At 73.3% G+C, this 110,338-nt stretch carries 103 protein-coding genes and 2 pseudogenes (1 of these 105 running past the window's edge); 60 read left to right on the top strand and 45 right to left on the bottom strand.

The genetic code is table 11. The features are described 5' to 3' along the window. Together ACLJPY_RS26730 and ACLJPY_RS26725 are read left to right on the top strand one after the other, a co-directional pair. Positions 1 to 353 (top strand): annotated as a pseudogene (locus ACLJPY_RS26730) (Crp/Fnr family transcriptional regulator); the annotation flags it as partial. A gap of 70 nt (positions 354 to 423) precedes the next feature. Then, entirely contained in the window at positions 424 to 777 is a 354-nt protein-coding gene (locus ACLJPY_RS26725) for a VOC family protein (protein WP_410592464.1), read from the top strand. Here ACLJPY_RS26725 and ACLJPY_RS26720 read toward each other — a convergent pair. The 6 genes from ACLJPY_RS26720 to ACLJPY_RS26695 are packed head-to-tail and all read right to left on the bottom strand — an operon-like array spanning position 774 to position 6,054. Beyond that, on the bottom strand, positions 774 to 1,775 hold the full coding sequence (locus ACLJPY_RS26720) for a proline racemase family protein (RefSeq protein WP_410592462.1): 1,002 nt from the start codon (positions 1,773 to 1,775) through the stop codon (positions 774 to 776). The genes ACLJPY_RS26725 and ACLJPY_RS26720 overlap by 4 nt on opposite strands. Continuing rightward, on the bottom strand, positions 1,776 to 2,687 hold the full coding sequence (locus tag ACLJPY_RS26715; protein ID WP_410592460.1) for a dihydrodipicolinate synthase family protein: 912 nt from the start codon (positions 2,685 to 2,687) through the stop codon (positions 1,776 to 1,778). After that, positions 2,684 to 3,967: an NAD(P)/FAD-dependent oxidoreductase gene (locus tag ACLJPY_RS26710; RefSeq protein ID WP_410592459.1), complete on the bottom strand. Its 1,284-nt coding sequence runs from the start codon at positions 3,965 to 3,967 to the stop codon at positions 2,684 to 2,686. Before ACLJPY_RS26710 ends, ACLJPY_RS26715 begins: the two co-directional genes overlap by 4 nt. Continuing rightward, positions 3,964 to 4,230 (bottom strand): (2Fe-2S)-binding protein, encoded by a 267-nt coding sequence (locus ACLJPY_RS26705; RefSeq protein WP_410592457.1) that lies wholly within the window; start codon positions 4,228 to 4,230, stop codon positions 3,964 to 3,966. The genes ACLJPY_RS26710 and ACLJPY_RS26705 overlap by 4 nt, the downstream gene beginning before the upstream one ends. Further along, positions 4,227 to 5,393, bottom strand: a complete 1,167-nt coding sequence (locus tag ACLJPY_RS26700) for an NAD(P)/FAD-dependent oxidoreductase (protein WP_410592456.1) — start codon at positions 5,391 to 5,393, stop codon at positions 4,227 to 4,229. The genes ACLJPY_RS26705 and ACLJPY_RS26700 overlap by 4 nt, the downstream gene beginning before the upstream one ends. A gap of 52 nt (positions 5,394 to 5,445) precedes the next feature. Then, on the bottom strand, positions 5,446 to 6,054 hold the full coding sequence (locus ACLJPY_RS26695) for a helix-turn-helix domain-containing protein (protein WP_410592454.1): 609 nt from the start codon (positions 6,052 to 6,054) through the stop codon (positions 5,446 to 5,448). Between the two features lie 66 nt (positions 6,055 to 6,120). Between ACLJPY_RS26695 and ACLJPY_RS26690 the strand changes: the two genes are divergently transcribed. Then, positions 6,121 to 7,095 (top strand): methyltransferase, encoded by a 975-nt coding sequence (locus ACLJPY_RS26690; protein WP_410592489.1) that lies wholly within the window; start codon positions 6,121 to 6,123, stop codon positions 7,093 to 7,095. A gap of 644 nt (positions 7,096 to 7,739) precedes the next feature. On the opposite strand, the gene ACLJPY_RS26685 is transcribed toward ACLJPY_RS26690, so the two are convergent. Both ACLJPY_RS26685 and ACLJPY_RS26680 read right to left on the bottom strand, forming a co-directional pair. Next, entirely contained in the window at positions 7,740 to 8,036 is a 297-nt protein-coding gene (locus ACLJPY_RS26685; RefSeq protein WP_410592452.1) for a DUF1540 domain-containing protein, read from the bottom strand. 115 nt (positions 8,037 to 8,151) lie between these two features. After that, positions 8,152 to 10,170 (bottom strand): phosphocholine-specific phospholipase C, encoded by a 2,019-nt coding sequence (locus tag ACLJPY_RS26680; protein ID WP_410592451.1) that lies wholly within the window; start codon positions 10,168 to 10,170, stop codon positions 8,152 to 8,154. A 165-nt stretch (positions 10,171 to 10,335) separates the two neighbouring features. Between ACLJPY_RS26680 and ACLJPY_RS26675 the strand changes: the two genes are divergently transcribed. The 4 genes from ACLJPY_RS26675 (at position 10,336) to ACLJPY_RS26660 (ending at position 12,010) form a co-directional block, all read left to right on the top strand. Beyond that, positions 10,336 to 10,872 carry a MarR family winged helix-turn-helix transcriptional regulator gene (locus ACLJPY_RS26675; protein WP_410592449.1) on the top strand — a complete coding sequence of 179 codons (537 nt, stop codon included), beginning with the start codon at positions 10,336 to 10,338 and terminating at the stop codon, positions 10,870 to 10,872. Then, on the top strand, positions 10,869 to 11,237 hold the full coding sequence (locus tag ACLJPY_RS26670) for a hypothetical protein (protein WP_410592448.1): 369 nt from the start codon (positions 10,869 to 10,871) through the stop codon (positions 11,235 to 11,237). The genes ACLJPY_RS26675 and ACLJPY_RS26670 overlap by 4 nt, the downstream gene beginning before the upstream one ends. A gap of 129 nt (positions 11,238 to 11,366) precedes the next feature. Further along, positions 11,367 to 11,693: a lycopene cyclase domain-containing protein gene (locus tag ACLJPY_RS26665; RefSeq protein WP_410592488.1), complete on the top strand. Its 327-nt coding sequence runs from the start codon at positions 11,367 to 11,369 to the stop codon at positions 11,691 to 11,693. Then, positions 11,693 to 12,010: a lycopene cyclase domain-containing protein gene (locus ACLJPY_RS26660; protein ID WP_410592447.1), complete on the top strand. Its 318-nt coding sequence runs from the start codon at positions 11,693 to 11,695 to the stop codon at positions 12,008 to 12,010. Before ACLJPY_RS26665 ends, ACLJPY_RS26660 begins: the two co-directional genes overlap by 1 nt. Before the next feature lie 226 nt (positions 12,011 to 12,236). On the opposite strand, the gene ACLJPY_RS26655 is transcribed toward ACLJPY_RS26660, so the two are convergent. After that, positions 12,237 to 13,433, bottom strand: a complete 1,197-nt coding sequence (locus tag ACLJPY_RS26655) for an MFS transporter (protein ID WP_410592445.1) — start codon at positions 13,431 to 13,433, stop codon at positions 12,237 to 12,239. Positions 13,434 to 13,531: 98 nt separating this feature from the next. On the opposite strand from ACLJPY_RS26655, the gene ACLJPY_RS26650 reads away from it, so the two are divergent. Beyond that, complete coding sequence (locus ACLJPY_RS26650; protein ID WP_410592443.1) at positions 13,532 to 14,260, top strand: ArsR/SmtB family transcription factor; 729 nt, start codon at positions 13,532 to 13,534, stop codon at positions 14,258 to 14,260. Positions 14,261 to 14,353: 93 nt separating this feature from the next. On the opposite strand, the gene ACLJPY_RS26645 is transcribed toward ACLJPY_RS26650, so the two are convergent. The 4 genes from ACLJPY_RS26645 to ACLJPY_RS26630 are packed head-to-tail and all read right to left on the bottom strand — an operon-like array spanning position 14,354 to position 18,099. Then, the gene (locus ACLJPY_RS26645) at positions 14,354 to 14,695 is read right to left on the bottom strand and encodes a hypothetical protein (protein ID WP_410592442.1); all 342 of its coding nucleotides are present in this window, start codon (positions 14,693 to 14,695) and stop codon (positions 14,354 to 14,356) included. A gap of 32 nt (positions 14,696 to 14,727) precedes the next feature. Then, positions 14,728 to 15,474: a succinate dehydrogenase/fumarate reductase iron-sulfur subunit gene (locus ACLJPY_RS26640; protein WP_410592440.1), complete on the bottom strand. Its 747-nt coding sequence runs from the start codon at positions 15,472 to 15,474 to the stop codon at positions 14,728 to 14,730. Beyond that, a complete protein-coding gene (locus ACLJPY_RS26635; protein ID WP_410592438.1) occupies positions 15,471 to 17,393 on the bottom strand; it encodes a fumarate reductase/succinate dehydrogenase flavoprotein subunit in 1,923 nt (640 codons plus the stop codon). Before ACLJPY_RS26635 ends, ACLJPY_RS26640 begins: the two co-directional genes overlap by 4 nt. Position 17,394: 1 nt before the next feature. Next, positions 17,395 to 18,099 carry a succinate dehydrogenase cytochrome b subunit gene (locus tag ACLJPY_RS26630; protein WP_410592437.1) on the bottom strand — a complete coding sequence of 235 codons (705 nt, stop codon included), beginning with the start codon at positions 18,097 to 18,099 and terminating at the stop codon, positions 17,395 to 17,397. 71 nt (positions 18,100 to 18,170) lie between these two features. Here ACLJPY_RS26630 and ACLJPY_RS26625 point away from each other — a divergent pair, with 71 nt between their 5' ends. Beyond that, the gene (locus tag ACLJPY_RS26625) at positions 18,171 to 19,094 is read left to right on the top strand and encodes a LysR family transcriptional regulator (RefSeq protein WP_410592436.1); all 924 of its coding nucleotides are present in this window, start codon (positions 18,171 to 18,173) and stop codon (positions 19,092 to 19,094) included. On the opposite strand, the gene ACLJPY_RS26620 is transcribed toward ACLJPY_RS26625, so the two are convergent. Then, complete coding sequence (locus tag ACLJPY_RS26620) at positions 19,087 to 19,941, bottom strand: TIGR03619 family F420-dependent LLM class oxidoreductase (RefSeq protein ID WP_410592434.1); 855 nt, start codon at positions 19,939 to 19,941, stop codon at positions 19,087 to 19,089. The genes ACLJPY_RS26625 and ACLJPY_RS26620 overlap by 8 nt on opposite strands. A gap of 122 nt (positions 19,942 to 20,063) precedes the next feature. On the opposite strand from ACLJPY_RS26620, the gene ACLJPY_RS26615 reads away from it, so the two are divergent. The 3 genes from ACLJPY_RS26615 to ACLJPY_RS26605 all read left to right on the top strand — a co-directional run bounded on the left by ACLJPY_RS26615 (position 20,064) and on the right by ACLJPY_RS26605 (position 25,617). Beyond that, positions 20,064 to 21,368 (top strand): hypothetical protein, encoded by a 1,305-nt coding sequence (locus tag ACLJPY_RS26615; protein WP_410592433.1) that lies wholly within the window; start codon positions 20,064 to 20,066, stop codon positions 21,366 to 21,368. Positions 21,369 to 21,646: 278 nt separating this feature from the next. After that, the gene (locus ACLJPY_RS26610) at positions 21,647 to 24,259 is read left to right on the top strand and encodes a cation-translocating P-type ATPase (protein ID WP_410592486.1); all 2,613 of its coding nucleotides are present in this window, start codon (positions 21,647 to 21,649) and stop codon (positions 24,257 to 24,259) included. 257 nt (positions 24,260 to 24,516) lie between these two features. Then, positions 24,517 to 25,617 carry a serine hydrolase domain-containing protein gene (locus tag ACLJPY_RS26605; protein ID WP_410592432.1) on the top strand — a complete coding sequence of 367 codons (1,101 nt, stop codon included), beginning with the start codon at positions 24,517 to 24,519 and terminating at the stop codon, positions 25,615 to 25,617. Positions 25,618 to 25,810: 193 nt separating this feature from the next. Here ACLJPY_RS26605 and ACLJPY_RS26600 read toward each other — a convergent pair whose 3' ends face one another. Next, the gene (locus ACLJPY_RS26600) at positions 25,811 to 26,395 is read right to left on the bottom strand and encodes a helix-turn-helix domain-containing protein (protein ID WP_410592431.1); all 585 of its coding nucleotides are present in this window, start codon (positions 26,393 to 26,395) and stop codon (positions 25,811 to 25,813) included. 159 nt (positions 26,396 to 26,554) lie between these two features. On the opposite strand from ACLJPY_RS26600, the gene ACLJPY_RS26595 reads away from it, so the two are divergent. From ACLJPY_RS26595 to ACLJPY_RS26580, 4 genes are all read left to right on the top strand, one after another. Next, positions 26,555 to 27,037, top strand: coding sequence for a DinB family protein (locus ACLJPY_RS26595; RefSeq protein WP_410592429.1), 483 nt, complete (start codon positions 26,555 to 26,557; stop codon positions 27,035 to 27,037). 170 nt (positions 27,038 to 27,207) lie between these two features. Further along, the gene (locus ACLJPY_RS26590; protein ID WP_410592427.1) at positions 27,208 to 27,702 is read left to right on the top strand and encodes a hypothetical protein; all 495 of its coding nucleotides are present in this window, start codon (positions 27,208 to 27,210) and stop codon (positions 27,700 to 27,702) included. 454 nt (positions 27,703 to 28,156) lie between these two features. Next, positions 28,157 to 28,888 carry a choice-of-anchor P family protein gene (locus ACLJPY_RS26585; RefSeq protein ID WP_410592426.1) on the top strand — a complete coding sequence of 244 codons (732 nt, stop codon included), beginning with the start codon at positions 28,157 to 28,159 and terminating at the stop codon, positions 28,886 to 28,888. After that, on the top strand, positions 28,885 to 29,463 hold the full coding sequence (locus tag ACLJPY_RS26580; protein ID WP_410592485.1) for a class F sortase: 579 nt from the start codon (positions 28,885 to 28,887) through the stop codon (positions 29,461 to 29,463). Before ACLJPY_RS26585 ends, ACLJPY_RS26580 begins: the two co-directional genes overlap by 4 nt. A gap of 19 nt (positions 29,464 to 29,482) precedes the next feature. On the opposite strand, the gene ACLJPY_RS26575 is transcribed toward ACLJPY_RS26580, so the two are convergent. Further along, positions 29,483 to 29,896, bottom strand: a complete 414-nt coding sequence (locus ACLJPY_RS26575) for an STAS domain-containing protein (RefSeq protein ID WP_410592424.1) — start codon at positions 29,894 to 29,896, stop codon at positions 29,483 to 29,485. A 193-nt stretch (positions 29,897 to 30,089) separates the two neighbouring features. On the opposite strand from ACLJPY_RS26575, the gene ACLJPY_RS26570 reads away from it, so the two are divergent. The 5 genes from ACLJPY_RS26570 to nrfD all read left to right on the top strand — a co-directional run bounded on the left by ACLJPY_RS26570 (position 30,090) and on the right by nrfD (position 37,454). Next, positions 30,090 to 31,598: an MFS transporter gene (locus ACLJPY_RS26570; RefSeq protein ID WP_410592422.1), complete on the top strand. Its 1,509-nt coding sequence runs from the start codon at positions 30,090 to 30,092 to the stop codon at positions 31,596 to 31,598. A gap of 105 nt (positions 31,599 to 31,703) precedes the next feature. Further along, a complete protein-coding gene (locus ACLJPY_RS26565) occupies positions 31,704 to 31,994 on the top strand; it encodes a hypothetical protein (protein WP_410592420.1) in 291 nt (96 codons plus the stop codon). Positions 31,995 to 32,075: 81 nt separating this feature from the next. Continuing rightward, positions 32,076 to 35,357: a formate dehydrogenase gene (fdh, locus tag ACLJPY_RS26560; RefSeq protein ID WP_410592418.1), complete on the top strand. Its 3,282-nt coding sequence runs from the start codon at positions 32,076 to 32,078 to the stop codon at positions 35,355 to 35,357. Continuing rightward, positions 35,354 to 36,385, top strand: a complete 1,032-nt coding sequence (locus ACLJPY_RS26555; RefSeq protein WP_410592417.1) for a 4Fe-4S dicluster domain-containing protein — start codon at positions 35,354 to 35,356, stop codon at positions 36,383 to 36,385. Before fdh ends, ACLJPY_RS26555 begins: the two co-directional genes overlap by 4 nt. Positions 36,386 to 36,416: 31 nt before the next feature. Then, positions 36,417 to 37,454 (top strand): NrfD/PsrC family molybdoenzyme membrane anchor subunit, encoded by a 1,038-nt coding sequence (gene nrfD, locus ACLJPY_RS26550; RefSeq protein ID WP_410592415.1) that lies wholly within the window; start codon positions 36,417 to 36,419, stop codon positions 37,452 to 37,454. 102 nt (positions 37,455 to 37,556) lie between these two features. Here nrfD and ACLJPY_RS26545 read toward each other — a convergent pair whose 3' ends face one another. Next, a complete protein-coding gene (locus ACLJPY_RS26545) occupies positions 37,557 to 37,976 on the bottom strand; it encodes an STAS domain-containing protein (RefSeq protein ID WP_410592414.1) in 420 nt (139 codons plus the stop codon). A gap of 259 nt (positions 37,977 to 38,235) precedes the next feature. On the opposite strand from ACLJPY_RS26545, the gene ACLJPY_RS26540 reads away from it, so the two are divergent. From ACLJPY_RS26540 to ACLJPY_RS26530, 3 genes are all read left to right on the top strand, one after another. After that, positions 38,236 to 39,615, top strand: coding sequence for a protein kinase domain-containing protein (locus ACLJPY_RS26540; RefSeq protein WP_410592413.1), 1,380 nt, complete (start codon positions 38,236 to 38,238; stop codon positions 39,613 to 39,615). Between the two features lie 196 nt (positions 39,616 to 39,811). After that, positions 39,812 to 41,146 carry a serine/threonine-protein kinase gene (locus tag ACLJPY_RS26535; RefSeq protein WP_410592411.1) on the top strand — a complete coding sequence of 445 codons (1,335 nt, stop codon included), beginning with the start codon at positions 39,812 to 39,814 and terminating at the stop codon, positions 41,144 to 41,146. 127 nt (positions 41,147 to 41,273) lie between these two features. Next, the gene (locus ACLJPY_RS26530; protein ID WP_410592409.1) at positions 41,274 to 42,368 is read left to right on the top strand and encodes a LacI family DNA-binding transcriptional regulator; all 1,095 of its coding nucleotides are present in this window, start codon (positions 41,274 to 41,276) and stop codon (positions 42,366 to 42,368) included. A 104-nt stretch (positions 42,369 to 42,472) separates the two neighbouring features. Here the strand turns inward: ACLJPY_RS26530 and ACLJPY_RS26525 are convergent, their stop codons facing one another. Further along, positions 42,473 to 43,579, bottom strand: a complete 1,107-nt coding sequence (locus ACLJPY_RS26525) for a substrate-binding domain-containing protein (RefSeq protein ID WP_410592408.1) — start codon at positions 43,577 to 43,579, stop codon at positions 42,473 to 42,475. Continuing rightward, positions 43,579 to 45,402 (bottom strand): heparinase, encoded by a 1,824-nt coding sequence (locus ACLJPY_RS26520; protein WP_410592406.1) that lies wholly within the window; start codon positions 45,400 to 45,402, stop codon positions 43,579 to 43,581. The genes ACLJPY_RS26525 and ACLJPY_RS26520 overlap by 1 nt, the downstream gene beginning before the upstream one ends. A 106-nt stretch (positions 45,403 to 45,508) precedes the next feature. Between ACLJPY_RS26520 and ACLJPY_RS26515 the strand changes: the two genes are divergently transcribed. The 5 genes from ACLJPY_RS26515 to ACLJPY_RS26495 all read left to right on the top strand — a co-directional run bounded on the left by ACLJPY_RS26515 (position 45,509) and on the right by ACLJPY_RS26495 (position 51,644). Continuing rightward, positions 45,509 to 46,822 (top strand): ABC transporter substrate-binding protein, encoded by a 1,314-nt coding sequence (locus tag ACLJPY_RS26515; RefSeq protein ID WP_410592404.1) that lies wholly within the window; start codon positions 45,509 to 45,511, stop codon positions 46,820 to 46,822. Next, positions 46,822 to 47,754, top strand: coding sequence for a carbohydrate ABC transporter permease (locus ACLJPY_RS26510; RefSeq protein WP_410592402.1), 933 nt, complete (start codon positions 46,822 to 46,824; stop codon positions 47,752 to 47,754). The genes ACLJPY_RS26515 and ACLJPY_RS26510 overlap by 1 nt, the downstream gene beginning before the upstream one ends. Positions 47,755 to 47,795: 41 nt before the next feature. Further along, the gene (locus ACLJPY_RS26505; protein ID WP_410592483.1) at positions 47,796 to 48,605 is read left to right on the top strand and encodes a carbohydrate ABC transporter permease; all 810 of its coding nucleotides are present in this window, start codon (positions 47,796 to 47,798) and stop codon (positions 48,603 to 48,605) included. Beyond that, positions 48,602 to 49,615 carry a hydroxyacid dehydrogenase gene (locus ACLJPY_RS26500; protein WP_410592401.1) on the top strand — a complete coding sequence of 338 codons (1,014 nt, stop codon included), beginning with the start codon at positions 48,602 to 48,604 and terminating at the stop codon, positions 49,613 to 49,615. The genes ACLJPY_RS26505 and ACLJPY_RS26500 overlap by 4 nt, the downstream gene beginning before the upstream one ends. Before the next feature lie 91 nt (positions 49,616 to 49,706). Beyond that, positions 49,707 to 51,644, top strand: coding sequence for a DUF2264 domain-containing protein (locus ACLJPY_RS26495; RefSeq protein WP_410592400.1), 1,938 nt, complete (start codon positions 49,707 to 49,709; stop codon positions 51,642 to 51,644). A 163-nt stretch (positions 51,645 to 51,807) separates the two neighbouring features. On the opposite strand, the gene ACLJPY_RS26490 is transcribed toward ACLJPY_RS26495, so the two are convergent. After that, on the bottom strand, positions 51,808 to 52,980 hold the full coding sequence (locus ACLJPY_RS26490; protein ID WP_410592399.1) for an NAD(P)/FAD-dependent oxidoreductase: 1,173 nt from the start codon (positions 52,978 to 52,980) through the stop codon (positions 51,808 to 51,810). An 84-nt stretch (positions 52,981 to 53,064) separates the two neighbouring features. After that, complete coding sequence (locus ACLJPY_RS26485) at positions 53,065 to 54,009, bottom strand: RNA polymerase sigma-70 factor (RefSeq protein ID WP_410592398.1); 945 nt, start codon at positions 54,007 to 54,009, stop codon at positions 53,065 to 53,067. A 38-nt stretch (positions 54,010 to 54,047) separates the two neighbouring features. Between ACLJPY_RS26485 and ACLJPY_RS26480 the strand changes: the two genes are divergently transcribed. After that, positions 54,048 to 55,703 (top strand): glycoside hydrolase family 13 protein, encoded by a 1,656-nt coding sequence (locus ACLJPY_RS26480; RefSeq protein ID WP_410592396.1) that lies wholly within the window; start codon positions 54,048 to 54,050, stop codon positions 55,701 to 55,703. A gap of 40 nt (positions 55,704 to 55,743) precedes the next feature. On the opposite strand, the gene ACLJPY_RS26475 is transcribed toward ACLJPY_RS26480, so the two are convergent. Continuing rightward, positions 55,744 to 56,034 carry a helix-turn-helix transcriptional regulator gene (locus tag ACLJPY_RS26475; protein WP_410592394.1) on the bottom strand — a complete coding sequence of 97 codons (291 nt, stop codon included), beginning with the start codon at positions 56,032 to 56,034 and terminating at the stop codon, positions 55,744 to 55,746. Between the two features lie 184 nt (positions 56,035 to 56,218). Between ACLJPY_RS26475 and ACLJPY_RS26470 the strand changes: the two genes are divergently transcribed. Next, complete coding sequence (locus ACLJPY_RS26470) at positions 56,219 to 57,142, top strand: TerC family protein (protein ID WP_410592392.1); 924 nt, start codon at positions 56,219 to 56,221, stop codon at positions 57,140 to 57,142. Between the two features lie 267 nt (positions 57,143 to 57,409). On the opposite strand, the gene ACLJPY_RS26465 is transcribed toward ACLJPY_RS26470, so the two are convergent. From ACLJPY_RS26465 to ACLJPY_RS26450, 4 genes are read right to left on the bottom strand one after another with little or no spacing between them, the layout of a single operon-like run. Beyond that, positions 57,410 to 58,390, bottom strand: coding sequence for an RNA polymerase subunit sigma-70 (locus ACLJPY_RS26465; protein WP_410592390.1), 981 nt, complete (start codon positions 58,388 to 58,390; stop codon positions 57,410 to 57,412). Continuing rightward, positions 58,387 to 58,959, bottom strand: a complete 573-nt coding sequence (locus ACLJPY_RS26460; RefSeq protein ID WP_410592389.1) for a maleylpyruvate isomerase N-terminal domain-containing protein — start codon at positions 58,957 to 58,959, stop codon at positions 58,387 to 58,389. The genes ACLJPY_RS26465 and ACLJPY_RS26460 overlap by 4 nt, the downstream gene beginning before the upstream one ends. Continuing rightward, entirely contained in the window at positions 58,937 to 59,716 is a 780-nt protein-coding gene (locus ACLJPY_RS26455) for an isocitrate lyase/phosphoenolpyruvate mutase family protein (RefSeq protein ID WP_410592388.1), read from the bottom strand. The genes ACLJPY_RS26460 and ACLJPY_RS26455 overlap by 23 nt, the downstream gene beginning before the upstream one ends. 4 nt (positions 59,717 to 59,720) lie before the next feature. Beyond that, positions 59,721 to 61,130, bottom strand: coding sequence for a DHA2 family efflux MFS transporter permease subunit (locus ACLJPY_RS26450; RefSeq protein ID WP_410592387.1), 1,410 nt, complete (start codon positions 61,128 to 61,130; stop codon positions 59,721 to 59,723). A 181-nt stretch (positions 61,131 to 61,311) separates the two neighbouring features. On the opposite strand from ACLJPY_RS26450, the gene ACLJPY_RS26445 reads away from it, so the two are divergent. After that, positions 61,312 to 61,530: a hypothetical protein gene (locus ACLJPY_RS26445; protein ID WP_410592386.1), complete on the top strand. Its 219-nt coding sequence runs from the start codon at positions 61,312 to 61,314 to the stop codon at positions 61,528 to 61,530. Positions 61,531 to 61,566: 36 nt separating this feature from the next. Here the strand turns inward: ACLJPY_RS26445 and ACLJPY_RS26440 are convergent, their stop codons facing one another. Next, the gene (locus tag ACLJPY_RS26440) at positions 61,567 to 62,406 is read right to left on the bottom strand and encodes an LLM class F420-dependent oxidoreductase (protein ID WP_410592384.1); all 840 of its coding nucleotides are present in this window, start codon (positions 62,404 to 62,406) and stop codon (positions 61,567 to 61,569) included. Between the two features lie 91 nt (positions 62,407 to 62,497). Here ACLJPY_RS26440 and ligA point away from each other — a divergent pair, with 91 nt between their 5' ends. The 13 genes from ligA (at position 62,498) to ACLJPY_RS26375 (ending at position 77,968) form a co-directional block, all read left to right on the top strand. Next, entirely contained in the window at positions 62,498 to 64,489 is a 1,992-nt protein-coding gene (gene ligA, locus ACLJPY_RS26435; protein WP_410592382.1) for an NAD-dependent DNA ligase LigA, read from the top strand. A 102-nt stretch (positions 64,490 to 64,591) separates the two neighbouring features. Continuing rightward, entirely contained in the window at positions 64,592 to 65,029 is a 438-nt protein-coding gene (locus ACLJPY_RS26430) for a hypothetical protein (RefSeq protein WP_410592380.1), read from the top strand. Between the two features lie 728 nt (positions 65,030 to 65,757). Further along, entirely contained in the window at positions 65,758 to 66,303 is a 546-nt protein-coding gene (locus tag ACLJPY_RS26425; protein ID WP_410592379.1) for a Chromate resistance protein ChrB, read from the top strand. Beyond that, complete coding sequence (locus ACLJPY_RS26420; protein ID WP_410592482.1) at positions 66,303 to 66,710, top strand: YkvA family protein; 408 nt, start codon at positions 66,303 to 66,305, stop codon at positions 66,708 to 66,710. The genes ACLJPY_RS26425 and ACLJPY_RS26420 overlap by 1 nt, the downstream gene beginning before the upstream one ends. A 102-nt stretch (positions 66,711 to 66,812) precedes the next feature. Further along, entirely contained in the window at positions 66,813 to 67,946 is a 1,134-nt protein-coding gene (locus ACLJPY_RS26415; protein ID WP_410592377.1) for a polysaccharide deacetylase, read from the top strand. Positions 67,947 to 68,154: 208 nt separating this feature from the next. Then, the gene (gene fabG / locus ACLJPY_RS26410) at positions 68,155 to 68,916 is read left to right on the top strand and encodes a 3-oxoacyl-ACP reductase FabG (protein WP_410592376.1); all 762 of its coding nucleotides are present in this window, start codon (positions 68,155 to 68,157) and stop codon (positions 68,914 to 68,916) included. A gap of 5 nt (positions 68,917 to 68,921) precedes the next feature. Further along, positions 68,922 to 69,374 (top strand): MaoC family dehydratase, encoded by a 453-nt coding sequence (locus ACLJPY_RS26405; RefSeq protein WP_410592374.1) that lies wholly within the window; start codon positions 68,922 to 68,924, stop codon positions 69,372 to 69,374. Between the two features lie 99 nt (positions 69,375 to 69,473). After that, a complete protein-coding gene (locus tag ACLJPY_RS26400; RefSeq protein ID WP_410592372.1) occupies positions 69,474 to 70,490 on the top strand; it encodes a phosphotransferase family protein in 1,017 nt (338 codons plus the stop codon). Next, positions 70,491 to 71,714 carry an acyl-CoA dehydrogenase family protein gene (locus ACLJPY_RS26395; RefSeq protein WP_410592371.1) on the top strand — a complete coding sequence of 408 codons (1,224 nt, stop codon included), beginning with the start codon at positions 70,491 to 70,493 and terminating at the stop codon, positions 71,712 to 71,714. After that, positions 71,711 to 72,895, top strand: a complete 1,185-nt coding sequence (locus tag ACLJPY_RS26390; RefSeq protein WP_410592369.1) for an acyl-CoA dehydrogenase family protein — start codon at positions 71,711 to 71,713, stop codon at positions 72,893 to 72,895. Before ACLJPY_RS26395 ends, ACLJPY_RS26390 begins: the two co-directional genes overlap by 4 nt. Continuing rightward, the gene (locus ACLJPY_RS26385) at positions 72,892 to 73,983 is read left to right on the top strand and encodes an acyl-CoA dehydrogenase family protein (RefSeq protein WP_410592367.1); all 1,092 of its coding nucleotides are present in this window, start codon (positions 72,892 to 72,894) and stop codon (positions 73,981 to 73,983) included. Before ACLJPY_RS26390 ends, ACLJPY_RS26385 begins: the two co-directional genes overlap by 4 nt. Positions 73,984 to 74,153: 170 nt before the next feature. Further along, positions 74,154 to 76,910, top strand: a complete 2,757-nt coding sequence (locus tag ACLJPY_RS26380; protein WP_410592365.1) for a hypothetical protein — start codon at positions 74,154 to 74,156, stop codon at positions 76,908 to 76,910. A gap of 185 nt (positions 76,911 to 77,095) precedes the next feature. Continuing rightward, positions 77,096 to 77,968 carry an alpha/beta fold hydrolase gene (locus ACLJPY_RS26375; protein ID WP_410592363.1) on the top strand — a complete coding sequence of 291 codons (873 nt, stop codon included), beginning with the start codon at positions 77,096 to 77,098 and terminating at the stop codon, positions 77,966 to 77,968. Here ACLJPY_RS26375 and ACLJPY_RS26370 read toward each other — a convergent pair. From ACLJPY_RS26370 to ACLJPY_RS26355, 4 genes are read right to left on the bottom strand one after another with little or no spacing between them, the layout of a single operon-like run. Beyond that, positions 77,965 to 79,854 carry a hypothetical protein gene (locus ACLJPY_RS26370; protein WP_410592362.1) on the bottom strand — a complete coding sequence of 630 codons (1,890 nt, stop codon included), beginning with the start codon at positions 79,852 to 79,854 and terminating at the stop codon, positions 77,965 to 77,967. The two genes, ACLJPY_RS26375 and ACLJPY_RS26370, sit on opposite strands and share 4 nt — an antisense overlap. Then, positions 79,851 to 80,474, bottom strand: coding sequence for a TetR/AcrR family transcriptional regulator (locus tag ACLJPY_RS26365; RefSeq protein WP_410592361.1), 624 nt, complete (start codon positions 80,472 to 80,474; stop codon positions 79,851 to 79,853). Before ACLJPY_RS26365 ends, ACLJPY_RS26370 begins: the two co-directional genes overlap by 4 nt. Positions 80,475 to 80,488: 14 nt before the next feature. Beyond that, entirely contained in the window at positions 80,489 to 81,469 is a 981-nt protein-coding gene (locus tag ACLJPY_RS26360; RefSeq protein WP_410592359.1) for a phosphotriesterase, read from the bottom strand. Beyond that, the gene (locus ACLJPY_RS26355) at positions 81,469 to 83,121 is read right to left on the bottom strand and encodes an AMP-binding protein (RefSeq protein ID WP_410592357.1); all 1,653 of its coding nucleotides are present in this window, start codon (positions 83,119 to 83,121) and stop codon (positions 81,469 to 81,471) included. Before ACLJPY_RS26355 ends, ACLJPY_RS26360 begins: the two co-directional genes overlap by 1 nt. A gap of 356 nt (positions 83,122 to 83,477) precedes the next feature. Here ACLJPY_RS26355 and ACLJPY_RS26350 point away from each other — a divergent pair. Further along, a pseudogene (locus ACLJPY_RS26350) lies at positions 83,478 to 84,296 on the top strand (hypothetical protein); the annotation flags it as partial. 49 nt (positions 84,297 to 84,345) lie between these two features. Here ACLJPY_RS26350 and ACLJPY_RS26345 read toward each other — a convergent pair. Beyond that, positions 84,346 to 87,417 carry a glycoside hydrolase family 2 TIM barrel-domain containing protein gene (locus ACLJPY_RS26345; RefSeq protein ID WP_410592356.1) on the bottom strand — a complete coding sequence of 1,024 codons (3,072 nt, stop codon included), beginning with the start codon at positions 87,415 to 87,417 and terminating at the stop codon, positions 84,346 to 84,348. Between the two features lie 164 nt (positions 87,418 to 87,581). On the opposite strand from ACLJPY_RS26345, the gene ACLJPY_RS26340 reads away from it, so the two are divergent. From ACLJPY_RS26340 to ACLJPY_RS26330, 3 genes are all read left to right on the top strand, one after another. Further along, positions 87,582 to 88,370 (top strand): enoyl-CoA hydratase-related protein, encoded by a 789-nt coding sequence (locus ACLJPY_RS26340; protein WP_410592355.1) that lies wholly within the window; start codon positions 87,582 to 87,584, stop codon positions 88,368 to 88,370. Between the two features lie 55 nt (positions 88,371 to 88,425). Next, positions 88,426 to 88,932 carry a dihydrofolate reductase family protein gene (locus tag ACLJPY_RS26335; RefSeq protein WP_410592353.1) on the top strand — a complete coding sequence of 169 codons (507 nt, stop codon included), beginning with the start codon at positions 88,426 to 88,428 and terminating at the stop codon, positions 88,930 to 88,932. Positions 88,933 to 89,042: 110 nt separating this feature from the next. Next, a complete protein-coding gene (locus ACLJPY_RS26330) occupies positions 89,043 to 90,272 on the top strand; it encodes a DUF222 domain-containing protein (RefSeq protein WP_410592352.1) in 1,230 nt (409 codons plus the stop codon). A 159-nt stretch (positions 90,273 to 90,431) separates the two neighbouring features. On the opposite strand, the gene ACLJPY_RS26325 is transcribed toward ACLJPY_RS26330, so the two are convergent. The 4 genes from ACLJPY_RS26325 to ACLJPY_RS26310 all read right to left on the bottom strand — a co-directional run bounded on the left by ACLJPY_RS26325 (position 90,432) and on the right by ACLJPY_RS26310 (position 93,913). Then, the gene (locus tag ACLJPY_RS26325) at positions 90,432 to 91,202 is read right to left on the bottom strand and encodes an SDR family oxidoreductase (protein ID WP_410592350.1); all 771 of its coding nucleotides are present in this window, start codon (positions 91,200 to 91,202) and stop codon (positions 90,432 to 90,434) included. Then, entirely contained in the window at positions 91,199 to 91,951 is a 753-nt protein-coding gene (locus ACLJPY_RS26320) for an SDR family oxidoreductase (protein ID WP_410592348.1), read from the bottom strand. Before ACLJPY_RS26320 ends, ACLJPY_RS26325 begins: the two co-directional genes overlap by 4 nt. A 114-nt stretch (positions 91,952 to 92,065) precedes the next feature. Next, entirely contained in the window at positions 92,066 to 93,028 is a 963-nt protein-coding gene (locus tag ACLJPY_RS26315) for a quinone oxidoreductase family protein (RefSeq protein WP_410592346.1), read from the bottom strand. 69 nt (positions 93,029 to 93,097) lie between these two features. Next, on the bottom strand, positions 93,098 to 93,913 hold the full coding sequence (locus ACLJPY_RS26310) for an alpha/beta hydrolase (protein WP_410592344.1): 816 nt from the start codon (positions 93,911 to 93,913) through the stop codon (positions 93,098 to 93,100). A gap of 55 nt (positions 93,914 to 93,968) precedes the next feature. On the opposite strand from ACLJPY_RS26310, the gene ACLJPY_RS26305 reads away from it, so the two are divergent. Further along, entirely contained in the window at positions 93,969 to 94,577 is a 609-nt protein-coding gene (locus ACLJPY_RS26305; RefSeq protein WP_410592343.1) for an SGNH/GDSL hydrolase family protein, read from the top strand. Positions 94,578 to 94,594: 17 nt separating this feature from the next. On the opposite strand, the gene ACLJPY_RS26300 is transcribed toward ACLJPY_RS26305, so the two are convergent. From ACLJPY_RS26300 to ACLJPY_RS26290, 3 genes are read right to left on the bottom strand one after another with little or no spacing between them, the layout of a single operon-like run. Beyond that, positions 94,595 to 95,326, bottom strand: coding sequence for a metallophosphoesterase family protein (locus ACLJPY_RS26300; RefSeq protein ID WP_410592341.1), 732 nt, complete (start codon positions 95,324 to 95,326; stop codon positions 94,595 to 94,597). Next, complete coding sequence (locus tag ACLJPY_RS26295) at positions 95,323 to 96,132, bottom strand: nucleotidyltransferase family protein (protein WP_410592339.1); 810 nt, start codon at positions 96,130 to 96,132, stop codon at positions 95,323 to 95,325. Before ACLJPY_RS26295 ends, ACLJPY_RS26300 begins: the two co-directional genes overlap by 4 nt. Before the next feature lie 30 nt (positions 96,133 to 96,162). Beyond that, positions 96,163 to 96,555 carry an STAS domain-containing protein gene (locus tag ACLJPY_RS26290; RefSeq protein ID WP_410592337.1) on the bottom strand — a complete coding sequence of 131 codons (393 nt, stop codon included), beginning with the start codon at positions 96,553 to 96,555 and terminating at the stop codon, positions 96,163 to 96,165. A 110-nt stretch (positions 96,556 to 96,665) separates the two neighbouring features. Here ACLJPY_RS26290 and ACLJPY_RS26285 point away from each other — a divergent pair, with 110 nt between their 5' ends. From ACLJPY_RS26285 to ACLJPY_RS26260, 6 genes are all read left to right on the top strand, one after another. Then, positions 96,666 to 97,130 (top strand): SRPBCC family protein, encoded by a 465-nt coding sequence (locus ACLJPY_RS26285; RefSeq protein WP_191316918.1) that lies wholly within the window; start codon positions 96,666 to 96,668, stop codon positions 97,128 to 97,130. Positions 97,131 to 97,138: 8 nt separating this feature from the next. Next, entirely contained in the window at positions 97,139 to 97,960 is an 822-nt protein-coding gene (locus tag ACLJPY_RS26280; RefSeq protein ID WP_410592335.1) for a MerR family transcriptional regulator, read from the top strand. A 77-nt stretch (positions 97,961 to 98,037) separates the two neighbouring features. Then, positions 98,038 to 98,895 carry a hypothetical protein gene (locus ACLJPY_RS26275; RefSeq protein ID WP_410592334.1) on the top strand — a complete coding sequence of 286 codons (858 nt, stop codon included), beginning with the start codon at positions 98,038 to 98,040 and terminating at the stop codon, positions 98,893 to 98,895. Beyond that, positions 98,895 to 99,323, top strand: a complete 429-nt coding sequence (locus ACLJPY_RS26270; protein WP_410592333.1) for a phage holin family protein — start codon at positions 98,895 to 98,897, stop codon at positions 99,321 to 99,323. Before ACLJPY_RS26275 ends, ACLJPY_RS26270 begins: the two co-directional genes overlap by 1 nt. After that, complete coding sequence (locus ACLJPY_RS26265) at positions 99,320 to 99,964, top strand: DUF3618 domain-containing protein (RefSeq protein WP_410592331.1); 645 nt, start codon at positions 99,320 to 99,322, stop codon at positions 99,962 to 99,964. The genes ACLJPY_RS26270 and ACLJPY_RS26265 overlap by 4 nt, the downstream gene beginning before the upstream one ends. Positions 99,965 to 100,084: 120 nt before the next feature. Next, positions 100,085 to 100,855, top strand: coding sequence for an MBL fold metallo-hydrolase (locus tag ACLJPY_RS26260; protein ID WP_410592480.1), 771 nt, complete (start codon positions 100,085 to 100,087; stop codon positions 100,853 to 100,855). A 233-nt stretch (positions 100,856 to 101,088) separates the two neighbouring features. Here ACLJPY_RS26260 and ACLJPY_RS26255 read toward each other — a convergent pair whose 3' ends face one another. Next, complete coding sequence (locus ACLJPY_RS26255) at positions 101,089 to 101,388, bottom strand: hypothetical protein (RefSeq protein ID WP_410592330.1); 300 nt, start codon at positions 101,386 to 101,388, stop codon at positions 101,089 to 101,091. 387 nt (positions 101,389 to 101,775) lie between these two features. Between ACLJPY_RS26255 and ACLJPY_RS26250 the strand changes: the two genes are divergently transcribed. Both ACLJPY_RS26250 and ACLJPY_RS26245 read left to right on the top strand, forming a co-directional pair. After that, positions 101,776 to 102,447, top strand: a complete 672-nt coding sequence (locus ACLJPY_RS26250) for a lytic polysaccharide monooxygenase (RefSeq protein ID WP_410592329.1) — start codon at positions 101,776 to 101,778, stop codon at positions 102,445 to 102,447. A 57-nt stretch (positions 102,448 to 102,504) separates the two neighbouring features. Further along, positions 102,505 to 103,107, top strand: coding sequence for an HD domain-containing protein (locus tag ACLJPY_RS26245; protein WP_410592327.1), 603 nt, complete (start codon positions 102,505 to 102,507; stop codon positions 103,105 to 103,107). Here the strand turns inward: ACLJPY_RS26245 and ACLJPY_RS26240 are convergent. The 3 genes from ACLJPY_RS26240 to ACLJPY_RS26230 all read right to left on the bottom strand — a co-directional run bounded on the left by ACLJPY_RS26240 (position 103,097) and on the right by ACLJPY_RS26230 (position 105,521). Further along, on the bottom strand, positions 103,097 to 103,855 hold the full coding sequence (locus ACLJPY_RS26240; protein ID WP_410592326.1) for a sugar phosphate isomerase/epimerase family protein: 759 nt from the start codon (positions 103,853 to 103,855) through the stop codon (positions 103,097 to 103,099). The genes ACLJPY_RS26245 and ACLJPY_RS26240 overlap by 11 nt on opposite strands. Before the next feature lie 210 nt (positions 103,856 to 104,065). Beyond that, positions 104,066 to 104,917 carry a hypothetical protein gene (locus ACLJPY_RS26235; protein ID WP_410592325.1) on the bottom strand — a complete coding sequence of 284 codons (852 nt, stop codon included), beginning with the start codon at positions 104,915 to 104,917 and terminating at the stop codon, positions 104,066 to 104,068. A gap of 43 nt (positions 104,918 to 104,960) precedes the next feature. Beyond that, complete coding sequence (locus tag ACLJPY_RS26230) at positions 104,961 to 105,521, bottom strand: CGNR zinc finger domain-containing protein (protein ID WP_410592324.1); 561 nt, start codon at positions 105,519 to 105,521, stop codon at positions 104,961 to 104,963. 73 nt (positions 105,522 to 105,594) lie between these two features. Between ACLJPY_RS26230 and ACLJPY_RS26225 the strand changes: the two genes are divergently transcribed. Beyond that, complete coding sequence (locus ACLJPY_RS26225; RefSeq protein ID WP_410592322.1) at positions 105,595 to 106,752, top strand: MFS transporter; 1,158 nt, start codon at positions 105,595 to 105,597, stop codon at positions 106,750 to 106,752. Positions 106,753 to 106,930: 178 nt separating this feature from the next. After that, positions 106,931 to 108,295: a hypothetical protein gene (locus ACLJPY_RS26220; RefSeq protein ID WP_410592320.1), complete on the top strand. Its 1,365-nt coding sequence runs from the start codon at positions 106,931 to 106,933 to the stop codon at positions 108,293 to 108,295. 4 nt (positions 108,296 to 108,299) lie between these two features. Here ACLJPY_RS26220 and ACLJPY_RS26215 read toward each other — a convergent pair whose 3' ends face one another. Further along, positions 108,300 to 109,505, bottom strand: coding sequence for a cytochrome P450 (locus ACLJPY_RS26215; RefSeq protein ID WP_410592318.1), 1,206 nt, complete (start codon positions 109,503 to 109,505; stop codon positions 108,300 to 108,302). Further along, positions 109,502 to 110,338 carry the 3' portion of an MFS transporter gene (locus tag ACLJPY_RS26210; protein WP_410592317.1) on the bottom strand. It continues 459 nt past the right edge of the window, so only the last 837 of its 1,296 coding nucleotides appear in the window; its start codon lies off the right edge, out of view — the gene reads right to left on this strand; its stop codon occupies positions 109,502 to 109,504. Before ACLJPY_RS26210 ends, ACLJPY_RS26215 begins: the two co-directional genes overlap by 4 nt.

Here is a 110,338-nt window from a genome sequence, read left to right as displayed (position 1 = left end):
CCGCCTTCCGCCGCGAATGCACCACCCAACGCATCTACCCCGACACCACCGTCCTCGACGGCAAACCCCTCACCGCCTGGCGCGGCGTCCCCATCCTCCCCAGCGACAAAATCCCCATCAGCACCACTGGAACCACCTCCATCCTCGCCCTGCGCACCGGCGAAGACGACGGCGGCGTCATCGGCCTCCGCCCCAAAACCCTCCCCGACGAACACCAACCCGGACTCAACGTCCGGTTCATGGGCACCAACGACCAAGCCATCACCACCTACCTCGTCTCCGCCTACCACTCCGCCGCCGTCCTCGTCCCCGACGCCCTCGGCATCCTCGACGACGTCCAAATCGGCCAGTGATCCGCCGCGGGCGCCGGGTCCACCCGCGTGTCCCGGCCCAACCGGGCGCGCGGGCTGGCAGGATCGCCGCATGGAACGCGTGCTCGGAATCGGCGGGTACTTCATCCGCGCGGCGGACCCCGCGGCCCTCGCCGCCTGGTACCGGGACTGCCTCGGCCTCGACACCGACGAGAACGGCGTCTGGCAGCAGGAACCGGGCCCGACGGTCTTCGCGCCGTTCGAGGCCGGCACCGACTACTTCGGCTCGCGAACGCAGCAGACGATGCTCAACTTCCGCGTCCGCGACCTCGACGCCATGCTGACCCAGCTCCGCGACCGCGGCGCGGACGTCGCCGACGACGTCCAGGACATGCCCGGCGTCGGACGGTTCGGCTGGGTCACCGACCCCGAAGGCCACCGCATCGAACTCTGGCAGCCCGCCTAGAGCACGAACCCCGCCGGGAACGGATCGGACGGGTCGAGCAGGTAGGTCGCCGTGCCGGTGATCCAGGCCCGGCCGGAGAACTCCGGGACCACCGCCGGTACTCCGCCCACCGTCGTCTCCGCCGCCAGTGACCCGGTGAACGTCGTGCCGATGAACGACGAGTTCTCGAACGGCGTGTGCAGCGGCAGCTCGCCGCGGGCGTGCAGCTGCGCCATGCGGGCGGATGTCCCCGTGCCGCAGGGTGAGCGGTCGAACCAGCCCGGGTGGATCGCCATCGCGTTCTGCGACGCCCGCGCGTTCGAGCCCGGGGCCAGGAACTGCACGTGCTTGCACCCGCCGATCAGCGGGTCCTCCGGGTGCTTCGGCGGCCGCTGCTCGTTGATCGCGCCCATGATCGCCAGGCCGGCGGCCAGGATCCGGTCCTTCTCCGCGCGGTCGAACGGGATGTCCAGTTGCGACAGTTCCAGGATGGCGTAGAAGTTGCCGCCGTAGGCGAGGTCGTAGCGGACCGGGCCCAGGCCGGGTACCGGCACCACGGCGTCGCGCTCGGCGAGGAACGACGGGACGTTGCGCAGCTTCACCCGCTCGGCGCGCCCGTCGCGGACCGAAACCTCCGCGTGCACCAGCCCGGCCGGGGTGTCCAGGCGCACCACCGTCGTCGGCTCGGTCACCTCGACCATGCCCGTCTCCACCAGGACCGTCGCCACGCCGATCGTGCCGTGGCCGCACATCGGCAGGCAGCCCGACACCTCGATGTACACCACGCCCCAGTCGGCGTCCTCGCGGCACGGCGGCTGCAGGATGGCGCCGCTCATCGCGGAATGACCGCGCGGTTCGTTCATCAGGAACTGCCGGAGGTGGTCCAGGTTCGCCATGAAGTAGCGGCGCCGCTCGGCCATCGTGGCGCCCGGGATCGGGGCGACACCACCGGTCACCACCCGGGTCGGCATGCCCTCGGTGTGCGAGTCGACCGCCGTGATCGCGCGCGAAGACCGCATCTACGCCACCCCCAGCGCCGCGAGCGCGCGGCCCAGGTCGGCCCGGACCTGCTCGCGGTGGACGTCCGACAGCGGGCCCCGCGGCGGACGGCACGGCCCGCCGCGGCGGCCCACCACGTCCATGCCGAGCTTGATGGCCTGGACGAACTCGGTGCGCGAGTCCCAGCGGAACGCCGCCACCAGGGGTTCGTAGAGCGCCTTGGCCTCCTCGAACTTGCCCGTCGTGGCCAGTTCGTACAGCCGCGCCGACTCGGCCGGGAAGACGTTGGGGAACCCGGCGAACCAGCCGGTGGCGCCCATCAGCAGGCTTTCCAGGACGACGTCGTCGGCGCCGCCGATCACGGCCAGCCCGGGCGCGCGCTCGCGGATCTCCAGCACGCGGCGGACGTCGCCGGAGAACTCCTTGACGGCCACGACGTTGTCGATCTGCGCGATCTCGGCCAGCAGGTCCGGGGTGAGGTCGACCTTCGTGTCGAAGGGGTTGTTGTAGACCATCACCGGCAGCCCCACCGACGCCACCGCTTCGAAGTGGGCGAGCACCTCGCCGCGGTTGGCGCGGTAGAGCGTCGGCGGCAGGCAGAGGACGCCGTGCGCGCCGTCCTCGGCCGCCGCCTCGGCCCAGTGGCGCGCCTGGTGCGCGCCGGGGCCGTGGACACCGACGACGACGATCCCGTCCGTGCCGACGGCTTCGATCGCGGTGCGGGCCACGCGGCGGCGTTCCTCGTCGGTGAGCGAGGAGTACTCGCCGAGGGAGCCGTTCGGGCCGACGCCGCGGCAGCCGTTCGCGACGAGCCACCGGCAGTGTTCGGCGTAGGCGTCGTAGTCGACGGCCAGCCCGGCGGGCGCGGCGGCGTCGGCCCGGTAGGGCAGCGCGGCGGCGACGACCACGCCGCCGAGGTCGCGGGTGCTCATGGGGACTCCTTCGGATCGGCGAGCTCGCCCAGGCGGATCGGCTGGGCGATCGGACGGTGGTGCCGCTCGGTGCTCCCGCAGAGGTCGGCGACGCTCGCGCCGCACATCCGGCCCTGGCACGGGCCGAGGCCGGCGCGGGTGCCGAGCTTGAGCGCGTGCGGACCGGGCCTGGCCGGGTCCGCGGTCGTGGCTTTCAGTTCGCCGTAGGTGGTTTCTTCGCAGCGGCAGACGACGGTGTCCGCGCGCAGCCAGCCGGGCCACGCCCGGCCGATCGGGTGCGCGGCGGCCAGACGGCGGGCGAAAGCCCGGGTGCGGTCGCGCCGCTCGAGCAGTGCCCGGCCCGGCGCGCGGCCGGCGGCCGCCCACCCGGCGACCGCGCCTTCCGCCGCGGCGGCACCCGCGCCGCCGATCCCGGTGATCTCCCCGGCCGCGAACACCCCGTCGACGCCGGTGCCCTGGTCGTCGCCGACCCGCACGAAGCCGCCGTCCAGGACGCAGCCGGCCGCGACGGCCAGTTCGGGTTGCGGCACGAAGCCGTGCCCGACGCAGAGCGCGTCGACCTCGTACGTGCGCTCGGTACCGGGAACGACCGACCAGTCGGCGCGGACGCGAGCAGTGACGGCTTCGCGGACCCGGTCGTCGCCGCGGGCTTCGACCACGGCCCGGCCCAGGCGGTAGGGCACGCGGTGCCGGGCCAGCGTGCCGGCGTACCGCGCCAGCTCGGTCACCTTGCCGACGTGCGCGGCCGCTCGCCAGGACCATCCACTGAGGACAGTGCGGACGGGGTTCGCCTCCAGCACGGCGGCTATTCCGGCGCCGACGTCCAGCAGGGACGCGGCGACCGGCAGCAGGAACGGCCCGGCCCCGGCGACGAGCACCCGCCGTCCGGCGGCGACCCGCTCCCCCTTGGCCAGTGCCTGCGCGGCGCCCGCGGTGAAGACGCCCGGCAGCTGCCAGCCGGGGAAGGGCAGGACGCGGTCGTGGGCGCCGGTGGCCAGGACGAGCGCGTCGGGTTCGAGGGTGCAGCGGTGCCGGTCCGTCCCGTCGGCCGGGCCGCGCAGGACGTGCAGGCGCCGGCCTTCCAGGGCCCAGACGGTGCTTTCCGGCCACCACGTGCACCGGCTCAGGAGGGCCTCGAACCGGTGCCCGGCGCCCCGGTGGTACTGCCCGCCCGGCACGTCCGCCTGATCGAGGACGGTGACGCGGGCGCCGGCGGCGAGCGCGTGTTCGGCGGCCGCGAGCCCGGCCGGTCCGGCGCCGACGATGACGACGTGCGTCACGCGCGGTCCTCCCGCGACTGGGTCCGGATCTCGTCGCCGTCGGCGGCCCGGCGGCGGCAGGCGCGGACGTCGGCGACGCCGTTGACGGTGAGCAGGCAGTCGAAGCAGGCCCCGATCCCGCAGAACACCCCGCGCGGCGCCCCGGACCGGGTGGTGCGCCAGGACAGCCGCCCGGCGGCGAGGAGCACGCCGGCGACGCTCTGGCCGTCGGCACCGGTCACGGTCTCGCCGTCGACGGTGATCGCGATCGGCCGCCCGCTCACGCCAGCACCGCCGGCCGGTCCACTTCGAACGCCGCCACCGGCATCGACGGCGGCTCCCCCGTCAGCAGCTCGCGCACCAGCCGGGCCGTCCCGACGCTCAACCCGATCCCCGCGCCTTCGTGCCCGGTCGCGTGCCAGAGCCCGGCGAGCCTCGGGTCCTCGCCCAGCACCGGCAGGTGGTCGTCGACGTACGGCCGGAAGCCGCCGTAGGCCCGCATCACCGCCGCGCCGGCCAGGGCCGGGAACAGCCGGACCGCCTTCGCCGCGATCGCGCCCAGCACGGCCGGGCGGATCGTGTCGTCGAAGCCCACGCGGCGGCGGGACGAGCCGATCAGCACCGTGCCGCCCCGGGTCGACTCGACCACCGCCGACGTCTGCAGCTCGCCGCTGCCCGCGCCGACCGCGCCGACGTAGTCCGCGTCGTACACCTTGTGCCGCACCACGCCCGGCATCGGCGTGGTCACCAGGACCTCGCCGCGGCGGGGCCGGACGGCGATCGGCGCGCCCAGCCGGGCCGACACGGGTCCCGACCACGGTCCGGCCGCGTTCACCACGACGTCCGCCTCGACCAGCTCGCCGCCCACGCGGACCCCGGTGAGGCGGCCGCTCCGGACCCGGGCGCCCGTCACCTCGGCTTCGGTGCGCAGGCGGGCGCCGTGGCGCAGCGCCGAACCGAGCAGCGCGAGCGCGGCGCCGGCCGGCTGAACCTGGGCGTCCTCCGGGTAGCGGACGGCCGCGGTCACCTCGCGGGTCAGCGCCGGTTCGGCGGCCGCGACGTCCGCCGCGGACAGCCGCTCGGTGCGCACCCCCGCGCCGGACTGGGCGTCGGCGAAGGCGAGGAGCGCGCCGGCGCCGACCTCGGTGGTGGCCACGACGATGCCACCCTTCGGGTCGAACTCCGCCGCGGCGGCCGCGCGCGGGTCATCGTCGGCGATCTCGGCCAGCAGCCGCGGCCACAGCCGGGCGGACAGCTGCGCGAGCGCGAGCTCGGCACCCGGGCCCTTGTCGGAAACCAGGAGATTGCCTTCGCCGTGCGACGTGGTGCCGCCGGCCGGGCGGCCGCGGTCGAGGACCAGGACGTCGAAGCCGGCCGTGGCGAGCTCCCGGGCGCACGCCGCGCCGACGATGCCGGCGCCGATCACCACCACCCGCGTTCGGTTCATCGACCCTCCAGCGTTCGGTATAGCGAACGATAGGTCGCGGCCGAGGAGAGTGTCAATCCGGCAGGACGGGGTGCGGCCTGCCGTCGAGCCGTTCGCCCGCGCGGTACTGCAGCAGGAGCACCGACTGCACGGGCCCGTCGGGGGCGGTGTAGCTGTGCGGCTCGCGGGCGTCGAAGGCGACGTAGTCGCCGGGCCCGAGGTCCACGGTCCGGCCGGCGACCTCGACCCGCAGCGCGCCGGTCTGCACGATGGTGTGCTCGACGCCGACGTGCCCCTGCGAGTGCTGCGGCGCGTCGCCGCGGACGAGCTGGTCGTAGACCTCGAAAACGCTGTTGTCCGCCTCGATCCGGCGCAGCGGCCGCAGGTCGACGCCTTCGCCGCGGAGCACTTCGACCTCGGCCGCCCGCACGACGGTCAGCCCGCCGCGCGGCCGGTGGTCGAGCAGGTCGGAGATCGCCACCTCCAGCACCCGGGAGAGGCTGAAGACCGTCTCGATGGTCGGGTTGCCGGTGCCGCCTTCCAGCTGCGACAGCGTCGCCTTGCCGATGCCCGACCGCCGCGACAGCTCCGACAGCGACAGCCCGCGCGCCGCCCGCGCCGCCCGCAGGTTCTCCGCGAGCATGTCACGGATCGAGGGGCTGTCGTTCGGTAAAGCGTCCATCAGCCGGCTCTTTCGTTCGGTTTGCCGATCGACGTCATGATGCCATGACCGTAGGCTGAACCAGTGATGGAGCCGATCTTCGCGCTGGCCGACCTGGCCACGCCCATGGCCGTCCGGGTGGCGGCGACGCTCGGTCTCGCGGACCACGAGGAAGCGACGGCCGCCGAGCTCGCTTCCGCGACGGGTGCCTCCGAGACGGCGCTGGCCTGCCTGCTCGACCACCTCGTCACGGCCGGGGTCTTCGCGTTCGACGCGGAGTCCGGCCGCTACCGGCCCACGGACCTGGGGGCCCAGTTGCGCTCGGAAAGTGCCCGGCGGCTGCTCGACATCCGCTCCGCCGGCGGCCGCGCGGAACTCGCCTTCGCCGATCTGCTGGAGACGGTCACGACCGGCACCCCCGCCTACGTGCGCCGGTACGGGCGCGACTTCTGGGCGGACCTCGACGCCGACCCGCGGCTGCGGCGGTCGTTCGACGCGCAGATGAACTGGCGGTTCCGGGTGCAGGCGCCGCAGATCGCCGCCCGGTTCGCCTGGGGCCGGTTCGGCCGGATCGTCGACGTCGGCGGCGGGGACGGCGCCGTGCTCGCGGAGATCCTGCGCGCGCACCCGGCGGTGCGCGGCGAGGTGCTGGACCTGGCGCCGTCGGCCACGGCGGCGGCGGAGCGGTTCGCGGCCGAGGGACTGGCCGACCGGGCGAAGGCGGTCCCCGGCAGCTTCTTCGACCCGCTACCGCCGGGCGCGGACGCGTACGTGCTGTCCGACATCCTCCACGACTGGGACGACGACCACGCCCGCCACATCCTGACCGCCTGCCGCCGGGCGGCCGGCGAGCAGGGCACGGTGGTGGTGATCGAGCCGCTCCGCGCGGCCGCGGGCACGGCGATGGACCTGTTCATGCTGATGTGCTTCGGCGGCCGCGAGCGGACAGCGGCGGAGCTGGCCGGCCTGGCGGCCGCCTGCGGCTTGGCACTGCGCGCGACGACGGAGGTGGCGGAGGGCCGGACGGCCCTGGAGTTCGGGGCGGCACCCGAACCCGGCTGACCGGCCGGCGGCCCGGTTCGCCCGGCGGCCCGCCCGCGCACGGCAGCCCGCCCTCGTCTGGCAGCCCGCCCGAGCGCGGCGAAATCCCGCCCCGCACCGGCCGACTGGCCGGTTTGCGCGGCGGTCTGCCGCGCGCGGCAGACCGCCCCTGGACCGGACGGCGGGCGGTTCGCCCGTTGGATCGCCCGCGCGCGGGCCGATCCGATCGTGCACCGGCCACCGGAGCTCCCCGAGGCGCCGATCACCGCGGGGCAAGCCCGGTGGCCGGGTGCCTTGGGGCCCGCCGCACGCGGCAGAATCCCGCCGCTCACCGGCCGACGGTCCCCTCGCCCGGCGGCTTCGCCCGCGCGCGGGCCGATCCGATCGTGCACCGGCCACCGGAGCTCCCCGAGGCGCCGATCACCGCGGGGCAAGCCCGGTGGCCGGGTGCCTTGGGGCCCGCCGCACCCGGCAGAGTGCCGCCGCGCACCGGCCAGCGGCCCGCTTCGCCCGGCGGCTTCGCCCGCACGCGGGCCGATCCCACCGTGCACCGGCCACCAGGACTCCGCCGCGGCGCCGATCACCGCGGCGGAATCCCGCCGCGCATCGGCCACCAGAGCTTCCCCCGCGGCGCCGATCACCGCGGGGAAAGCCCTGCCGAACCCCTACCTGCTGTACGTCAGGCAGTTCGCCGCATGGCCGCCGTCGCCCGGACCGACCCTGATGTTGTCCGCCGTGCACTCCAGGGACGAGTTGTGCCGGCAGTCCGTCCGGGAACACGCGCCCACCTGGGCCACTACCCGGTCCAAGCCGCCCTTCGTGTTCAGGGGGACGAACGTGCCGCAGTCCGCCGACCCGTTGCCGCCGCCGACGGTGATTGCGAAGGCGTGGCAGCCGTCGTGGTTGTAGGAACAGCCGCTGACCGTGCACTCGTGCACGGCCGGCATTTCGGTGGTGGTCATCCGCTCTCCTGGTTCCGTGGTGGGAAAACAGTCGGTTCCCCGACGCTCCCACCCGGAACCGGGCCTCGCAACGGCGGCAGCCACGGCCGGGTGACAAAGGCGCCCGATCGAGCTTTCAGTCCGTGAGCGTGTTCGGGTCGCTCGTGCTCGGCCGCCCGGTCTCGACGTGCCCCGCCAGGCGGCGCAGGAACCGCGGGTCGCGGTCGGAAACGATCGAGACGTCGTACCAGTTGCCGCTGCGCCGCGTGTCCACCACTTCGACCACCCGCGCGCCCGGCCGCAGCAGCCGGGACGTCGAGCGGCGGCCGTACGCGTCGGTCAGCGTGACCCGCACCGGCGTGGCACCGCTGTTGGTCAGGACCAGCGCGAGGTTCCCGCTGCGCCCCTCGGGCCGGGCGCTGACCTCGGGGCCGGCCGCCGCGCCGCCGCGGAACTGCCGGACGAACCCGTTCGGCCCGTGGACCGTGTGGTCGTACCCGCCGGAGACGGGCAGCGCGGCGGCCAGCGACGCCCCGGCGCCCGTGGTGTACGTCCGCGGTTCACCACCCGGAGAGGTGACGTAGAACGTCGCGCCCGCGCGGCCCTGGTTCCCGAACGTCAGGTTCAAGGCCGTGCCGACCTGGGCGTCGACCGCCAGGTCGTACGGCAGCGCCCGCGCGGGCCGCAGCCCGCGTTCCTGCTTCGGCAGCACGGCGTGCGCCGGGACCGCCGGCACGTAGTCCGGGTGCCGCTCGCGGTCCGGCGGCTCGTAGCCGGCGGTGTCCGGCAAGGCGGGCACCCGCGCATCGGTGCGGGCGAAGTCGAAGGCCGAGGTCAGGTCGCCGCACACCGATCGGCGCCAGGCGGTGATGTTCGGCTCGTGCACGCCGAACCGCCGCTCGATGAACCGGATGATCGAGGTGTGGTCGAACGTCTCCGAGCAGACGTAGCCGCCCTTGCTCCACGGCGAGACCACGAGCATCGGCACGCGCTGGCCGAGCCCGTACGGGCCGGCCGGGTTCGCGGCCGACCCGGCGAAGATCTCCCCCGCGGTATCCACAGTGGACTGACCAGCCGCCGCGTACGGCGGGACGACGTGGTCGAAGAAGCCGTCGTTCTCGTCGTAGGTGATGAACAGCGCCGTCTTGCTCCACACCTCCGGGTTCGCGGTGAGCGCGTCGAGGACCTGCGCGATGTACCAGGCGCCGTAGTTCACCGGCCAGTTCGGGTGTTCGCAGAACGCCTCCGGCGCGGTGATCCACGAGACCTGCGGCAGCTTCCCGGCCTTGACGTCGGCGCGCAGCCGGTCGAAGTAGCCCTCGCCCGCCTTGGCGTTCGTGCCGGTGCGGGCCTTCTCGTAGAGCGCGTCGCCGGGTTTGGCGTTGCGGTAGGAGTCGAAGTACAGCAATGAGTTGTCGCCGTAGTTGCCGCGGTAGGCGTCTTCGATCCAGCCCCAGCCGCCGGCGGCGTCGAGGCCGTCGCCGATGTCCTGGTAGATCTTCCACGACACGCCGGCCTGCTCGAGGCGCTCGGGGTAGGTCGTCCAGGAGTAGCCCTTTTCGTCGTTGCCGAGGACCGGGCCGCCGCCCCGCCCGTCGTTGCCGGTGTACCCGGTCCACATGTAGTAGCGGTTCGGGTCGGTCGAGCCCATGAACGAGCAGTGGTAGGCGTCGCAGATGGTGAACGAGTCGGCGAGGGCGTAGTGGAACGGGATGTCCTCGCGGGTCAGGTACGCCATCGTGGTCGAGCCCTTGGCGGGCACCCACTTGTCGTACTTGCCGCCGTTCCAGGCCGCGTGCGTGTCGTTCCAGCCGTGCGGGAGGTCCTGGATGAACTGCAGGCCCAGGTTGTCCGCTTCGGGGCGGAAGGGCAGGATGTCGCGCTTGCCGTCGGACTGCGCCCAGACGGACTTGCCGTCGACCCGCGTCACCGGCCGCGGGTCGCCGAAGCCGCGGACCCCGCGCAGCGTGCCGAAGTAGTGGTCGAACGACCGGTTTTCCTGCATCAGCACCACGATGTGCTCGACGTCCCGCAGCGTCCCGGTCCGGTGGAACGCGGGGATCTCCGCCGCGCGGGCGATGCTGGTGGACAGCGCGGAAAGGGCGGCGGTACCGCCGGCCAGCTGCAGAAAACGTCGTCGGTTGACGTCCGTCATGGGGACTCCGGGGGTGTCGTGGTGGCGAGCCGGGTCAGTATGGGCGGCGAAGAGCGAACCTGTCCCGGGGCCGAGGCTAACGCCCGGCGAAACCCTGGTTAACGCCTGCGAGCGGACAGGCCGTTGACAGAGATGCGGAAGCACGTACTAAAGTATTGCTTCGCTATGAATGACGTACCCAATCTCGCCCGCGACCCGGACGGCCTGCTCTACTCCCCCGAGGTCCGCGGCGCCCTGTCCGGGTTCGCCCCCGGCGAGGACACCGGCGTGCTGGAGGCGGCGGCCGCCGTCCGCACGGCCGCGCGGAGCCTCGAGGCGCTGCGGTCCCGCGGCACCGGCAGCCGCGGCCTGAGCCCCGGCGCCCTCGACATCCTGATCCGGCTCCACACCGGCAGTTCGAACATCAAGGACCTCGCGGCCTCCGCGGGGGTCAGCTCGCGCAACGTGACCGGCCTGGTCGACACCCTCGAACGCGCCGGGTTCGCCGAGCGCGTCCCCGACCCGCGCGACCGGCGGTCGGTGCAGGTCCGGATCACCCCGGACGGCCGGACCTGGCTCGAGGAATTCCGCGCGCCTTCGCAACGGGCCATGGCCGCCCTCTTCCGCGGGTTCACCGCGGCCGAAACCACCCAGCTGCGGCACCTGTGCCTGCGGCTGGCCGAGAACCAGTACCACCTCACCCGCCACCTGGAGGACCGATGACCACCGCGACCAGAGACACCGTGCAGGCCTACCACCGCGCCCGCTTCGGCGGCGACGTCACCGCCGCGGCCGCGCAGCTGGCCGGCACGTTCACCTTCCGCAGCCCGCTGATCGAATCCACCGACGCCCGCAGCCACCTCGACGGGCTCGCGGGGTTCGTCGGGATCGTCACCGGGGTGGACATGATCAGCGAGCTCTACGGCGAAACGGAGGCCACGCTGGTCTACGACGTGCACACCGCCACTCCGGTCGGCGTGCAGCACACCGCCGAGCACTTCCGGTTGCGCGACGGGAAGATCGAGGCCATCAGCCTGATCTTCGACGCGACGCGCTGGCACCCGCTGATGGCGGCCGTACAGCGGTGATTTCGCCCGGCGGCCCGGGTCGGCCAACGCCCCGGCGCGGGGGTCCGGCTGCGGAAACCGGCGGTGCCGGGCAGAATCCCGGTGTGCCTCACGAACCACGCGGTCCCCGGCGTCCCGGAACGCGCTGACGTGGGCCGCGCGGAATACCTGCTCGTCCTCGGCGCGTGCGTGCTGGTGACCCTGCCGATCGAGCTCGCCGGCGCCCGGGTGTACCGCAGGCCGGGCCGGCTGGTGCGCGCGGTGCTGCCGGTGGCGCTGGTGTTCCTGATCTGGGACGCACTGGCGATCGCCGCCGGCGCCTGGCACTTCGACCCGGCGTTCGTCACCGGGTTGCGCGTCCCGTTCGGGATCCCGCTCGAGGAAGTCCTCTTCTTCGCCGTCATCCCGGTGTGCGGGGTGCTGACCTACGAAGGCGTCGAGCTGACCGGGCGGTTCCTGCGGCGGGTGCGGCGCTGATGCCGTGGGGTTACACGGTTCCGGCCGTCGCCGCCGTGCTCGTCGTGGTGGCGGCGGAGCTGCTGGTGCTGCGCACCGGGCTGTTCCGGCGCCCGGCGTACTGGATCACCACGGCGATCGTCGTCGCGTTCCAGATCCCGGTGGACGGCTGGCTCACGAAGCTTTCGGCACCGGTCGTCCGGTACGCCCCGGACGGCATCACCGGCTGGCGGTTCCCGTGGGACATCCCGGTCGAGGACTTCCTGTTCGGCTACGCCCTCGTGACGGCCGTGCTGTTGTTGTGGGAGCGGGGAAAGTCCCGGGAGGACGGGAGTTGAGGCCCGCCTCCGCTCAGCGGAGGTCCGAGGGGGGTCGACCTGCGAGCGGAGACGGGAGCTTGAGGCCGGTACGGGGGCCGCCTCGCGGCGGAAGGCTCAACACGGCTCCTGCGTTACCGGTATTCCGTGAAGGCAAGGGGTGAGGCCCGGGGGCACCGCCGTACCGACACCCTGTACAACGTCCTGCCCCCGCTGGTGTTCCGGACCGCGGGGTGACGTGCGTCGCTCAGCGCGCGGGCGCGGGTTCGGCAGGCTGCCGCGTCCGGATCGCCCAGCGGGTCAGCGCGGGCACGGGCGCGACGGCCGCGAGGAACACCACGGCGACCACCAGCCACCCCGCGCCGCCGAGGCCGCCGATCGCGAGGGTGAACACCCCGGGCCCGACCATCTGCACGGTGGCCGTGGCGGCCTCGGTCGCGCCTTGGTAGGCGCCTTTGGCGTCTTCGCGCATGAGCCGCACGGAAAGGCCCCAGTTCGCGGCCACGTACCCCAGCTCCCCGGCGACGTGCAGCAGCGCGGCCAGCCCCACCACCGCGACGGCGGCCGTCCCCGACCCGCCGGACGTCGTGGCGAGCAGCACGCAGCTGGCCGCCAGCACCCCGCCGGACACCACCGCCGTCCTGGCGGCCTGGCCCGCGGTGCGCGCGAACCGCGCGAACGGGACCTGGAACACCGCGATCCCCACCGAGCTGATGACGACCACGACCCCGCCCAGCCCCAGCGGGAGGTGGGTCCGGCCCGACAGCCACAGCGGCAGCCCGGTCGACAACATGGCCCAGCACAGGGAAAGCACGGCCGTGGCCGCGGTGACGCACAGGTAGGGCCGGTCGCCGAGCACCACCCGGGTCGCCGGCCGCTCCGCGGTTCCCGGCGTGCGCGTGGGCGCGGGCACCAGCAGGGTCGCGCCGGCGAGCACCAGGAAGCTGACGGCGTTGCCGGCGATGGCCACGGTGTACGCCCACCGCGTGTCGGCGGTCAGCACCAACGCACCCAGCCCGGCGCCGGCGGCGTACCCGACGTGCTGGGCGACCCGTTGCTGCGCCAGCGCTCGCACCCGCTGGGCGGGCTCGGCGACCAGGCCGGTGATCAGCGCCGTCCGCACCGCCGTGCCGCCGGTCGCCAAGGCGGTGAACGGCACGGTCACGGCGAGGAAGGACCAGGTGCCGCCGACCGCGAGGTACCCCGCCATCGCGACCGCCCGCACGAGCGTCAGCACGACGAGCACCGCCCGCGCGCCCGCCCGGTCGGCGAACGCGCCCAGCGGCACCGCGGCGACCATGCCGACGGCGCTCGCCACGGCCAGTCCCGCGCCGACCGTGACCGGCGGGAGCCCGGCGATCCGGGTGAGGTACAGCGCCCAGATCGTGAACCAGAGACCGTCGCCGAGCGCGGAAACCCCGCGGCCCCAGAGGAGGCTTCTCATGCATCCACCCTTCACGAAGACGTGAATGGTAGCTGGGCGGTTTCGCAGCGCGCAACGACCATTCACGACATCGTGAAGCGTGTTAGGATCGCGCGCGGGTGCCGTCGGAAGGGAACGTGATGGGCGGGCTGGTCGATGCGGGCAACGCGGTCCAGGGCGCGATCGTCGAGCTGACGCGCGAGCTGGCCGACCCGGTACGGCTGACGGCCCTGCAGGTGCTGGCGGCCGAAGGCCCGCACACGATGGTGCAGCTGGCGGACGCACTCGGCGTCACCGCACCCCGCCTGGGCAACCACCTGGCCCGCCTGCGGGCGGCGGGGCTCGTGACGGTCGAACACACCGGACGGCACGCGGTGTACCGCGTCGGCCGCGAGGACCTGCTGGGCGTGCTGACCGCGCTCGCGCACTACGCGGGCAAGGACGGCATAACGCCACCGGACCGCGCCGCATCGGGCGCGGACATCGCCCACACGTGTTACGACCACGCGGCCGGACGCCTCGGCGTGGCGGTGTTCGCGCTGCTGGTGTCGCGCGGAGCCCTGCGGCCCCCGGACGGCTCCGCCCCGGAGGTGGACCTGGGCGACGACCTGTCGGCGTTCCGGGACCTGGGTGTGACCCCGGCGGAGGTGTCCCCGGGCCGCCGCCGCCCGGCCACGGCGTGCCTGGACCGCACCCACCGCGTCCCCCACCTCGGCGGCGTCCTGGGCCACGAGGTCCTGGCGGCGTTCCTGGCCGAGGGGCTGGTCAAGCGGGGGGTGGAGGACCGCGAGTTGCGGATCACCCCGCGGGGGCGGCGGCGGTTCGCGAAGCTGCTGCCGGGGTTTTGACCGGCCGGCGGTGGTGCTGGTGGAAGCAGGTGCCGCTCAGCCCGATGGCGACCTCCGCATCACGCCGAACTGCGGCCGAGTTCGTGACCGGCCTCAGCCGGACCGGCCGAACAGCTCGCGCCGCACTCGAGCCGCCGGCTCGGGGGCCAGCCAGCGCAAGGTGAACTTCTCGCCGTACCAGTCGAGCTCGCCCGCTTCGAGTTCCTGCCGTGCGCTCTCCGTCCCCGGGTCCGCACGGTCCTCGTACCGCAGGCCGTCCGGCTCTTCAGGGTCCGGGCGGGCGAAGTCCATGTCCACGTAGGTGATTCCGCGGTTCCGGCGAGTCCGGACGAGCTCCGGCACCGTGACGAGCAGATGCCCGGCGAACCGGTCGCCGTCGTACACCTGCGCGACCCGGTCGGCGAACGGGAACCCGTCCGGCACCTGCTTGGCCATGCACACTCCCCGAGTCCGTACCGCGGGGAAGCTTAGCCGCGGCCGCCGCGGGTGGCGGCGAGGAACTCGCGGTTGAGGGTCGCGATGCTCGTGAACGGGATCCCCTTCGGGCACGACGCCACGCACTCCCCCGTGTTCGTGCAGCCACCGAAGCCCTCGGCGTCCATCGCGTCCACCATGTCGAGGACGCGGCTCGCGCGTTCCGGGGCGCCCTGGGGCAGCAGGCTCAGGTGGGTCACCTTCGCCGCCGTGAAGAGGGTGGCCGAGCCGTTCGGGCACGCCGCCACGCAGGCGCCGCAGCCGATGCACGTCGCGTTGTCGAACGCCAGGTCCGCGTCCGGCTTGGGGACCGGGGTCGCGTGCGCGTCCGGGGCGCTGCCCGCCGGGGCCGACACGTAGCCGCCCGCCTGGACGATCCGGTCCAGCGCCGACCGGTCGACCACCAGGTCCTTGACGATCGGGAAACCCCGGGCGCGCCAGGGTTCCACGTCGATGACGTCGCCGTCGGCGAAGGCGCGCATGTGCAGCTGGCACGACGTCGTGCGCTCGGGGCCGTGGGCCCGGCCGTTGATCACCACCCCGCACGACCCGCAGATGCCCTCGCGGCAGTCGTGGTCGAACGCCACCGGCTCGTCGCCGGCCTCGATCAGCCGCTGGTTCAGCACGTCCAGCATCTCGAGGAACGACATGTCGGGGCTGATGCCCTCGACCGGGTAGGTGACCAGCCGGCCTTCGGCGGCCGGTCCCGCCTGCCGCCAGACGCGGACGGTGAGGTTCATGTGTAGCTCCGCTGGGTCGGGTGGACGTGCTCGAATACCAGTTCTTCGCGGTGCAGCACCGGCTCCGGGCCGTACTCCCACGCGGCGACGTACGCGAAGTTTTCGTCGTCGCGCAAGGCTTCGCCTTCGGCGGTCCGGTGTTCCTCGCGGAAGTGTCCGCCGCACGATTCCTCGCGGGCGAGCGCGTCGACGAGCATCAGCTCGGCCAGCTCCAGGAAGTCGGCGACGCGGTGGGCCTTCTCCAGCTCCTGGTTGAACTCCGCGCCCCCGCCGGGGATCCGGACGTCCCGCCAGAACTCCGCGCGCAGCTCGGGCACCCGGTCGAGGGCCTTGCGCAGGCCTTCGCGCGTGCGGGACATCCCGCAGTGGTCCCACATCAGCAGGCCCAGCTCGCGGTGGAACGAGTCGACCGAGCGCGTGCCGCGCACCGCCAGCAGCCGGGAAATCCGGTCGCGCACCTCGGTCTCCACGAGGTGGACGTCGGCCGCGGAGACGTCGCCGAGCCGCGTGCTGCCGAGGTAGTCGTTGACCGTCGTGGGCAGCACGAAGTAGCCGTCGGCGAGGCCCTGCATCAGCGCCGACGCGCCGAGCCGGTTGGCGCCGTGGTCGGAGAAGTTCGCTTCGCCGATGACGAACAGGCCGGGGATCGTGCTCTGCAGGTCGTAGTCCACCCACAGCCCGCCCATGGTGTAGTGGATGGCCGGGTAGATCCGCATCGGCACCGCGTACGGGTCTTCCGCGGTGATGCGCTGGTACATGTCGAAGAGGTTGCCGTAGCGGGCTTCGACCGCCGGACGGCCCAGGCGCGCGATGGCGTCCGCGAAGTCGAGGTAGACGCCCAGACCGCCGGGGCCGACGCCGAACCCGGCGTCGCACACGTTCTTCGCCGCCCGGGAAGCGATGTCCCGCGGCACGAGGTTGCCGAAGCTCGGGTACCGGCGCTCGAGGTAGTAGTCGCGCTCGTCCTCGGGGATCTCCCCCGGCGGCCGGGGATCGCCCTGGCGCTTCGGGACCCAGATGCGGCCGTCGTTGCGCAGCGACTCGCTCATCAGCGTCAGCTTCGACTGGTGCTCGCCCGAGCGCGGGATGCACGTCGGGTGGATCTGGGTGAAGCACGGGTTCGCGAAGTAGGCGCCGCGCTTGTGCGCGCGCCAGATCGCGGTGGCGTTGGAGCCCTTCGCGTTCGTCGAGAGGTAGAAGACGTTGCCGTAGCCGCCGGTCGCGAGCACGACGGCGTCCGCGAGGTGCGTGGTGATCTCGCCGGTGACCAGGTCGCGCGCGACGATGCCGCGGGCCCGGCCGTCGGCGACGACCAGGTCGAGCAGCTCCGTGCGGGCGTGCAGCTCGACGTTCCCGGCGTCGATCTGCCTCGACAGCGCCTGGTAGGCGCCGATCAGCAGCTGCTGCCCCGTCTGGCCGCGGGCGTAGAACGTGCGCTGCACCTGCACGCCGCCGAAGGACCGGGTGTCGAGCAGGCCGCCGTATTCGCGGGCGAACGGCACGCCCTGGGCCACGGCCTGGTCGATGATCTGCGCCGAGACCTGGGCCAGCCGGTACACATTGGACTCCCGCGCCCGGAAGTCGCCGCCCTTGACCGTGTCGTGGAAGAGCCGGTACACCGAGTCGCCGTCGTTGCGGTAGTTCTTCGCCGCGTTGATGCCGCCCTGGGCCGCGACCGAGTGCGCGCGCCGCGGCGAGTCCTGGAAGCAGAACTGCACGACGTGGTAGCCCTGCTCGGCCAGGGTGGCCCCGGCCGAGCCGCCGGCCAGCCCGGTGCCCACGACGATCACCCGGTGCCGCCGCCGGTTCGCCGGGTTCACCAGGTTCGCGGCGAACTTCCGTTCGTCCCAGCGGTCTTCCAGCGGCACCGCCGGTGCCTTGGTGTCGGCGATCGGGTCGCCGGCGCGGTAGCCGTCCATGTCAGTGCACCAGTCCCGTCATGACGGCGATCGGGACGAGCGCGTACCCGCCCGCGACCACGGCCGCCGTCGTGCTGCCGAAGATCTTGATCGCCCGTTCCCGCCGCGGGCGGGTGACACCCAGCGTGCGCGCGGCACTGGCGAAGCCGTGGTGGATGTGCAGGCCCAGCATGGCCAGGGCGACCAGGTAGATCAGGTTCACCCACCAGACCCGGAAGTCCGCGACCAGGTTGTGGTACGGGTCGCCGGGGACGAAGTCGCGGTTCACCGCGCCGACGGTGAAGTCGAGCAGGTGCCAGACGACGAACACCGCGAGCGTCGCCCCGCCCCAGCGCATGGTGCGCACCGCGAAGCTCGCGCGCGCCGGCGGCCGGTGGGCGTACCGGACCGGCCGCGCGCGGCGGTCCCGCCGGGCCAGCTGCACCGCCGCGGTGACGTGCAGGACCAGGGCGGCGAGCAGCACCGCGCGCTGGAGCCAGAGGAACCATTCGCGGCGCAGCACCGGCTCGCCGATGGTGCGCAGCCAGCCCGCGTAGTGGTTGAGCTCGTCGGCACCGAGGAACGTCTTGAGGTTGCCCACCATGTGCGCGAACACGAACGCGAGCAGGAGCAGGCCACTCACCGCCATCACGGCTTTCTTGCCGATCGTCGAAGCCCAGAAGCGCCGGACGGCGGAGTGCCGGTGCGGGGCGAGCGTGGTCACCACCCGATCGACGGTAGGAGCGCGCGGACCAGAGGTCAAAGACATGATGACTCTCCTCTCGATAGACTGTGGCTATGCAGATCCACCAGCTCGCCTACTTCGTCGCCGTCGCCGAGCACCGGCACTTCACCCGCGCCGCCGAACAGGTGCGGGTGGCCCAGCCGTCGCTGTCGCAGCAGATCCGCGCGCTCGAACACGACCTCGGTGCCGCGCTCTTCCACCGGATCCGCGGCAACGTCACCCTCACCGAAGCCGGCGAGACCCTGCTCCCGATCGCCCGGCGGATCCTCGCCGACACCGAGACGGCCCGGCTGGCCATCCGGGAGCTGGACGAGCTCGACCGCGGCCGCGTCCGGCTGGGCGCGCCGCCGAGCCTGTGCACCGGCCTGCTGCCCCCGCTGCTCGCGGCGTTCCGCCGCCGGTACCCCGGCATCCGGCTGGAGCTGCACGAAAGCGGCTCGGGCGATCTGCGGCAGCGGCTGGCCGAAGGCGCGCTGGACCTGGCGCTGCTGGCGGGCGCCCGGACGAACGCCGACGCCGGCCTGGCGGCGACCCCGCTGCTGCTCGAAGAGCTGGTGCTGATCGCCGCCCCGGACGCGCCGGTCGCGGGTGACCGCGTCGGCATCGGCGAACTGGCCGACGTTCCGCTGGTGATGTTCCGCCGCGGCTACGACGTCCGGGAAGCGACGGTCGACGCCTGCCGGGCCGCCGGGTTCGAACCGTCGTTCGCGATCGAGGGCGGCGAGATGGACGCGGTGCTGGAACTGGTGCACGCGGGCGTCGGCGCGGCCGTGGTGCCGAGCACCGTGGCCGGCCGCCGGTTCCGGATGACCCGGTTCACCCCCGACGCGGGGATGACGCGCGTGGTCCAGCTCGCCCACCGCGCCGACGTGGAACCCACCCGGGCCGTGCGCGCCCTGCGTTCGGCGATCGCCGGGTTCGTGGCGGACGCCGCCCTGCCGCCGGGCATCGAGTCCCTTGTGGACGACGTCAGCTGAGGCCGAACCGCGCGGCGAAGGCCGCCATCTCCTCCCGCCGCCGCCCGGGTTCCGCGGTGCCGGGGGTCACGACGACGCGGGTCACCCCCTGCCGGGCGAGTTCCTCGACGTCCTCTGTGGACATGTCGAGCGTCGCCCATCGGGTGTGTTCCAAGCTGTCCGGGTCGCGGCCCGCCTCCGCCGCCGCCGTCCTGGCGAGGGCGAACTGGCGGCGCCGCTCGTCGGCCGTCAGCCGGCCGCCGGGGAAGTAGCCGGTCCCGCGCCGGCCCGCCCGCCGGGCCGCGGCCGCGCTCGAGCCGCCGACGTGGATCGGCAGCTCGCGCACGCCCACCGGTTTCGGGAAGCTGCAGATGTTCTCGAAGGAGAAGAACTCGCCGTCGTAGCCTGCCCCTTCGTCGCCGCCCGCCCACAGCAGGCGCAGGACGTCGATCGCCTCGTCCGTCCGGCGGCCGCGGGTGGCGAAATCGACCCCGGCCGCACGGGCCTCGCCGGGCAGGGCGCCGACGCCGACCGTGAGCAGCCGCATCCGGCCGCCGGAGAGCACGTCGACCGTCGCGAGCCGCTTCGCCAGCACGACCGGGTGGTGGTAGGGCAGCAGCAGGACCCCGGTGCCGAGCAGGATGCGGTGCGTGACGGCGGCGACGAAGGTCAGGCACTCCAACGGGTCGGGGTAGGGCAGCGACGGCGGCAGCTCCACCGGGCCGATCTTCGCGCCCGGGTACAGGGCGACGTGCTCCGGCACGTACAACGACTCGAACCCGCACTCCTCCGCGTCGCGGGCGAACCCGGCGACCACTTCCGGGTCCGCGCCGAAAAAGGGGGTGCTGTAACTGATCCCGAACTTCACGCGCCGACGCTAAACGTTGACGCGGACGGCAAGGCAAGCGCTGTCGCGCGATCGGGCGGTGCGGGGTTTGACCGCCGGCCGCCGGGGAACGCCGGGATGAACGGCCGGCAGGTGGAGGTTCTGTGCTCGGAGGATTGTTCGCGGTGGCCAAGGCCGGGGCGGTGCTCGCACTGGCCGGGCCGGTCCTCGCGACGCGGCAGGCGAAGAAGGCGGTTTCGGCGGTCGCCCCGCTCGCCGGGGAACTGGCCGCGGGCGCGGCCGGGACCGCGGCGGACGCGACCCGGACCGGCAGCCGCACCGCCGTGCGCGCCACGCGGGTCGTCCGCAACGCCGCCGGGCCTCGCAGCGCCGTCTGGCTGGCCGGACGGCGGCTGCACGTCCCGCTGCGGCCCGCCGAGGACGCCGGCCGCCCGGACGGCGCCGCGCTCGCCGCCGCGCTGGCCGGCCACGCCGACGTCGCCGGCGCCTACTGGGACGGCGGGCTCGGCAGCGTGGTCCTCCACCTCGCCGAAGAGGCCGCGGCCGGGCGGGTCCTCGCCTGGGTCGCCGACGGCTGCGGGCGGCACGGGCTGACCCCGGCCGAGCCCGGCGACTCCGCCCCCGCCCACCCCGGCGACACCTACGGCGTGCGGACCGCGGCTTTCGCGCTGGCGATGGACGTCGCCGGCCTGGCCGTTTCGGTCGGCACCCGCGCCACGCGCTCCCGGCGGCTGCACGAAACCGTGCGCGCGGTCGCCTCCGCGGCGCGGGAACACCCCGCCGTCCGCGCGGCACTGGACGAGCGGTTCGGCTGGTACACGGCCGAACTCGTGCGCTCGGGCGTCTCCGCCGCGGTGCGGGGGCTGAGCCAGGACCCCCTCGAACTGGCGCTGGACGCCGTCCTGCGCACCGGGCAGCTCACCGAAGCGATCGCCCGCCTCACCGCGTTCGACGCCGCGCACGACGACCTCTGTTCGCCGGAGCGGCCCAGCCTCGGCGTGACACCGCCGCGGCGCCGGGTCCGGGTCCCGATGGAGGACTACGCCCGCAACGCCGTCGGCGCGGCCTGCTCGCCGCGCTCGCCGACCTGGTGGTGCGCCGCAACCCGCGGCAAGCCGCCGAAGCGTTCCTCGCGGCGTCCCCGCTGCCCGCCCGGTACGCCGGCACCGCGTTCCACACGGCGATGGGCACGGCGTTCGCGCGCGAAGGCGTGCTCGTCCGCGACCCGGACCGGGTCAAGGCACTGGACACAGTGGACACCGTGGTGCTGCACGCCGACGCGCTGCACGGGGCGGACGGCCTCGACCCGCACGCCGAAGCCGTGCTGGACGCGGCCCGCCGGGCCGAGGCGCGCGTGGTCATCACCGGCGACGACGTGCGCGACCGGCTCGGCGAGTTCGCCGCGCTCGCCGACGACGTCGCCGAGGAGTCGTTCTTCGGGCTGGTGACGCGGCTGCAGGACGAAGGCGGGGTCGTGCTCACCGTCGGGCGGCCGCCCGGCCGGTGTACGCCGAACTGCGACGAGGTCGCGGGCCTGCTGGCCGGTGACCTCTGCGTCGCCCTCGCCGACCGCGGCGCGCCGGTGCTGTGGGGCGCCGACCTGATCGTCCCGACGGGGCTGCCGGGCGTGTGGCGGATCCTGCGGGCGGCGGGCGCGGCGCGGGTCAACAGCAAGCGAGCCACCCGGGTGGCCACCGCGGGCGGCCTGCTCGGCGGCCTGCTGCTGATGTCCCGCCGCCGGGCGCTGGTGCCGCTCGTGCCCCGGCTCGACCCGGTGCTGGCCGGCGGCCTGACCGGGCTGGCGATGGGCACGCTCGCCGCGGTGCGGGTGGCCGCGGCCCGGCCACCGGCCGGCCGCCCCCGGATCGCCTGGCACGAGCTGACCGGCGAAGAGGTCCTGCACCGGCTCGCCGCCGCGGAAACCGAGCCGACGCAGCGGGAGCTGACGACCCGGCGGGTGCGGGCGGTGGCCGGCGCGGTGGCCCGGCACCCGGCCGCGGCGCCGGTGCGGTTCGGGGCGGGCTTCGCCGCCGACGTCGTCGCCGAGCTGAACGACCCGCTCACCCCGGTGCTGGCCCTGGGCGCGGTCGCGTCCGCGGTGGTCGGCTCACCGGTGGACGCGCTGCTGGTGGCCGCCGCGATGGGTCTGAACGCCGTCGTCGGCGGCGCCCAGCAGTTCCGCGGCCGCCGGGCGCTGGCGAAGCTGCAGGACGGCGAACGGCCGCGGGCACGCCGGGAAGGCGGCCGGGTCGTCGACGCGCGGGCGCTGCGGCCCGGCGACCGGATCGAGCTGCGGGTCGGCGACGTCGTCCCGGCCGACGCCCGGCTGCTGACCGCCAACGACCTCGAAGCGGACGAATCCGCGCTGACCGGCGAGTCGCTCCCGGTCGCCAAGCAGCTCGACCCGGTGCCGGGCGCGCCGATGGCCGAACGCAGCTGCCTCGTCTTCGCCGGCACCACGGTGGTCAGCGGGGAAGGCACGGCGGTGGTCGTGGCGGTCGGCACGGAAACCGTGGCCGGCCGGGCCGTCGAGCTGGCCACCCGCACCGGCGCCGCGGTGGGCATCCAGGCGCGGCTGCAGGACCTGACCCGCCGCGCCCTGCCGCTGACGATGCTCGGCGGCGCGCTCGTCACCGGCCTGTCCGCGGTCCGGGGCCGCCCGCTGCGCCGGGCGCTGGCCGGCGGCGTGGCGATCGCCGTCGCCGCGGTCCCCGAGGGTCTGCCGCTGGTGGCCACCGTGGCCCAGCGCGCGGCCGCCCGCCGGCTGTCCGCGCGGGGCATCCTGGTCCGCGCGCCGCGGGCGCTGGAAGCCCTGGGCCGCCTGGACGTCGTGTGCTTCGACAAGACGGGCACGCTGACGGAGAACCGGCTGCGCGTGGTCACCACGACCGGGCCCGACGGGCGGGCGCGCGAGCCGGAACCCGGCGACGTCGTGCTGCGCGCCGCCGCCCGGGCGTGCCCCGGCACGCTCGACGACCCCCACGTGCGTGCCCACGCCACCGACCACGCCGTGCTGGCGGCCGCCGGCCCGGACGAGGGCTGGACCGAACTCGCCGGGCAACCCTTCGAGGCGAGCCGGGGTTACTCGGCGACCGTCGGCCGGGACGAGGACGGCGAAGTGACGCTGGTCGTCAAGGGCGCCCCGGAGATCGTCCTGCCCGCCTGCGCCGGCGCGGGCGGGCTGGCGCTGGCCGCGGAAGCGTTGGCGGACAACGGGTTGCGTGTCCTGGCGGTGGCGTCCCGGCCGGCCGGGCCGTCGCTCGAGGGCGACGACGCCCAGGTGCTGGCGGACCTGGAGTTCCTCGGCTTCCTCGGGCTCGCCGACACGCTGCGGCCGACGGCCGGGCTGCTGATCGGCGGGCTGCGCGCGGCCGGTGTGGCGCCGGTGATGCTCACCGGCGACCACCCGAACACCGCGCGGGCCATCGCGACGTCGCTCGGCTGGCCGTCCGACGCCCCGGTCGTCACCGGCGAGGAGCTGGCGGCGCTGGACCGCGCCGGCCGGGCCCGGCTGCTCGACGGCGCCGGGGTGATCGCCCGCGTCGCGCCGGAGCAGAAGCTGCAGGTCGTGGAGGCGCTGCGCGAGGCGGGCCGGGTGACGGCGATGGTCGGCGACGGCGCGAACGACGCGGCGGCCATCCGCGCCGCGGACGTCGGCATCGGCGTGCGCGCCCGGGCGTCGACCGCCGCCCGCACCGCCGCCGACGTCGCGTTGACCGACGACGACCTGACGGTTCTGCTGGAGGCGGTGGCTGAGGGCCGCGCGCTGTGGCGGAGCGTGTCGGACGCGGTGGTGATCCTGGTCGGCGGCAACGCGGGCGAGATCGGCTTCTCGGTGCTGGGCACGCTGCTGTCCGGCGATTCGCCGCTGGGCACCCGTCAGCTGCTGCTGGTGAACCTGCTGACCGACCTCTTCCCGGCGATGGCGGTGGCGGTCACCCGCCCGGACGACGACGGCGGCGGTTCCGGCCCGGGCGGCCTCGGCGAGGGCCTGACGCGCGCGATCACCAGCCGCGGCGTGACGACGGGCGTCGGCGCGACGACGGCGTGGCTGATCGGCCGGTTCACCCCGGGAACGGTGCGCCGCACGAGCACGATGGCCCTGTGCGGCCTGGTCGGCACCCAGCTGGCCCAGACCCTGCGCGGCCGCCGCCGCAGCCCCCTGGTCGTCGGGACGGCGGTCGGCTCGGCCCTGGCATTGGCGGCGATCGTGCAGACGCCGGGCGTCAGCCAGTTCTTCGGCTGCACCCCGCTCGGCCCCCTGGCCTGGGCCGGAGTCGGCGCCGGCGTGGCCACCGGAGCCCTGACGTCGTCCCTGCCGATCCTGCGCCGGCCGTAACCCACGTGAGCAGAGCCGTAACTCGCGTGACCAGAGACGGAACTCGCGTGACCAGAGCCGTAACGGCTTCAATCACGTGAGTTCCGCTTCCCATCACGCGAGTTACGGCTTCGATCACGCGAGTTACGGGTCCAGTCACGCGAGGTGCGGGGTAGCGCTGGCGCTACCCCGGCTTCGGTGGTGTGCACTCCTGATCTTCGCGGCGGTTCCCGGCATCGTGGGCGATGTCCGATTCCGGTGACGAAGGAGCAGGGAAGATGCGGAAAGTCGTGGCGATCTTGACCGTGGCGGGGCTGCTGGGCGCGACCGGCACGGCGGCCGAAGCGAAGCCGTCGCGGGACGCCGTCCTCCAGCAGCAGCTCGACGCGCTGGTCGGCCCGTTCCCGGCCGTGCTCGCGTCGGTGACGCGCGGCGGCCGCACGGAGTCGCTGGTCGCGGGCTCCGCGCGGCTCGGCAGCCGGGTCCCGGTCCCGGCCGACGGGCAGGTCCGGGCGGGCAGCAACACGAAGACGTTCACCGCGGTCGTCGTCCTGCAGCTGGTCGCCGAGGGCAAGGTGGCGCTGGACGCGCCGATCGAGCGGTACCTGCCCGGCCTGGTGCCCGGCGGCTCGGCGATCACCGTCCGCCAGCTGCTGCAGCACACCAGCGGGCTGCCGAACTACACCGAGTACCTCGGGCTGGAGGACATCGCGAAGCTGCGGCACCGGTACTTCGAGCCGCACGAGCTGCTCGCCGTCGCGCTGGCCCACCCGCCGAAGTTCGCCCCCGGGACGAAGTGGGAGTACAGCAACACGAACTACGTCCTGGCGGGGCTGCTGATCGAGCGGGTGACCGGCCGGCCGGTGGCGGAGCAGGTCACCGCGCGCGTGATCCGGAAGGCGGCCCTGCGCGACACGTACTGGCCGCAGGTCGGCGACGAGGGGATCCGGGGCCCGCACCCGCAGGGGTACGCGCGCTCGGGCGGTCAGGTGATCGACGTGACCGAGCTGGACCCGTCGTGGGGCTGGGCGGCGGGCCAGCTGATCTCGACCCCGGGTGACCTGGCCCGGTTCTCCCGCGCGCTGCTGGACGGCACGCTCCTGCCGCCCGCGCAGCTGGCCGAGATGCGCAAGACCGTCGAAGCGCCGCTGATGCCGGGCTGGCGCTACGGCCTCGGCCTGTTCCGCGTCCCGTTGAGCTGCGGCGGCGAGTACTGGGGCCACGGCGGCGACATCCACGGGTTCGAGACGCGCGGCGGGGCCACCGAGGACGGCCGCTCGGTGGCCTTGGCGGTGACGGCGCTCCCCGGCACCTTCGGCGACCCCGACCGGGCGGCGCAGGCCGTCGTGTCCACAGTGGACGCGGCGTTCTGCCGCTGACCGCACGGGCAGGCACGAGCACCTCGGCGACGAAACCGGCCCCCGCGGCGAGGGCAGCGACGTCCTCGCCGCGGGCGGCCGGCACGAGCGGGGTGGCAGTCGGCCTCGACGAGCAGCCCGTGGTCGTCGAGCGCGTCCACCAGCGCGACCCACGGCAGCAGCCGGTAGGGCTCGGCGGCCGCAGCGGGCCTGCTCACCGCGCCCGTGTACGCAGGTGCGCGCGTTCCCCCTGCCTGCCGAACAGGATCAGCAGCTCGACCGCCTTCCCGTCGGCGCTGCCGAGCCAGTGCGGGATCGTCGTGCCGAATTCCGCCGCCTCGCCCGCGGGCAGCACCAGGTCGTGCTCCCCGAGGACCAGCCGCAGGTTCCCGTGGAGCACGTAGAGCCATTCGTGGCCTTCGTGGGTCTGGTGCTCCGGAACGGGCGGCGTGCCGGTGCCGGTGCCGGGAATGATCATCTTGTACGCCTGCACGCCGCCCGGCCGCCGGGACAGCGGCACGAACGTCATGCCGTGGCGGTGGACCGGCGTCAGGTGGACGCGCGGGTCTCCGGTACGGGGTGCGCCGACGAGGTCGTCGAGCGGGACGTCGTAGGCGCGCGCCAGCGGCAGCAGCAGCTCCAGGGAGGCCCGCCGCTGCCCGCTTTCCAGCCGTGACAGCGTGCTTTCGGACACCCCGGTGGCCGCGGCGACCTCCGCCAGGGTCATCCCGCGGCGCCGGCGCAGGGCCCGCAGCCGGGGACCGACCGCCTGCAGCACGTCGTCGAAGTCGCCGTCCATGCGGCCATCTTGCCGGAACCGCAAGAAAGCGTGCCGATCCGGCCGGTGCCGGGTCAGGGTGGGGGCCATGACGACCGGACCGTCGCGGTGAACCAGGACCCGGCAGCCGCGGTCCCCCTGCGGAGCCGGACCCACAACCTCCCGCCGAAAGGACCCACCATGCCCCGGACCCGCCGTCGGGACACCCCGCCCCCGCGCACCGGACCGGCCGAAAAAGCCGTGCTGCGCGGCTTCCTCGACCACCTGCGGGCCGCGGTCGCCGCCAAAGCCCAGGACGTCCCGGAACCCGCCGTCCGGACGCCCGGCGTTCCCTCCGGCACGTCGCTGCTGGGCCTGGTCCGGCACCTCGCGCACGTCGAGCGCTTCACCTTCCTCGGCGAGGACGTCGCCGACTGGCCCGGCACCTTCCGGCCGCGGCCGGACGAGACCGTCGCCTCCGTGGTGGCGGACTACCGCGCCGCCTGCGAGCGGGCGAACGCCGTCATCGACGCCTGCGCCGACCTGACGCAGCCGGTGGCGCGCCCCGGCCGCGGCGCACCGTCCATGCGCTGGGCCCTGGTTCACCTGATCGAGGAGACCGGCCGCCACGCCGGGCACGCGGACATCCTGCGCGAGCTGATCGACGGCAGCACCGGCCGTTGACCGCACTGACCCGATCTTGCGCATTCTCGCTCTTCGGCCGGGCTCCGCGGGTGATTCCACAGTGGATCGGGCGGCCGGGAGGGGAATTCCAGTGCGCGGACGGCGTCCGGCCGAGCCGGCCGCGACAGCTCGACATGCGGACGGCCCGGACGAGTGCTATTTGATCCCTTATGAGTGAATCACTGAACTACCCGCAGTCGTCATCTTCGGCGGACCCCACGGCCGGGCCGGCCCGGCCGGGCACGGTCGAAGGAGCCTTCTGGGCGTTCATCGCGGCCCCGGTCATCGGGCTGATCGGCGGCCTGCTGATCTTCGCCAACCGGGACCAGATCGCCTCGACCCTGCGCGACACGAACCGGCAGCGCGGCGGCAACCTGACCGACGCGCAGATCGACCAGGCGGTGAACGTCACCATGATCACGGCGGTCGTGATCGCGGTCATCTTCGCCGCGCTGTACGTGCTGTTCGCCTTCAAGCTGCGCGCCGGCCGCAACTGGGCGCGCATCGTGCTGACCGTGCTCACCGCCCTGCAGCTGCTTTCGCTGCTGATCGGCCAGAGCACGATCGGCGGCTACCTGGCGGTGCTCGCCGCGGTGGTCGGCGTCGTGCTGTCGTTCACCGGCCCCTCGAACGCCTACTTCGCGGCGGCCAAGGCCCCGCGCTGACCGGATCCGCGCGGCGGCCCGGTGCGGACCGCCGCGCGGCTCACCGCGGGTTTCGCCGGACACACAAGAGATCTCTCGCGGCGCAGGCCGATTTCCCTTTCCCAGCGGGAATTCCCGTGGCCGTCACATCACGGTCCGTGTTTTCCGGCCCTCCTCCCGGCAATCACCCGACCGTGTCGGATCCGCCCGGAGTCTCCCCCGGATGCCGCAGCGCGCGCTACCGAACGTCGGCGAACACCGGGAAATCCCGGGCGAGAACGGCCACTTCACGGTGGCGCCGGAGTTCGTGATCACTTTTCGCGCACCCACCGCGGAGCTCACCGCCCCGCGGGCTCCTTGCCCGCGTCGGCGATTTTGGTAGCTTGGCCGAGCTTCTCCGGCGAACCGGTCGTCGTCACCGGTGCCGCGTCCCCGCTCGTGTTCCGGCATCCGTTGCCGCGGAAAGGAATTCCTCATGCGCACCACTCTGCTCCGGGCCGGGGGCGTGGCCGCTGCCGTGCTCGCCGCGGCCGCCGGTACCGCGGCGGCGGACGACGCCGTCACCGGGTCGGCGTTCGGCGCCTCCGCGAGCGTTTCCCTCGCGCTCGGCGGCAAAGCGATCGGCACCGGCCCGCTGGCCGCCGCCAGCAGCCGGGGCCCGTCCTCGGCGAGCGCCGTCGACGCGCCCCTCGCCGGCCTCGTCACCGCGAAGGCGATCACCAGTTCCGTGGTGATCGGCGCCGGTTCCACGGCGGCGAAGGCCGCGGTCGCCGAGGCGACCCTGCCCCTGCTCGGCCCGGTCGCCGGCCGCGTGCCCTCGATCCGGCTGGTCAGCGCCCGCTGCGCCGCGGCCGACGGCCACGTCACCGGCAGCAGCGACCTCGCCGGCGCCACCCTCGGCCGGCTCGGCACGCTCCCCGCGGCCACCACGCCGAACCAGCGGCTCGGCGTCCCGGGCGTGGCCGAGGTGATCGTCAACGAGCAGCTCCAGCGCTACGACGGCCACCTCGAGGTGACGGCGCTGCACATCAAGCTGCTCGGCGGCGCACTCGGTTCCGGGGACGTGAAGCTGGCCTCGGTGGTCTGCGGCCCGTCCGGTGAACGCGCGCCCGCAGCGCCGCCGCGGCCGGACCAGGCCCGGCAGGTCACCGTCGTGCCCGCCGGGGCGCCGCAGACCGGCGACGGCAGCCTCGCCGCGGAGGGCTGACGGTGTTCCGCCGCGCGATTCCGCTCGTCCTGCTCGCCCTGGTCCTCGCCGGGTGCGCCGCGCCGGCGGCCCCGACGCCGCAGTCGCCGACGTCGCCGACGGCCCCCGCGTCCGCCGGACCGGCGCGGTCCCTGCCGTCGGCGCTCGACGTCCCGGCCATCGGCGCCCAGTCGTCCCTCGTGCCGCTCGGCCTCAACCCCGACCGCACGGTCGAGGTGCCGCCGGTCGACCAGCCGCTGCAGGCCGGCTGGTACGAGTACGGCCCGGCGCCGGGTGAAGCCGGCCCCGCGGTGATCCTCGGCCACATCGACGGCGGCCACCGGAAGGGCATCTTCTGGCGGTTGCACGAGCTGAAGCCGGGCGAAGAGGTGTATGTCGACCGCGCCGACGGTGGCCGGCTGACGTTCGCGGTGACGAAGGTGGAGCAGGTCGCGAAGGACGCGTTCCCGACCGAAGCGGTGTACGGCGACACGCCCGATCCCCAGCTGCGCCTGATCACCTGCGGCGGCCGGTACGACGCCGCGAACCGCAACTACCTCGACAACGTCATCGCCTACGCGGAACTCAAGCGGTGAAGGCGTCCGATGTGGACGGTCAGCTGTGCCACATCCGGGCGGTCAGCCGCAGGAACTCGCAGTTGTCGCCGGCGGTGAGCGCGGTGGCGCGGTCGGGGTAGACGTCCAGCACCCGCTCCGCCCCGGTCAGCCGCAGCGCGCGGCTCACGACGGCGTTGCCGCCGGTGACGACCCGCAGCCGGGCGCTGCGGGCGGCGGCGTGGTCGGTCACCGCGCTCAGCACCCTGACCCCCGCGGCGCCGAGGAACTGCAGCCCGCCGAGGTCCAGCACGAGCACCTGCGGCTCCGGGCTCACGGCCAGCGCCGCGGCCACCGCGCCGACGACGACCACCACCGTCCCCGCGTCGAGTTCACCGGTCAAGGCCAGGAGCGCCGGCTCACCGTGCGAGCACGAAACCCGCAGCCGCCGGGTCGGGGAACCTGAGGACGCCACGCGAAAACACCCCATCTTCGGAAAAGACCGGTCAGGTTCGGGACTGTGGCTCCTGCACGACCCGTCCGCGCGCCAGGTTAGTGACCGTCATCGGCTGATCACAAGCCGTGACCTTCCGACTCGACCCGATCGTGTTTCACCAGGGCGAGCCGGGGGAAGTCACGCGGGGCGATCTGCTCTCAAGGAGGTTGTCATGGCGGCAACACCCGATCCGGCGCCGACCGGGGTGCGCACGCTCATCCCGGCACGCATCGACCGGTTGCCCTGGTCCCCGTTCCACACCCGGATGGTCGTGGCCCTCGGGGTGGCCTGGATCCTCGACGGCCTGGAGATCACGGTGGCCAGCGCGGTCGCCGACACCCTCACCAAGCCCGAGACCCTGCACATGTCCTCGGCGGCCGTCGGGCTGCTGGCGACGATCTACCTCGCCGGCGAGGTGGTCGGGGCGCTGTTCTTCGGCAGCCTCTCCGACAAGCTGGGCCGGCGGAACCTGTTCATGCTGACGCTGGCCGTCTACCTGGTCGGCAGCGGGCTCACCGCGCTGACCCTCGGCAACGGCGTCGGCTGGGTCATCTTCCTCTACGCCACCCGGTTCGTGGCCGGCATGGGCATCGGCGGCGAGTACGCGGCGATCAACTCCGCCATCGACGAGCTGATCCCGGCCCGCTACCGCGGCCGGGTCGACATCGCGGTCAACGGCACCTACTGGGCCGGGGCCGTGCTCGGCACGCTCGGCACGTTCATCCTGCTCAACCAGCTGAACCTGTCGCTGGGCTGGCGGCTGGGCTTCCTGATCGGCCCGGTGCTCGGGCTGGTGATCCTGCTCGTGCGGCGGCACCTGCCGGAGAGCCCGCGCTGGCAGATCATGCACGGCAAGGCCGAGGCCGCCGAGGAGTCGATCGCCCAGATCGAGCAGGAGGTCGAGCACGGCGGCCGCAGCCTGCCCCCGGTCGACGAGAAGAAGGCGATCGAGGTGACGCCCGCCGAGCGGATCGGGTACGTGGCGCTGGCCAGGGTGCTGTTCCGCGAGTACCCGTCGCGGGCGGTGCTGGGTGCCTCGCTGATGATCAGCCAGTCGTTCCTGTACAACGCGATCTTCTTCACTTACACGCTCGTGCTGGGCAAGTTCTACGGGGTGTCGTCGGCCGCGACGCCGATCTACCTCATCGCGTTCGCGGTGGGCAACCTGGTCGGCCCGTTCACCATCGGGCACCTGTTCGACACCCTCGGCCGGCGCAAGATGATCTCCGGGACGTACGTCGTGTCCGGGGTCCTGCTGGCGATCACGGCGGTGCTGTTCTACGCGGGCGCGCTCAACGCGATCACCCAGACGATCGCCTGGTGCGTCATCTTCTTCTTCGCCTCCGCCGGCGCGAGCGCGGGTTACCTGACGGTCAGCGAGATCTTCCCCCTGGAGGTCCGGGCGAAGGCGATCGCGGTGTTCTTCGCGATCGCGCAGTGCTTCGGCGCGCTGGGCCCGGTGATCTACGGCGCGCTGATCGGCACGGGTGACCACCCGGCCCGCCTGTTCGTCGGCTACCTGCTGGGCGCGGCGGTCATGATCGCGGGCGGCCTGGTGGCCCGGTTCCTGGCGGTGGACGCGGAGGGCAAGTCCCTGGAGGACGTCGCCCAGCCGCTGGCGGCCGCGGGACGCCGGGGCCGGACGCGGGCCGAAGGGGCTTCGTCGCCCTTCTCCACCTGACGGCAGCGTGCGAAAAGGCCGCCACCGGCGTTGTCCGGTGGCGGCCTTTCCGTTTCACGGCCGGGCCGCGGCTATCCCCCGCTCGTCCGCGAAGGGAGGGCCGCCGTGCGCAGGCGCACCGAACCGGCCGTGGCCGCTTCCGGCCGGTGGATCGACGAGGACGGCGTCCGCGCGCCCGGCGGGTCCGTGCACGCCTGGCGGCCGGGCACCAACCAGACCCTCTGCGGCGTCCCGCTGCACAAGGCCGGCCTGCAGCGCTTCCCGCACGTCCTCTGGATCGACGCGCGATGGCTGGCGGAAACGACCGAGGAGCGAATCGTCCTGTGCCACCGGTGCGCCGCGGCGGCCGGGGACCGGCCCGGGCGGCGGTGGACGCGTGTCCATCCGCGGCCGTGACGGCCTGATCGGTTTAAGCTGGGGGCGCCCGGGTAGTCAGCCGTCGGAAAAGCGGCGCCGGGACACGGTCGGGAGGTGGGTGTGGGACCACGCAAGTGGCTGGAGTCCTGGCCCGTCTACCGCCAGTTGACCGGCCCTGACCCGCTCGGCCGGGGCAAGGCGGCCGAGTCGCCGCACTCGGCGGCGCTGACCCCGCGCACCGCGAGCGCCGACCGGGTCGCCAAGTCCGTCTGCCCCTACTGCGCCGTCGGCTGCGGGCAGGAGGTCTTCGTCAAGGACGAGAAGGTCGTCCAGATCGAAGGCGATCCGCACAGCCCGATCTCCCGCGGTCGCCTCTGCCCCAAGGGTTCGGCGAGCAAGCAGCTGGTCACCGGCCCGCAGCGCGAGCAGAAGGTCCGCTACCGCGCGCCGTACGCCACCGAGTGGACCGAGCTGGACCTGGCCACGGCCATGGAGATGGTCGCCGACCGCGTGCTCGACGCCCGCCGCAAGGGCTGGCAGGACAGCGACGAGCACGGGAAGCCGCTGCGCCGCACGATGGGCCTCGCCAGCCTCGGCGGCGCCACGCTGGACAACGAAGAGAACTACCTGATCAAGAAGCTCTTCACCGCCATGGGCGCGATCCAGATCGAGAACCAGGCTCGTATTTGACACTCCGCCACGGTTCCCGGTCTGGGGACTTCCTTCGGTCGCGGTGGCGCGACGGACTACCAGCAGGACCTGCAGAACTCCGACTGCGTCGTCATCATGGGCTCGAACATGGCCGAGGCGCACCCGGTCGGGTTCCAGTGGGTGATGGAGGCGAAGGCCCGCGGGGCCGAGGTGCTGCACATCGACCCGCGGTTCACGCGCACCAGCGCGCTGGCCGACGCCCACGTCCCGCTGCGGGCCGGCACGGACATCGCGTTCCTCGGCGGCGTGATCAACCACATCCTGAGCAACGACCTCGACTTCCGCGAGTACGTGGTCGCCTACACCAACGCCTCCTTCCTGGTGAGCGAGGACTTCCGGGACACCGAGGACCTGGACGGTCTCTTCAGCGGCTACGACGAAGCCAAGGCCGCCTACGACCCGGCGACCTGGCACTACGAGAGCGTCGCGAAGAAGGAAGGCGACGGGCACGGCAAGGAGACGTCGGCGTCGGACCAGCACGGCTCGGGCGGCCCGGTGCTCGAAGGCGGCAGCGAGGAGATCACCGCCGACCCGACGCTGCAGCACCCCCGCTGCGTCTTCCAGATCCTCAAGCGCCACTACGCCCGCTACACGCCGGAGATGGTCGAGGCCACCTGCGGGACGCCGAAGGAGCTCTTCCAGCGCGTCTGTGAAGCGTGGACGAGCAACTCCGGCCGGGAACGCACCGCCGCGCTCGTCTACAGCGTCGGCTGGACGCAGCACAGCGTCGGCGCCCAATACATCCGGGCCGGGTCGATCATCCAGCTGCTGCTCGGCAACATCGGGCGTCCCGGCGGCGGGGTGTTCGCGCTGCGGGGGCACGCCAGCATCCAGGGCTCGACCGACATCCCGACGCTGTTCAACCTGCTGCCCGGCTACCTCCCGATGCCCACGCCCGAGCAGCAGACCCTGGACGACTACCTCGGCAGCGTCCGCGGCGACAAGCAGAAGGGCTTCTGGCGCAACGCCGACGCCTACACCGTCTCGCTGCTCAAGGAGTACTGGGGCGAAAAGGCCACCGCGGACAACGGCTTCTGCTTCGACTACCTGCCGCGGATCAACGGCGACCACGGCACCTACCGCACGGTCATGGACATGGTCGACGGCAAGGTCTCCGGCTACTTCCTGCTCGGGCAGAACCCGGCCGTGGGGTCGGCGCACGGGCGGCTGCAGCGGCTCGGCATGGCCAACCTCGACTGGCTGGTCGTCCGGGACCTGACGATGATCGAGAGCGCCACCTTCTGGAAGGACTCGCCGGAGATCGAGACCGGCGAGATCGTCACCGAGCAGTGCCGCACCGAGGTGTTCTTCTTCCCCGCCGCCTCGCACGTGGAGAAGGAAGGGACGTTCACCCAGACCCAGCGCATGCTGCAGTGGCGCGAGAAGGCCGTCGAACCGGCCGGGGACCAGCGCTCGGAGCTGTGGTTCTTCTACCACCTGGGCCGGCTGGTCCGTGAGCGGCTGGCCGGGTCGGCCGACGAACGCGACCGGCCGGTGCTGGACCTCTCCTGGGACTACGCGGTCCACGGCGACGAGCCGTCCGCCGACGACGTGCTGCGGCGGATCAGCGGCCGGGACCTCACCACCGGCAAGCAGCTCGGCGGTTACCTCGAGCTCAAGGCCGACGGCAGCACGGCGTGCGGCTGCTGGATCTACAGCGGCGTCTACGCCGACGGCGTCAACCAGGCCGCGCGCCGCAAGTCCCGCTTCGAACAGGACCTCTACGCCCTCGAGTGGGGCTGGGTGTGGCCGCTGAACCGGCGGGTGCTCTACAACCGCGCGTCCGCCGATCCGCAGGGGCGGCCGTGGAGCGAGCGCAAGGCCCTCGTGTGGTGGGACGCCGAGCGCGGCGAGTGGACCGGCCACGACGTCCCCGACTTCGAGAAGACCAAGCCACCGGACCACGTGCCGCCGCCGGACGCCGTCGGCCCGGCCGCCCTGCGCGGCGACGACCCGTTCATCATGCAGTCCGACGGCAAGGCGTGGCTGTTCGCGCCGTCGGGGCTGGCCGACGGGCCGCTGCCGACGCACTACGAACCGCACGAATCGCCGTTCCGCAACCCGTTCTACGCGCAGCAGGCCAACCCGACGCGGAAGGTCTACGGGCGCAAGGACAACCCGTCGCACCCGTCGCCGCCCGAGCCGCACGGCGAGGTGTTCCCGTTCGTGTTCACCGCCGCGCGGCTGACCGAGCACCACACCGCGGGCGGGATGAGCCGGACCCTGCCCTACCTGTCGGAGCTGCAGCCGGACCTGTTCGTCGAGGTCTCCCCCGAGCTGGCGAAGCTGCGCGGGCTCTCGCACCTGGGCTGGGCGCACGTCGTCACGGCGCGGGCGGCCGTCGAGGCGCGGGTGTTCGTGACCGACCGGATGGCGCCGCTGCGCGTGCAGAACCAGGTGGTGCACCAGGTGTGGATGCCCTACCACTGGGGCAGCTCCGGGCTCGTGTCCCGCGACGTCGTCAACGACCTGTTCGGCGTGGTGGTGGACCCGAACGTCTTCATCCAGGAGAGCAAGGTCGCCACCTGCGACGTCCGGCCCGGACGCCGGCCGCGCGGCCGCGAACTGCTCGCGCTGCTCGAGGAGTACCGGACGCGGGCGGGGATCACGCCGGAAACGGGCACCCGGGTCGCGACCGTGCACGACACGCAGCACGTCGAACCGGGCCACGCCACGGAGGACCGACCATGAGCATCGAAGACCGGCTGTCCGGGCCGCTGCCGGACGTCGCCGGCGAGGCCGGGTACACCGGGCACCCGCCGCGCGTCGGGTTCTTCACCGACACGTCGGTGTGCATCGGCTGCAAGGCGTGCGAAGTCGCCTGCAAGGAGTGGAACAACGTCCCGGAAGACGGCCTCGACCTGCTGGGGATGTCGTTCGACAACACCGGCGCGCTGGGCGCGAACTCGTGGCGGCACGTGGCCTTCATCGAGCAGCAGCGCCCGCTCGGGGAACAATCGCCGGGGCTCGAAGGGCTGCCGACCGGCCCGTCCGCGATCGACGTGACCACCGCGTTCGTGGCCGACGAGCTGCGCGACGCCCCGCGCGGCGGCGGCGGGCTGGGCACCACTCCCCTGCCGCGCGCGCCCGAAGACCTCGGGATGCCGTCGTTCGACCTGCCCGGCGCCAAGACCGGGACCGACGGCCGGACGGACTTCCGCTGGCTGATGGCGTCGGACGTGTGCAAGCACTGCACGCACGCCGGCTGCCTCGACGTCTGCCCCACGGGCGCGCTGTTCCGCACCGAGTTCGGCACGGTGGTGGTGCAGCAGGACATCTGCAACGGCTGCGGCTACTGCGTTTCCGGCTGCCCGTACGGCGTGATCGACCGCCGCCCGGACGACGGCCGGGCGCAGAAGTGCACGCTCTGCTACGACCGGCTCCACGACGGCCTCGAACCGGCGTGCGCGAAGGCGTGCCCGACGGACTCGATCCAGTTCGGGGAACTCGACGAGCTGCGCGAGCGGGCGGCCCGGCGCGTCGAGCAGCTGCACGAGCGCGGCGTCTCCGAGGCCCGGCTCTACGGCCACGACCCGGCCGACGGCGTCGGCGGCAACGGCGCGTTCTTCCTCCTGCTGGACGAACCCGAGGTCTACGGGCTGCCGCCGGACCCGGTGGTGCCGACGCGGGACCTGCCCGCGATGTGGAAGTACGCCGGGATGGCGGCCTCGGCGCTGCTCGCCGCCGCGGTCGCGTCGTTCGGCCGGAGGCGCCGGTGACCCCGCACGCCGCGTTCGGAGGGCCCCGTCGATGAGCGAAGACCCCCTGCTGCGCGAACCCCGCAGCGACGCCCAGGCCGCCGACAGCGGCGCCCGTGTCTTCGGGCGGCGCCGCAAACGCGGCGGCGGTGACGGCACGCGCGAGGAATCCATGGTGCCCCGTGCCGAATTCCGGTCCTACTACGGGCGGCCGGTGCTCAAGCCGCCGGTGTGGGAGTGGAAGGTGCCGGCGTACCTGTTCACCGGCGGGCTCGCGGCGGGGACGTCGCTGCTGGCCGCCGGGGCCGACCTGACCGGACGCCCGGCGTTGCGCCGGGTGGGCCGCACGGGGTCGCTGGCGGCGCTGCTCGCCAGCGTCTACCTGCTGGTCGCCGACCTCGGCCGGCCCGAGCGCTTCCACCACATGCTGCGGGTCGCGAAACCGACGTCGCCGATGAGCGTGGGGACGTGGATCCTGAGCGCGTTCGGCCCCGGGGTGGGCGTCGCCGCGGCCGCCGAAGTGCTGCCCGCCGGGCTGCGCCGCTCGCTGCCGGGCCGGCTCCTGGGCGCGGTGGCCCGGCCCGCGGGGCTGTCGTCGGCGGTCGTCGCGCCGGCCGTCGCGTCCTACACGGCGGTCCTGCTGTCGCAGACGGCGGTCCCGGCGTGGCACGAGGCCCACGCGGAACTGCCGTTCGTGTTCACCGGCTCGGCCGCGGCGAGTTCGGGCGGCTTCGCGATGGTGCTGGTGCCGGTCGAGGAGGCGGGGCCCGCGCGGACGCTGGCGGCCCTCGGCGCGGCGACGGAGCTGGTGGCGTCGAAGGTGCTGGAGAAGCGGCTCGGCCTCTCGGCGGAGGCGTACACGACGGGCAAGGCGCACCGGCTGCGCCAGTGGTCGGAACGGCTCACCGCGGCGGGTCTGCTGGGCACGCTGTTCGGGCACCGCAGCCGCGCGGTCTCGGTGGCGGCCGGGGCGGCGCTGTTCGCCGGGAGCGCGTTGCAGCGCTTCGGGGTGTTCGAAGCCGGCGTCGAGTCCACAAAGGACCCCAAGTACGTCGTCGTGCCCCAACGGGAGCGCTTGAACCGGACCTGACGGCGGCGGTCCCCGCGTACCCGGAGGGTCGGCGTGCGTACCTGGAGGGTCGGACTGCGTACCCGGAGGGTCGGCGTGCGTGCCCGGAGGGTCGGGTTGCGGTCAGGTGCGGGTTGTTGCCCGCAGGCGGGGCAGCAGGGCCAGCCAGTCCGCTGCTGCTTCGGCGGTCCGGTGGATCGGGAGCACCTGCTCCAGGCCCAGGACCTCGAGCGGGCGCAGCACCGCGCGGCCCTGGGCCGCGATCGCGAACGGTACCCCGCTCACGTGCGCCTCCGAGGCCGCCACCAGCAGTTCCGTGACCCCGCCCGAGCCGCAGAACGTCACTTCCGAGAGGTCCAGCACCAGCGCACGGGGCGCGAGGTCGATCTCCTCGCCCAGCCGCGTCCGGAGCCTGCTCAGCACCGGCAGGTCGATCTCGCCGCGGATCGCGACGACCGTCGCCTCCGCCGTGGCGGTCACCCGCAGGGTCATCGCGGACGGAACGTCGACGCGGAACCGGGGAGCGGCGATCTGGTCGAGCACACAGGCCTCCTCGAAGCGAGGGACGGACGCGCGGGCGGCTGCCGGTTGAACCGCGATGCCCCACACCGTACGCCTCCACGGCCGCGACTTGCGCCCCGACACCGAATTCGTCGAATCCGCACCCGGTGCGGTGAATTCCCGGAACGGGCCGCCGACGGCGGCGGATAACGGTTGCCGGTCCAGTCGGCGCCGAACGCCCACCGCACCGCCGTCTTCTGCTAGAAAGTGCCTCGTTTCGCCGACGAGCGCAGGGGTGCGGGTGGCTTTCGAGGAACAGCTCGTCAACGGGCGCTACCGGCTCCTGGGGCACCTCGGCCGCGGCGCGATGAGCCTCGTGTGGCGGGCCAGGGACGAGCGGCTGGACCGCGTCGTGGCGGTCAAGCAGTTCCTGCACGAGCCGGGCGCCGGCGGCGACGTCTGCGAGCGGGCGCTCCGCGAGGCGCGGCTGGCGTCGCGGCTGCGGCACCCGCACGCCGTCGCGGTGCACGACGTGTTCGAAGACGCCGCTTCGATGTACCTGGTCATGGAGTACGTGCCCGCCCGGTCCCTGACCGACCTCCTCGTCGAACGCGGGCCGCTGCCGCGCTGCGACGTGCTGCGGCTCGGGCGGCAGGTCGGCGCGGCACTCGCCGCCGCGCACGGCGACTGGATCCTGCACCGGGACGTCAAGCCCGACAACGTCCTCGTCACGGCCGACGGGACCGCCCGGATCACCGACTTCGGCGTGTCGCGCGCGCTCGGCGAGCACCCGGCCGCCGACGACGGCGTCATCGTCGGCACGCTCCCCTACCTGGCCCCGGAGGTCGCCGGGGGCGGCGAGGCGGGGCTGCCGTCGGACGTCTATTCGCTCGGCGCCACCCTCTACACCGCCCTCGAGGGCACGCCGCCGTTCGGGACCAGCGACGACCCCATCACGCTCCTGCGGCGGATCACCGAAAACCAGCTGACCCCGCCGCCCCACGGCGGCCCGCTGACCGGCGTGCTGGTGCGGATGCTCGAACGCGATCCGGCCGCGCGCCCGTCGATGCAGGAGGCGGTGGACCTCCTGGCCGCGGTGGGCGAACCGGCCGCGGCCGCGCCGCGGCGCCGGTCCGGGCTGCGCCGCGCCGCCGTCACCGGGGCCGCCGCGTGCCTGGCGTCGGTGAGCGTGGCGGCCGGCCTCGCCCTCGCCGACCGGCCGGCGACCCCGACCGCGGCCCCCGTCGGGGCCCCGCCCGCGACCGTCACCGCCGACCGCACCGTCCGCAATACCACCACGGCGCCCGCGCCCGTGCCGGCCCACGCGTCCGACGGCCCGGCGCGGCCGTCCACCCCGCCCGCGTCGGCCGGGGCGCCGGGCTGCACCGCCCGGTACGAGGTCACGAACGCCTGGCCGGGCGGCGCCCAGGCGCAGGTGACCGTGCACAACGACCGGCCGACGCGGCTCACCGGCTGGACGGTGACCTGGGTGCAGCCCGGCGGGGCCGCCATCCGGGACCTGTGGAACGGCACCCTGACCCGGACCGGTGCGTCGGTGACCGTCACCGACGCGGGCTGGAACGCCCTCGTCGAAGCCGGCGGCTCGGCGACGTTCGGGCTGAACCAGGACATCACGTCCGGGCACCCGGGCGTTCCGCTCCTCGGCTGCCGGACGAACTGAGACCGTTATCGTCCCGTCACATCCGGATCGCCAATTCTTCCGTAGCGGCCGGATTCGTTTCCGGCATCCGGAACGAATACGTCGAACGCATTTCCCGGTCCCACCCGCGTGAGTGAATGCGGCCGGCGCGCCGAACTGCGCGTCGCCGCCGCCCGTGTCCCTTCACGACGGAGCCCGAGGAGAGGGGAGCGTGCCCGTGCACGAAGGGGCAGTGATCGCCGGCCGCTACCGCGTGCTCGGCCGGGCGGGGCACGGTGCGATGGGAACGGTCTGGCGGGCGCTGGACGACCGGCTCGACCGCCTGGTCGCGATCAAGCAGCTCTTCCCGGACTCCCCCGCCGACCCGGCGGCCGCGGAGCGCACGCGCGCGCGGACGATCCGCGAGGCCCGGGTGACCGCCCGGCTGCGCCACCCGCACGCGGTCGTCGTCTACGACGTCGTCGAGCAGGGCGCCGCGGCCTACATCACGATGGAGTACCTGCCCGCCCGCACGCTGACCCAGCTGCTGGAGGAGCACGGCCCGCTCGTGCCGGAGTACGTGGCCGAGCTGGGCGCCCAGCTGGCGTCGGCGCTGGCCGCGGCGCACGCCGAAGGGGTGGTGCACCGCGACATCAGCCCCAACAACGTGCTGGTCACCACCGACGGCTCGGCGAAGATCACCGACTTCGGGGCGGCCCACGCGCGCGGGGAAGGCACCGCGACCGGCCGCGGGCTGGTCGTCGGCACGCCGGCCTACCTCGCACCCGAGGTCGCGGACGGCGCCGAGCCCGGCTTCCCCGCCGACGTCTACTCGCTCGGCGCGACGCTCTACACCGCGCTCGAAGGCCGGCCGCCGTCCGGCACCGACGAGAACCAGCTGGCTCTGCTCAAACGCGTCGGCGCCGGCCACCTCCTCCCGCCCGCGACCAGCGGCCCGGTCACCGACGCCGTCCTCCGGCTGCTCCACCGCGACCCGGCCGCCCGGCCCGACATGGCCGGAGCGGCCCGGCTGCTCACCCGCGCCACCGCGCCCGTGGTGGCGCCGGTGGCGTCGGCCGTCCGTGCGCCCGCACGGGCCCGCCGTCGCCGTTCCCGGGTGGTCTTCGCCGCGACGGCGGTGGTCCTGACCGCGGCCGCCGTCGTGACGGCGACGGCGACCCCGTCCGGGAGGGGACCCGCGAGCGCGGCGGCCCAGCTCGCTTCGGCGCCGTCCACGACCCCGTCGACCCGGGCCGCCGTCCCGGCCGCCTGCGCCGCGCGCTACCAGGTCGTGAAGTCGTGGAACGGCGGCTTCCAGGGGCTGGTGACCGTCCGCAACAGCGGGCAGGGCGCAGTCAGCGGGTGGACGGTCAGCTGGGCGACCCCGGCCGGGACGAGCATCGACGACCTCTGGAACGGCAGGCTCGTGCGGACCGGCGCCACCTCGGCGATCGCGAACGCCGAGTGGAATGCGGCGTTGGAACCGGGCGGATCGACCACGTTCGGCTTCATCGCCCTGGCCCGCGGCGGCGACCGCGGGATGCCGGTGACCGACTGCCGTCCCGGGGGATGAAATCGGCGTCCCCGCCCTTTTCGATCCTCCGACGAAGGTGTCTTGACCGGCCGCGTTGAGCGGCATTATGGTCGACCTCCACCCCACCGTGTTAGCGCTAACTTCCGACCGGACAACGGATCGGACAATGGGTCTCGAGAAAGTCCTCACGAAGATGACGAATTTCCGCGACGTGGCGGACGAGCCGTCCGGCGGCGGCCGCGGTGCGGTGACGATCACCGACGTGGCGAACGCGGCCGGCGTCTCGGCGAGCACGGTTTCCTACGTGATCACCGGGAAGCGGACGATCTCCCCCGCCACCCGGCGCCGGGTGGAGGAAACCATCCGCGCCCTCGGCTACCGGCGCCGCGGCAGCTCGCCGTCGTCCCGCGCCGGCGTTCTCGCGGTGGCGGTGCCGCTGCTCGGCGACCGGCAATTGGGCATGGAGATGGAGTTCTTCTCCGCGGCCGCGGGCGCGGCCCGCGAACTGGGCTTCGACCTGCTCCTCGTCACCGGCGACGAAGGCACCGCCGGCCTGCACCGGGTGACGGCGGCCGCCCTGGCCGACGCGGTGATCGTGCTCGACGCCGGCGACGACGACCCGCGCGTGCCGGTCCTGCTGGCCTCCGGCCGCCCCGCCGTCCTGGTCGGCGCGCCGGCGCAGCACCGCGGCCTGGCGTCGGTGCCGCTCGACCTCGCCCCGGCCGGCCGGGCCTGCCTGGCCCACCTGGCCGGGCTCGGCCACCGGTCGGTCGCCCACCTCGTGCCGCCGGCCACCCCGGCCGGACCCCGGCTGCGGTACTTGACGGGCTTCGTGGCGAGCTTCCACGCCGCCGCGGCGGAGCACGGCGTGAAAACGGTTTCCCACTCGTGCGCGTCGAGCGCCGCGGCCGTCGGGCGCTGCCTGGACGGGCTGCTCGCCGTCGACGGCCCGACCGCCCTGGTCGTGCACGACGAGGCGGCGCTCCCGCTGGTCATGGGCACCCTCCGGCAGCGCGGGCGCCAGGTCCCCGGCGATGTCTCCGTCGTCGCGGTCTGCTCGGACACCGTGGCGGGGCAGCAGCGGATCCGGCCGGCCGCGGTGGTGGTCCCGGCGGCCGAACTGGGCGAGCTCGCCGTCCGGCGCGCGGTGCGCCAGCTCGACGGCGGACCGGCCGCCGAGCCCGGCCCCGTGGTCCCGGAGTTCGTCACCGGGGAAAGCACCGCGGCGGCCCGGGAAGGCGCGGCGCTGCCCGCCGGGTGAAAGTGTTCCGGCCGGCCGTCACCGAACCGGCTTCGGGCGCCCGGCCCCACGTCACCTCACGGGTCCGCGGGTTGGCTCGCCCGAGGCGCGACAGCGGCGGGAAGTCACGCGGGCCACGATCCCGCCGCACCTCCGCACGATTCACGCACCACCAGCGTCGGCCACAGCTGCACCCGGTGCACCGGCCGCTCGGTCGTCTCCGCGAGGCGGGCCAGCGCCAGCTCCGCCGCCACCGCGCCGAGGCGGTGCTTCTGGGGGCACACCGCCGTCAGCGGGGGGTCCGAGGCCGCTGCCACCTCGTCGTCGTACGAAACCACCGCCAGCTCGCCCGGGACCGCGAGGCCGCCGTCGCGCGCCCGCTGGATCAGCCCGATCGCCTCGCGGTCGGAGTGCACGAGCAGGGCGCCGACGCCGGCGTGGCGGCAGCGGTCCAGCAGGGCGTCGTACTCCCCGGCCCAGCCCGGGCTGCCGTAGACCGGGACGTCGAGGTCCGGCGCCACCCCGGTGTCCAGGCCCAGGGAGGCGATCGCCTCGCGCCAGCCGGTGCGCAGCGCGCGGCTCGTCGGGCTGGAGCGGGACGTCACCAGCCCGACCGCGCGGTGGCCGAGCGAGACCAGGTGCCGCACGGCCAGGCCCGCTCCCAGCGCGTGCGCGGTCGTGGCCGCGTCGAGGGCCAGCGTGGGCAGTTCGGGCGGCGGCAGGCGTTCGACGAGCACCACCGGGACGTTCAGGGAACCCAGCCAGCGCAGCAGGTCCAACGCACCGCGGCCGCTCGTGGCCGGCGCGACCAGCAGCGTCTGCACGCCGCGTTCGAGCAGCGTGGTGACCTGGCGGCGGTCCTCCGCCGCGTCGTAGCTGGACGCCCGCAGCACGAGCCGCCCGCCCGCGGCGGCCACCGTGGACTGCGCACCCTGGATCACCGGCGGCCAGTAGTACTCCACCGACGGCGCGACCATGCCGACCAGCGCCCCGGGCGCGGCCGCACCGAACACCGAAGCGGCACGCCCCGGCTCCGGCGGCCCGCCACGGGGCCGGCTCAGCGTGACCCCGCCGTGGACCCGCGTCAGCAGGCCGCGGTCGGCGAGTTCGGTGACGTCCCGCCGCACGGTGACCGCGGTGACGCCCAGGCGCTCGACCAGCTCGGCGAGCCGGACCGCGCCGTGCTCGCGCACCAGCGCCAGGATCAACTGATGCCGTTCGGAAGCCAACATCACCGGACCTGCTCCAGCCGCACCCGCGCCGGGCCCTCCGACACGACCAGCGTGAGCCGGCTCAGGTGCGCACCCCACGACGACCGCAGCAGCGGGTCGGTCAACCGCCGCCGCTCGAGTTCGGCGGTGGTGGCGCCGGCGTCCCAGCTCAGCCGCAGCACCCGCCGGCCGTCCGGTGACACGAACGCTTCCCCCGTCCGCAGCTCGACGTCGCCGGCGAGGACGTGCCGCAGCCGGACCGGCCGGACGCTGTCGTCGTCCGTCACCAGGACGTGGGCGCCCCGGCCGCGCACCAGCCGCACCGAACGGATCCAGCGCGCCACGCCCGGGTACGCCCCGGCGAGGTCCGCTGACAGCACCGCTTCGGCCGCGGTGAGCTCGACCCGGACGTCCCGCGCTCCGAAGCCGGCCCCGGGTTCCTGCGTGACGCCCGGCTCGGGGACGTTGTGCCACTCGCTGCGCAACAGCCAGGCCCGGTACCGGTCCGGCCCGAAGCTGGCCGCCGTGTACGTCGGCTGGCCGACGTCGGCCACCACCGGCACCCCGTCGACCGCCACCCAGTACGACCCGACGTCGAGGTGGTTGTGCCGTTCGCCGTTGTGCCCGGCCTTGACCGCCACGGTCAGCCCGCTCGGCGTGCCCGCCGTCTCCCGGGCCACGAGCACCTGCACGCGCGGCAGCCACTGTTCGCGCGCCAGCCAGGTTCCGCGCGGCTCGTCGGCCGGCGCCGTCCGCCAGCCCGGGTCGGCGAGGGCGGCCAGAGCGCGGCCGAGGCCGGCCGACGGCCACGCGAGCCGGCCGCCCGCCCGCGCCCGGCTCACCGCGTGCGCCCGGACGTCGGCGTCGCCGAGCCGCTCGCCCCACCGGTGCAGGACGTGCCACGGCTGGGCCGCCGGCAGGCGCGCCGGGGCGTCGCCGGCGTTGACGTAGGCGTCGCCGCCCAGGTGCATCCGGTGCGGGAAGCGGATCAACGCCGCCAGCACCGGAACGTCCCGCGCGTCGGCGCCGGTCGCGGCGGCCAGCAGGTCGAGGCACTCCAGCAGCCGGCAGGCGCCGTGCCACCAGTAGGCGACCCCCTCGTCGATGCCGCCGTCGTCGGGCAGCACGGCGACGTAGTGGTCGAGGCCCTCGACGACCAGTCGCACCAGCCGCCGTCGCCGTTCTTCGTCGTCGACGAGCAACAAGGCAGCCGCGAGGACGGCGCTGTGGATCCACGGGTTCCAGTTGTGCGCGTCGCCGTCGAGGCCGAGCCAGTGCCAGTCGCGGATCCGCTCGAACGGCGTCAGCACCCGGAGGTCGACCTCCCGGCGCAACCGCTTGCGCAGGCCCGGGGCCCGGCGGTCGAGGTGCGGGCCGAGCGACTGGTCGGCCCAGGCGAACAGCGACGCCACCTCGGCCGCGCCCAGGTCGAGGAGGGGGTCGTCGGGGTCGGCCAGCACCTCGCCGCGGCCGGCCGCGTGCCGGTCGTGCGGCGCCCAGCACCAGGTGGTCGCTTCGGCGAGGGCGACCAGCCCGTCGATCGCCCCGTCCAGGAACGGCACGTCGGACGGCGGGGCCTCCCCGGTCAGCACCGCGGCCAGCGCCAGCGTGGTCACGCGTTCGCGCAGCTCGCGGGCGGCGTCTTCGTAGTCGGTCCGGACGCCGTCGCGGAACGTCCGGGCCCACGCCGTCGCCGTCAGGACCGGTGCCGGCCGGGCGAGCACGGCGCGGGCGTCGGCGACCAGCGCGGTGCCGTCGACCGCGGCCCACACCGCCCGGTCGCGCACGTCCGGGAAGGCCGGCCGCTCCACCGGCCGGCCGTCGAAGAGCGCGCGCAACCCCACGGCGTCCCCTTCGGTCCTGATCGTTTCTGATCGGTTTTGACAAGAATTGTTGACTCGCACTATGGCACAGCCCGACAGTGACAGCCATCACTTCGACGGAGGAGCAATGACGCTTCGGGGATCGGCGGAACTCGGCCGCCGGACGTTCCTTTCGGCCACGGCCGGGCTCGCGGCCGGCGGGCTGCTCGGCGGCTGCGCGTCGACGACGACGGCCTCCGGCGCCACCCGCGTGACGCTCTGGTCGTGGCTGACCGGCATGGACAAGTACGTCGCCGCGTTCAACGCCGCCCACCCCGGTATCTCGGTGGAGCTCGACGTGATCGCGTCCGGCCTCAAGGGCGGTTACGCCCAGCAGGCCAACGCCCTGCGCGCCCACAACGCCCCGGACATCCTGCACGCCGAGTACCAGGGCCTGCCGCAGCTGCTCACCACCGGCGGCCTGCGCGACCTCACCGGCGACCTCGCGGACCTCGAGCCCGGCTACTCCCCCGCCGCCTGGCGGGGCGTGCGGCCCGGCGGCCGCACCTGGGCGGTCCCGATGGACCTCGCCCCGATGGTGCTCTACTACCGCAAGGACCTCTTCGACCGCCACGGCATCGCCGTCCCGCGCACGTGGGACGGCTTCCGCACCGCCGCGCAGGCCGTGCGGCAGGCCGACCCGGCGGCGCACGTGACGACGTTCCCGCTCAACGACGGCTCGTTCTTCGCCGGGATGTGCTGGCAGGCCGGCGATCCGTGGTGGTCGGTCGACGGCGGCTCGTGGCGGGTCGACATCGACGGCCCCGGCACCCTCCGCACCGCGGACTACTGGCAGGGCATGATCCGCGACGGCCTGGTCGCCACCGCGCCGACCGGCGACCAGGACTGGATCGGGGCGATGCACACCGGACGGCTGTGGGGCCTGCTCGGCGCGTCCTGGAGCGTCGGCTCGCTGGTCAAATCCATCCCCGAGGACAAGCAGCGGTGGGCGGTCACCACCATGCCGACCTGGGACGGCGTCCCGGCCAACGGCGTCCAGGGCGGCAGCGCCTTCGCCGTTTCCGCCGAGAGCAAGGTGCCGGCCGCGGCCGTGGAGTTCCTGCGCTGGCTGAGCACCGACCCGGCCGTCGCGAAGATCGGCACCACGTTCACCACCCCGTTCCCGGCGTACCTGCCGAGCCGGGAGATCGCCCGGAAGGCCTACCGGGGCGGCTACTTCCTCGGCGATCCGGTGTACGACGTGCTCGACGAAGCCGCCCGGCGCGTACCGGACTGGACCTGGGGCCCGGACGCGCTGCGGACGTTCTCCACCGTCGTGGACCGGATGGGCGGGGTGAAGACGGGCGGTACGACGCTCGCCGCCGCCGTCCGGCAGACGCAGGCCGGCGTCGTCGCCGAGCTGCGCGAGCGGGGATTGACCGTGCGGGAAGGGAAAGCCTGATGACCGTCCTCACTCCCGAACGCGCGACGGACGTTCCGGCGCGGTCGCGGTCCGGCGTCCCGGAGCGGAGCCGCCGTGGCCGCGGGCGCGCCGGTCTCGTGCTGGCGGCGCCGTTCGCGCTCCTGCTGACCGCCACCGTCCTCGTCCCGATCGCGTACGCGCTCTACCTGAGCCTGTTCACCGATCGCCTGTCCGGACTGGGGTTCTCGGGCCCGACGCAGGCCTTCATCGCGCTCGGCAACTACGCCGACGTGCTGTCCGACAGCGCGTTCCACGCGAGTCTCGCCAACGTGGCCCTGTTCGTGCTGGTGCACATCCCGGTCATGCTCGGCCTGGCGCTCTTGCTGGCCCTGCTGATCGATTCCGCCGTCGTGCGGCTCAAGCGCCTGTGGTCACTGGCCGTCTTCCTGCCCTACGCGGTGCCGACGGTGATCACCGGGCTCGTCTGGGCCTACCTGTACAGCCCGAATTCCGGGCTCACCGCGCTTTTGCCGCTCGACCCGCTGGGCAAGAGCGGCATCCTGCCCTCGATCGTCAACATCGCGACCTGGCAGTGGGTCGGCTACAACATGATCATCTTCTACACCGCGCTGCAGGCCGTCCCGCGTGACGTGCTCGAAGCCGCGCGCGCCGACGGCGCCGGGGGCTTGCGCACGGCGTGGTCGGTCAAGGTCCCGATGATCCGGCCGACGGTCTTCGTCGCCCTCGTCTTCACCGTCATCGGTTCCCTCCAGTTGTTCACCGAACCCCTGGTGCTGCGCGGGTTCACCGGTTCGGTGACGAGCACGTGGTCTCCCAGCCTGTATGTGTACGAAGCCGCGTTCATCGCCAACGACTACGGCCGCGCCGCCGCCGCGTCCGTGCTGCTGGCCCTGGTGTCCGCCCTGCTCTCGGCGCTGGTCATGCGCCTGTCGAACCGGAGGTCCCGGTGACCCTGTCCCCTGCTGGTTCGAGGTGGACGTCCCGCACGGTCGTGCACGTCCTGCTGGTGCTGGCCGCGCTGTACGCGGTCCTGCCGCTGGTCTGGCTGGTCACCTCGGCCACCAAGTCCGTCGGCGACTTCTCGACGACCGGCGCGTTCGAGTTCGGGCAGTTCACCCTGGGCGCCAACCTCAGCGCGCTGTTCACCCAGGAGAACGGTGTCTTCCTCGCCTGGATCCGCAACTCGCTGCTCTACGCGGGCCTCGGCGCGGTGCTCGGCTCGCTGATCTGCGCCGCCTGCGGGTACGCGATCGCCAAGCTCGACTTCCCGGGCCGCCGCGCGCTGTTCGCGGTGACGCTGACCGGGGTCCTCGTGCCGACCACCGCGCTCGCGCTGCCGCTCTACCTGCTCGCGTCGCAGCTGGAGGTCGTCGGGACCTTCTGGGCGGTGTTCGTCCCGTTGCTCACCAACCCCTTCGGCGTCTACCTCGCCCGCGTCTACGCCGAGGCCGCGGTGCCCGGCGAGGTACTGGAAGCGGCCCGGACCGACGGCGCGGGCGAGCTGCGGACGTTCTTCACCATCGGGCTGCCGATGATGCGGCCGGGGCTGGTCACGATCTTCCTGTTCCAGTTCGTGGGGATCTGGAACAACTTCTTCCTGCCGCTGGTGATGCTGACCGACCCGAAGCTGTTCCCGATGAGCCTCGGCCTCTACCAGTGGAGCACGCGCGTGACCCAGTTCCCGCAGTACAACCCGCTCGTCATCACCGGCTCGCTGCTGGCGGTGCTGCCGCTGGCCGTGGCGTTCGTGCTGCTGCACCGGCAATGGCGGTCCGGGCTGGCGGCGGGCAGCGTCAAGTGACCCGCCGCCCGGAGACCCTGCTCGTGATGGCGCGGGACACGATGGCGGTGCAGTTCGGGCCCGCGGAACTGGCCCGGCTGCGCGCCACGGCCCGGCTGGGCGAGCCGCTGGGCACCGACGAACTCGCCTCGGCGCCGGTGCGCGCGCGGCTGGCCGAGGTGGAGGTGCTGATCACGTCGTGGGGCTGTCCCCCGCTCGACGACGCGGTCCTGCGGGCCGCACCGCACCTGCGGGCGGTGCTGCACGCGGCGGGCAGCGTCCGCGACCACGTCGGCGCGGCGGTCTTCGACCGGGGCCTGCTGGTCACCACGGCCGCCGACGCCAACGCCGAACCGGTGGCGCAGTACACGCTGGGCGCGATCCTGTGGGCGTTCAAGAAGGTGCCGTTCCTGGCCGCCGACGCCCGGCGGTTCCGCGAGGACTGGAGCTACCGCGACCGGCGGGGCGAACTGTCCGGCCGCGACCGGACGGTGGTCCTGGTCGGGTTTTCCCGCGTCGGCCGCCGCGTCGCCGCCCTCCTGCGGCTGCTGGACCTGGCCCGCGTGCTCGTCGTCGACCCGGTGATCGACCCGGCCGAGGTCCGGGCGGCCGGGGCCGAGCCCGCGTCACTGGGCGAAGCACTGCCCCAGGCGGACGTGCTGAGCCTGCACGCACCCTCGCTGCCGCAGACGCGGCACATGATCGGCGCCGCCGAGCTGGCCGCCCTGCCGCCCGGCGCGGTGCTGGTCAACACCGCGCGGGGCGCGCTGGTCGACACCGCGGCCCTCGAACACGCCTGCACCGCCGACGGCCTGCACGCCGTCCTGGACGTCACCGAGCCCGAGCCGCTGCCCGCGGGCTCGCCGCTCTACGCGCTGCCCAACGTGGTGCTGACCCCGCACGTGGCGGGCTCGCTGGGCGCGGAGACCCGCCGGATGAGCGCCGAGGCGCTGGGCGAGCTCGAGCGCTACGCCGCGGGCCTGCCGCCCCGGGCTCCGGTGACCCGGCATTCCCTGGCGGTGCAGGCATGATCGCCACCCGAGAGACCCCGCGCCTGCCCGGTCCGCGCAGGGCCGCCGTCGAAATCGCCGCGGCGACCCGGCTCTCCCCGGCGGCACGGACGTGACCGCCGTCGAAGACCGGCGGCTGTCGCCGTACACCGGCTGGACCCGCGAGCACTACGCCGCACTGGCGGACCGGTTGCTGACCGCGGCCGGCCGGTACCGCTCGCCGACGGGTGCGCGGATCGACCTGCCCGGCCCGGCCAGCCGCAACGGCCGGGCCTCCGACGGTCTCGAAGGGTTCGCCCGGACCTTCCTGCTCGCCGGGTTCCGCATCGCCGGGGAGGGCGGCGCGGATCCGGGCGGGTTGCTCGAGCACTACGCGCGCGGGCTGGCCGCCGGCACCGATCCGGCGTCACCCGAGGCGTGGCCGCGGCCCGACGAGCTCGGCCAGGCCAAAGTGGAGGCCGCGTCGATCGCGCTGGTGCTGCAGCTGACCCGGCCGTGGCTGTGGGACCGCCTGGACGACGCCGTCCGCGACCGGGTCGTCGCCTGGTTCGCGACGGTGATCGGGCAGCCCTACCCACCGATCAACTGGGTGTGGTTCCGGATCGTCGTGGAGTCCTTCCTGCGCGAGGCGGGCGGGCCGTGGTCGGCGGCGGACGTCGAGGAGGACCTCGCCGTGCACGCGTCGCTGCGGCGGCCGGGCGGCTGGGTCAGCGACGGCGACGAGCGCGCCTACGACCACTACACCGGCTGGGCCCTGCACCTGTACCCGCTGCTGTGGACGCACCTGTTCGACGTCACCGGCACCCTGTGCCCCGGTTCCTTGCGGCTGCAGTGGGCGGCGGACCTGCGGCAGTACCTCGAGGACGCCGTCCGGCTGGTGGGCAGCGACGGCTCGCCGCTGCTGCAGGGCCGCAGCCTCGTCTACCGCTTCGCCGCCGCGGCGCCGTTCTGGGTGGGCGCGGTCACCGGGACCTCGCCGCTGTCCCCCGGCTTGACGCGCCGGGTGGCGGGCGGGATGGTGCGGCACTTCGCCGGCCACGGCTGCGGCTCCGGTGACGGCCTGCTCTCCCTCGGCTGGCACCACGCCTGGCCCGCGATGCGCCAGGCGTACTCCGGTCCCGGTTCGCCGTACTGGGCGGCGAAAGGCCTGCTGGGCCTCGCGCTGCCCGCGCACCATCCCGTGTGGACGGACGTCGAGCAGCCGCTCCCGATCGAGACGGGGGACGTCTCCCGGGTCGTCACCGCGCCGGGCTGGCTGGTTTCGGGACGGCGTCGCGACGGCATCGCGCTGGTGGTCAACCACGGCACGGACCACGCCCGCCCCGGCGACCCGCGCGCCGACTCGCCGCTCTACGCCCGGCTGGGCTACTCCACGGCCACGATGCCGCCGCGGGGTGCCGTTCCCGACAACACGGTGGTCGTGCTGGACGCCGAAGGGCGGGCGAGCCACCGGGCGGGCTTCTCGGCGTGCTACGCGACGGAGCTGCCGGGCGGGGTGCTGGCCGCGGCGTCGCAGGGCCGGGTCCGCTGGGTCGACACGGCGGCCGACGATTCCCCCGACCACGGCGCCGGCCGCCGCGGCCCGGTGGTGCCGGGGCCGGTGCTGACGGTGGTTTCCGTGGTGCGGGGCGGCATCGAGGTGCGCTTCGCGCGCCTGGACGCCGCCGACGTCCCGGTCCGTTCGCTGCGCCTCAGCGGCTGGCCGGTGTCGGCCGCCACCCGCCCGCTGACCGAAGCCGGCGCCGCCACCGCGCGGACGCCGGACCTCCGGTCGGCGGTCCGGCCCCTGCGCGGCTTCACCACGGCGGACGTGGCGGTCGAGTCCGGCACCTCGCCGCTGGGCGAGTGGACCGCGATCCCGTTCGTGGCCACCGAAAGCGCCCCGGAACCGGGCGCGGTGCTCGCCGCGGTGGTGGTCCTGGACCGCGGCGGCCCGGACGAACCCGACCCCGCCCTGACGATCGCGGCCGACGGCCGCACCGCCACCCTGACGTGGCCCGACGGCGTCACCGCCGAAGTCGCCCTGCCCGCCGCGGGGCACCACCCGTGATCCGGCAGGCATCACGCGTGATCCGAGGGGAATCTCGCGTGATCCGAGGGGCATCACGGCGATGCCCGCTCAATCACGCGTGATGCCCCTCCAGTCACGGGTGATGCCCCTCCAGTCACGGGTGATGCCCGCCGGATCACGCGTGCTGCCCGTGGCGGGCCGGTCAGGCGGCCGCGAGCGGGGTTTCGGCCGGGACGACGTGACGGCGCCGGGCCGGGGCCATCGCGGTCGGGTGGGTGACGCTCCACGCCGCGCTCCGGCAGATCATCTCCTTGAGGCGGGCGGCCGGCTTGCCGGTGACCGCGGACGGCTTCGGGCGGTCGTCCGGGGTCACCCACTGCACGACCGCGTTGCGGCGGCCGAGGCTGATGCACTGGGCGGTGTAGCCGATCTTGTTCTCCGGGACCGCGCGGCCGGTCAGGCGGGCGGCGATGACGTCGGCCGCCTGGTAGGCCGACGGGACGCCCGAGGCGCAGGACATCCGCAGCGGCAGGCCGTTCGCCCCCGGGGCGAGCGCGGCGTCGCCGACGGCGTAGACGTCGGGGTGCGAGACCGACCGCATCGTCTCGTCGACGACGATCCGCCCGGTCTCCGAAACCGTGAGCGTCGTGGCCGCGGCGATCGGGTGGACGGCGAACCCGGCCGTCCAGACGGTCACCTCGGCCGGGAGCCGCGCGCCGCCGTCGAGGACCACGGCGGCCGGCTCGACCGCCGTGATGCCGGTGTTCTCGTGCACGGTGATGCCGAGCCGGTCGAACGCCTTCCGCAGGTGGGTTCGCGCCTTTTCGCTCAGCCAGTCGCCGAGGCCGCCGCGGGTGGCGAGCGCGACCTCGAGGTCCGGGCGCGCGTCGGCGATTTCGGTGGCGGCTTCGATGCCGGTGAGGCCGCCGCCGGCGACGAGGACGGTCCCGCCCGCGGGCAGCTCGGCCAGCCGCGCCCGCAGCCGCAGCGCGGCGGCCTTGCCGGCGAGGTGGTGCGCGTGCTCGGCCACCCCGGGAACGCCGCTTTCGGCGGCCGTGCTGCCGAGGGCGTAGACGAGCGTGTCGTAGCCGAGCTCGTCGCCGCCGTCGAGGGCGACGGTCTTGCCGTCGGCGTCGACGGCGGCGACCCGCGCGATCCGCACCTGCACGCCGGTGCCGGCGAAGAGCTCGGCCAGCGGGCGGGGCTTGAGGTCCTGGCCGGTCGCCAGCTGGTGCATCCGGACGCGTTCGACGAACTCGGGATCGGCGTTGACGAGGGTGATCTCGGTGTCGGCCGGGTGCAGCCGCTTGGCGAGACGCGCGGCGGCGTTGGCTCCGGCGTACCCGGCGCCGAGGACGACGATGCGGTGCTTCATTGGTTTGCCTCCTGTCCGGTTCGGTGTGTGCCTCCTGAACCGGGCAGCGACCGGAAACCTGACAGGTCCCGGCTGTGACCTGAGTCACCAAACGTCGGGCAGCGGCTCCGCGTGCTCGACGGCGTCCCACCGGACGGCCGCGCGTTCGAGCTTGGCCGGGTTCACCTGGGCGTGCACGGCCGCGATGCCCTCGGTCGTCACGTCCAGCGTGACGATCCCGGCGACCCGGCCGTCGACGACGAGCACCAGCGCGGGCCCGCCGTTGACGACCGCGGCGTGCAGCACGGGCCGGCCGCCGATCATCGCCCACTTGGCTTCGCTGGGCTCGAACAGCCCGCGCAGGAACCGCGCCACCCGGACCACCCCGGTGACCGGCCGCGGCAGCGAGAAGAGGACACCACCGCCGTCACCGACGCTGACGACGTCGTCGGTCAGCAGCTTCACGAGCGACTCGGTGCGGCCGCTGAGCGCCGCGGCGAGGAACTCTTCGACGATCTTGCGCGCGGCCGCCGCGTCCACCTCGACCCGCCGCCGGTCGGCGGCCAGGTGCTGCTTGGCCCGCCGGTGGATCTGCTGGCAGTTCGCCTCGGTGAGGTCGAGCACCTCGGCGATCTCGGCGTGGGCGTACCCGAACGCCTCGCGCAGCACGTAGACGGCGCGTTCCTTCGCCGAGAGCCGCTCCATCAGCGTCAGCATCGCGATCGAGACGGATTCCCGCTGTTCGACCGTGTCGGACGGGCCGAGCATCCGGTCCCCGGCGAGGACGGGCTCCGGCAGCCACTGGCCGACGTAGGTCTCCCGGCGCGCCCGCGCCGACGTGAGCCGGTTGAGGCAGAGGTTGGTGAGCACCTTCGTCAGCCACGCCTCGGGCGTCCCGATGCGCTCCCGGTCGGCGGACTGCCAGCGCAGGAAGGTGTCCTGCACCGCGTCCTCGGCGTCGCTGGCCGAGCCCAGCAGGCGGTAGGCGATGGCCTCCAGCCTCGCCCTGGCGCTTTCGAACACCTCGACCTCGTGCACGGCGACCGACATGTCGTCAGTCAACCACCCGCGCGTGCGAAGATCCGGGAGTGTCTTCCACTTCACCCCGCCCGCGGTCGTTCTGGGACGACGCGGTGGTCTACCAGCTCTACGTCCGCTCGTTCGCCGACAGCGACGGGGACGGCGTCGGCGACCTCGGCGGGGTGATCGGCAGGCTGGAGCACATCGCCGGGCTCGGGGCCGACGCGATCTGGCTCAACCCCTGCTACCCCTCGCCGCAGGCGGACCACGGCTACGACATCGCCGACTACCACGGCGTCAACCCGGAGTACGGCAGCCTCGAGACGTTCGACCGCCTGGTCGCCGAGGCCCACGACCGCGGGCTGCGCATCCTGATGGACCTGGTGCCCAACCACTGCTCGGACCGGCACCCGTGGTTCGCCGCGGCCCTGGCCGCGGGCCCCGGCTCGCCCGAGCGCGCGCGGTTCGTCTTCCGCGACGGCCGGGGCGACGAGCCGCCCAACAACTGGCAGTCGGTCTTCGGCGGCCCGGCGTGGACCCGCGTCACCGAGGCCGACGGCACGCCCGGGCAGTGGTACCTGCACCTGTTCACCCGCGAGCAGCCGGACTTCGACTGGCGCAACCCGCAAGTCCTGGCCTACTTCGACGACGTCCTGCGGTTCTGGTTCGACCGCGGCGTGGACGGGTTCCGCATCGACGTCTGCCACGGGCTGGTCAAGGACGCGGCCCTGCGCGACTGGGACCCGGCCGAGGGCAGCTACAACGCCTACAGCTGGAACCGGCCGGAGGTGCACGACATCTTCCGCCGCTGGCACGCGCTCGCCGCCGGCTACGGCCCGGAGCGCGACCTGCTGCTCGTCGGCGAAGTCTGGGTGCCGGACCCGGCCGACCTGGACCGCTACCTGCGCCCCGACGAGCTGCACCAGGCGTTCTCGTTCGACCTGCTGGTCCAGCCGTGGGAGGCGCGGGCGCTGCGCGCGGCGATCGGCCGCGCCACGGCCCGCACGGCGGTGCACGGCGCCCCGGCGGCGTGGACGCTGGCCAACCACGACGTCCACCGGGCGGTCACGCGCTACGGCATCGTCCGCCCGGAGCCGGCCCCGGCCAGCAACGACGCGTTCGCGGCCCTGATGCGGCCGCGCGGCGAAGTCGACGCGGACCTCGGCGAGCGCCGGGCCCGCGCGGCGCTGCTGCTGGTGCTGGCCCTCCCCGGTTCGGTGTTCCTGTACCAGGGCGAAGAACTGGGCCTGCCGGAGGTCCAGGACCTCCCGGACGAAGCCCGCCAGGACCCGGTGTTCCACCGCACGGGCGGTCGCGAGAAGGGCCGCGACGGCTGCCGGGTCCCGCTGCCGTGGACCGCGGACGCCCCGGCGTTCGGGTTCGGCACGGGGACGCCGTGGCTGCCGCAGCCGGCGTGGTTCGCCCGGTACGCCGCCGACGTCCAGGAGAAGGACGACAAGTCGACACTGCACCTGTACCGCCGGGCCGTCGCGTTGCGGCGGGCGCGGGGCCTCGGGCGCCCGGGTCCGGTGGAGTGGCTGGAGACGGGGGAAGACGCGGTGCTCGCGTTCCGGCGCGGCGCGCTGGTGTGCGCGGTCAACACCGGGAGCACGCCGTTCACCGCGCCGGCCGCGTGGGGAGAAGTCGTGCTGGGCAGCGCCGCGGCGGACGGCGTGCCGGGGGATGCGGCGGCGTGGTTCGTTTCGGAGCCGGACGGCGAGTGAGCACGGCGGCGGCCGGGAAACCGGTACGCCGCCCGGGTTTTCACGCCGGGGCCGACGGTTCGACGCCGAGCGCGGCGACCAGGTCGGCCACCCGGTGGTGCGCCTCCAGCGGGTGGCGCAGCCGGCCTTCCGGGTGGATCTTGTAGTGGTTGCGCCGCCCGACGCGCTCGCGCTCGAGGTAGCCCTCCGCGATCAGGTCCGCGAGGATCAGCTGCACCCCGCGTTCGGTGATCCCCACCCGCTCGGCGATGTCGTGCAGCGTCCGGTCCGGATCCGCGGCCACGCACAGCAGGACGTGCGCGTGGTTGCTGAGGAACGTCCACGAAGCCATACCGGCCACAGTAGACGTCCGAACTTGACAGACGAAGTGCAGTTCGTCATTCTGGAGGAGCGGAGGGGAGTACCCGCCCGGTCCGGCATCGTCAATCCGGCTGCCCCAGTGCAGTCCGGTGCCGGCGTCACCTTCGGGTGACCGGGGAGACCTCCGGTTCGTCACCGAACCGGAGGAGTGTGTCGTGACCGTTCCGTTGTGGGCCTGGGCCGCTGTGCTCGGCGTCATCCTGGCCATGCTCGCGATCGACCTGGCGGCCCACCGCCGGGCCCCCGTCGTCGGCGTCAAATCGGCGCTGGCCTGGTCCGGTGCCTGGGTGGTGCTCGGGCTCGCCTTCGGCGCCGTCGTCTGGTGGGTCTGGGGCGCGGAGTTCGCGGGCCAGTACTTCGCCGGGTACGTCATCGAGAAGTCACTGGCCGTCGACAACGTCTTCGTGTTCGCGATCATCTTCGGCTACTTCGCCGTCCCCCGCGAGCACCAGCACCGGATCCTGTTCTACGGCGTGGTGGGCGCCCTGGTCTTCCGGGCGGTGTTCATCGCCGCGGGCTCGGCGCTGATCGCGAGCTTCGCCTGGATCCTCTACGTCTTCGGGGCGTTCCTGGTCGTCACCGGCGTGCGGATGGCGCTGCACCGGGACGGCACGGCCGACTACGAGCGCAACCCGGTGCTGCGGGTGTTCCGCCGGCTCGTCCCGACCACCGACGGCGACCGCGGCGGCAAGTTCCTGGTGCGGCAGGCCGGCCGTTGGGTGGCCACGCCGCTGCTGGCGGTGCTGGTGCTGATCGAGGTGACCGACGTCGTCTTCGCGGTCGACTCGATCCCGGCGATCTTCGCGGTCACCCAGGAACCGTTCCTCGTGTTCACGTCCAACGCGTTCGCGGTGCTGGGCCTGCGGGCGATGTACTTCCTGCTCGCCGACGTCATGCACCGGTTCGTCTACCTGAAGCTCGGCTTGGCGCTGGTGCTGGTCTGGGTCGGCGTGAAGATGCTGCTGCTGGACGTCTGGAAGATCCCGACGGCGCTCTCGCTCGGCGTGGTCGGCGCGATCCTCGCGACGGCGGTCACCGCCAGCCTGCTCAAGACCTCGGCCGTGTCCCGGAAGGAATGACGATGCGCCCGATCACGACGGCCCTCGCCGGCGGACTCCTGCTGACCCTGACCGGCTGCGGCGTGGCGGCGGTGACCAAGGCCTGCGCGGGGTGAGCCCGGCCCGGCTCGCTGCGCGACCGGCGAGCCATCGGCCGCACACCGCCGCAAACCCGGCCCGGCCACCGCCCTTTCCTTGCCCGGCAGGCCTTCCGGCGCGCGTGATGCGCCAATCCAGGAGTTCCCGTGACCGCCTCACCCGCCGCCAGGAACTCGCCGTGTCCCGGTGCTAGAGGCGGCCCGGCAGCCCCGCCGCCGTCACCAGCCCCGGACCGTGGAACTTGACCGCACGGGAAAACCGCCCGCCGGTCACCGTGAGCACCCACAGCCCGTCGGCCCGCCGGACGCCGTCGTCGCCGAGCCGGTAGCTGCCCGCGGCCGGCTGGCCGTTCGCGCGGGTGGGCAGCAGCCGGGCCGCGCCGCCCGGGGCCGCGAACGCGCGCTCCAGGAACGGCAGGCACACGGCCACGCCCCGGAACCACACCGGGTGCGGCACGGCTTCGAGGCTGAAGTCGTCCTGGATGACCGCCCGCAGCGCCGCGGTGTCCTCGGCTTGGAACGCCGCGATGTAGCGGTCGAGCAGCGCGCGCTCGTCCGCCGGGCCCGGCGGCGGCCGGTCGTCCAGGTCGAGTTCGTCGAGCCGGGCGCGGGCCCGCTGCAGGAGGCTCTTCACCGCGGGCACGCTCAGGCCGAGCACGTCCGCGATCTCGGCGGCCGACCACGACAGGACCTCGCGCAGCAGGAACGCCGCGCGTTGCCGCGCCGGCAGGTGCTGCAGCGCGGCGACGAGCGCGAGCCGGACGGACTCGCGCCGGACGACGACCTCGCCCGGGTCGCCGAGCACGGCGTCGGGCAGCGGTTCCAGCCACGCGACCGAGTCGTCGGCGAACGCCGGCGTCGAGGGATCGCCGGACGGCGCGCCGAGCCCGGACGGCAGCACCCGGCGGCTGCGGTGGTTCAGCTCGGTCAGGCAGGTGTTGGTGGCGATCCGGTAGAGCCACGTCTTGAGCGACGACCGCCCCTCGAAGGCGTCCACCCCGCGGACGGCCTTGAGGTAGGTCTCCTGGACGGCGTCTTCGGCGTCCTGGTAGGACCCGGTCATCCGGTAGCAGTGCGCGACCAGCGCCGGGCGCAGCGAGCCGAACTCGTCCCGCAGCCGTTCCTCGTAAGACACCTCACGGGAAGACACCACACGCTCCTCGTTCGTCATGGACATCGTCGATCATCCCGCCCGAGCGCGGCCAGCAGCCGGACACCGGGCGGGCGCCCCGGCGGCAGGGCGACGGGCTCGGCGAACAGGCCACGGCGGATGCCGCGGCCGAGCACCGACGGCAGTTCGGCGAGCAACCGGGTGGCGAGCTCGCCGGGGATCGGCGCGGCCGGGTTGGCGTCCCAGCCGTGGACGGCGGCTTCGAGCGCACCGACGACGATCAGCTGGTGGCACGGCAGCGGCAGCCCGCCGACGGCGACCGCGCGCCGGCCGCGCAGGTCCCCGGCGGCGGCCCCGAGCGCGGCCGCGGCCGCGCCGAGGTCGCGCCGGACGGTCCGGGCGGTCACCGGCCTGCTTCGCGGCGACGCGGCCGGCGGCACGGCGCCGGCGGCGAGGGCGGCCGTCACGCTGCACAGGGAGCTCGTGAGGTGCGTGAGCGCCTCGGCGACGGTCCACTCGGCGCACGCCGACGGGCGGCCGAGGTCCGCGAGGCGGACACCGGCCGCCGCAGCGACGGCGTAGTCGAGCGCGGCCGCGAGCATCGCCTCATCGGCCGGCCGCCGAGGCACCGGGCACCTCCATCCCCGCCGCGCGGCGCAGTTCTTCGAGGCCGCTGCGCATCGACGCCCACCCCGCGCGGTGGAACCGCGGCCCGAAGGACACCCTGACGACCCCCATTGACGCCAGGGTGTCCAACCCGAGTTCCGCGCTCGTGTTCCCGTTGACCGGACCCGGAACGCCGGCCACCACCCGGGCGAGGTCGGCCGCGCTCGACACCCCGATCGGGTAGCTGCAGTCCGCCCCCGCCTCGCGGTAGAGCCGGCCGCGGCGGATCGCCTCGGCCACCCGCTCGGCCCCGGAAAACCCGCTGGGCGGCAGGAAGGTGTCGATCCGCGCGTTGAGCACCAGCGGCACCCCGGCCGCGTCGGCCGCCGCGCGGACCCCGGCCAGGCGGTCCGCCTGGGCCGCCGCGTCCACGAGTCCCCCGGCCCGGTGGTCGGTGTCCTCGAGGTTGCAGCCCACCGCCCCGGCGGCCAGCAGCTCGGCCACCAGCCGGTCCGGTTCCAGGCCGTAGCCCGCCTCGGCGTCCACCGTCACCGGAACGGGGACGGCCCGGGCGATCCGCGCGACCACCGCGAACATTTCCCGCCAGGGCGCCCGTTCACCGTCCTCGTGCCCCAGCGAGGCCGCGACCGCGGCACTGGACGTCGCCACGACCGGGAATCCCGTTTCGACCACGAGTTCGGCGCTCGCCTCGTCCCAGGCGTTCGGCAGCACCAGCAGCTTCCCGTGGTGCAGTTCGCGCAGCAGATCGGCTTTCGACATCGCTTCACTCCTCGATTCGGCGGCGGGGGACGACGGAACCGGCCAGCGCACCCGCCGCGGCGAGGACGGCGCTGACCACGGCGGCCGCGGTGAACCCCGCGGAGAACGCCGCACTCGAGGCGTAGCTGCCGGAAAGCGAGAACCCGGCGACCAGGAGCGCGACGCCGAACGCCCCGCCCAGCTGCCGCATCGCGCTGAAGGCCCCGGAGGCCTTGCCGAGCAACCGCGGCGGGACCGACGTCAGCACCGCGCTCTGCGCCGCCGGCAGGCACATCGCGATCCCGGTGCCCGACAGCACGAGCGGCACGACGAGCGTTCCGTAGCCGGTCGCGGGCCCGGCGACCGCGGCGATCCAGAGCATGGCCAGGGCGTGCAGCCCCAGCCCCGCGACGATGAACGGCCGTTCGCCGAACCGGCCGGCCAGCCGGCCCGCCAGCTGCGGGACGACCGTCGTCGTCAGCCCCCACGGCGCCAGCCCGAACCCGGCGGCCGGCGGCCCGTACCCCAGGCCGGCCTGCAGGAACTGGGCCATGAAGAAAACCGCACCCAGCGCGGACGCCCAGTGGAAGAAGATCACGGCGTTGCCGGCGGCGAACCGGCGGGAGCGGAACAGGTGCAGCGGCAGCATCGGGTGGGCGGCCCGCCGCTGCCACGCCACGAACGCGCCGAAGGCCACCAGCCCGGCCGCGAGCGGCCCCAGCACCGCGGGGCTCGTCCAGCCGGCCGAGTTGCCCTGGGCCAGTGCCCACACCACGCCGAAGGAACCGGCTCCGGCCAGCACCAGGCCGGGGACGTCGAGGGCGGAGTCGGGGCCGCGGCTCTCCTCGATCCGCGTCAGCGCGAAGTACGCCAGCGCGAGACCGACCGGGACGTTGATCCAGAAGATCCACGGCCACGAGATGCCGGCCACGACGGCGCCGCCGAGCAGCGGGCCGAGGGCCACCGCGGCCCCGCTGACGCTCGCGAAGACCCCGAGGGCCTTCGGCCGCAGCTCGGCCGGGAAGGCGGCCCCGAGCAGGGCGAGCGCGAGCGGCATGACGAACGCGGCCCCGGCGCCCTGCAGCACCCGTCCGGCGATCAGGACTTCGACGCCGGGGGCGATCGCGCAGACCAGCGACGCCACCGCGAAGAGCGTCACCCCGGCCACGAAGACGCGGCGCCGTCCCCAGCGGTCCCCCGCTGCCGCCGCCGTCATGAGCAGGACGGCGAAGCTCAGGCCGTAGGCGTTGACCGTCCATTCGAGTCCGGTGACCGACGCGCCGAGGTCGCTGCGGATCGCCGTGAGCGCGGTCGCCACGACCAGCGCGTCGAGGACGACCATCAGCGAGGCCACCGAGGTGATCGCCAGCACCCATCTTCGCCGCGTCCGCCCCGCGGCCGGGGTCACCGCTATGGGTGAAGTCCTGGTGTGCACTCGCGTCTCCTTGCCTCCGGTCACCGGCTTCGCGCCGCTTCCGAAGACATGGACACCGGGCGGGCCCGGAAGGAATCGGTGTTCGCGCCCGCGGGTCACCGGATCGGCTGAATCCGGGAACCGGCCCGCGGCCGCGCCCGACTACTCGACCAGGGGCACCGACCGGACGAGGAGAGCGACCATGACGGCCAACGGGACCTGGCGGCACATCGCGACGTTCTGCGGGCAGTGCAACTGCGGCTGCCCGGAACTGCACGTCGCCGACGACGCACCGGCCGAGCGCCGGATCGTCATCACCGACGACTTCGGCCAGCAGGTCGAGATGAGCGTGGCGCAGCTGGAAGTCCTGGTCGCCGACGTCAAGGCGGGCGTGCTGGACCGGCTGCTGGCCCCGGCCTGAGCCGGATCCGCCGCCCGGGCCCTCGCCGAGCGCGGCTCAGCGCAGCGGCTCGAGCGCCTTCGCCAGCGGCTCGAGCACCGCCGGGGTGTGCGGCGGCGGCAGGTACACGATCGCCAGGTCCAAGCCCGCTTCCCCGAGCGCCGCGGCCTCGGCGGCGACCTTCGCGTAGTCGAGGTCCGGTTCGAGGCGGACGTGCGAGGACAGCATGATCTCGGCCGGGTCGCGGCCGATGTCCGCGCAGTGGCGGTGCAGCACGTCACGCTTGCGGGTGAACTCCTCGGGCGTGCCGCCGACGAAGTTCCAGTGCTGGGCGTACTTCGCGGTCGTGCGCAGCGTGCGCTTCTCGCCGCTGCCGCCGATGCAGATCGGCGGGTGCGGGCGCTGCACGCCCTTCGGTTCGCAGCGGGCGTCGGTCAGCTGGTAGTGCTCGCCCCGGAACGTCGTGGTTTCCTGCGTCAGCAGGCCGACGAGGACTTCGCACGCTTCTTCGAACCGGTCGCTGCGCTCCTTCACGGAGCCCAATTCCATGCCGTACGCGCCGGATTCCTCTTCGTTCCAGCCGGCGCCGATCCCGATTTCCAGCCGTCCGCCGGAGACGATGTCGAGCGTCGCCGCCATGTTCGCCAGCAGCGCGGGGTGGCGGTAGTGGATGCCGCTGACCAGCGTGCCCAGCCGCAGCCGCTTGGTCGCCTGCGCCAGCGCGGTCAGCGTCACCCAGCCTTCGAGGCAGGGCCCGGTCGAATCGGAGAAGATGGGGTAGAAGTGGTCGAACGTCCAGCCGGACTCGAACAGCTCGATTTCGTCCGCGGCCTGCCACACGGCGAGCATGTCGGCCCATTCGGTGTTCTGGGGCGAGGTCTTGATGGCGAATCGCATGATCTTCACCCTAACCCTGGAGCGGCTCCGGAACAGCGGCCCGACCGGCGGCGATCGGGTTTTGTCGGTGGTGGGCGGTAACGTCCTCGGCGTGAACGCTCAGGAACGCATCCGGGAACTCGCCGACCGCATCGTGGTGCTGCGTGACGCCTACTACCGCGGCTCGCCGCTGGTGGCCGACGCGGAGTACGACGTGGTCGAGGACGAGCTGCGGAGCCTGGTCGAGGCGCACCCGGAGCTCACGCCGGACCCGAACCCGCTGGAGCAGGTCGGCGCGCCCGCGGTGCTGCACGCGCCGATCCGGCACTCGCGCCCGATGCTGTCGCTGGAGAAGGCGACCAGACCCGAGCAGGTCGAGGCGTTCTTCGACCGGTTCCCCGGCCAGCCGGTGGTCGTCATGCCGAAGCTGGACGGGCTTTCGCTGGCCGTCGTGTACGAAAACGGGCGGCTGGCCCGGGCGGTCACCCGCGGCGACGGCACGACGGGCGACGACGTCACGGTGCTCGTGCGGGCCCTGACCGACGGGATCCCGGAGCAGGTCGAGGCGCCCGGCCGCGTCGAGGTCCGCGGTGAGGCCGTCATGCTGCGGTCCACCTTCGCCGCGTACAACACCGCCCACCCGGACAAGCCGCTGATCAACCCGCGCAACGCCGCGGCCGGCACGCTGCGCGCGAAGGACCCCGCCACCGTCGCCGAGCGGCGGCTGCGGTTCTTCGCCTTCGACCTGTACACCGAGCCGGACAGCGCGGAGACCGACCTGGGCCGGGCGCTGCACACGCTCGGGTTCACCGCGGCCGACATGCGGCGCTGCGCCGACGCCGCCGCGGCGCAGGAGGTGATCGGCGAGATCGAGCGGCAGCGCAACGAGCTGGACTACGACCTCGACGGCGCCGTGCTGCGGCTGGCGAGCCGGGACGCCTACGCGGCGGCCGGCACCCGGTCGAGCTCGCCCCGCGGCGCGCTGGCGTTCAAGTTCGCGGCGGAGGAGAAGACCACCGTGCTGTCCGATGTGGTCTGGGACGTCGGCAAGACGGGCAAGATCGCGCCGGTCGCGTGGCTGGAACCGGTGTTCGTCGGCGGCACCACCGTCACCCGCGCGACGCTGGCCAACCAGGAGGTCATCCGCGCCCGCGGCATCAAGATCGGCGACACCGTGCTGGTGCGCCGCGCCGGTGACGTCATCCCGTTCGTCGCCGGCGTGCTCGACGCCTCGAAGCGCACGGGTGCCGAGCGGGCGATCGTCCCGCCGACCGCGTGCCCGTCGTGCGGGCAGCCGCTGACCGAGCAGGGCAACAGCCGGGAACTGTTCTGCACCAACGTGTCCTGCCCGGCCCAGACCGTGCGGCGGCTGATCCACTGGGCGTCGCGGGCGGCGGCGGACATCGACGCCATCGGCGGCGTGTGGATCGAGCGGCTGGCCGAGGCGGGGATCCTGGAGCACCCGTCGGACTTCTACGGGCTGACGAAGGAGAAGCTGCTCGAGTTCGACCGCATCGGCGAGGTGTCGGCCACCCGGATGATCGAGTCGATCGACGCGAGCCGGTCGGTCGGCCTGCGCCGGGCGCTGATCGGGCTGGCGATCCCGATGGCGTCGGAAGGGACGGCGGCCCGCCTGTGCCGGGCCGGGTTCGGCTCACTGGAGGACGTCGCGGAGGCGGGCGTCGACGGGCTCGTGGCCGTGGAGGACATCGGGCCGAAGGTCGCCGCGTCGCTGATCGAGCACCTGACCCGGCTGCGCCCCGAGCTGGCGCGCCTGCGGGAGGCGGGGGTCTCGCTGGACGTGCGCGAGGAGGACCTCCCCCCGGTCGTGGCGGCGGGCGCGCCGCTGGCGGGCAAGACGGTGGTGGTCACCGGCGCGATCAGCGACCCGCGCTCCGGCGAGAAGGTGCCGCGCCCGACGTTCCAGCGGCTCTGCGAAAAGGCGGGCGCAACCACGGCGACGTCGGTGTCGGCGAGCACGGACCTGCTCATCACGGGCGCGGAGGTCGGCGCGAGCAAGCTGACGAAGGCGGAGAAGCACGGCGTCGAGGTCGTCGACCAGGGCGAGATCTGGCAGCAGCTCATCGCGGCGGGCATCGTGTGACCGCCGCGGTGTCTCGCTTCCCGGACGCGGGTCACCCGGTCGTGGAAACCACCCAGGCGCGACACTGAGCGTGAGTACCCGACTTCGTCCGAAGGGACCGCGATGACCACCGACCTCATGGTCGCCCGCCAGCTCGGGGTGCACGAGTTCCTCACCGCCCGCGGCTGGCTCCTCGACGGCGACAGCGATCCCGCCCGCGTCTGGTTCACCAACGACGTCCACGCCGGCTGGCACTACCCGCAGACGTACGGCGGCCAGCAGATCAACGACGTCGAGGACACGACACCGGTCCGCCTGCAGAGTTACTTCACGTTCGACAACGAGGGCAGCGAGGTGTTCACCCTCGTCCCGGCGGGCAACCTCCGCGGAAGCGGCTGCCCGGACCACGACACCCGAGAGAAGTTCTACCCCTTCACGGCGGCAGGTGTCGTGGACCTGGAGGAGATCGCGAAGGAGCTCGACACGCTGGAGCCGCGCGCGCGATCGCTGGACCCGCGAGCGCTGATCGAGTGCCGGTACTTCGGGCCGTGCAAGCGGTGACCAAGCCTGGCCGCGCGCCCGGCTGACCGGGGCCGACCGGGCAGCCGGGGAATGGCCACCTTGCCCGGTCGGCCCACCTCGCCACCCAACCGGCCCGCGCCCACGCCCCTAGCCGGGCGGCCTGCGAGCCGCGGCAGCCGGGGAGCCGCCACCTTGCCCAGCCAGCCCACCCCCGCCCAACCAGCAGGCGCCCACGCCCGTGCCGCGGCGGCCTGGGATCGACCGCCTTTGCCCAGTCGGCCCACCTCACCGCGCAACCGACGGGTGGCCAGCCCGTAGCCGGGCGGGCGGCGGAGGCGGATCGGGGCCCGGTCGACCCGCCCTGAGCCCACCGTTGGGCAGCCGGGCGCGGAATGGCCAAGCCACGGTTTCGCACCCGCCCGCCGTCGCCGGGCGGCGGAAACAACTGCAGAACGGCCAGCTTGCCCAGTCGGCCCACTCCCCGTCGTCCGATTTGCGAGCGGTCGGACAGCCGATCGGGTGCTCGGCCGACCCGCTGCCGGGCGGTCAGGCCGGCAGCGGCGAGCGGCCACCGGCCCGCGCGCGGTCGCCAGTCGCTCGCCGGCGCTCCAACCCCGCCCGGGCACGCAAAGGCCGGCCCATGCTCAAGCCGACGGCAAGACCGCTCGCTGCCGAGCCCAGCTCCAGCAAGCCACGTCGCGGCCACCGCCGACCCGAACCGGCGCCACCCCCTGGACCAGTCGATGTAACACCCGTAACATCACCATGTGACCCTCGAACGCACCTGGCTGCTGATCAGCGTCTCCACCGCAGGCGCCCCCGACTCGCTCCGGGTGCAGGTCTGGCGCAAACTCCGCTCCCTGGGCGCCCTCTACCTGCAGCAATCCGTCTGCCTGCTGCCCGCCGAACCTCCCGTGCTCCGCGACATCCGACGCCTGGCCGACCGCGTGCGCCACCAAGGCGGAACCGCCCGAGTGCTGTCCATGGCCTTCACCGACCCCGCTGAAGAACACTCAGTGATCGCCGAACTCAACGCGGCCCGGGACGCCGAGTACGCCGAGGTTCTCGAACGGCTGCCCGAACTGCGGAACGAACTCGCCGCCGAACGAGCCCGTGGCAACGCCACCTACGCCGAAGTCGAGGAGTCCGAAGCCGACCTCGAGCGGTTTCGGAGCTGGCTGGCCAAGATCGCCGCCCGGGACTACTTCGGGGCGGTGGGCGAGGAAGCCGCCCGTGAGGCTGTCGAGCAGGCCGCGGCCGAGCTGGCCGCCTTCGAAGAGGCCGCTCTGCGTGCCGATGGGAAACGCCCGTGATCGGCGAACTGCTGCTCGGTGTCGGCGCTGCCCTGCTGCTGACCTGGCTCCTCCTGCTCGGAGCCTTGCTCGTCGTCCGGCCGCGGGGCGGGCTGCTGCGGGAGGCGCTGCGGCTGCTGCCCGACGTCCTGCGGCTCGTCCGGCGCCTGGCCGCCGACCGGACGCTCCCCCGCGGTGTCCGCGTCCGGCTCGGGCTGCTGCTGGCCTACCTCGCGCTGCCCGTCGACCTCGTGCCCGACTTCATCCCCGTCCTCGGGTACGCCGACGACGCCATCGTCGTCACCGCTGTCCTACGCAGCGTTGTCCGCCGGGCGGGGCTCGACGTCGTCCGGGCCCACTGGCCCGGTACCGACGACGGGTTCGCCGCCCTGGTCCGGCTGACCCGGCTGCGCTCGGCCGCGCCGTGATCAAGATGGTTGCGCTCGGGTAACCGATCTCACCCGGGATGCACCCGAATCCCCCATTCGACGTCTTCCCTGTGACGTTGCGTAGCAGGGGAGGCAAAAGGGATGTTCCCGTCACGGGCGGTGCGGCGGCCGGGTACCTGGCTCGCCGTCGCCGTCGCGCTGGTGTTGGCCGTGGTGCTGATCGTGCACCTCGACCGCGGGCACCCCGAGCCCGGTTCGGCGGCCGGCGGTGCGCCTCCCTCGACCTCGGCCACGGCGCCGCCCGCCGGCCAGGACCCCGCGTGGATGCGTCCGCTGCGCCCGGGGGAAAAGCCGCCGCAGTTCGTGCTCTTCTCCTTCGACGGGGCCGGTTCGCACGACCACTGGAGCCGCTACCTCGCCCTCGCCGAGCGCGTCCACGCCCACTTCAGCGGCCTGCTCTCCGGCATCTACCTGCTGACCGACGAGCAGCGCTCGCGCTACACCGGGCCCGGCCACAAACCGGGCGCCGCCTCGATCGGCTTCGGCGGCAGCGCCGCGGAAGTGGCCACCCGCGTCCGGGACCTCAACGCCGCCGTCGCCGCCGGGCACCAGATCGGCACGCACTACAACGGGCACTTCTGCACCGGCGCCGAGCCGAGCGTCGGCCGCTGGACCACGCCGGGCTGGGCCGGCGAAATCGGGCAGTTCAGCCGCTTCGTCGACGACGCCCACGAGCACCTGGGCCTGCACCTGTCCGCCAAGGACGTCACCGGCGGCCGGACGCCGTGCCTCGAAGGCAACTGGGCCCAGGCCTTTCCGGCCATGCGGGCCGCCGGCTACACCTTCGACACCAGCCAGCCGTCCGACGGCGTCAAGTGGCCCACCCGGCTCGACGGCATCTGGGAGTTCTGGATGCCGTACGTGCAGGTGCCCGCGCTGCACAAGAAGGTCATCATGATGGACTACAACCTGTGGTACCAGCTGGGCCACGCGAAGAACGACACCGGCCAGTACGCCCAGGCCACGCTGGAGACCTACCGCGGCGCCTACCGCGCCGCCTTCGACGGCAACCGCGCCCCGCTCGTCATCGGCAACCACTTCAACGACTGGGCCGGCGGGGCCTTCTCGCGCGCCGCGGAAGGCTTCATGGGCGAGGTGTGCACCAAACCGGAGACGGTGTGCGCCACCTACGCCGAAGTGACGAAGTGGATGTCGCTGCAGGACCCCGCCGTCCTGGACCGGTACCGGGCGATGCCGCCGGCCCAGGTCCGCTGAGCCAACCCCGGCGCGGGCGTGTGACGTTGGCCACCGGCGTCACCGCGGCGCCCCGGCTTCCTCGGCAAACCCGGCCGGACCAGGCGAAGCCCCGGAAATCTGCGTACGTTGACACCGGAATGCGGGCCGCGACCCGTATCGTCTGTGACCAACCGCTTAGTAGGCTCGCGGGTACGAGCCCGCTTTCTCAACGACGAGGAGGTCCCCCGTGACCGATTCCCCTTCCCGTGTCGCCGTGGTCACCGGTGCCGGCCGCGGCATCGGTGCCGCCGTCGCCGCGCGGCTGGCCGATGACGGCTTCGCCGTCGGGCTGCTGGACCTGGACGAGACCGGCGTCAAGCAGGGCGCCGAAGCCATCGTCGCCAAGGGCGGCAAGGCCGTCGGGGTCGCTCTCGACGTCAGCAACGCCGAGCAGGTCGAAGCCGCCGTCGCCCGCGTCGCCGACGAGCTCGGGCCGCCGGTCGTGCTGGTCAACAACGCCGGCATCACCCGCGACAACCTGATCTTCAAGATGACCGAGCAGGAGTGGGACTCCGTGCTCGACGTGCACCTCAAGGGCTCGTTCCTGATGACGCGCGCGGTGCAGAAGCACATGACCGAGCAGAAGTACGGCCGGATCGTCAACCTGTCGAGCACGTCGGCGCTGGGCAACCGCGGGCAGGTCAACTACTCCGCCGCCAAGGCCGGCATGCAGGGCTTCACCAAGACCCTGGCGATCGAGCTGGGCAAGTTCAACGTCACCGCCAACGCCATCGCGCCGGGCTTCATCGCCACCGACATGACCGCGGCGACCGCCGACCGGCTCGGCATGGGCTTCGAGGACTTCAAGGCCGCGGCCGCCTCGCAGATCCCCGTGCAGCGCGTCGGCACGCCCGACGACATCGCGCACCTGGCGTCGTTCCTGGTCAGCGAGGGTGCCGGGTTCGTCTCGGGTCAGGTCATCTACGTTGCCGGCGGACCGAAGGACTGAGGCCGATGCGCGAATTCTCCAGTCTCGACGAGTTCGCCGCCGCGGCCGGCGAGCACCTCGGCTACAGCGAATGGCTGAAGATCACCCAGGACCGGGTGAACCAGTTCGCCGACGCCACCGACGACCACCAGTGGATCCACGTCGACGAGCCGATGGCGACCGCGGGCCCGTTCGGCGGCACCATCGCCCACGGTTTCCTGACGCTCTCGCTGCTGTCGGCGTTCGGCCCGAAGATCTACAAGGTCAACGGCATCAAGATGGGCATCAACTACGGCCTCAACAAGGTCCGCTTCCCGCAGCCGGTGAAGGTCGGCTCGAAGGTGCGCGCCGGGGCGGAGCTGGTGGAGATCACCGACATCCCGGGCGGCAAGCAGGCGGTGTCGAAGTGGACGGTCGAGATCGACGGCGAAGCGAAGCCCGCATGCGTCGCCGAATGGGTGACGCGGTTCCTGGCGTGACGTCGCCGGGAGGGCACTTTCACGTGAAAGTGCCCTCCCGACCCCGCTGTACCTCATACCGACCAGTCGGTATGCTGCCTGCGACGAAGAGGAGGCTGGATGAACCCGCCAGGACTCGACCTGGGGCGCCTGCGCGCCCACCTGGACGCGCAGCGACCCGGTCTGGTCGCCGGACCGCTGTCCGCGGACGTCGTGGAAGGCGGCCGGTCGAACCTCACCTACGTCGTGGGTGACGGGCGGTCGCGCTGGGTGGTGCGCCGGCCGCCGCTCGGGCACGTGCTGCCGACCGCGCACGACATGAGCCGCGAGTTCCGGGTGATCTCCGGGCTGCGCGACACCGCCGTGCCGGTGCCCGAAGCGCTGCTGCTGTGCGAGGACGCCGACGTCGTCGGAGCGCCGTTCTACGTGATGAGCTTCGTCGAGGGCACGCCGTACCGGACCGCGGAGCAGCTGAGCGAACTCGGCCCGGACCGCACCCGGGCGATGGCCGACGCGCTCGTCGACACGCTCGTCGCCCTGCACGCGGTGGACCCGGATGCCGTGGGGCTGGGCGACTTCGGCCGGCCGGAGGGGTTCCTGGACCGGCAGCTGCGGCGGTGGAAGAAGCAGCTGGACGCCTCCCGCAGCCGCGACCTGCCGGGCATCGACGAGCTGCACGACCGGCTCGCCACCGCGGTGCCGGTGTCCGGCGCGCCGGCGATCGTCCACGGCGACTACCGCCTGGACAACGTCCTGGTCGACGAAAACGACCGGATTTCGGCGGTGCTCGACTGGGAGATGTCGACGCTGGGTGACCCGCTGACCGACGTCGCGCTGCTCGTGGCCTACGCCGAGCGCGACAAGGTGTCGCTGCCGTTCGTCTCCAACGCCAGCTCCGCGCCGGGCTACCCGGGCACCGACGAGGTCGTCGCCCGCTACGCCGAACGCTCCGGGCGGGACGTCTCGCAGCTGAACTGGTACGTCAGCTTCGCGTTCTTCAAGCTGGCCGTGATCCTGGAAGGCATCTACTACCGCTTCAGCAAGGGCCAGACGGTCGGGGCGGGTTTCGAAGGCGTCGGGGCCGGGGTCGCGCCGCTCGTCGCGCACGGCAACGAGATTCTCAAAGAGGAGAAGTAAATGGACTTCGCGTTCGACGAGAAGACCGAGGAGCTGCGCGGGAAGCTCCTCGAGTTCATGGACTCGCACATCTACCCCGCCGAGCCGGTGTTCGAGCAGCAGCTCGCCGAACGCGACGACCCGTGGGCCATCCCGCCGGTCGTCGAGGAGCTCAAGGCCGAAGCACGCAAGCGCGGGCTGTGGAACTTCTTCCTGCCCGGCGACCACGGCGCGGGCCTGACGAACCTGCAGTACGCCCCGCTGGCCGAAATCACCGGCCGCAGCATCCGGCTCGCGCCGACCGCGCTCAACTGCGCCGCGCCGGACACCGGGAACATGGAAGTGCTGGCCATGTTCGGCAACGACGACCAGCAGAAGCAGTGGCTGGAACCGCTGCTGAACGGCGAGATCCGCTCCGCCTTCGCGATGACCGAGCCGGACGTCGCCTCCTCCGACGCCCGCAACATCGAAACCGCGATCCGGCGCGACGGCGACGAGTACGTCGTCAACGGCCGCAAGTGGTACATCTCCGGCGCGATGAACCCGGCGTGCAAGATCTTCATCGTCATGGGCAAGACCGATCCCGAAGCCGCGCCGCACAAGCAGCAGAGCATGATCCTGGTCCCCCGCGACGCGCCGGGTGTCACGGTCAAGCGCGGCATGCACGTCTTCGGCTACGACGACAGCGACCACGGCGGCCACGCCGAGGTCCTGTTCGAGGACGTCCGCGTGCCGGTCGAGAACCTCATCGCCGGCGAGGGTGACGGCTTCGCCATCGCCCAGGCCCGCCTCGGCCCCGGCCGCATCCACCACTGCATGCGTGCCATCGGCATGGCCGAGCGGGCGCTGGAGCTCATGTGCCGCCGGGCGATCTCGCGCGAGGCCTTCGGCAAGCCGATCGCCCAGCAGGGCGTGGTGCAGGACTGGATCGCCGAGTCCCGCGTCAAGATCGAGCAGCAGCGGCTGCTCGTGCTCAAGACCGCGTGGCTGATGGACACCGTGGGCAACCAGGGCGCGCACACCGAGATCCAGGCGATCAAGATCTCCACCCCGATCACCGTCGAGTGGATCCTCGACAAGGCCGTGCAGGTGCACGGCGCCGGCGGCGTCAGCCAGGACTTCCCGCTGGCCGCGATGTGGGCCGGCAACCGGACGCTGCGCCTGGCCGACGGCCCGGACGAGGTCCACAAGCGCTCGCTGGCCCGGCGCGAACTGAAGAAGTACCTCTCGGAGGGCGCGAAGTGACTGTCACCGCCGAAGACCTGACCCGCCAGGCGAGCGAGTTCCTGGCCGCGCACGACCCGAAGACGACCGACCCCCTGGAGTTCCTCCGGGCCCGGTTCGACGCCGGGCTCGCGTGGATCCACTTCCCCGCCGGGCTCGGCGGGCAGAACGCGCCACGCGCGCTGCAGTCCGTTGTGGACGCCGTGTTCACCGAGGCGGGCGCGCCGGACAACAACCCGCGCCGGATCGGCATCGGCCTCGGCATGGCCGCGCCGACCATCCTCGCCTTCGGCACGCCGGAGCAGCGCGAGCGCTTCCTGCGTCCACTGTGGACCGGCGAGGAGGTGTGGTGCCAGCTGTTCTCCGAGCCCGGCGCCGGTTCCGACCTCGCCGCGCTCGGCACCCGCGCCGTCCGCGACGGCGACGACTGGGTCGTCACCGGCCAGAAGGTCTGGACGTCCGGCGCGCACGAGTCGCAGTGGGCGATCCTGGTCACCCGCACCGACCCGGACGTGCCGAAGCACCAGGGCATGACGTACTTCCTGTGCGACATGACCGCACCCGGCGTCGAGGTCCGGCCGCTGCGCCAGATCACCGGCGAGGCCGAGTTCAACGAGGTCTTCCTGACCGACGTCCGGATCCCGGACACCCAGCGCCTCGGCGCGGTCGGCGAGGGCTGGAAGGTCGCGCAGACCACGCTGATGAACGAGCGCGTCGCGATCGGCGGGCACGTCCAGCCGCGCGAAGGCGGCCTGATCGGGATCGTCGCGAAGACCTGGCGCGAGCGGCCCGAGCTGCGGACGCCGGAGCTGCGCGACCGCCTGGTGAAGCACTGGGTCGAGGCCGAGACGCTGCGGCTGGCCGGCACCCGGCTGCGCCAGCAGCTCGCGGTCGGCGCGCCCGGTCCGGAGGGCTCGGCCATGAAGGTCGCCTTCTCGGAACTCAACCAGGCGCTCACCGGCCTGGAGGTCGAGCTGCTCGGCGAAGAGGGCCTGGCCTACGACGACTGGACGTTCCGGCGCCCGGCGATCGTCGACTTCAACGGCCGCGAAGCCGGTTACCGATACCTGCGCGCGAAGGGCAACTCCATCGAGGGCGGCACCTCGGAGGTCCTGCGCAACATCATCGCCGAGCGCGTGCTGGGGCTGCCCTCGGAGCCGCGTGTCGACAAGGACGTCGCCTGGAAGGATCTGCCTCGATGACTGACCTGCTGTATTCGGAGGTCGAGGAGGACCTGCGGGCTTCGGTCCGGGACCTGCTCAAGGCCAAGGCCGGCGCCGAGGCGCTGCTGGCGCGCGTGGAGACGGCCGAACCGTACGACCTGAAGCTGTGGCGCACGCTGGCCGACGAGGTCGGCGTGGCCGGGCTGGCCGTGCCGGAGGAGCTGGGCGGCCACGGCGCGTCGGCCCGCGAGGTCGCCGTCGTGGCCGAAGAGCTGGGCCGCAGCGTGGCGCCGGTGCCGTTCCTCGGCAGCGTCGTGCTGGCGACGACGGCGCTGGTGGCCGTCGGTGCCCGCGAGTTCGTCGGGCAGCTGGCGGCCGGGCAGGCGATCGGCGCGCTGGCGGTGCCGCTGTCGACGGCGCCGGGCGCGGGCTTCCCGTCGTCGGTCACCGTTTCCGACGGCCGGTTGAGCGGCCGGGTCGGCACGGTCGCCGACGCGTCGGTGGCGGACCTGCTGGTCGTCCCGGCCGCGGGCCCGGACGGTCCGGCGCTGTACGTGGTCTCGGCCGCCGACGCGACGGTGACGGAGCTGGTGTCGTTCGACCTGACCCGGCGGGTGGCCGGCGTTTCGCTGGACAACGCGCCGGCGACGCTCGTGGCGTCGGGTCCGGACGCGGCTTCGGCGCTGGAGGAGGCGTTGCTGTTCGGGGCCGGGATCCTGGCGTCGGAGCAGACGGGCGTCGCCGAATGGGCGCTGACGGAGACGGTCTCCTACCTGAAGGGGCGGTACCAGTTCGGCCGTCCGGTGGGCGGGTTCCAGTCGCTGAAGCACCGGCTGGCGAACCTGTACACGGACCTGGTGCTGGCCCGCGCGGCGGCCCGCAACGCCGCGGACGCGCTGGCCACCGGCACCGACGTGCCGATCTCGGTGGCCGTGGCCCAGGCCCGGGTCGCGCCGATCGCGGTGCGCGCGGCGGAGGAGGCGATCCAGCTCCACGGCGGCATCGGGATGACGTGGGAGCACCCGGCCCACCTGTACCTGAAGCGGGCGAAGGCCGACGAGATCGCGCTCGGGACGCCGGGGAAGCACCGGGCCCGGCTGGCCGAGCTGGTGGACCTGCCCGCCTGAGACCCGTCCGATCGCGCGTGGCACCGCCGCGACACCCGATGTTTCGGTTGTGTCACGCGCGATCCGGTCCGTCCCGGTGATCCCTTGACGCCCCCGCCGTCCGGGTGCTGAGGTGAACACGCCTGGGGGTGGCTACCGGTTGCCCCCGCGTTTTCGAGGGGGATCCACCGATGGTGCGCACGCACGTGCGGCGCTCGACGCTGCCCGGACGAAGAATGCCCGGACGAAGAAGACGGTTGGTCACGCTGCTGACCACCACCCTCCTGCTCACCGCGACGGCGGCCGTGCTGCCGGCCACCGCCTCGGCCGCCGAGCCGCCACCGCTGCCGGTGAAGACGCTGGCGCGGTCGTCGTGGGCCTACACCGACGCCGCCGATCCCTTGCACATCAAGGTGAACGCCCCCGGCGACGCCCCGGTCGGCGCGAGCGTGGACGCCAAGGGACCGCACGTCTCCCGCACGTACTACACGCTCGACCTGACGTCGTTGGGCGGCAAGCACGTGATCGGCGCGGCCCTGACCATCCCGGAGAAGCGCGCCACCGATTGCGCGCGCCGCGCGGTGGAGCTGTGGTCGACCGCCCCGGTCACCGGGAAGTCGTCCTGGGCCAAGCCGCCCGCCGAGCTGACCCGGCTGGCCACCGCCGGGGCGCCCACCGCCGGCTGCCCCGCCGACCTCGCCGGCCTCGACCTCACCGCCGCCGTCGCGAAAGCCGTGCAGGCCGGGGAAAAGACGCTGACGCTCGAGCTGCGCGTCCCGGCGGCGCACGAGCTGGACCCGCGCTACGGCCGCTGGTTCGCCGACGACGTCAGCCTGAAGGTCACCTACAACACGCCGCCGGGCATCCCGGCGAACCTGCGCACGGCCTACCCGGACGCGCCGTGCGGGACGACCGCGCCCGGCGTGTTCACCCGGGCCTACAACATCCCGATCACCGGGCACTACGCCGACGTCACGGATCCGGATCCGGGCCAGGACCTGGTCGCGCACTGGGAGATGTGGTCGCTCGACGACCCCTCGGTGCGCCGCGACCTCGACTGGGCCGTGACGAACGGGCAGGCCTACGCCCAGTTCGACAACCCCTGGCTGCCGCCGGACCACACCTACGCGTGGCGCCTGCGGGTCACCGACGGCGTCGACACCTCGGACTGGTCGCCGACCTGCTACCTCACCCCGGACAGCATCAAGCCGGAGATCCCGGACGTCACCTCGGAGGTCTACCTCACCGGCGACCAGTGGGAGCCGCGCGGCGGCATCGGCGTGCCGGGGCAGTTCACCTTCACCGCCCACGGGTCCCCGGACGTCGTGCGCTACGAGTACCGGTTCACCGGCCAGTCCGAGTGGACCTCGGTGCCCGCGGAGTCACTCGGCGGACCGGCGACGGTGACGTTCACGCCGGCCGACTCCGGCTCGTTCTCGGTCGGGGTCCGCAGCGTGGACCGCGGGAACAACTACTCCTGGGAGCAGTACCGGAGCTTCACCGTCAAGGACATCCGGCCCTACGTCTGGTCGACGCTCTACCCGCCCGAGTACCCCAGCCGCGACGGCAACATCGGCGTGCCGGGCGTGTTCGACCTGTCCCCCGGGCTGCCCGACACCGTCAGCTACACCTACCACCTGGACAACGAGCCGGACCGGACCGTCGCCGCCGACGCGGACCACCACGCCCACGTCACGCTGGCGCCCACGCACGGCGGTGCGAACGTCCTGTACGTGCGCAACACCGGCGCCGACGGAACGGTTTCGCTCTTCCGCGAGTACAAGTTCCAGGTCGACACGGCACCGGACGTCACCATCGAGGGCGGGCTCCAGGTCGGTTCGGAGGCCACCTTCCGGCTCGCGCCCCGGCTGGCCGGGACGACGTCGTACACCTACTGGATCACCGGTTACCAGGACGAGCCGATCACCGGCCCCACCACCGTGCCCGCGGCGGCGGACGGCACCGGGTCGTTCACCTGGACCCCGCTCGACACGCGGGCACAGGCCGTACAGGTGCGCAGCACGAACGCTGCGGGCACGCAGTCCGAGGTGCGGTACCTGAGCTTCTACGTCGACGGCGCGGCACCGTACGTCACGCGCACCGGTGGCGCGGACGCGCCCGGGCAGCCGGGCACGTTCCGGTTCCGATCGTCGCTGAAGAACACCGCCGAGTTCGTCTACTGGCCCTCCACCGACCCCGGGCACAAGCTGACCGTGCCGGCCCGCCCGGACGGCACGGCGGAGGTCACCTGGACGCCCACCGAGGCCGGGAACGTCTGGTTCACCGTGCAGGCCCGCAACACCGCGGGGATCCTGTCCTCCGAGGGTTCGACGTCCTTCACCGTCTACGACAGCCCGGTCGTCACGTCGGCCGACTTCGTCCGGGAGCCCGCCGGGCCGATGCGGCCCGGGACGTTCACGCTGACCTCGCGGATGGCCGGCACGGTGGCGTTCGAATTCGCGGTGGACAGCTACACGACCACGGACGTCGCGGCGGGCCCGGACGGCACGGCGACCGCGGCGTACACGCCGACGTTCTCCGGGTACCACACCGTCTACGTGCGGGCCCGGGCCGCGGACGGCCGGACCTCCGGCTGGGGGTACTACTCCTTCACCGTGACCGACCAGCCGAAGGTGTCGTCGGCGGACTACCCCGCCGGCCAGACCTCCGACGGGGCAGGCACGCCCGGGACGTTCACCTTCACCCCGAACGCGCCCGGGATGACCGGGTACGTCTACGTGGTGCACCGGAACTGGCCCGACAGCGCGGACGAACCCGAACGGACCGTGCCGGCCGGGGCGGACGGGACGGCGTCGGTCACCTGGACGCCGGAGAGCTACGGCGACTACTACTTCACCGTCCAGGGCCGGCGGGCCGACGGCAGCCTGACCGAGACGGCGTACTACTCCTTCTCCGTCCGGAACGCGCCGGAGGTGACGGGCGACTGAGCGGAAGGCGGGGCTTCCCGGGCCGGGGAGCCCCGCCGGTTTCGTGAATCTCCCTCGCTTTTCTTCCGACTTTTCGCTCAGATGAGCGAAAATGCTGTGAGCCACGCCACTCGTGGGGCAAAAGGGTGGCAAAGGTGCCCGCGTTCCCATGGTTTCCGCACCCGCCGGGTTCTAGCCTGGACGCCATGGAATTCGCCGTCGCACCGACGGAAGCGCTGGAGGAAGCGACCGTCGCCGTCGGCGGGCACCGGCACAGCGCGCTCGCGGCCGGGCCGCGGTCCGGGGAACTCGTCCTGCTGCTGCACGGCTGGCCCGAATTCGCGGAGTCCTGGACCGAGCAGCTGCACGCCCTCGGCGAAGCCGGCTACCGCGCTCTTGCCGTCGACCAGCGCGGGTACGCCCGGCAGGCGCGCCCGGACGGTGTCGAGCACTACTCGATCGAGCACCTGGTCGGTGACGCCCTCGCCTTCGCCGACAGCCAGGGCGCCGATCGGTTCCACCTGGTCGCGCGCGACTGGGGCGGCATGGTCGCCTGGGCGCTGGCCACCGCGCACCCCGGCCGGCTGCGGTCGCTGACCGTCCTCTCGACGCCGCACCCGTCGGCCCTGCAGCGCGCGGCCGCCACCGACGACGGGCAGTTCCACGACCTCGGCTACATCCGCTTCTTCCGCCGTGGCGTCGGCAAAGCCGAGAAATTCCTCTTACGCGACGAAGCCGCGCAATTACGCGCTGTCTTCAATCGCCGGATTCCCGTCGAAATCGTCGAACGCACGGTCGCCCGCCTTTCCGAACCGGGCGCGCTGACCGCGACGCTGAATTGGTACCGCGGCGCCACCAACGACGTATTCGACGTCCCGGCGGGCCGCATCACCGTGCCGACGCTCTACCTCTGGGGCAGCGAGGACCCGTACCTCGGCCAGAGCGCCGCGGAGCTGACGGTCCACCACATCGACGCGGAGTACCGCTTCCAGATCATCGAGGGCGCGAGCCAGTGGATGGCGATGGAGGCCCCGGACGAGGTGATCGCCCTCCTGCTCGACCACCTCCGGCGTCACTAGCCTGCCTTGCGGACCAGTCCGGTGTAGCCGACGAGGGCCAGCGTGGCCAGCGCCCAGATCGCCGCCTGGACCAGCCAGATCGCCACGGTGAACCACTGACCGGCGGCGATCCCGGTGTTGAGGTCGCACCGCCCGCGCACCCCCGGCGACAGCGGGAGCCCCCGGTCGAGGCCGACGCCGACCAGCTCCACCGTCGTGCACGGCGTGCCGGTCGCGGCGGTGAGGTCCGCCGTCCGCTCGGCCGCGCGGTGACCGCCGTCGCCGACGTGCCCGGCCCAGAGCCCCAGTCCCCCGGCGGCGACCACGGCCAGCAGCAACGCCGCCGCCGTCCGGCGCGCGCGGTAGCCGTACCCGGCCAGCGCGCCCCACAGCCAGTGGAACCGGCGAGCCGGCCAGCCGCCGATGGCCTTCGGCGCCCGCCGGTGCAGGTCTCGCTGCTGGGCGATGAGGATCTGCCGCGCGTTCCCGTCGTGCCCGGCAGCGCGTTCGGACGCGGCCAGCTGCTGGTACGGCCCGGGCCGGTAGTCCACGGTGTGCGAGCGGATCAGGTCGAGCCAGTCGCGCCAGGTGCTGTCGCCGAGCGAGCCGAACCGGAAGCCGTCGAGCTCCACGCGCCCGATTCCCGCCGGGACGAAGACCGGCCCGTCGACCACGGCGTCCTCGAGGGTGATGACGGTCCCGGTAGCGACGATCTCCGCCCCGGCCAAGGCGAGCTCGCCGCCGATGTGCGCGCCCGCGAGGTGGATCTCGCCGGTCGCGGTCAGCCCGGACGAGCGCAGGCTGCCGTCGACCCGGAGCCGGGCGCCGGCCAGCGCCGCTTCCTCGTCGCCGGCGAGTTCGGCGCCGGCCAGGGCGAGGTCCCCCGTCACGTGCGCGCCGATCAGGGAGACCGCCCCGCTCGCCCGCAACCCGTTGGCGTGGACGCTGCCCTCGATCCGGGCGCTGTCGGCGCTCAACGCCCGCCCGCGGGGGTTGGCGAGCACCGCGCCGCCGAGGTTGACCTGGCCGGCGATCCGGGCGCCGAGCAGCGAAAACGCCCCTGTCACGGTGACGCTTGTGCCGTACAGCCCACCGGTGCGGAGGCGGTCGGCACCGACGGCCGGGCCGCTGTCGTTGACGAGCGTCGCGTCGCCGACGTCCAGCTGGCCGCCGACGCGGGCGCCGAGCAGACGCAGCGCGCCTTCCTCGCCGGCACCGGTCACCGTGGCGCCGGCCAGGTTCAGGTCGCCGTCGACCACCACGCTGTCGGCGTGCACCACCGGGCCGGACTCGTTGGTGAGCACCGCCTCGCCGAGGAAGACCTCCCCGGAAACGCGGGCGCCGAGCAGGCGGATCGCGCCGCTGCCGCCGGTCCCGGTCGCCTTCAAGCCCACGCCTTTGACGGCCCGGCACTCGAGGTCGTCGAGGAACAGCGCGGGGCCGTCGTCACTGCGGATCTCCGCGTGGGCGAAGACGGTCAGGCCGTCGACGCGCGCGTCGCGTAGGCAGATCACGCCGAAGCCGCCGGAGCCGGTCGCGCGCACCCCCGTGAGGTCGAGGTCGTGGCCGATCCGGACGCCGGTGCCGTCGAACCCGGCGATCCGGCTGCCGGACAGGTCGAGCCACGGCAGCTTCGCGGCCCGCGCGGAGATCGTGTTCACGACCACGCAGTCGACCAGCTGCACCCCCACCGGCGCCTCGACGTGGTCCAGGTCCAGCGTCCCGGCGATCCGGGCGCCGCCGACGCGTACCCCGCGCGGGTCGACCGGACCGCGCAGGCCGAGCAACAGCTCGCGCAGGACCGCGGCCCGGATCGGGGCGTCGGTCACGTAGGCGAGGCCGCGCCGGGCGGTGTCGATCAGCTCTCGTTCCGCTCCGGTCAGCTTGCCGAGGACGGGCAGCGTCACCCGGGCGGCCGGAGCGCGTCCAGCAGCAGGTCCGCGTAGTGGTCGCCGATCTGGCGGGCCGTCAGCGAGCCGCTGCGGCGGTACCACGAACCCAGGTGGTGCACCGAGCCGAAGAAGAAGTCCACCACGACGTCGGCCGGCTTGTCCGTGCGGAACTCGCCGGAGCGCTGGCCCTCCTCGACCAGGCCGCGGAACCGCTCGTGGTACTTCCGCCGCTCCGCGCGCACCGCCTTCTGCTTGTCCGGGGACAGCTGGTGCATCGACTGCAGGAAGATCGTGTTGTCGTCGAGGTTGTCGATGCTCGACACCACGACGTCGGACGCCGCCGCCGCGAGCCGCTCGCGCAGCGGCGCGGCCGAGGACGCCACGCTCTCCAGCTGGCGGGTCTGCTCGCGCAGCACGCGCGCGTAGATCTCGTAGAGCAGGTCGTCCTTCGAGCCGAAGTAGTGGTACATCGCGCCCTTGGTGACGCCCGCCGCCTCGACGATCTCCTGGACCGAAGTGCGGTCGAAGCCCTTCTTGGCGAACAGCTTCGTGGCGTGCTCCAGCAACCGCCGCGGCACGGCGGCCTGGTCGTCGCCGGTGGCCTCGCCCGCCTTGCGGGTGCTTGCTCGGGTCACCGCAGTACCCCCTCTCAGGACGCACCAGGATAACGCCACGACAGGAACCGCCGCGGGTTGTCCACCAGCATGGTCGTGATGTCCGCTTCGGACACCCCGCGCTCCCGCAGCGCCGGCAGCACGTCCCGGGTGATGTGCAGGTAGTGCCAGTTCGGCGTGAGCGCCGGCAGCTGCTCCGCGGGCAGCCAGTCGATGTAGCAGGACGCGTCGTGCGAGAGCACCATGCTGCCCGCGTAGCCGCGTTCGCACATCGCCGCGACCGTGTTCACCCGCTCCTCGAACGGCAGCAGCAGGTCGAGGCCGAACCGGTCCATGCCGAGCAGCGACCCGCGGTCGGCCAGCTCGGTCAGGTAGCCGAGATCCGTCGAGTCGCCGGAGTGCCCGACCAGCACCTTGCTCAGGTCGACGCCCTCGTCCGCGAAGATCGCCTGCTGCTCCAGGCCCCGCCGGGTGCCCGCGTGCGTGTGGGTCATGATCGGCGCGCCGGTCTCGGCGTGCGCCTTCGCGACCGCCCGCAGCACGCGCTCGACGCCGGGGGTCACGCCGGGTTCGTCGGTGGCGCACTTGAGCAGCCCCGCCTTGACGCCGGTGCCCGCGATGCCCTCGCGCAGATCCCCGACGAACATCCCGACCAGCGGGTCCTCACCTCGCAGCATCGTCCCGGGGCCGCGGAAGTGCAGGTAGTGCGGCACGTCGTTGTAGGTGTAGAGCCCGGTCGCGACGACGATGTTGACCTCGACCTCGGCGGCGACCCGCTGCACGCGCGGGATGTACCGGCCGAGGCCGATCACCGTCGGGTCGACGATCGTGTCGATCCCGGCGTCCTTCAGTTCCTTGAGCCGCCGGATCGCCTCGGGGACGTGCTCCTCCTCGCGGAACCCTTCGTGCTCGGGGTAGTTGGCGACGAACTCGGGGCTCAGCACGAAGAGGTGCTCGTGCATGAGGACCCGGCCCAGCGCTGCCGGCTCGATCGGGCCGCGGACGGTTTCGATCATCAGCCCCTCGCCCTCAGCTCGCGGCGGAGGATCTTGCCGCTCGTGGTCTTCGGCAGCTCGTCGAGCACTTCGATCGTGCGCGGGTACTTGTAGGCGGCCAGCCGTTCCCTGCACCAGGCGACGAGTTCCGCGGGGTCGGCGGTCGCGCCGGGTGCCGGGCTGACGTACGCCTTGACCGTCTCGCCGCGGTATTCGTCGGCGATCCCGACGACGGCGGCTTCGCGGACCGCCGGGTGCGTGTACAGCACGTCTTCGACCTCACGCGGCCAGACCTTGAAGCCGGACGCGTTGATCATGTCCTTCTTGCGGTCGACGACGTAGACCCAGCCGCGCTCGTCCATGAACCCGATGTCGCCGGTGAGCAGCCGCCCGCCGGGCAGGGACTCCGCGGTGGCGTCCGGGCGGTTCCAGTAGCCCGAAACCACCATCGGGCCCTCGACGGCGATCTCGCCCGCTTCGCCGGGCGGCAGCTCTTCGCCGTTCTCGCCGAGGATCCGGACGATGGTGTCCGGCACCGGCAGGCCGATCGAGATGGTGCCGGACGCCGGGTCGATCGGCGCCTCGAGGGTGCCGGGGACGACCACGCAGCCCGCCGAGGTCTCGGTGAGCCCGTAGCCGTTGTGGATGTAGTGCCCGGTCTTCGCGCGGAACGCCTCGACGACGGCGGGCGGCAGCGCGGCGCCGCCGGAGTACAGCAGCGCGAACGAGCCGAAGTGCTCGCGGCTGAACGACGGGTGCGCCATCAGCGCCATGTAGGCCGTCGACGGGCCGACCGTGTACGACGGCTTGTGCTCCAGGAAGGCGTCGAGCACGACCCCGGGTTCGAAGCGGTAGGCCAGAGCCAGGGTGCCTGCGATGTCGATCGCGGAGCCGAGTTCGCAGACCATGCCGGTGATGTGGAACAGCGGCGCCAGCCCGAAGAGCGTCGAACCGGCGGGCAGGCCGCTGAACGAACCGAGCCCGGCGGCGTTGGTGCCGATGTTGCCGTGGGTGTTGGTGGCGCCCTTCGGCGTGCCGCTGGTGCCGGAGGTGTAGCTGATCAGCGCGGTGTCGTCGAGGGCGAAAGCGGGTTCCGGGGGCTTGGGTCCCGGCGTGGCGGCGGCTTCGAGGAGCTCGGTCGCTCCCGGCGTCTCCTCGCGTCCGACCTTGGCGAGCACGCGCTCGTCGTTGCGGGTCTGGAACTCCAGTTCGCTGGTGGTGAGCCCGATGCCGACGCCGTTGGCGGCCGCGGTTTCGCCGATGTAGGCGTTCCAGCCGCGCTGCGAGCAGACGACCGCCTTGACCCCGGCGTCGGTGAACACGTGCGTGAGCTCGCGCTCGCGGTACATCGGGTTGACCGGCACCACGATCCCGCCAGCCTTCCACGCGCCGAGCAGGGCGATGACGAACTGCGGGATGTTCTGCAGCACCAGGGCGAGCCGGTCGCCGCGGGCGAAGCCGTGGGCGCTCAGGTACCGCGCGACGCCGTCGGAGAGCTCGTCGACCTCGCGGTAGCTCAGCCGCGCGTCGAAGTACGCGATCGCGGCCCGGTCCGGGACGTGGTCCACGGCCCGGCGGAACGCCTCGGGCAGCGTCGTCGGCTTCGCCGGTTCCGCGTTCCGCACGCGTTCGTCGTAGCTCGCGAGCCAGGGCTTCGCGTCGTACCAGCTCATCCAGTGACCTCCTTTGGACACCGACCGGTCGGTATGCCGACGCTAGGAGGACACCGCGGCCCGCGTCAAGCCCGGCCGGGCACGCCGAAATGGCGCGCAACAATTCCCGCGCGCCAAAATCGTGCCGAAACAATGCAGCCAGATGCCGCCGTCACCGGGATACACGTACCGCGGTTCGGAATGGTTCACCCCTTCTTTTCCGATCCGATCACACTGGACAAACCCCTGGTCCAGACGCCACCATGGACGACGGCGACCGGATCGGACCGCCCCATCACCAAACCCCGCCGCATCCCCCGAACTCGGCGGAGTACCCATATGTTCACGCTAACTCACGCACGAAAACGGAGTCATTCATGCCTGCTTCCGGTGGACGACACCGCCTGTCCCGGCGGACGAAGATCGCAACCGGCGCCCTCGCCCTCGCGATCGCGGGCGGGGCACTGGGGATCGCCATGACCGTCGGCGACCCCAACGCCGCCAACGCCGCCTCGGGCGGTCAGGCCGCGGCCGGCCAGATCAGCTGTCCCGACGTGGCGAGCAAGCTCCCGGCCATCCCCGCGCAAGCCCAGGCCGAGGTGCAACGCAACCTGGACCTGCTGAACACCCAGATCACCGAAGCGAACAACCGCCTGCGCACCAGCGTCGGCCAGGGCGGTCCGAACTTCGTCCAGAACGCCATCCTCGGCCCGCTGGCCGACAAGCGGAAGTCCACGATCGACCGCATCGCCATCTCGATCGGGCGCCGGGCCGAGAAGCCGCAGGGCCTCGACGGCCTGGCCACCTGCTCGGTGGGCGGCGCGGGTGCCGCTGCTCCGGCACCGGCTCAGGGCACCGGCAACGGCGGCCAGAACGGGAACAAGGGGAACAGCGGCAACACCGGGAACGCCGGGGTCGGCCGGATCTCCTGCCCCGACGTGGCGAGCAAGCTCCCGGCCATCCCCGCGCAGGCCCAGGCGGAGGTGACGCGCAACCTCGAGCTGCTGAACACGCAGATCGCGGAAGCCAACAACCGCCTGCAGACGACCGTCGGCCAGGGCGGCCCCAACTTCGTCCAGAACGCCATCCTCGGCCCCCTGGCGGACAAGCGCGTGGCGACGATCAACCGGATCGCCACCGCCATCGGCCGCACCGCGGCCAAACCGCAGGGCCTCGACGCACTGGCACCCTGCAGCCGGTGACCACCCGGGTCCGGCGGGGGGTGCGCCCCGCCGGACCCGCGCCTCACCGGGCCAGCAGCGCGCTGATCCGCAGGAAGCCGTGCGCGGTCATCGTCACCCGCACCTCCGTGGTGACGACGGGGTCGAACGCGAACGACGTCGGGTCGTTCGACCCGGTCCCCCACGTGATCCGCAGGTTCCGCACCGGCTCGAACCCCCGGGCCGTGCGGTGGGCGACTTCGACGGCGGACGGCAGCACCAGCTTCGCGTCCAGGACGAAGTTCGCCGTGACGGAAGTGATCCGCTGGGCCGCGGGCCACGCCAGCGACACCCAGTCCTGCGCCCGCGGCCTGCTCACCGCGTTCAGCGTCGCCGTCGCCTGTTTGACGTAGTAGGTGGACCAGCCGGTGGCCGGGTTGCCGTCCAGCATCGCGGCCGGCAGCGTGTCCGGGGCGCCCGAGTAACTCGCGTCCGCGGTCGAGGCGGCCGGGAGCACGGGGGTCTCGACCGCGCGCGCTCCCGGGCCGTGGCGCTGCCCGAGGGCCGAGCCGGGCAGGGTGAGCTTCCCCGGCGTCAGCCCCGGAGCGCTCGCCGTGACGCTGATCGGCCCGCGGCCGCCGGTCGCCGCGATGACGGCGACGGCCAGCCCGTTGAACGCCGGGATCGTCGGCTGCTGGTAGCACTGGGCGAGTTCCTGGCGCCCGTTGTCGACGCCGGCGACGCGGCCGGGCCCGGCGACGGTGAACCGCAGCACCGGCCCGGCGCCGGGAACGACGACGCCGTGAGCGTCCACGACCGACGCCGTCACGAACGTCATCGCGCCCTCGACCACGCCGCCCCCGGGTGCGTCCACGCTCAGCTTCACCGCGTGCGGCGGCCCGGCCGTGACGAGCTCGTCACGGGCCACCTCGCGCCCGCTCGCCCGGGCGATCGCGGTCAGCGTGCCGGGCTCGAAGGGCACGGTCCAGCTCAGGTGCAGCTTGCCGGTGCTGCCGTTCGGGCTGGTGTAGCTGCCCGAGGGGTCGTTCTTGTCGTCACCGGACGGTTCGCCCGTCTCCAGGTACGGCCGTCCGTCCACAGTGGTCTTCCGGTCGAACTTCCTGCTGCCGAGCGACTTGCCGTTGAGCACGAGCTCCACGGTGTCCACAGTGGAGTAGACCCACACGGCGACGGGCTCGCCGGGCCGGTGGTTCGTCCAGTCCATCGGGGTCAGGTGCACCATCGGCGCGGTCGTCCACTGGCTGCGGAACAGGTGGAAGGCGTCCTTGGGCAGCCCGGCGCTGTCGATCGCGCCGAAGAAGGACGTCTTGACCGGGAAGACGTCGTACGGCGTCGGCTCGCCGAGGTAGTCCTGCCCCGACCAGAGGAACTGGCCCTGGCAGAACCTGCGGTCGCGGTCCTTCTTGAGCGAGTATTCGCCGCTGAAGGTCCACGACGCGAGGTTGTTGTCGTAGGACGACGTCGCCCGCTTGCCGGGCGTGTGGTTCTCGCCGGTGTTGAGCAGGTCCGGTTCCTGGTAGACCCCGCGCGTCGACGTGGCCGACGACGATTCCGACTCGAAGAAGAACTTGTCCGGGTACTGCTCGTGCAGCCCGTCCATGGACTGAGCGGTGTTGTAGTTGACGCCGAGGCCGTCGAGCTGCTTCAGGATGAGGTCCTGCGGCGACCCGGGCGCGGGCACCCCGCGGTAGCGGTCCGAGCCCATCACGATCGGCCGGGTGCTGTCGATCGCCCGGACGGCGGCGATCAGCCCCGCGGCGATCTCCGGGCCGCCCGCCATCGACGCGTCCGGCACCTCGTTGCCGATCGACCACAGCACGACCGCCGGCGAGTTCTTGGCCGCGTGCACCATTTCGGCGATGTCGCGCCCGCTCCACTCGTCGAAGTCGCGGTGGTAGTCGTACTCGAGCTTGCCGGTCCGCCAGCAGTCGAACGCCTCGACCATCATGACGATCCCGAGCCGTTCGCACACCGTCACCAGCTGCGGGTCCGGCGGGTTGTGCGCGGTCCGCAGCGCGTTGACGCCCATCGCGAGCATCAGCCGCATCTGGTGCTCCAGCGCGGCCGGGTCGACCACCGCGCCCAGCGCGCCCTGGCTGGCGTGCAGGTTGACCCCGCGCAGCTTCACCGGCACGCCGTTGAGCGAGAACCCGTTGTCCGGGTGGAACTCCGGGTAGCGGAAGCCGAAGTCGGTGAACGTCGTGTCGAGCACGCGCCCGGCGACCACGACGTCGGTGCGCAGCCGGTACAGCCGCGGGGCGCCGAACGACCACAGCTGCGGGCGCTCGACGTGCAGCGCGGTCACCGCGGTCACCGTCCGCCCCGGTGGCGTCGCCACGGTCGTCGAGCCGGTCGCCACCACGCGGCCCGCCGGGTCGGTGACCGTCGTGCGCACCTGCGCGGTGACCGCGGCGCCCTCGTTCACGACGTCGGTGGCCACCCGCACGGTGCCCCGGCCGGCGGCGATGCCGGGGGTGGTGACGAACGTGCCGTGCCGGGCGACGTGCACCGGCTCGGTGACCACCAGGCGGACGCGGCGGTAGATCCCGCTGCCGGAGTACCAGCGGCTGCTGGGCAGCGGGTTCGTCGCCCGCACGGCGAGGACGTCCGGCGTGCGGCCGTCGGTGTGCAGCCGTCCGGTGAGGTCGAAGGCGAACCCGGTGTAGGCGTACGGGTGGTGGCCGAGCAGCTCGCCGTTCAAGTACACGTGGGCGTCCGAGTAGACGCCGTCGAACTCCACGGACACGCGCTTGCCGGCCAGCGACGGCGGCAGCGTGAACGTCTTGCGGTACCAGCCGAGCCCGCCGCGGAAGAAGCCGGAACCGCTTTCGGTGCCCCGGTCCGTCGGCGGGAGCTCGATGCTCCAGTCGTGCGGGACATCGACGACCTGCCACGTCGAGTCGTCGAAGCCGGGCTTCGGGGCGTCGGCGAACCGGCCGCCGGGATCGGTGACCCCGTCGGGGTTGGCCAGTGCGAACCGCCAGCCGGTGCCGAAGTCGGTCTCCCGCGCCGGTCCCGGCTGCGTGAGTGCGTCGGCGGCCCGGGCGGCCGGCGCGAGGACCGACGTGGCGACGGCGGCGCCGGCCCCGCCCAGGACGACCCGCCTGCGGAGTTCGCTCGGTTCTGCTTCCGGCATCGGGCGAGCCCCTTCCAGCGCGGCGATGTGCGGGCGGAAAGCACTATGGCACAGAGTTTTCCGGACAATCAAAGGGTTCGATGATTTCGAACCCTGCGGGCATCCGGTCGTGACTTTGCCCCAAGCGACCGCTTAGTATGGTTCCCTGACCGGAGGAGGCAGCGATGTCCACTGTGGACGGTGTGCGGTATGAGACGGACGGCGCGGTCGCGACCTGCACGTTCGACCGGCCGGACCGCAGCAACGCGATGGACGTGCCGATGCAGGCCCGCTACGGCGCCCTGCTGCGGCAGGCCGACGCCGACCCGGCGGTCCGCGCGGTCGTCGTCACGGGAGCGGGCCGGGCGTTCTGCCCCGGCGCGGACCTCGGGCTGCTGGACACCATCGCCACGCGGCCCCCGGTGGAAGACGGCTTCCGGGACGTGCTGGCGGCGGCGTCGGCGAGCGTCCCGGTGGTGGCGGCGATCAACGGCGGCTGCGCCGGCCTGGGGTTCGTCATCGCCTGTTCGGCCGACGTCCGGTTCGCCGCCGCGGGCGCGAAGTTCACCACCGCGTTCGCCCGCCGCGGCCTGATCGCCGAGTACGGCATCGCGAAGCTGCTCCCGGAGCTCGTCGGCCACGGCCGGGCCCGCGACCTGCTGCTGTCGGGGCGGACGTTCACCGCGGCGGAAGCGCTGGAGTACGGCCTGGTCCAGGAGGTCGTCCCGGCCGGTTCGCTGGCCGAGCGCGCGCACGCGTACGCGACCGAACTCGCGACGCACAGCGCACCGCGGTCGATGGCGGTGATGAAGGAGCAGCTCGCGCGCGAGCCGCTGCTGCCGCTCGACTCGGCCGCCCGCGAAGCCACGGCGTTGATGCTGGAGTCGTTCGGCCGGCCGGAGCTCGCCGAGGGGCTGGCCGGCTGGCACGAGCGCCGTCCGCCGCGGTTCCCGCCGTTCTCCCCCGGCCGATGAGTTTTCGCGGTGCCGGCGGTCAGTACCTGCGTCCGACGACACGGAGGTGGGTCCCATGGCCAAACTGCTCTACGCGTTCAGCTGCTCGATCGACGGCTTCATCGCCGGCCCGGGCGGAGACATGTCCTGGTTGACGCCGTTCCTGGGGCCGCCGCCGGTGGACATCATCCCCCGCATCGGCGCCCTGCTGGTGGGCCGCCGCACCTACGACGGCGACGACCCGCACCGCGGCGGCCCGGGCGAGGGGAAGGCGTTCGGCGGCGGCTGGGAGGGGCCGCAGTTCGTGCTCACCCACCGGCCGGCCGATCCGGTTCCCGGGGTGAGTTTCGTCGGCGATCTGGCTTCGGCCGTTGCCGCTGCTTCTGCTGCTGCCGGGGAGAAGTACGTCAACGTTCTCGGGGCCGATGTTGCCCGGCAGTGTCTCGAGGCCGGTCTGCTGGATGAAGTCTTGGCTTTGCCCGTGCCGGTTCTGCTGGGGTCCGGGGTTCAGATCTTCTCGCGGGTCGGGCCTGCGGTTCGGCTCTCCGAAGTCGGACCTTGCTGGTATCGGGTCGTTCCCTGAAGATGCGGCTTCGCCGTGGCGGTTTTCGGTGTTCTCGGGGGCGGACAGTGGGTGCGAGGTTATGCCCGATCGAGTGATGACAGGTGTTCGAATCTGGGTAGGTTGGAGGTATGACCAGCAACGCGGCTCCTTCCTCTGAAGCGGTGGCTTTCGCCGACCGTTTCGGTGAGCTGCTCGCCCGCAAGCGGGCCACCGAAGCCGAGATCGGTGCGCTCGTGGTGGAGATCGAACAGCGTGGGGTAATGGAGTTGTTCGGTTATCGTTGCGTGGCGCGGTTGCTGGAACATCTGGCTGATATCCCGAAGTCGGCGGCGGAGCGGCTGGTGCAGCGGGCTCGGGCACTCAACCCGGGCCGGGCTTTGGATGGCACTCCGATTCCTGCGGTGGCGCCTGCGACGGGTGCGGCGGCTCGTGCGGGGCGGTTGAGTGACCCGATGATCGACGTGATCACCGACGTTCTCGCCCGGGTTCCGGTCGAGCATCAGGACAGCGCCGAGCGAGACATGCTGGGCTTCGCCGACACGGCCGGGTACCGGCAGGTCGCCGCGCTCGGGGCGCGGATCTTGGCGCATCTGGTTCCTGATGGTGCCGAGCCCGACGACTCCGAGCCTGTGGTTCCCGCGCGGGAGCTGTTCCTGCGCCGGAAGAGAACCGGGGTGTGGGAACTGAACGGCCGGTTCGATGATGAGACCGGCACCCGCGCCAGTGCCTTACTCGACGCGTTGGCCGAACGCCGCAGCGGCGACGAGGGGCCCGATACCCGCACTCGTCCCCAGCGTTACGGTGACGCGTTCTCTGACGCAGTCGATCTGGCGTTGCACTCTCCGGCCCTGCCGATGCAGGCCGGGGAACGAACCCACGTCATGGTCGCGGTGTCCTTCGACTCGCTGAAATCGGGCGTCGGCACGGCCACCCTGGGCGACACCGGTTCCATGACCGCCGCGGAAGCGCGGGTGCATGCCTGCGACGCGATGATCATCCCCACGGTGCTGGGCGAGAAGAGCGAACCGCTCAACCTGGGCCGACTGCGCCGCCTGATCTCCGCCGGCCTGCGCCGGGCGTTGTTCCTGCGCGACCGCGGGTGCGCGTTCCCCGGCTGCCACCGGCCACCACGGCACTGCCAGGGCCACCACATCCGGCACTGGGCCGACGGCGGCCCCACCGACCTGCACAACCTGGTCCTGATGTGCGCCCACCACCACCGGCTCCTGCACCGCTCCGGCTGGGAAGTCCGCATCGCCCCCGACGGCCTCCCCGAGTTCCTGCCACCGGCATTCCTCGACAAACGCCGACAACCCCGACGCAACAACCTCCACCAACCACTCCCACTCACAGCCTGAACAGACGGGAAAGGCCCGCAGCCACCCGGCCACGGGCCTACACCCACGTGCGCCCCGAGGGACGCTCCGGGTGCACGTTCGCCGCGGCGTTCCGGACGACGGCCGCCCGGCCGGCTTCGGCAGTGCCGCGTCACCGGGCTCGTGTCCGGTACACCGCCGTCACAGCTCGCCGACGGCCTCTTCGACCTTGCGCTGCAGCTTGTTCATCCCGCCGAGCCACCGGTCGGTCTCGGTGGCGCGCAGCGCGTAGTAGCCCGCTACCTCCGGGTGCGGCAGGACCAGGAACCGGTTCTCCGCCATGGCCGTGAACAACGCGTCCGCCACCTGCTCCGGCTCGATCGCCGCGGCTCCCATCAGCAGCTGGCCCGCCGTTCCCGTGTTCTCCAGCATCGCCGTGCGCACGCCCTGCGGGCAGATCGCCTGCACCGTGATCCCGCGGTGCCGGTACGTCGCCGACAGCCACTCGGCGAACGCCAGTGCGCCGTGCTTGGTCACCGAGTACGGTGCCGAGCCCAGACTGGTCAGCAGACCGGCGGCGGACACCGTCGCGACGAAGTGGCCCCGGCCGCGCTCGAGCCACGCCGGGAGCAGCAGGTTCGCCGCGCGGACGTGGGACATCACGTTGACGTCCCAGGTGCGTGCCCACACCTCCTCGCCGCTTTCGGCGCCGCCGAAGGGCGCGATGCCCGCGTTCGCGCAGAAGATGTCGATCTCGCCCAACGCCGAGCGTGCGCTCTCGATCAGCTCCGTGACGCCCTCGATGCTCGCCACGTCTCCGGCGAACGCCGTCCCGCCGACTTCGGCGGCCACTTCCGCGGCCTTGTCACCGTCCAGGTCGGCCACGACGACCCGGGCTCCGTCCGCGGCGAACCGGCGGGCCAGCGCGGCGCCGATGCCGCCGCCGCCCCCGGTGACGACGACGCCGGTCACAGGCCACCGCCGAGGGTCAGGCCGCCGTCGAGGACCACCGTCTGGCCGGTGACCCAGCCCGCGTCGTCGGACAGCAGGAACGCCACCGCGCCCGCGATGTCCGACGGCACGCCGAGCCGCTTCATCGGGTACGCCGAGGAGACCTCCTCTTCGCGGCCCTCGTACAGCGCGGTCGCGAACTTCGTCTTCACCACGGCCGGCGCGACGGCGTTGACGCGGATCTTCGGGCCCAGTTCGGCGCCGAGTTCGACGGTCAGCCGGATCAGAGCCGCCTTGCTGACCCCGTACATGCCGATGCCCGGCGAAGCGCGGAGGCCGGCGACCGAGGCGACGTTGACCACGGCGCCGCCGTGCTCGCCCATCCACGCGTCGCGGGCGCGCTTGGTCCAGCCCAGCGGGGCGAGCACGTTGACGCCGAAGATCTTCGCCGCCACCGCGGGGTCGGTGTCCAGGGTGGGGCCGTAGACGGGGTTGATGCCGGTGTTGTTCACCAGGTAGTCGAGCCGGCCGAAGGTCTCGATCGTCTTGGCGACCGCCTCGTCCTGGTGGTCGGTGTCGTCGGCCTTGCCGGCCACGAACATCGCCACGTCGGGGCCGCCCAGGGAACTGACCGCCTCCTCCAGGGCCTCCGGCTTGCGCGCGGTGAGGCAGACCTTGGCGCCGCGCTCGACGAGCGTCTTCGCGATCCCGAGGCCGATGCCCCGGCTGGCGCCGGTGACGATCGCGACGCGATCCTTGAACGAGTTCACGGCAGTGTGTCTCCTTCGGCTGTGGTGCCCGGCACATACCAAGCAGTCGGTCAGTGGCCCATTATGCGCGATGCGGCCCCGGTCTCAAGGCGGACGCACGTCACACCCGGGCGCTCACCGCACGCGCAGCACCAGCTTGCCGGTCGTCGAGCCCGACTCGATGCGGCGGTGCGCGGTCACCGCGTCCGCCAGCGACAGGGCCTCGACGTCGACGCGCAGGGTGCCCTCCGCGACCGCCGCGACGGCGCGGCGCAGGGCCTGGCCCGCGGTGGCCGGCGCCACTCCCGCGAACGCGGCCAGGTTGAAGCCGGACACGGTCTTGTTGGTGAACCACAGTTCGTTGGCCGGGATGCCGACGTCCTCGGCGCCCGAAGCGTTGCCCATGACCACCAGGCGCCCCATCGGGGCCAGCCGGTCCAGGCTCGCGCGGCGCGCCGGCCCGCCGACCATGTCCACCACGACGTCGAACTCGCCGGTGCCCTCGACGTCGTCGCGCAGGACGACCTCGTCGTAGCCGAAGGCCTTCGCGGCGGCGATCTTCGCGGCGCTCCCGACCGTGCCGACCACCCGGCCGGCCCCGAGCAGCCGCGCGACCTGGCCCAGCTGGCTGCCCACCCCGCCGGCGGCGGCGTGCACGAGCACGCGCTCGCCGGGCGCGAGCCGCGCCACCCGCTCCAGCACGAGGAACGCGGTGGTGCTGTTGGACGGCACCGCGGCCGCGACCTCGAACCCGGTCCCGGGCAGGGGCGCGACCAGGTCGGCGGCGGTGGTGACGACCTCCGCGTAGCCGCCGCTCGCCACGATCGTCAACGCGGCGACCGGCTGGCCGACCGTCAGCCCGGAAACGCCTTCGCCCAGCGCACGGATCCGGCCGGACACCTCGATGCCGGGGACGAAGGGCAGCGGGACGTCCACGACGCCCTGCCGGTAGAGGACCTCGGCGAAGTTGGCGCCGGCGTAGGCGACGTCGATCGAGACCTCGCCCGGTCCGGGTTCCGGGACCGCCACGGCGTCGAGCCGCAGGACCTCGGCCGGGCCGAACTCGGGGATGGTGATCGCCTTCATGCTGTTCGTCATGCCTCGATCCTGCGGCGGCCCCGGGCACCGGACCAGGTCCGGCTCAGCCTGGGTCCGCCAGGACCAGGTTCAGCGCGGAACCAGCGAGAGCACCGCCTCGACCAGCTGCGGGCCGTCGAGCAGCGCCGGATCGTTGTGGTCGGCCCCGGGGACTTCCACCAGCCGGGCCGACGCCGCGGCCGCCACCGCCCGGCTCTGCGAGGGCGGGACGATCGAGTCGCGGCCGCCCACGACCACCACCGCCGGCACGCGCAGGCGGGCCGCCTGCTCCTCGACCGGGAAGCGGTCGCGCAGCAGCAGGCGCACCGGCAGGTACGGGTAGCGCCGCGCGCCGACGGCCGCGAGGTCCGTGAACGGCGACCGCAGCAGCAGCCCGGCCGGCGGGTGCGCGAGGGCCAGCTCGGTCACGACGGCGGAGCCGAGGCTCTCGCCGTAGTAGAGCAGGCGCCCGGGCGGCACCCGCCGGTCCTCGGTCAGGAAGCGGTGGGCCGCGCGGACGTCGAGGGCCAGGCCGTCCTCGCTCGGGCGGCCCGGGTTGCCGCCGTACCCGCGGTAGTCCAGCAGCAGCACGGCCAGTCCGGCCTGCGCGAGCTTCGCGGCCAGCGGCGCGCGCCCGGCCCGGTTGCCGCCGTTGCCGCCCGCGACCAGCACCGTCGCCGCCGGGTCCCGGCCGGCCGGCCGCAGGTACCAGGCGCCCAGCTCGAGGCCGTCGGCCGTGCGGAGGCGAACGTCCTCGGCACCGGGCAGCACGCTCGCGGCGGCGGGCACCGGCGCGGGGTCCGGGAGGTAGATCAGCCGGCGCTGGACCGCCCAGAAGGCGGTCAGCAACAGCACCACGACCACGACGAGCACCAGCAGCAGGCGCAGCAACACGGTCCTGGTCACCGTGACCTCCAGCGCGACGGGAAACAACGACGGGCCGGCCACGTTGTACCCGGTGATGACTCAACCACTCCGATTCTGCGTCCTGGGGGACTCTTTGGCGGCCGGCGTCGGCAGCAGCCGCGAGGACGACACCCTGGGCCGCCGCCTCACCCGGGCGCTGCGCGACGCCGGCCACCCCGTGCACCTGCGGAACTTCGGCGTGCCCGGAGCCCGCTCCAGCGACCTCGAACGCCAGGTCGGCGTCGCCCTCGGCGAGGGCGTGGACCTGGCGCTGATCGTGATCGGCGCGAACGACCTCGCCGGGTTCGTCGCTCCCGCCGTCGGCGCCCGGCAACTGCACGACGCCGTCGCGCGGCTGGTCCGCGCCGGCGCCCGCGTCATCGTGGTCCCGGCGCCCGACCTGGGGATCGTGGATCGGGTGCCCGGCCCGTACCGGCAACTGGTGTCCGCGGCCAGCGGCCACTACGCCCAGGCGCAGGCCGAAGCCGCGATCCGGGCCGGAGGTGCGGTGGCCACCGCCGGTCCCGAGCTGGCCGCCCGCTTCGCCGCCGAACCGGCGCTGTTCTCCGCCGACCGCTTCCACCCGTCTTCGGCCGGTTACGCCGTGATCGCCGAAGGCCTGGCGCCGCACGTGCTCGCCGCGGCCGCCCAGCTCGCCGCCTGACGGAGTTTCGCCGCAAGTCAGCGGCGCGTGGACAGCTCCGCCGGGTGCAGCTCGTACAGGGCGTACGCCTTCCGGATCACCGGCTGCGCCACGTTCCGCACCCGCACCCCGCCGGGGGTCACGCCCTGCTCGCAGCCGAAGTGGGCGTGACCGTGCAGGGCCAGGTCGGCGCCCACCTCGTCGATCGGCTCGCACAGCAGGTACGACCCGAGGAACGGGTGGATCTCGGGTGGCTCGCCGTGCAGCGTGCCCGGGATCGGTGCGTAGTGGGTCAGCGCGACGACGACGTCCGTGTCGAGGGTTTGCAACGCTTTGCGCAGCGAATCCGCCGACGCCATCGTGGTCTCGACGAAGTCCTTCATCTCCCGCTCGCCGAACCGGCTGGCGCACTTGCCGGCGAACCCGCCGCCGAAGCCCTTGACCCCGGCGACACCCAGCGAGCCGTCCGGCAGGTCGAAGCGGACCGCGTCGCCTTCTAGGACCTCGACCCCGGTCTCCCGGAGCAGGTTCGCGATCACCTCGGCCCGGTCGCTGTGGTGGTCGTGGTTGCCCAGCACCGCGGCGACCGGCACGCCGAGCCCGGCGAGCTCCTCGGCCACCACGCGGGCCTCCTCGACGGTGCCGTGCCGGGTGAGGTCCCCGGCGAGCAACAGGACGTCGGCGGTGCCCGCGAGGTGCTCCAGCGCCGGCCGGAGCAGGCCGCGGGAGTCCTCGCCGAGGTGCACGTCACCGACCGCGGCGATCCTCATCGGCCGATCTCCTCCGCGCTCGCCGGTTCGCGGACGTCGGCGACCCGGACGTCGTTGTGCACCAGCTCCCCGGTCAGGTACTCGCCGACGACGGCGTCCACCTCCGCTTTGCGCTCGGCGCAGACGACTTCGCCGGTCAGGTGGACGTGCTCGCCCCGCACGGTCACGTGCACGCCGAGCTCGGCGGTGCGCGGGTCTTCGGCGAGGGCCCGGCTGAGCCGGGCGACGAGGTACTGCGGTGGTTCGGGCACGAGTGCCTCCTTCGGGTCGATCACGGCGAGGTCACCGAGCAGCGCCAGGAACGCCCGGGCGTAGGGGGACGCCGACACCTGCACGGCGACGTCGGTCCAGTCGACCTGTTCGCGCAGGTCGCGGGCGATCCGCAGCAGCGGCGCGAAGTCGCACCGGTGCGCGCTCAGCACGAGCAGCTTGTCCACCAGCAGGTCGGTGCCGGAGACGACCGGCGCCGCGGTGGACCCGATCCGCATCAGCGCGGCGCGGTCGAGCAGCTCGTCGGTCACCGGCCGGTGGTTGGGGCCGTGGATGAGGTCGACGAGGGTGTCGCCGTCGTAGACCTTGGTCAGCCAGTCCTCCGGCGGGTGCACGCGGCGCAGCCCGGCGGCGGTGAGCACCTCCGCCGCGCGCTCCGCGTCACCGGGTTTGAGGAACAGGTCGACGTCGTGGTCCGACGGCGGACCGCCGCGGGCGTACACGGCCAGGCCGCCGGCCACGGCGAACCGGATGCCGGTGCCGTCGAGGGCGGTCACCACGCGGGTCAGGCTCTGCAGCAGCGCCTCCGCTTCCATGCCGGAGGACTACCCGCGACCCGGCCCGCCCTAACCGCCGGTCACGCCGGGAGCGCCGGGCCGCTGCCGGATCCACGCGCAGGCGCGGTCCACCGTCGGGTGCAGCGCGAGCGCGCCGTCCAGGCGGGTGACCTGCAAGGACCGCAGGACCGGACGCCCGTCGGCGACCACCGCGAACGGCAGCCGGGCCGCCGCGGTCTCGCCGGCGAGCTCGGCGAGGACCTGCAGCCCGGCCGAGCCGCAGAACGTGATCGCGCCGAGGTCCACGATGAGCGCGCCCGGCCGTCCGGCCAGTGCGTCTCGTGCCCGCGTGCGCAGCACCGGGGCGGTGCCGAGGTCCAGGTCGCCTGCCGCCGCGACCACGACGGCCTCGGGCACGGTGCGGACTCGCACCGTCAGTGCGGACGTCCGTTCGTCGGTCACGGGGGCTCCTTTTCCGTCGCTGCTGTCCCAGCCTAAAGGGCTTGCATCGTTTTGTCATCGATTTGCCGGGTACTCAGGGAGCAGACCGAACCACGAAAGGACACGCCGCGATGAGCACCGTCACCGAATCCGTGGACGTCGAGACCGACGTCACCACCGCCTACAACCAGTGGACGCAGTTCGAGTCCTTCCCGCACTTCATGGAGGGCGTCGACGAGATCCGGCAGCTCGACGACACCCACACCCACTGGAAGATCAGCGTCGGCGGGCAGACCCGCGAGTTCGACGCGACGATCACCGAGCAGCACCCGGACGAGCGCGTCGCCTGGAAGTCCGACTCCGGCCCGACGCACGCGGGGGTCGTGACGTTCCACCGCCTCGACGACCGGCAGACCCGCGTCACCGTCCAGCTCGACATCGACCCGGACGGCTTCGTCGAGAACGTCGCCGACAAGCTCGGCATCCTCGACCGCCGGGTCAAGGGCGACCTCGGCCGGTTCAAGACCTTCATCGAGGAGCGCGGCGGCCGCGAGACCGGCGCCTGGCGGGGTGATGTCGCCCGCCCCGGGAACTGAGCCTGCCGGTGGACCGGCCCGCGACCGCTCCCGCCGTCACCTGGACGGCGGGAGCGGTCGCGCGCATGCTGGGCGTGCCCGCGTCGACGCTGCGCGCCTGGCACCGCCGCTACGACCTCCCGCTGGCCGCGCCGCAGCCCGGCCGCCACCGCCGCTACGGGCGGGCGGACATCGAAGCGCTGCTGCGCATGCAGCACCTCATCGAGCACGGGATCGGCGCGGAAACCGCGGCCGCGCGGGCGTTCCACGCCGGCGCGACCGACGTGGACACGCTGTTGACCGCCGTCCGGGGCTTGAAGATCGACACCGCCGCCGCGCTCCTCGACGCGCACCTGGCCGACCGCGGCGTCGCGGCCACCTGGGACGACCTCTGCCGCCCGGCGCTGACCGCCCTCTGCGGCCCGGACGCCGACCGCTGCGTCGACCTCGTGCACGGCCTGTCCTGGGCCATCGCCGCGGCCCTGCACCGCATTCCGCCGCCCGCCGGTGCCGCGCCCGCGGCGCTGCTGGCCTGTGTGGACGGTGATCGGCACACGCTGCCGCTGGAAGCCCTGCGCGCGGCGCTCGCCGAACACGGCCGCGAAGCTCTCTTCCTGGGCGCCTCCGTGCCGGAAACCGCGCTCCGGCACGCGATCGACCGGATCCGGCCGGCCGCGGTCGTGCTGTGGAGCAGCAGCCCGGCAGCGCCCCCGCACGGCATCCGGGTACCGCGGCTCGTCCTGGCCGGCCCCGGGTGGCCACCGGAGACCGGCCCGGACAGCCTCCGGGCCGCCGTGTCGCTGCTGACCGGCGGCAGCGGCGTCCGGTTTATGCACCGCCCACCCGGGTAGCCAGCCGCCTTGACAGGCCGATGCTCGCCATCGGCACCACGAAGGCGCGCCAAGTGCCTCTCGCACAGGAGGTCGAGATGACCCAGGGACCCGGTGGTCAGTCACCGCCGCAGCACGCCTCCGGATCGCCGTCGATGCCGGAAACCGCCAAGGGCGAAGCCCGCGAGGTGGCCGCCACCGCCGCCGACCGGGGCGGCGAAGTCGCGCAAACGGCCGCGGACCAAGCGAAACACGTCGCCGCGCACGCCCAGCAGGAAGCCCGCGACCTCCTCCGCGAGGGCCGGGAACAGCTGCAGACGCAGGCCAGGGACGGCCAGCGGAAGGCGGCCGAGAGCCTCCACCAGCTGGCCGGTCAGCTCGAGCGGATGGCGGAGCAGACCGACTCGCCGGGCCTCGCCGGCGACGTCGCCCGGCAGGTCTCCGACCGGACGCGGACGGTCGCCGACTGGCTCGAGCACCGCGAACCCGGTGACCTCCTGGACGAGGTCCGGCGCTTCGCCCGCCGCCGTCCCGGCACGTTCCTGGTGGGCGCGGCCGTCGCCGGTGCCCTCGTCGGGCGGCTCACCCGCGGCGTCGTCGCGCAGCACAAGGAGGAGTCCTCGGACACCGGGGTGAGCACCCCGCCGCAGCACGCCGGTCCCGCCGCGACCCCGCCGATCCCGCAGCCGGCCGACGCCGGGTACGCGACGCCCGTGCAGGGTCTCCCGCAGCCGGGGTACGCGGCCCCCGGCGGGTATCCCCCGCCCCAGCCCGCCGGCGGTCTCCCCCAGCCGGGCTATGCCGCCCCGGGCGGCTACAACGCGCCGCAGCCTGCCGAAGGCCTTCCGCAGCCGAGCCGTCCGGGCGCGGCGCCGGGCGGGTACAACGCGCCGCAGCCGCCGGAACACCTCCCGCAGCCGGGTCCCCGCTTCGCCGGGCCGGGGCAGGTGCCGTGATGACCCAGGCACCCGGGCCCGCGCCGCGCGCCGGTGAACCCGTCGACGTCGCCGACACTTCGGTCGGCGAGCTGATGTCGAACGTCATGAAGGACATTTCCACCCTGGTGCGGCAGGAAGCGGAGCTGGCGAAGGCCGAAATCAAGGCCGAAGCGGGCAAGGCCGCGAAGGGCGCGGGCATGCTCGGCGGGGCCGGGTTCGCCGGCTACATGGTGTTGCTGTTCCTCTCCATCGCCCTGTGGCAGGGCTTGGCGAACGTGATGGACGCGGGCTGGGCGGCCCTGATCGTCGCGGTCGTGTGGGCGATCGCCGGCGCCGTGCTCTACACGACCGGGCGGCGCGAAGTCCGCCGGGTCAACCCGAAACCCGAACGCACCGTCGAGACCCTGCAGCAGGTCCCGGACGCACTGAAAGGCGAACGACCATGACCGAACCGGAGCGCATCCGGCGCGAAATCGAAGGTACGCAACGCAATCTCAGCACGGACGTCAACGCGCTCACCGAGAAGGTGAGCCCGGGCCGGATCGTCGAACGCCGCGTCGGCCGGGTGCGCACGGCGTTCGGCAACGCGCGTGACCGCGTCATGGGCACCGCGACCGACCAGGCGTCGGCGGCGGGCGACAAGGTGGGCTCGGTCGCGTCCACCGCCGGGGACAAGGTGAGTTCCGCCGCCGGCACCGTCGGTGACACGGTGAGTTCCGCCGCCGGCGCCGTCGGCGAGGCCCCGGCGGCGATCCAGCGCGGCACGCGGGGCAACCCGCTGGCGGCCGGCCTGATCGCCTTCGGCGCCGGTTGGCTCGTGTCGTCGCTGCTGCCCGCGAGCGAGCCGGAACGCAAGCTCGCCGGCCAGGCGACCGACCTCGCCCGCGAGCACGTGGCCCCGGTGGCCCAGCACGCGGCCGAGGAGCTGAAGGAGAACCTGCGCGAACCCGCGCAGCAGGCAGCCGAGTCGGTGAAGTCGGAAGCCGCCGACGCCGTGTCGACGGTCAAGGACGAAGCGCAGTCGGCGACCGGCGACGTCACCGATCGCGCCCAGGAGGCCCGGGAGAACGTGCGGTCGCAGAGCTGAGCCGCGGGGGCGCGGCCACCCGGCCGCGCCCCACCCGGATTTCCGGAGCACGCGGGGAAAGGACTGCCCGTGCCCTCGTTGAACCCGCCCTCGTTCGACCCGCCCGGCGGCGACTCGCTGATGTTCGTCGGGACCGCCACCACGGTGCTGCGGCTGGGGCCGTTCACCCTGCTCACCGACCCCAACTTCCTGCACCGCGGCCAGTGGTCCTACTTCGGCCAGGGCCTGTTTTCCCGGCGGCGCACCGAACCCGCGCTGCAGCCGGCGGACCTGCCGCCGCTCACCGCCGTCATCCTGTCGCACCTGCACGGCGACCACTTCGACCGGATCGCGTCGCGCGAACTCCCGCGCGACACCCCGATCCTGACCACCGAGCACGCGGCCACCCGGCTGCTGCGGCGGGGGTTCCACGCCCCGCTCCCGCTGCCGACGTGGACGACGGAGACCTTCACCGTCGGCGACGCGCAGCTGACGGTGACGTCCGTCCCGGCGCGGCACGCCCCCGGCCCGATGCAGCGGATCCTCCCGCCGGTCATGGGCAGCGTCCTGGAGTACCGCGCGACGCCCGAAACCGGCCCGCTGCGGATCTACCTCAGCGGCGACACGGTGATCCACGACGAACTCCGGCGGATCCGGGAGCACTTCCCCGACCTCGACCTCGCGGTGGTGCACCTGGGCGGCACGCGCGCGTTCGGCGTGCTGGTGACGCTCGACCACCGCGGCGGCGTGGACCTGCTGAACCTGCTGGAACCGCGGCGCGCGGTCCCGGTGCACTTCGACGACTACGGCCTGTTCCACTCGCCGGTGTCGAACTTCCTGGAAGAGGTCCGGCGCCGGCGGCCGCCGACGCGGGTGCAACTGCTGCAGCGGGGCGAATTCCTCTCGTTGTGAACCCGGTGCGGTTCCGGTGCCGGTGGACGGCACCGGAACCCCCGGAGGAACCTGCGTGTCGAAACCGTGGTCCGTGACTTTTCGCGAACTCGACGGCTCCCGGCAGGCCGGCGTCGCTGCCGCGGGGATGCGCCTGGAGGCGCGGTGGCCGGGCCTCGGCAAGGTCCTACCGGCCGCTGTCGGGGCAGGCAGCACACGTCGGCGACGGAGTACGGCCGGGTACCGTCACGGCATCACTCCCCTTTCCTCGCTCTACGTTCCCTTCGCGCTTTTCGCCGCGGCGGGCCTCGCTCCCGCCGCGGGCCCTTCCCGGCGGGCAGCCGGGCACCCCGGCACCGGCGCGGGCCGACGGCGACCGCGGCCGGGCGGCGGCGCGGCTCCGGACCGCGGCGGGCGGGCGGCACCGGCGGTGGCGGCGGGCGGAAGTTCGCGGCCACGATCGCGTCGAACTCCGCCCGGACCCACTCGGGGTCGGCCAGCACCAGCTCGCTGAACGCCTCGGCCGCGGCCGAACGGGCGCTCTTGTCCGGCATCGTCGTCCACTCCCCGGATCGTCTCGCGATGTCACCAGGTCCTGGTATTCGTATAGCACCGGACGGAGATCGCTTCAAGTCCTCAAAGGACCGGCAGCGGCCCGTGGCGCCCGGCGGTGGAGATTTTTCCGGATGCACCCGCGTGGCGCAGCCGCCGGGTCCGCGCTCACCGGACGTCCCCGGGCCGGGACCGATCGGGCGGGCCCGCCAGCCGAGCACTGCGCCGTTCAGTGACCGTTCAGTGGCCGTTCAGTGCCGCACGGTCGGCGAAAGCCCGGCACAGCAGGGGTTTGCGGAGATCGCGAGCTGGCCGGTGGCGAACGCCGCCGCGTATGGTCACGAACTTGGGAGCGCTCCCCGAAACCGGCCCCGACGAAGGAGGACAGCGTGGTTCCCCGACGGATCCGCCCCCGCAAGACCCTGCTCTCCCTGGTGGTGACGGCCGTGACCGCCGTCCTGCTGGGCGGTGTGCTCACCGGCGTCGCCGACGCGCACGGGTCCGCCACCGACCCGCCCTCGCGCAACTACGGCTGCTGGTACCGCTGGGGCAGCGACTTCCAGAACCCGGCGATGGCGACGAAGGACCCGATGTGCTGGCAGGCCTGGCAAGCCGACCCGAACGCGATGTGGAACTGGAACGGGCTCTACCGCGAAGGCGTCAAGGGCAACCACCAGGGCGCGATCCCGGACGGGACGCTGTGCAGCGGCGGCCGCACGCAGGCGCCCCGGTACAACGCCCTCGACACGGTCGGCGCGTGGCAGATGGCGGACAAGGACAACCGGTTCACCCTGACCGTCACCGACCAGGCGCACCACGGCGCCGACTACTTGCTGGTGTACATCACCAAGCAGGGCTTCGACCCGGCGACCCGGCCACTGGGCTGGGGCGACCTCGAACTGGTCGCCCGGACGGACCGCTACGCACCCGCCGGGCAGTACCAGGTTGCGGTGAACGCGGGCACCCGGACGGGACGGCACGTCGTCTACACCATCTGGCAGGCGAGCCACCTCGACCAGTCGTACTACTTCTGCAGTGACGTGAATTTTTCCGGACGCTAGTCGTCGCCGGCCCCGCGGGCCCGCCGCGGGGCCGGGCACCGGCCGTAAGCTGCGGGCATGGAACTCACGCTGCCCGGCAGCCCGGTGTGCGAGCACGCGAGAGAGGTCGCGACGGCCTACTCGTCGCCGTCCCTGCTCAACCATTCGCTGCGGGTGTACGCCTGGGCGGCCGCGCTGGGCGGCGTCCACCACGTCGACTTCGACCCCGAGCTGCTGTTCGTCGCGGCCATGCTGCACGACGTCGGGCTGGCCGCGGTGTTCGACAGCCACACCGAGCCGTTCGAGGTGGCCGGCGGGCACGTCGGGTGGGTGTTCGCCGCCGGGGCGGGTTGGGCGCCGCAGCGGCGCGCGCGGCTGGTGGAGGTGATCGTCCGCCACATGCAGGCGGACGTCGACCCGGCGGAGGACCCGGAGGGCTTCCTGCTGTGCCGCGCGGCGGCGGCCGACATCGCCGGGCGTGGCGTGGCGGACCTGCCGGCGGACTTCCGCGCGGCGGTGCTCGAGCGCTACCCGCGGCTGGACCTGGTGACGGAGTTCCTCCGCTGCTTCGGCGACCAGGCCGCCCGCAAGCCGGAGAGCCTGGCCGCGGCCGCGATGCGCAACGACCTCGCCACCCGCATGGCGGCCAACCCGCTGGAGGATCGGCCCGTCACCGGCTGACCCACTCCGCGGCGGCGCGCAACGGGACGTCGACCGGAGGAATGCCGGGGTACCAGGCTTTTTCCCATTCGAGTGACACCCACCCGGACCACGAACGCAGCAGTTCACGGCAGTCCCCGAGCGGGACGGCGCCCTCTCCCGGCGGCACCGGGGTCGGGTCTTCGCGGCCGGCGACGTCCTTGACCTGGAAGTAGCCGAGGTAGGGCCCGAGCACGGCCCGCGTGACGGCCGGTTCTTCCCCGGCCCGCCACGGGTGGACGGCATCCCACAGCACGGCGGCCAGCTCGGGCGCTTCGAACCCGTCGACGAGCTGCCGGGCGGCGGCGCCGGTGGGGTGCGAATCGTGCGTCTCGACGAGCAGCCGCACCCGCGCCTCCCGCAGCTCGTCAAGGACGGCGGCGATGCGAGGCCGGGCCTCGCCGTCCCCGCCGGGGAAGACGCGGATCGCGGGAGCGCCGATCCGGTGCGCGAGGGCGATCAGGGCGTTGAGTTCGTCGACGACGGGTCGGTCGGGGCCGGGAGCAGCGACTTTGGCGTACCCGGCCAGGCAGGAGACGACGAGGCCTTCGTCGTCGAGGAGGGTCCGGACGGCGTCGGTGGCGCGGCCGGAGAGTCCCAAGTGGACATCTTCGTCGGGGTGCACGCGCAGTTCGAGACCGTCGCAGCGGTGGGCGCGCGCGGTGCGCGCGGCCTCGCGGACCGGGACACCGGGCATGCCCAGGGTGCTCACGGCGAACTGCCAGCCCATCGACGACCTCTCCACTCGGTGGGGTGATTGTAAGCGCTTTCAGGAGGCGGGTCACGGGGGCCGGTCCGGGGCGCTCGACCGCTGCGGGTCGGCGAGTTCACGCTGTTGACCGCGCTATTGGTTCGAAGCGGAGTCCTCATGCCCGGCACACCCCGGGCATGGCGGTGCCCGCACCCGTGATCACCTCGGGTGCGGGCACCGCGGCCCTGGCTAGTGGGCCTTGTTCTGCCCACGGCCCGCCGGAGCGCGGCCGTTTGCGCCCTCGGCGGCCTTGGCCGCCTGCTGGGCCGGCTTCTCCGCCGACGGCTTAGCCGGGGTCGGTGCCGCTGCCGGCTTCGCCTCCGGCTTGGCCGACGGCGTCGTCGGGGCCGCGGACGTGGGAGCCGCAGCGGCCGGGGTCGCCGGGCTCGGAGCCGCGGCAGCCGGGGTTGCCGGGCTCGGAGCCGCGGCAGCCGGGGTTGCCGGGCTCGGAGCCGCGGGAGCCGGCGTCGGGGCCGGCTTGGTCTCCGGCTTCGCCGAGGCGTTCTTCTCCGCCTCCGCCAGCGGGTTGGGGCGGCGGATCTGGACCACCGCCACGACCGCCGCGGCCAGCGCGCCGAACGCCAGCAGCCACGGCCAGCGGGAACGCTTCGTCCGCTCGCCCCGGGCCACGCTCTTGGCCTCCTGCAGCGCGACCGCCAGGTCACGCTTCGCCGTCGCCACGGCCTTGCGGCGCTTGCGGCCGGACTCGCCCGCCGAACTCACCACCGTCGCCACCGCCTGGGCCGCCTTGCGGCCCGGGTCGCGCAGCTTCGTCGCGCGGGCCAGGACCTCGTCGCGGGCGGCGCCCGAGTGGGACAGCACGTCGCGGCGTGACGACCGCGTGCTCTTGTCGAGGTCCTTGGTCGCCGCCCGGCCCACCTTCGCGAGTTCGTCCTTGCCCTCGGCCAGCTTCCGGTCGGTGATTTCGACCGCCCGTGCGGCCGCGGCCGCACCCACCCGCGCGGCTTCCGCGGCGAGGTCCCGCACGCCGGCCGCCGCCGTCTTCACCGATCGCCCGACCGGGGCGTCGCCCTGGCTCATGTGATCACCTCTCACTCGTCGCAGCAGGCGTCACCTGCTCAGCTCACACGGGTGGGCTACCCAGAGAAGGCGCATCCGGAACGTCGGCCACCCGACGGCGCTGCCGGTACCCCGCCGACTTGGTCTTGGTCCCGCACGCCGTCATGTCGCACCAGCGGCGGCGACCGGCGTGCGAGGCGTCGAGGAACAGGCGGCTGCAGTCCGGGTGGGCGCACTCGCGGACCCGGGCCGCGTGCGGGCCGGTGAGCAGGTCGATCGCGTCGCGGGCGAGCGTCGAAAGGGCCTGGCCGAGGTCGCCGCGGTACTCGACCGCCGAGCCCGTCCAGTGCGGGACCAGCGGCGGCCGCGCGGCGAACGCGTTCAGCTCCGCGCGATCGGTCTCCCGCGCGGCCCGCCGGCACAGCCGGTTGACGGTTTCGCGGAGCGCGACGGTCCGGCGGAGCCCGTCGTCGTCGACCGCGATGCCGGGGCCGTACCCGGCCTCGGCCAGCCAGCGGGTGACGTCGGCGGGCGCGGTCAGCAGCTCGCGCGGGTGCTCGCGGTGGCGGACCTGCAGCGTGGTCGTCAGGTCCAGGCAGCGGCGGCCGCCGAGGAAGGTGAACACGTCACCATATTGACCGGTGACGCGGCCGCTGCCAAGCTGGCGTCACCAGACAGTGGGGTGACGAGGGGGTGCGATGTCCGGGCTGACGCGGTACCTGACCGCCGCGGTGCTGGTCCGCGGGGCCGACAGCGGCGCCGCGGTCGGGCTGCTCCTGCTGGCCGCGGACCGCCACCAGTCCGCGGCCACCGGCGGGCTGCTGGTCGCCGCGCTGACCGCGCCGCACCTGGTGGGCCCGTGGCTGGCCGTGCGCCTCGACCGCGCGCGCGACCGGCGCCGGCTGCTGGCGCTCGCGTACCTCGTGTACGGGTTCGCGCTGACCGCGGGCGCGCTGGCGCTCGGACGGCTGCCCACGGCCGCGGCGTTCGCCGCGGTGGCGGTCGCCGGCTGTTGCGGGCCGCTGCTCACCGGCGGGCTGAGCAGCGTGCTGGACGACGTCACCCGCAGCCGGCGCGGCCGCGGCTGGGACGCGCTGACCTACGGCGTCGGCGGCACGGCCGGTCCGGCGGCGGCCGCGGCGCTCACCGCGTCGGCCGGCCCCCTCGACGCCGTGCTCGCCCTGGCCGTCGCGGCCGTGGCCGCCGGAGCGCTGGTCGTGACGCTGCCGCTGACCGGCCCGGCGCGGCCGGAAGAGGCGGCGGGCCTGCGCGCCGGACTGGCGGTCCTGGTCCGGCGCGGCCCGCTGCGGCGGGTGACGCTGCTGACGTTGCTGGCCGCCCTGGAGCTGGGGGCGCTCCCGGTCGTGGCGGTGCGTTTCGGCTCGGAGCTGCACGGCACGGCCGCGGCGGGCGCGACCCTCACGGTCGCCTACGGCGCAGGCAGCCTGCTGGGCTCGGCCCTGGTGACGGCGTGGCCGCTGCGCGGCGAACCGGAAGTACTGGCCGCGCGGCTGTTCGCGGCGATGGCGGTGGCCACGGCGGCGTGCGCGTTCGCCCCCGGGTACGCCGTCGCGATCGCCGGGTTCGCAGCGCTCGGCGTGCTCAACGCGGTGTCGTTCACGGCGACGCTGGCCGCCCGCGGCGCCTACGCCCCGGCGGGCGCGCAGGCCCAGGTCTTCGTGACGAGCGCGGGCCTGAAGGTGACGTCCGCGGCGGCGGGGGCTGCCCTCGCGGGCACGGCGAGCGGCCTCGGCGGCCAGGCCCTGCTGCTGGCCGCGGCCGCGGCCACCGGTCTGGCGGTGGTCGCGGCCTGGCTCGACGGGAAGCTCACCCCCGCGTTCGCCTCAACACATTGACCCGTTCGCCACGGTTCCACCCCTTTCCCGTCGCGAAAAGCAATAAGGTCACCGAACTGCGCTACGCTCCCCGTCCTGCCAGGACAGGGGAGGACGAGTGCCGGATTTCCTGCGGAACCCGCCGAAATTGATCAACGATTTCCCGCACCTGCCCAGCGAATTGCCAACCATCACGCAGGTGGGCGATGTTTTCGGCGTATCACGGGATTTGCCCCTGAACTACGTCGAACGGGACAAGGTCGACAACAAGCTCTTCCTCGCCCTGGCGCAGAACCACCACATCGTGATCCACGGTTCCTCCAAACAGGGCAAGACCTGCCTGCGGAAGTGGAACATCAAAGACCGAGGCCACCCGCTCGTCGCGTGCATCGAAATCCGGACCGTCGCCGAACTCAACGCGGCGATCCTCAAGGCCGTCGGGTACCGGGTCGAAAAGTCGCAGTCGGTGACGGTGTCGGGCAAGCACCGGGTGACCGCGCGGCTGGACGCCAAGCTCCCCCTGCTGGGCAAGGAGATCTCCGGCTCCCTCGGCCGGGAGGCCGAACACGAGCAGAGCCGGTCGACGGTGACCGGCTCCCTGGACCTCGATCTCGAAGACATCAACGACATGATCACCGCCCTCGACTCCGTCAAGACGCGAACGCTGATCGTGCTCGAAGACTTCCACTACCTCCCCAACAAGGTCCAGCACTCCTTCTCGCGGTCGCTCAAAGGCTATTTCGACTACTCGGACCACCGGTTCGTCATCATCGGGGTCTGGCTCGACGACAACAAGCTCCTGCGCTACAACGGCGATCTCGGCGGCCGCATCTCGACCGTCAACGCCGACAAGTGGTCCCGGCCGGAACTCGAGAAGGTGATCTCGTCCGGGGAGGAACTCATCGGCATCTCGTTCCACGACGACTTCAAGGACCACATCCTCGACAGCTGCCTCGACAGCGTTTGGGTCGTGCAGCAGGCGTGTTACCAGGCCTGCATCGAACAGGGCGTGATCAGCGACGCCAACGAAGGCACCGTCGTGGGGTCACTCGAACACGCGAAGAAGCTGATGAACGGGATCGTCCAGGACCAGGCCAGCCGGGCCGACAGCTTCATCGACAGCTTCTCCGCCGGCCCGTCGACCGTGTTGACCAACATCTACCGCTGGACGATCTTCACCGTGCTGGCCTGCGACATCGGCCGGCTCGAAGGGGGACTCAGCGTGGCCGAGATCGCCGACTTCATCGGGACCTTCGGCGCTCCCGTGGACCCGAACCTCAAGGATCTGATCCGCGAGCTCCCCGAAATCTCCGAGTTCCAGATGCACCACCTCGAAATCAGCCCCATCGTCCTGGACTACGACTTCGGAGCGCGCCGCCTCAACGTCGTCGACCGCTCCTTCCTGCTGTGGCTCAGCGGGCAGAACCGGGTGGACATACTGCGGCAGGCCGGGATGCCGGGGAACTCGCTGCGACGCTGGCAGCGCGACGTCCACGACCGGCCGAACAGCCACCGGAAGGGCAAGCCCGCGGCGCACCCGCGGAAACCCGCGGGTGCGCCTTGACGGGTCAGGCTCGCTGCACGTCCAGGGGCAGGTGCCGGACGCTCACGATCACCGACGGGTTCTGGAACACCACCGGTGCGTCCGTGGCCACCGCCATGTCCCGGTAGCGCTCGAACAGCACCTCGAACGCGATCCGGCCCTCCAGCCGCGCCAGCGGGGCACCGAAGCAGAAGTGGATGCCGTGGCCGAACGTCAGGTGGGGGTTGGGGTTGCGGGCCGGGTCGAACGTCTCCGGGCGGTCGAAAAACGCCGGGTCGCGGTTGGCCGCGGCCAGGTCCGCCATCACGATCGAGTTCTCCGGGATGCGGTGGCCGCCCAGCTCGACCTCGCGGGTCGTGCGGCGGCCCAGCTCCGGGAACGGCGGCAACATCCGGAGCACCTCCTCCAGCGCCGGCGGCAGGGCAGCCGGGGAAGAGCGCAACGCGGCCGCCGCCGCGGGGTTGCGGTCGAACGTCACCACCGCGTTGCCCAGCAACGCCGTCGTCGTGATGTGGCCCGCGATCAGCAGCAGCGCGACGAACCCGACGATCTCCTGGTCCTCGAGGCGCTCGCCCTTGAACTCGGCCTCGACGAGCCGGCTCGTCAGGCCCGGGCCGGGGTGGGCGCGGTGGTGGCGGATGTGGTCGAGGATGTAGGCGTTCATCTCGCGGATCGTCGGCGCGATCGCGTCCAGCGCGCGCTGGATGTCTTCCATGTCCGCCGATTCGCCGAGCTGGTCGCCGCTGAAGAGCACCTGGGCCCAGCGGGTGAACAGCGGGCGGTCCGCCACCGGGACGCCGAGCAGCTCGGCGATCACGATGATCGGCAGCGGGTACGCGAGCGCGTCCACCAGGTCGAAGCGGGACTCCCCGGCGACCTCGTCGAGCAGTTCGCCGGTGATGGCCCGGATCCGGGGCTCGAGGCCGGCCACCACGCGCGGGGTGAACGCCTGGCTGACCAGCGTGCGCAGCTTGCGGTGGTCCGGCGGGTCCATCCCGACGAAGTTGCCCTTGCGGAAGGTCTCGAAGTCCTCCTGGACCGGCGTGAGACCGCTGAAGTCCGACGAAAACACGGCCGGGTCGGACAGCACCCGCGAGACGCCCGGGTGGTCGAGCACCCGCCACAGCCCCCGCTCTTCGTCGTGGTGCACCGGATCGCGCTCGCGCAGTTCCGCCGAGCGCGCCAGCAGCTCCTCGAAGGCGAACGCGACGCCGGATTCCTGGGTGGTCATGACGATTTCTCCTCGGTTTTCGTCGATGCCGTCTTCGGTGCGGTCTTCGGTGCGGTCTTCGCCGGTGCCGTTTCGGCGGGGAGCAAGGTGTCGGTGCGGGGGAACCGGCGCAGCGTCGGGCTGATCGTGACGACCAGCGTGACCAGGGCGATCCCGGCAGCGCACAGCACGACGGCGTCCGTGCCGGGGAACGCCTGCACCACCACGCCGCCGAAGGCGGGCCCGGTCGCCGCCGACACGCCGCCGATCACGCCCATCACGCTGGTCAACCGGCCGCGCAGCCGGTCGGGGGTGAGCAGCAGCTGGTAGGTGCCGATCGTCGTGTTGGCCGTCGGCGGGAGCAGGGCCATGGCCACGAACAGCGCGCCCAGCAGGTAGCCGTCGTGGATCACCGCCGCGAGCGGGGTGAGCAGCGTCAGCACCCAGAACACACTCATGATGGACACGTAGGGGCTGAGCCGCCGCTGCAGGTAGGGCGCGATGAGCGACCCCACCACGCCGCCGACGCCGAGCATCGCGGCCATCACGCCGATCTCGCCCGAGGTGACGCCACGTTCCTTGGCCAGCACGATGATGACGATGTAGTAGGCGCTGAAGAAGAAGTTCAGGCTGACCGCGCAGGCCACCGTCACGCGCACGTGCCGCTCGCTCCACACCCAGCGCAGCCCCTCGGCCATTTCCTTGAGGAGGTGGCCGCCCTCGGCCGGCGGGGCCTCGCGCCGCGGTGCCCGGACGAAGGTCAGCGCGACCAGCGAGACCAGGTGCACGAGCACGTCGTAGGCGAACGGGACGGCCCGCCCGACGCCGTAGAGGAACCCGCCGACCGCGGTGCC

It is taken from the genome of Amycolatopsis sp. lyj-23 (assembly GCF_046549135.1).
Taxonomy (GTDB): Bacteria; Actinomycetota; Actinomycetes; order Mycobacteriales; family Pseudonocardiaceae; genus Amycolatopsis.
Note: the sequence above shows the minus strand (reverse complement) of the source record. Positions and strands in the feature narration are given on the sequence as shown.

Coding starts and splice junctions, on each gene's coding strand:
- ACLJPY_RS26725 (WP_410592464.1), top strand. CDS start 424: ATGGAACGCGTGCTCGGAATCGGCGGGTACTTCATCCGCGCGGCGGAC.
- ACLJPY_RS26720 (WP_410592462.1), bottom strand. CDS start 1,775: ATGCGGTCTTCGCGCGCGATCACGGCGGTCGACTCGCACACCGAGGGC.
- ACLJPY_RS26715 (WP_410592460.1), bottom strand. CDS start 2,687: ATGAGCACCCGCGACCTCGGCGGCGTGGTCGTCGCCGCCGCGCTGCCC.
- ACLJPY_RS26700 (WP_410592456.1), bottom strand. CDS start 5,393: ATGAACCGAACGCGGGTGGTGGTGATCGGCGCCGGCATCGTCGGCGCG.
- ACLJPY_RS26695 (WP_410592454.1), bottom strand. CDS start 6,054: ATGGACGCTTTACCGAACGACAGCCCCTCGATCCGTGACATGCTCGCG.
- ACLJPY_RS26690 (WP_410592489.1), top strand. CDS start 6,121: ATGGAGCCGATCTTCGCGCTGGCCGACCTGGCCACGCCCATGGCCGTC.
- ACLJPY_RS26685 (WP_410592452.1), bottom strand. CDS start 8,036: ATGACCACCACCGAAATGCCGGCCGTGCACGAGTGCACGGTCAGCGGC.
- ACLJPY_RS26680 (WP_410592451.1), bottom strand. CDS start 10,170: ATGACGGACGTCAACCGACGACGTTTTCTGCAGCTGGCCGGCGGTACC.
- ACLJPY_RS26675 (WP_410592449.1), top strand. CDS start 10,336: ATGAATGACGTACCCAATCTCGCCCGCGACCCGGACGGCCTGCTCTAC.
- ACLJPY_RS26670 (WP_410592448.1), top strand. CDS start 10,869: ATGACCACCGCGACCAGAGACACCGTGCAGGCCTACCACCGCGCCCGC.
- ACLJPY_RS26660 (WP_410592447.1), top strand. CDS start 11,693: ATGCCGTGGGGTTACACGGTTCCGGCCGTCGCCGCCGTGCTCGTCGTG.
- ACLJPY_RS26655 (WP_410592445.1), bottom strand. CDS start 13,433: ATGAGAAGCCTCCTCTGGGGCCGCGGGGTTTCCGCGCTCGGCGACGGT.
- ACLJPY_RS26645 (WP_410592442.1), bottom strand. CDS start 14,695: ATGGCCAAGCAGGTGCCGGACGGGTTCCCGTTCGCCGACCGGGTCGCG.
- ACLJPY_RS26640 (WP_410592440.1), bottom strand. CDS start 15,474: ATGAACCTCACCGTCCGCGTCTGGCGGCAGGCGGGACCGGCCGCCGAA.
- ACLJPY_RS26635 (WP_410592438.1), bottom strand. CDS start 17,393: ATGGACGGCTACCGCGCCGGCGACCCGATCGCCGACACCAAGGCACCG.
- ACLJPY_RS26625 (WP_410592436.1), top strand. CDS start 18,171: ATGCAGATCCACCAGCTCGCCTACTTCGTCGCCGTCGCCGAGCACCGG.
- ACLJPY_RS26610 (WP_410592486.1), top strand. CDS start 21,647: ATGTCCCGCCGCCGGGCGCTGGTGCCGCTCGTGCCCCGGCTCGACCCG.
- ACLJPY_RS26605 (WP_410592432.1), top strand. CDS start 24,517: ATGCGGAAAGTCGTGGCGATCTTGACCGTGGCGGGGCTGCTGGGCGCG.
- ACLJPY_RS26600 (WP_410592431.1), bottom strand. CDS start 26,395: ATGGACGGCGACTTCGACGACGTGCTGCAGGCGGTCGGTCCCCGGCTG.
- ACLJPY_RS26595 (WP_410592429.1), top strand. CDS start 26,555: ATGCCCCGGACCCGCCGTCGGGACACCCCGCCCCCGCGCACCGGACCG.
- ACLJPY_RS26590 (WP_410592427.1), top strand. CDS start 27,208: ATGAGTGAATCACTGAACTACCCGCAGTCGTCATCTTCGGCGGACCCC.
- ACLJPY_RS26585 (WP_410592426.1), top strand. CDS start 28,157: ATGCGCACCACTCTGCTCCGGGCCGGGGGCGTGGCCGCTGCCGTGCTC.
- ACLJPY_RS26570 (WP_410592422.1), top strand. CDS start 30,090: ATGGCGGCAACACCCGATCCGGCGCCGACCGGGGTGCGCACGCTCATC.
- ACLJPY_RS26555 (WP_410592417.1), top strand. CDS start 35,354: ATGAGCATCGAAGACCGGCTGTCCGGGCCGCTGCCGGACGTCGCCGGC.
- nrfD (WP_410592415.1), top strand. CDS start 36,417: ATGAGCGAAGACCCCCTGCTGCGCGAACCCCGCAGCGACGCCCAGGCC.
- ACLJPY_RS26530 (WP_410592409.1), top strand. CDS start 41,274: ATGGGTCTCGAGAAAGTCCTCACGAAGATGACGAATTTCCGCGACGTG.
- ACLJPY_RS26525 (WP_410592408.1), bottom strand. CDS start 43,579: ATGTTGGCTTCCGAACGGCATCAGTTGATCCTGGCGCTGGTGCGCGAG.
- ACLJPY_RS26515 (WP_410592404.1), top strand. CDS start 45,509: ATGACGCTTCGGGGATCGGCGGAACTCGGCCGCCGGACGTTCCTTTCG.
- ACLJPY_RS26510 (WP_410592402.1), top strand. CDS start 46,822: ATGACCGTCCTCACTCCCGAACGCGCGACGGACGTTCCGGCGCGGTCG.
- ACLJPY_RS26490 (WP_410592399.1), bottom strand. CDS start 52,980: ATGAAGCACCGCATCGTCGTCCTCGGCGCCGGGTACGCCGGAGCCAAC.
- ACLJPY_RS26485 (WP_410592398.1), bottom strand. CDS start 54,009: ATGTCGGTCGCCGTGCACGAGGTCGAGGTGTTCGAAAGCGCCAGGGCG.
- ACLJPY_RS26475 (WP_410592394.1), bottom strand. CDS start 56,034: ATGGCTTCGTGGACGTTCCTCAGCAACCACGCGCACGTCCTGCTGTGC.
- ACLJPY_RS26465 (WP_410592390.1), bottom strand. CDS start 58,390: ATGACGAACGAGGAGCGTGTGGTGTCTTCCCGTGAGGTGTCTTACGAG.
- ACLJPY_RS26455 (WP_410592388.1), bottom strand. CDS start 59,716: ATGTCGAAAGCCGATCTGCTGCGCGAACTGCACCACGGGAAGCTGCTG.
- ACLJPY_RS26445 (WP_410592386.1), top strand. CDS start 61,312: ATGACGGCCAACGGGACCTGGCGGCACATCGCGACGTTCTGCGGGCAG.
- ACLJPY_RS26440 (WP_410592384.1), bottom strand. CDS start 62,406: ATGCGATTCGCCATCAAGACCTCGCCCCAGAACACCGAATGGGCCGAC.
- ACLJPY_RS26430 (WP_410592380.1), top strand. CDS start 64,592: ATGACCACCGACCTCATGGTCGCCCGCCAGCTCGGGGTGCACGAGTTC.
- ACLJPY_RS26415 (WP_410592377.1), top strand. CDS start 66,813: ATGTTCCCGTCACGGGCGGTGCGGCGGCCGGGTACCTGGCTCGCCGTC.
- ACLJPY_RS26405 (WP_410592374.1), top strand. CDS start 68,922: ATGCGCGAATTCTCCAGTCTCGACGAGTTCGCCGCCGCGGCCGGCGAG.
- ACLJPY_RS26400 (WP_410592372.1), top strand. CDS start 69,474: ATGAACCCGCCAGGACTCGACCTGGGGCGCCTGCGCGCCCACCTGGAC.
- ACLJPY_RS26395 (WP_410592371.1), top strand. CDS start 70,491: ATGGACTTCGCGTTCGACGAGAAGACCGAGGAGCTGCGCGGGAAGCTC.
- ACLJPY_RS26385 (WP_410592367.1), top strand. CDS start 72,892: ATGACTGACCTGCTGTATTCGGAGGTCGAGGAGGACCTGCGGGCTTCG.
- ACLJPY_RS26380 (WP_410592365.1), top strand. CDS start 74,154: ATGGTGCGCACGCACGTGCGGCGCTCGACGCTGCCCGGACGAAGAATG.
- ACLJPY_RS26375 (WP_410592363.1), top strand. CDS start 77,096: ATGGAATTCGCCGTCGCACCGACGGAAGCGCTGGAGGAAGCGACCGTC.
- ACLJPY_RS26360 (WP_410592359.1), bottom strand. CDS start 81,469: ATGATCGAAACCGTCCGCGGCCCGATCGAGCCGGCAGCGCTGGGCCGG.
- ACLJPY_RS26355 (WP_410592357.1), bottom strand. CDS start 83,121: ATGAGCTGGTACGACGCGAAGCCCTGGCTCGCGAGCTACGACGAACGC.
- ACLJPY_RS26345 (WP_410592356.1), bottom strand. CDS start 87,417: ATGCCGGAAGCAGAACCGAGCGAACTCCGCAGGCGGGTCGTCCTGGGC.
- ACLJPY_RS26340 (WP_410592355.1), top strand. CDS start 87,582: ATGTCCACTGTGGACGGTGTGCGGTATGAGACGGACGGCGCGGTCGCG.
- ACLJPY_RS26335 (WP_410592353.1), top strand. CDS start 88,426: ATGGCCAAACTGCTCTACGCGTTCAGCTGCTCGATCGACGGCTTCATC.
- ACLJPY_RS26330 (WP_410592352.1), top strand. CDS start 89,043: ATGACCAGCAACGCGGCTCCTTCCTCTGAAGCGGTGGCTTTCGCCGAC.
- ACLJPY_RS26315 (WP_410592346.1), bottom strand. CDS start 93,028: ATGACGAACAGCATGAAGGCGATCACCATCCCCGAGTTCGGCCCGGCC.
- ACLJPY_RS26305 (WP_410592343.1), top strand. CDS start 93,969: ATGACTCAACCACTCCGATTCTGCGTCCTGGGGGACTCTTTGGCGGCC.
- ACLJPY_RS26300 (WP_410592341.1), bottom strand. CDS start 95,326: ATGAGGATCGCCGCGGTCGGTGACGTGCACCTCGGCGAGGACTCCCGC.
- ACLJPY_RS26295 (WP_410592339.1), bottom strand. CDS start 96,132: ATGGAAGCGGAGGCGCTGCTGCAGAGCCTGACCCGCGTGGTGACCGCC.
- ACLJPY_RS26285 (WP_191316918.1), top strand. CDS start 96,666: ATGAGCACCGTCACCGAATCCGTGGACGTCGAGACCGACGTCACCACC.
- ACLJPY_RS26275 (WP_410592334.1), top strand. CDS start 98,038: ATGACCCAGGGACCCGGTGGTCAGTCACCGCCGCAGCACGCCTCCGGA.
- ACLJPY_RS26270 (WP_410592333.1), top strand. CDS start 98,895: ATGACCCAGGCACCCGGGCCCGCGCCGCGCGCCGGTGAACCCGTCGAC.
- ACLJPY_RS26265 (WP_410592331.1), top strand. CDS start 99,320: ATGACCGAACCGGAGCGCATCCGGCGCGAAATCGAAGGTACGCAACGC.
- ACLJPY_RS26260 (WP_410592480.1), top strand. CDS start 100,085: ATGTTCGTCGGGACCGCCACCACGGTGCTGCGGCTGGGGCCGTTCACC.
- ACLJPY_RS26255 (WP_410592330.1), bottom strand. CDS start 101,388: ATGCCGGACAAGAGCGCCCGTTCGGCCGCGGCCGAGGCGTTCAGCGAG.
- ACLJPY_RS26245 (WP_410592327.1), top strand. CDS start 102,505: ATGGAACTCACGCTGCCCGGCAGCCCGGTGTGCGAGCACGCGAGAGAG.
- ACLJPY_RS26240 (WP_410592326.1), bottom strand. CDS start 103,855: ATGGGCTGGCAGTTCGCCGTGAGCACCCTGGGCATGCCCGGTGTCCCG.
- ACLJPY_RS26235 (WP_410592325.1), bottom strand. CDS start 104,917: ATGAGCCAGGGCGACGCCCCGGTCGGGCGATCGGTGAAGACGGCGGCG.
- ACLJPY_RS26225 (WP_410592322.1), top strand. CDS start 105,595: ATGTCCGGGCTGACGCGGTACCTGACCGCCGCGGTGCTGGTCCGCGGG.
- ACLJPY_RS26215 (WP_410592318.1), bottom strand. CDS start 109,505: ATGACCACCCAGGAATCCGGCGTCGCGTTCGCCTTCGAGGAGCTGCTG.